This window comes from Apibacter sp. HY039, assembly GCF_004023655.1.
GTDB lineage: Bacteria > Bacteroidota > Bacteroidia > Flavobacteriales > Weeksellaceae > Apibacter > Apibacter raozihei.
On sequence record NZ_SAYM01000004.1, the window covers coordinates 1 to 115343 of the forward strand.

Genomic DNA, 115343 nt, shown 5'->3' on the forward strand with positions numbered 1-115343 from the left:
CCGACGAAGTTAAAAAAATTATCCTTATTTTCACCCTGTTTTATATCCTTATTATATATTTTATACCCTATTTTACTGCTTTTCAGGATATTTATCACTGAAAAATATTGCGTTTTTTTCTTTTACATCTCCCCTTATGATCTTTTTGATATAAAAAATAATACGGGATAAGGATTTTACCTGGATGTATCTGTTATCTCTGGATTTTTTCTCCCTTCCCCTCCCCCTACTTCAACTCTCTCTTTCTGAAATCCTTCTTCTTTTAAATTAATCCAAAAAAAAGGAATGAATTTTTACTACTTTTTTGAAAAGGCATAGCTTTTGAACAACGTAAAAAGATTACAAACTTTAATTTCACATGAAAAAAACACTTTTTTTCCCATCCATGTTACTGGCCATACTAATTATTGTCGTATCATGTACAACTAACCGTTCAGTAACTTATACCGTGGCTTCCGAAGCTATTGATTGCGTTGGAGTAGCACCTCAAAAATGTTTACTAGTAAAAAAAGGTAACACACCTAATTGGGAATATATGTATAGCTCTATTGATGGCTTCGATTATGTTCCTGGCTATGAATACGTCTTGAAGGTTAATGAAATTCCTGTAGAAAACACACCTGCCGATGCATCATCTATTAGATATGTCCTGATAAAAGAAGTTTCTAAAACACAAAAAAATTCTGAAAATTTACCTCTTTCAGTAGTTAATTCTAAAAAAGAAGCTTATCAATGGGTAGGAAGGGTTGTTGATATAGAAAATATATCTACCGGCAGAGGGGCTGCTGCAGGAAAATTCCCTGCTGTACTGGTAAAAATTATGGTAACCAGTTCTTCCTCAGTTGAGCTTAAAGAAGGTTCTATTATATACGCAGAAATATTGAAAAACCCGAAGGTATATCCGGTTATTGGAAGAGAATATGTATTTAAGGCTCAATATATACATCCTGCACATGCAAAAGGAATTTACTTACTGGAAACACAGGTTCAGGATTTGGTCCATTAGTAAATCCATAATTTACTCTATTCTTACATTCTTTTACGTATCGAGATCAATCTTTATGATAAAGCTATAAAGTCAACAGGTTATACGTTTAAAATTTTATTCCATTTTTCTTGGAATTGATAAAAGGATTTTATTACTTTGGCTTGATATGGAAAAAGTAATTCTCAGAAAAAGGATAACTTCTATAGACATGCTTAGAGGTTTGGTTATGTTGTTTATGCTGTTGGATCATGTTAGAGAAACGTTTTTTTTGCATCTACAGATGGGTGACCCTGTAGATGTTCAAACGGTAAGTTTCCCTTTGTTTTTCAATCGTATGCTTGCCCATATCTGTGCTCCTGTTTTTATATTACTTACCGGACTTTCTGCTTTTTTATACGGTCAGGCTAGGGGTGGCTCACGAAAAGAAATTTCTTTATTTCTCTTTAAAAGAGGTGTTTTTCTCATTTTATTAGAGCTTATAGTAATCAATTTTGGCTGGACCGGTGAATTTCCTCCACATAAAATATATTTACAGGTAATCTGGGCTATAGGCTTTAGTATGATTTCTTTATCCCTTTTGCTTTGGCTTCCGGAAAAGTTGTTACTTATACTGGCTTTGATTCTAATTTTTGGACATAATACCTTAGATTCGTTGCACTTTGACAAATCTTCTCCCTGGTATACACCCTGGGCCATTCTACATGATCGCAGCTGGCTAAACTGGGGATGGATTAACATACGAACTTCTTATCCTATCCTTCCGTGGATCGGGGTTATAAGTCTGGGATACTGCCTAGGCCCTTTATTTAAGAAAACGACAAAACCCGTATTCAGACAACGTTTTTTACTAATTTCAGGATTTATTTCCCTATCCTTATTTTTAATATTAAGATATATAAACGTCTACGGTGATAAGCCCTGGATGAATTTTGATTCTTCGTGGTTGACATTTATGAGCTTTTTTAATATTACCAAATATCCTCCATCTTTATTGTTTCTGTTATTTACTCTATCTATTGCTTTTTTTCTACTATTCGGATTTGAAAAACTAAGTTCTAAGCTGGAATTTAAACCTCTATTGGTTTTGGGTAGCGTTCCTATGTTTTTTTATATCGTACATCTGTATTTTCTCAAACTTTTATATCTCCTTAGTGTTGCTGTATGGGGTAAAAATAAGGGTGATTTTTTTGGTTTTACTCATGTATGGCAACTATGGACCACAACTATAGTTATTGCATTTATTTTATATCCTTTCGTTAAGTGGTTTTCCAAATACAAATCTGAACATAAAAATATTAAATGGCTAAAATATCTATAATTAAAATCTACACTTAAATAAAATCGGGAAAATCATTTTTAAGTTTTATTTCGTGTTTTCCCATAAACTGATGGGTAATTTTATACCCCATTTCAAAAATTTCTTCCACATGCTTTAAATCAAAGAGACTATATTCGGACAACACGTCAGATTCAATTAAATAATCACACATTTTCCTATCCTGCATCATATTTGCATTGGACATATAATGAAAAGACTGTTCTGCAATGTATGTTAATGAATTTTTAAATGGGTTTTTTATAAAGGGGCTCACATTTATCCCTATTATTTTATCACATTTTTCTCTGAGGACAGATACGGGAAATTTTTTTAACAAACCTCCATCTACATAATATTTGTTATTAATTTCCACCGGGGTAAATACAACAGGCACAGAACAAGAAGCAATAACCGCAGGAATGATGGGCCCGGTATTAAAAAATTCTACCCGCCCTTCTTCAATATTGGTGGCAGCTACATATATGGGAGTTTTTAATTCTTCGAAGTTATGAACCTTTAAATTGTTTTTTAAAAAGGATTGAAAGGGTGTATTTTTAAAAATCCCTCCTTTAGGCATAGAAAACTTAGCAAACTTATTAAAAGTACTTTTTTTAAAAAAAGAAATAATATCCTTAGGTTGATGACCGTCTGCATATAAGGTTCCTGCAAAAGCTCCAGCGCTGGTACCGGAAATTACATCCGGATAAAGACCTCTTTCGTTAAGTGCCTGCAAGGCTCCTAAATGAGCAAATCCTTTTGCTCCCCCACCCCCTAAACTAATTCCTAATTTATATTTATTTATTTCCATTTTTTATCTTTGATTACATTTTCTTCATATTTAGAATCAGCATCTATCAAAATTTTATTGTTGATGTAATATTTTCGAATAAAATTACACATATTATTCATTCGTTTAAAAATTTTCTTTATGTAGATTAACAAATATTCTCATTCAATCAATTTAAATTCTATTTTTACTCAAGCTTCTGAATTGTATAATAATTACCATCATATTTTAACCTTTTAATAAAAAATGATTGAAATTCTGATTACTGGCAAAAAATAAAAAATAATTAATTTCCAATTCCATAATCTACCCTATCCATTATTAAAATAAAGTATATATTTATTTTAGCATATATCCTGAAATTAACCCTCAATAAATCAGGTATTCATATAGATCAATTACAATCGTAACAAAATCTTAATTACTATTGAAATAATTATTTTTTTTGGTTTCCTTAGATTTGCCTCAGAAATTAATTACTACGTTCCTGTTAAGAAACAGGGAGTTATATGAAATGAATACTATAAAAAAATGAAAAAACTAAATTATTATTTTGCCTTTCTTTTACTTATAAAACTTTCTTTTGTTAACAGCCAGGAAGTAAAAGAAGAATCTGCTTTTAAACCTAGCGGCAATGTAATTGCGAGAGGATTTTTGGATTATAGCAATAACTTTAAAAATGAAAGCGGTTTTAATATTACTCGGGCATTTTTGGGATACAGTTATAAAATATTGCCCGGTTTGGAAGGTGTGGTCATATTAGATGGGGCTTCAGGGAAAAATTCTTCCGGGAAGCTGGAACCTTACCTTCGAAATGCTTATTTATGCTGGAAAGATAAACAGTTTAACGTGCATGCTGGTTTGACCGGATTATTACAGTTCAGCATTCAGGAAAACTACTGGACTCATCGATATGTAGCCAAATCTTTTCAGGATATGAACAGTATGGCTCCGAGTGTTGATTTAGGTTTTACAGCTGAATATGCCATAACTCCAAAGATATCAGTTGATTTTAGTTTAACTAATGGTGAGGGATACAAGAAAATAAAATCTGATAATAATGCCCGTTATGCTGCCGGAATAAGTGTAAAACCCTTGAAAAACACTTTATTCAGAGTATATGCTGATTATTATAACAAGTCTAAGGATTCTTTAAGTACTAAAGACCAGAGTAATGTTGCTTTGTTTTTAGGCTACCAAAATCCAAAATTCTCTGCCGGAGCAGAATATAACCATCAGTTTAATCGCGATTTTGTAAATGGCAAAGATTTTTACGGCTATTCTTTTTACGGCTCTTTAAAAATTGCTCCTAAATGGAGAACTTTTGCCCGGTACGACTGGGCTGATTCTTCCAATCCTTCTACAAGTAAGTCATACTGGAGTAAGCTTGACGGTCAATTACTGATGTTCGGTTTCGAATTTTGCCCTATCAAGCAAATCAAATTAGCTCCTAATTTCAGGAATTTAAATTATGCGCGAAGAGATGCCGAACAATATTTCTTTATTAATGCGGAATTTCGATTATGATTTAATTTATGATGTAAATGCTTCTTCAACTAACTGATGAATCATGGGCATATACTCTTTTATATGAATGATTGCATGAACATCTTCAATGATATTCACTTTTACCGCTTCATCAAAAATGCGTTTATAATATTTTGAATCAAGGGTTTCATCATTTTTAGAGATTATCAGACTTACATTTTTATTTACGATATTTTCGTGGGTAGCATTGAATATCTTATTTCTCATATCCGGTAGTATTCTATACTGATCTTTAATTTGCTCGGCAGAAAATACCGGATTGGTCATAACATATTTCAAATCTGGAAACTCATTAACTAAATACCAGGCTAAATTTGCTCCCATACTGTCTGCCATAAGAATATGCGGGAAAGTTTCATTTTTTAAGATGTTTACTTTTTGTGTTAAAAATTCCGGTATGTTCATATATTCATCCCACTCCCAATATATGGGTTGGAAATCTGGAAAATCTGAATAAAATTCTTTTATGCATTCGAATTTTTTTCCGGATGTCCTATAACCGTGAAGATAATATATTTTTTTCATTTTGGATTTTTAATCTGTATTGATATAAACCTAATCAAATTTATTAAATTTGTAATTAATTTTAATTGTTTTGACGAATTTTAACTTTCCATTAAAAGCAATTAGTAAAAAAAGACATACTTGTATAAAAAATTATTCAGCCAGACAATTATATATGGGTTAAGCAATGTACTTGTAAGAGTATTTCCTTTTATACTGACCCCCATGTTAGTTAAAGCTTTTGGACCCGCAAAATATTCCATTTATGCTGATTTTTATTCAGCTGCTGGAATTATTTCTGTACTGCTTACTCACGGAATGGAAACTACATTTTTTCGTTTTTTTCAAAAATTTAAAGATAATGCTTCTCGTCAGAATACAGTATACTACACTTCACTTACTTCTGTTTTTATAGTTTCGATCGCTTTTTTGTTTTTTGGAATCAGTGCCAGACAACCGTTAGCCAAAGCTTTTAAACATCCGGACGAAGTAAATTTTCTGGTTTGGTTTCTTTTTATTCTTGCTGCTGATGCAATGTCAGCCGTTCCGTTTGCTAAATTGAGAATTGAGAACAAAGCCATACATTTTGCTTCTTTAAAAATTATGAATTCGGTTGTGATGTTTTTGTTAACTGTTATTTTGATTTTCTGGATTCCGAATCAAATTAACAATAATGGATGGGGAAGTGGATTTTTTATAAAGATTTATAACTTTGAATATGGTATAGGATATGCTTTTGCAGCAAATTTGATTGCCAGTATTATTACTTTTGCAGCCTTATTGCCTACCATACTTAATGGCTCTTATAAATTTGATACTTCTTTATGGGAAAAAATGCTAACGTATGCATGGCCCATCACAATTGCCGGACTGGCCGGAATTATTAATGAAACGATGGACCGCCAGTTTATTAAGTATTTGCTTCCGGAAGGAAAGGCAGAAATAGAGATGGGTATATATAGTGCCGTTTATAAAATTGCAACTTTTATTACCTTGTTTAAAACTGCATATTTATTGGGAGTTGAACCTTTTTTCTTTTCTCATGCCGGAGAAAAAAATTCTGGAAAAACATACGCAACCCTGATGAAATATTTTTCTATTTTCAGTGCAGTTATCCTTCTTTTTTTAGTAGCTAATCTTGATTGGATAGGTAGATTATATATTCGCAACTCTGATTACTGGAGTGGATTTAAGGTAGTTCCTATTTTATTGATAGGTTCAACGTTCCTTGGTATTTATCTCAATTTATCTATCTGGTATAAACTTTCTGACAAAACACATTATGGAGCTTTAATATCTTGTATAGGTGCTTTTATAACTATTTTGTTTAATTATTTAGGATTAAAATATACTAATCTTGGTTATTGGGCTTGTGCATATGCTACGTTATTTTCATATTTCACTATGATGTTAATTTCTTATTTGTGGGGGCAAAAATATTACTCGATACCTTACAATCATCGTAAACTGATTTTTTATATAGGAGGAAGTACAATTTTAAGCTTACTCTCTTATTATTTAAGTAATTCTATAATAGTGAGAACTTTGGTAGGTAATATCTTATTTATGCTATTTATTTATGTTACTTTAAAAATAGAATATAAAGATGTTGCTATTTTTAAAGCTAAGATAAATACTATACTACAAAGCAGAAAAAAATGATTTTTGGAATTTAAAGAAATCAAAACCAGCTTTTATTTCTACTGAAAATTAAAAAAAGTATGAAATTTATTTACAGGATTGTAAAGACTTATATGATTGTAAATATCAGCAACAATATTTATCTTTTAGAGTTTTTTGTATAACCTTACTAATTGTTAATTTCATTTGAAGTTAATGTATAAATAATCCGCATATAAAAAGACCCTTAAAAAAAGGGCCAAACTACTAACTTATTAATTCGTATAATTCTTATTGATTGAAATCTTTTAACTTTAATTCAAGTTAAAATTTACTTATATACAAATTTGATACATTCTTTTTATGTTTTTGTTAATTTATTATAAAAAAAATTTATATGAATATAGATTATATTTTATATGCGTTTAAATATTTATAAATCAAATACATAATAATAAAATAATATTATCATAAATTATGTTTTATAAAAATATTTATGTTTTTATATACACTATTTGAAAGATATTTATTTATGGCACAAAATTAGAAGTAGAAGTGCAAATTATGAATTTCATTATGAATACCTTTAAAATTAGCAGTTTCACATTTTTATTATTATCAATCTTTTTATTTTCCTGTGGTGAAAAATCATCTTCAAATCCTCCGAAAGATTCTTTAAATTCATCTTTAATTGAAAATGAGAGTACAGAAGAACAGAGTTTACCCATATCTGATTTACAGTTATCTTCATCTCAAGACCAGTTAATAAAAGAAATATACCAAAAATACAGAGGTAAATTTGAAGAAGTGGGAAGAAACAGAAATATAACTGGATATGAAAAGGGAGTAAGAAAAAGAGAATTAGCTTATGAGCGTAAAGAAGAGATTTTAAAAATCTTGAACGCTGAACAACGAAAAATTGCAGAAAACTGGTCGGGAGATGTGAATGATCAAAATAATGATTATTTAGAATCCCAACTTGAGACATTAGAAAACAGTTATAAAGTAAATAAAAATAACATTGAAAATAATACAAATTTATCTAAAGAGGAAAAAAAATTAAAGAAAGAAGAATTAGAAAACCAATATAAAATTGATAGAAAAAAATTGAAATCAAGCAAAGATATTATTAAAGATTCTCACTTAACAAAATAATTTAATTTCCTTATCTAACTAATTAACACTTAGACTTTTATTTTATTTTATTTTTTTTATAATTGTATTAAATATATTTATAATATTAATGTATATTAATATTAAAATTTCCGTTAATTTGCAGCATACAATTATATCATGAAGACACTTACAAAACTTTTTAATTTTAAATTGAAAAAAGAAAACATTTTATTAACCTTCACTATTTTATTATTTATATTTTTTTTATTACACCTTAGAGGTTTATCTGATTTATCATTTTAAATTAGGCTTTCATTAAAAAATATTACGAGCTAAAATTTTATAGCTCGTAATTCTGATTTGTATTATTTTTCAACATTTTTAACCATTTCCATCATTTTATCATTATCCAAATCCTTTTTCAAGTATTCTTCAGTATTAAATAATTTTAGTGATAAATTAAACTTAGTTTCATAGGATACTTCGGCTTCTAAACAATCAAATTCGAAAACATGCCCTCCCACTTTCTTATCTTCACTTACAAAGTGTAGATGAAATCCTGCTACAGAAACATTTTCAAAAAATTCCGGGCTCCAAAAACCGATAAGTGTTCCTCTGCTATTCTCAAACGTTCTGACTAATTGATTATCCGCAAATTCACTTCCATCTTTATAATTCTCCCCTCCATCCTTAGGGGTTCTGATAACAACTTTATTAAATGTTGCAACAATTTTTACAGCTAAAAAAACATTATCCAACAACACATTTTGTGATAATTTTTCATGTAAATTAGATTTGTTTAAATGCGTTGCCTGAAAAGACTTTTCCGGATTAAAAGTCGTAATTTGGGCAAAAGGTAACAAATCTGTATTTTTTAATTCTCTTAGTTCATGATTGTCTTTACCTTCTAACATTTCGCCATCAATAATAATTTCTCCTGACATACCATCCGAGCATCCCAGCCCGAAATTACCACAAGCTAATACGTCTTTTGCTTTAAAATTGCCTTTAATTATACCACTCATTAATGCATTAATAGTTGAAAATTGATATAAAACTTGTTCTTTAGATTTAGTGTCCATTTTTTATTTATTTAATAATCTGAATGTTACAAACTTCATACCACACAGACATTAATTAATACCTATAATTTTGATAATAATAAGCTAAGGTTATTAAATAAAATATTCTTATAAAGGAAACGCTCTATATATATAAAAAGCTTATTTTCAAATAATTATACTTAATCTTATTTTAACAAACAATAATATTATATTATCATATTAAAATATATAATTAATAAATAATAATTTAAATTGAAATAAAATTTTATTATATAAAAATTAATTAATATTTTTGTATAGTAAATATAATTTTGAGAGCAATTCATGGTAATTTGGTTTGCCATGGATAAAAAATGAAAGCAACCGTACGGTTGCTTTTATTTTTTATAAAAAAGTTTTATATGTATTATTTATTAATTTCTTTATACAGATTATTTTTAAAAAAATCAGTTCCATTTCTTTTATCGAATTTATCTGCAAGGTTTACTGCAAGCTCAAAATAATATATATACAATTGTTTGAAATTATATAAATCATCTGAATTATATAAGGGAAACTTAGGGCTGAGATTCATTTTTTGAATTTTATCACTTTCAAATAATCGTAAACAATTTTTAGAAAATGTAAATCGAATTGAATCTTCGGCCTCAGGTTCCCAGCACGAATATTTTTCAAAATATTCAAGCCCTTTCTTCCTGTCATTATCGATCATGTAATTTATGAGTAACGATACGGTTGACAAAACAGAACTATCTGACTTATCTATCAATTCTAATTCCTTTACAGCCATTTCATAATAAGTATGAGCTCTCGGATCTTTTGCTTTATTCAAGTAGTAAGACAATTCGCACAAGGTAACAAAAGGCATATGAGCACAGGTAACTCTTTTATTAATTAAATCGTGAGCCTGAACAATAGCTTCATCATAATTTTCTTTTAAAAGCTCCATTACGACTTTAGTATCAAGTTCACAGGCTGGGCAATGTGACATATCATCTCTAGCTTCTGCTTCTCTCAATTCTATAAAATGTTCCGCTTGTTTACTATCTCCTAAAAATTGATTCCAAGCTATTAACACACTATAATACCCTCTAAGGCTAAAGCCGTTTCTTTGCATCCTCAGCTTTAAATCTTCCAAAATTTTCTCTACTTGCTCTCTGGATATATTTACATTTCTGTAAGATGCATTAGCCATCCATTTATATTCCCATAAAAATTCATTTTCGCTAAACAAATCCTGATTTTTCTCCCAAGTATCTAATATCCACGAAAAGGCAGAAAAACTTTCTACACAACGAGCTGTGTTTACTTCTTCAGCTATCAGATTCAAACGAAAATCAAAACCCCAGTCTAAATCATTATTTACATCAGCTATATTTATAGCTTGTTTGAGCAAAGCTATTCTATCTTCGATAATTACTACCTCTTTTAGTTTGAGTTCTATTTTCTGCAGTTCCAGATTGTAATTCATAATGCTTCAAGTTCTTATAATCTCGATAATTCTTCAAGTAATAGTTTATTATAATTTTGTGTTTTATTTCTGGCATCAAATTTATAAGCCAAATCTTCTGCTATTTTTTTATAGTAGTCAAAAAAAACATGTGTCCTGTATAGACCGTTTTCTTTATAAAAAGGAAAAGAAGGTCTCAAATTTTCCAATTCAATATCTTCATCTTTTTTAAATAGTTTAAGAAAGTTTAAAGATACTTCAAAGCTTATTTTATCTTCAGCATTTAATTGCCAATGCGCATATTTAGTGAAAAGAGATATAGCTAACTGTTTGTTATGTTCTGCACTGTAATTAATTAATTTTGATATATCGGATATGGCCGAAGTATTTTTATCTGATTTTAATTCTTCCAATGCTTTATTAAAATAAAACCGGGCTTCCGGGCGATTTCCTTTATTTAAATAATAGGCTAAATTACAATAGGTATTAAACGGAACTTCGGCACAAAATAATTTTTTCATTTGCATTTCTTTCATATCAGAAAGAGCTTCATCAAAATTCCCATTTAATAGTTTAATTTTGATTTTTGCATTCTGTTCGCAGGCTTCACAATCTGACATACCATCCCTTCCTAATCTATCACGTTCTTTAATTATATTCATTGCTCCATGTATATCTCCTATATTTTCCCTCCACATCAATTCAGGAACAAAATACCCTCCCAATCCAAAACCATTATTCTCTAATCTAGTTTTTAAATCTTGTAATATATTTTGAATTTGCTGATAGCTTATTGATGAATTATCAATTGACGATACCGCCAACCATTTATATTGCCACAGTATGTCTTCTTCATTAAACAATTCTTTATAATTATCTACTGCTTCCAACAGCCACGCCATTGCAGAAAAACTATCTGTACAATGCGAGGTATCATTTTCCTCTTCTATTAATTGTATTCTTAAGTCAAAAGCCTCTTGAATTTCGTTATGCGAGTCTGCCAACTGTATTGATTGCTTTAATAACGAAATCCTTTCATCTGCACTTTCCATTTCTTCCATTAATTGATATCGCAAATCAATTCCTTCAAATAAATCATTATTATCATCAGCTATTTCTATAGCTCTGCCCAGTAATAATTTTCTTTCTGAGGAGTTGTTTTCCTGACTTATTTTAATTAGAAGCCTCTGTATCTCCAGATTATAATTCATCTTATTTGCTTTTAGATAAATCAATATACGCACACAAATATACCTAATTTATCTTTCTATTGTGATAAAGTAAACATACTTTACTTTACTATTTTCGTAGTCTAATATTAGTATATTTGTGTGATTTATAAATGTACTTCTGTGAAATTTTTTTCAAAAAAATTGTTTCTTGAAATAGACAACTCATCCCTTATTGTCTTTCGAATATTTTTTGGTTTTTTATTAACCGCAGAAACCTGGGGTGCCATACTTACAGGGTGGGTTAAAAATAATTTTATTACCCCTAAAGTATTTTTCCCATTCATAGGTTTTGAGTGGCTGCACCCTTTACCAGGAGACGGAATGTATTATTATTTTATTGTGATGGGTATTTTAGGTCTTATGGTTATGGTTGGATATTATTATCGTATATCTTTATTTTTTTTCACCTTACTATGGACATCCCAGTACTTAATGCAAAAAACTGCTTATAATAACCATTATTATTTTTTAATACTGATTTGCTCTCTAATGTTATTTTTACCAGCAAATGCTTATTATTCCTTGGATTCAAAAAAAAATAAACGATTGCGCTCATATACTATGCCTCAGTGGTGCTCAGTTTTATTGGTATTTCAGGTAGCTATTTTGTATTTTTATGCGACTCTAGCCAAAATTTATCCAGACTGGCTGGACGGGACGTTTACCCGCCTTCTTTATTCCGATAAAACTGATTTTCCTATAATTGGTAAATATTTTACAAAAAAGTGGTTTTATCTTCCAGTAGCATATTTGGGGATACTCTTTGACGGTCTAGTAATTCCTTTATTGTTATGGAAAAAAACAAGGACATTTGCTTTACTTGCAAATTTAATATTTCATCTTTCCAATTCTTTCATTCTTCAGGTAGGTATATTTCCATATCTAGCTTTAAGTTTTGTTATTTTTGTATATCCACCGTTAACTATTAAAAAAATATTTTTCAGAAAACGGCCCTGGGTCAGTAATGAAAATTATTCCAGCTATAAACCCCGATATTTTTATTATCTTTTTGGAGTCTATTTTTTAATTCAGCTTTTTCTACCTCTTCGCCATTATTTTATTAAGGGTGATGTTTTCTGGACAGAGGAAGGACACAGACTTAGCTGGAGAATGATGCTCAGACAAAAAAGCGGAAATACTCATTATAAAGTTATTGATAAATCAACTAAAGAAACCATTCCTTTTAACCTATATGATTTACTGACTGATAAACAGGTTTATAAAGCTAACTGTTACCCGGATTATATTTGGCAAACCGCTCAATATATTAAACATGAATTTTATAAAAAGGGTATAATTGTAGATATTTATGCTGATAGCTTTATCTCTGTCAATGGCCATCCGTTTCATCGATTTATTGATCCTGATGTAAATCTAGCGGAAGCTGACTGGAACTACTTTTTTCACAATAATTGGATCTTACTTTACAACAATTACAGGGAATAATTCGTGGATATTTTTTTTAGTTCAAATAATTTTGTTAATTAAATGATTGAATACAAGCTTTGATGATTCGATAACATGAACAAACCTTGGAATAAAAAAGGATGAATCCAACGATTCACCCTTTTTTAGATAGTACTAAATGTTACTTCTAATCAGGGTTCAATAGTATGTTTCCATCCATAGTCAATATATTCCCATTTTATTTTGTTTGCAGAATCAACATCTACAGTTAAAAATCCTTCTTTTGTACCATAAAATGGCCCATACCACCAAGCTGCACTTATAGCTCCTGCAGTAATGTATTGAACATCCTGAGAATATATTTCTTCATATAAGTGTTGATGTCCCTGAAGAACAAGTTTAAGATTGTATCCTTTGAATGCTTCTAGTAATTCTTTATAATTATTTACAACGTCCAGAAATACATATCTGCCTTCAACTACAGGATAGTAAAGTGAATATATAGGTACATGAGTCACCACTATAATAGGAGTTTCTGGAGAAATAGTTTTCAAATTATCATTTAACCAGTTTATTTGTTCTTTGTTATAATAATATCCTTCTTTATCGCCTCTCTGAACACTGTTTAAAACAAAAAAGCGAACGTTTTTTTTCTCAAAAGTGTAGTATGATTGTTTGAAATGTTTATTAAAAAGCTCATCTCCTTTTGTATATCCTTTTTCCTCATCAAAAAAACGATCGTGGTTACCTATTGCAGGATAAATACTTAAAGAGGATTTATTTAATTCTGCTTTAAATGCTGTATATAAACTATCTGCTCTATTGTAATTTTTATTCAGCTTATCTACGTCTACTAAGTCTCCTCCTAAAAGGATAAATTCTACATTAGATTTTTCAACCTTTTTTAGAGCTTTCTGAAACCCTTCAAAACAATTCCCTTTATTTTTATAATTAAGGTGGATATCTGTCATAAAAGCAAATCTTAATTTCGGTTTACCAGATTGCGCTTCTGCGAAAAACACACATAAAACCAGAAGAATTGACATAATTTTTTTATTCATTTTAATATGTATTAGATAGGTTATTATAAATTTTATTGTTGAATTTTTATTTAAGTATCCACATAACTCCATTACTATCATCTCCTCCGGGATATTGGCTGGTAATCGCATTTGCAAGATTGGTATTATTGTTTGTAATTTCACTGGATGGATACATCCACCTTTGAGGAATTTTACGACCATTCAGGGCTCCGGATCCATCAGTATTGAATTTAGGAAAACCGGTTCTTCTTTGGTCATAAAATATTTGCCAGCCCGTATTAAAAAATAAAGCTATATGTTTCTGATTCATGATTTGCTCAAGTATATTTCCTGACTGTAACTTTATAACCGGTTGTTCTAAATATGTTTCTACATCAGAATTTTCTACATGATAAAAATTCATTGATGCTTTTATACCGTTTACATAACATGTATTTACATCCCTATTTATCCATCCGTAAAAGGCTGCTTCTGCAAGAATAAACTGCAATTCTGCATATCCCATTAAAATGCCCGGTTCATTTACCGGATCATCAAAATACCTGGGATGTATTCTGGATGCAAGTCCTGAAGATGCTTTTTCGGAATTTGCTCCTAAATCACCACTTCCATACAGTCCATCGTAATAACTAAACGGGTCAGAATTATCTATTCCTGCTAAATTGGTTTTCTTTTCAGCTATTTTAAAAAGTCTGGGATCTTTATATAATTTGAGTTTATCAACAAAACTCTGTTCCATATAAAAAGCTGTTTTTAATTCGTTGCTATTGAAATAGGGATAACGATTATTCGCCTGGTTATAGAAATTTAGTAAACCACTATCGCTATGGCTTTCCATGATGGGGTTTTCTGAGGGATTGTCTATGATTTCGGCAAAAGACTGTTTTACATTCAGGGTTGTATCTTCTGATCTTTTGGATAAATCCATAAGAATTCTTAGTCTGTATGAATTTATTAATTTCCTCCATTTTAAGACATCTCCACCGTAAATTATATCACCACTTATTTGATTTGTAACTGTTGATAATTCCAGATTTGCTGCTTTCAATTCTTCCAGCACATTTTTATATATACTTTTTTGTGTATCGTATTTTGGATAAGAAACCCCTTGTTTAACGGCCTCGCTATAAGGTATATCTCCAAAAGTTTCAGTTAAGGAAACAAAATAATAGGCTTTGTAAAAACGTGCCAGGGATACATAAACCTGACTTCCTGAACGACCGGCTTCTTCAACCATTTTTTCAACTTGTTTTATATTATCATATAATTGAAATGAACCTCTCTGCCAGTTATAATACTGGTGAACATTTAATCCATTTATATAAGCTAAGTGTCTGGAAGCTAAGGCTGCTCTATCATCAATATTTTTGAAAGCAGACACTTGTATTCCCGGAAGTAAAAAGTCGGGGCTAACATGTATGACACGATTAGGATCATCCTGATAATCATCTACATTATTGCACCCTGATATACTAAATGATATGGATAACAAAAAAATATATATTTTAATATTTTTCATATTTATTTACTTTATATAATTAAAATTTAACATTTACATTAATTCCTATGCTTCTGGTTGCGGGTGTCTGAAGGTTATCAACTCCGGAATCCGGATCTACATTTTTAATTTTTGAGGCCAACCATAAATTTCTCGCTATTAATGATATACTTACTGCATTTAGAGAAAGCTTTTCTAGCACAGGTTTACCCAAATTATAGGTCAATGTCACTTCTCTAAGTTTTATAAATGTTTGCTTGTAATAATGATAGTTTGCATTGAAAGCGTTGCTAGTACTTTGCATATATCCGTTATAATTGACAGCAACGTCATTTGGTGCAAACACACGGGTATCGGAAACCACATTTCCTCTTTCATCGTAATTAATTGACCCGCTAACAATTTTGACTCCCTGAGCTATGTAGGTGTTATTACCAGCATTAGCATCATCTCGATACTGATTTACAGTTCCTGGGGCAATCCCTCCCCACCACATTTTTTGATTCGTTGTTGAATACATCGTACCTCCAATTCTACCGTCAAACAGAAATGATACGGTAAAATTTTTATAACTTAAACTATTTGATATACCATATGTCCAATCTGGTTCTGAATATCCCATTGTCGAAGGGTAAGGTGCTTTGGACCTAACCGGATAACCGTTTTCTAAAACTAATTGTCCATCCGGAGAAGTTTCATAAACTACCGTTGATAGTTTATCCATTCTTTCTCCCACTCTTATGTAATTGCTGTTAATACTATATCCTCCGTAAATTTTCTTGAGGTATTTTCGATATTGACTTAAATTGATTTGTGAATTCCATTTTATTTCTGTTCGCTTTAAAATATCCGTGTTTAATGTTATTTCTACACCTCTCCTTTGATAAACATCTCCGTTAGTTAGAAAATATTTGTATCCGGAACTTTCTGATAAAGGCACATAAACTAAATTATTATAATCTTTAGTCTGAAAGTAAGCTACATCCAGGTTTATTCGGTTATTTAATACCGCCAGATTCGTTCCTATTTCCCATGAATTAACTGTCTCCGGTTTAATATTCGCATCTATTAAAATATTACCAAAATAGAATGTCGGCTGTCCATTCCAGCTTGTTTCACTTTTTTCAAAAGCAGTTATATAACCGTAATTATCATAACCTGTATTATTTTTATTTGCTATTTTCCCCGATGTTACTTTGGCAAATGATCCGCGGATTTTAGCAAAACTTATCCAGGCCGGAAGTTGTAAAATTTTGTTAACTAGTATAGAACCAGATACTGAAGGATAAAAATAAGTATTATTCCCTTTGGGTAATGTAGATACTTTATCATGTCTTGCCGTAATATTTAAAAAGAACATTTTATAAAATTCCATATCTATAAAACCATAGACACTGTTTATCCGTTCATATTCTTTTCTGTTTAAATCTGGTGGAGCAACTAATGAAGGTCCGGCATTATTTGCAAAACTATATAACCCAGGAATAATCAATCCATCGGTTTGTATTTGACTATTCTTCTTCTCACTGTAAAAACTGGATATATATCCTTCTCCATTCAATGTGAAATTTTTTGAGAAAGTATTTTGATATTTAAGACCAAATTCTGAAGTTATATCAAAATAATTAGCATTTATTTGAGTGAAATTACCTAAAGATTTTTGACCATATCCAACATAACTTTTAGGTTCTTTATACTCTCTATTTAAACTATATATATTAGTTCCTACTCGCCCCTTAGCTGACAATTTGGGAATAATCTGATATTCGAGATTTACGTTGCCCATCACATTATCTTTGTAATAAGGCCTCAAATATTCATACGCCTGAAAATATGGATTATTGTAATAGGATATATTATAATGCCTTTGCTGAAATCCTTCTTTTCCGGCTACCCAGTAGTTTCGTAAATCTCTTACATCTACATCTGCACCTGTCCATAGCACCAGATTGTAGAGGTAGTTTGTAGGCCCGTATCCTACTTCGGGAAAATTAGCAGTATATTCTTTATTATATGTTAAGTTTGTATTAATCTTTAATCCTTGAAGCGGATTAAGAGATCCGGCTAAACTTATTGATGTATTTTTCAGCTCTGTATTGGGTACAATTCCTTTTTGATAAATATTGGAAAGAGAAAGCCTGAAAGTTGCTTTTTCATTTCCCCAATCCAAGCTTATGTTATTAGACTGTATTATTCCTGTATCAAAGAAATTCTTAATATTGTTTTTACCCCTTGATATCCATGGCAATGGTATTAATTCCCCGGTGATGGGATCGACGGGACTATTGTATTGTCTAGTCTCAAAATACCCACTTAAAGTGGAAGGATCTTTTTGATCTAATTTTGGTCCCCATATCCAACCTCCTCCTTCGCTTCCGGAACCTTGTCCGTTAATGTAAGCATATTTACCATTATTTCCCGCACCATATACCGTTTGAACTTTTGGAATTCGTATGAAGGAGGTTTGAAACATTGTGCTATTATTAATTGAAATGGTAATTTTACCTTTTTTCCCTTTTTTTGTGGTAATCATTATTGCACCATCTTTACCAACAGAACCATATAACGCTGAAGCTGTAGCTCCTTTTAAAACACTGATATTATCAATATCATCTGCATTTATCTTCCATAAATCTGCTGTTCTGTCAGGAATTCCATCAATTACAATTAAAGGCTTTGCTCCTCTTAGGGTTATTCCCGGATCCTGAAACAGATCTGTACTATTCTTAATGTTCAATCCTGAAACACGTCCTGTTAGTGAGTTTACAAAATTAGGTTCTTTAACTTTTTCAAATACTTCTCCTTTTACTTCCTGAACCGAATAACCTAATGATTTTTTTTCTTTTTTAATTCCTAAAGCTGTTATTACGACTTCATCTAACTTTTTTTCGATCTCATCTTCAAGTATTACTTTAATTGTTTGATTATCGCCAATCACTAACTTCGATGGTTGATAAAAATCACGAGTAAAATTGAGTGTATCCTGCTTAAGTGCTTTTATAAAGAAAGTTCCGTCTTCTTTTGAATAAATAATTTCATTGGTTCTTGTATTTAAAATTTCAACTTCGGAGAGAGGTTCGGAACTTTTATTTTCAATGGCACCACTTATTTCCTGTGCTTCAAGTGAAGTAAAACAAATGAAAAGTGATAAAATCAGTAGTAGTTTTTTCATTTTTTGTGCAAATGTCATTTATTTCCACAAAAAGTGTATTACATTATAATTAATATATAATTAATAAAATATTACGATAAATAAAATACATTCATTAGACAAACCATACGATATAAGTCAATACATAGCTATATTATCTATTTTAAATACAACCGATTAAGTTAAAACAAATAGTAATTTCAAATTGTAATATCAAAGTATGCCAATCCAGATTACGTATAATGAAAAAATTGTTACACGAATAATTTATCCAATAGGTATCTTGTTGTATCTAAAAAAACCTCCAATTCAATTTAAGAAATGAAATTAAAGGTTTTTTATAAGATATAAAATTGAATTTTTCTTTGCTTCTTTCTGTATAAGAAGCATTTATTTTTTATAATCAATATTTTAATTCCAAAACTAATCGGATAAAATCCCTATATGAGGTATTTAAATTTTTAATTATTTAAATTAGGCATAAAATCATTCATTCCTAAAATAATAAGTTGATATAACGAAGTGTTGAAGACTTCCATTTCTTTTTTATTTATTGGATATCCTCCTAACATTAGAGACTGAACATACATAATATTGACTATGGACTCAAACATAAAGGAATCTTCTATCTGAAAAAGTTTTTGTACTATTTCATTATCTTTATTAAAACAAAGTGTTGGAATATTTTCGTCTTCTTTTTTTATAAAATTGTGCAAAGTGGATGCAAAGGGATTGGAAGATTTGGATAAGTTTTGAATGTTTTTATTATTCATAGCTTCATCATTTGCTACGTAAATTGCGGGTGTATCAACCGGACTGAATTCTTTTATCTGTGATTTACAATAAAAATCATTAAGTATTTTGTTTACTTTCTCTTCAAATTTAGCATAGGTCTGATTTTCTTCTACATTAACTTCTCCAAAATTATTTAGTATATCCTGCGGGGTTATTTTCTTGAATCTAATCTCAGGAATTACAATTCTCATTTTACTTATTAATTCGGTTTCAAAACTATAGGCCGAATTTATTACAGTTTTACCTTGTGAACCGGCAATTCTTCTGATCTGCCTGAAGTCATCTATAGAAGGTGTATAATGTATTATATCATTATAGGTTCTGAGAGATAAAAAATTCATCATTCCTTTATTGGTTTCAAAAGGAATGTAATCTATAAACATTTTTAAAAGTTCTGTGTCTTCAACTGCAAGCGCTTTTATATATAGATGATGAATTTTTATAATCTGATTTAATGTAAAGGTATCTGAAACGGTCAGATACTTAAGATAGTCTTTAAAACAATAGGTCAATTCTTTTTTCGCTTTTACCATTTGCTCATCATTCATCAATGCTTCCCTTGAGGCTGTAGGACGCAAACTTTCTGTATTAATTATGCATCGTACGAAAGTGGACCATTCCGGAAGTAATCCTTTTCCATCTTCACACAAAAACATTCTTTTTAAATATATTTTGTTTTGTTTGGTATTTCCTATAAACTGTACTTTATGGGGCATTATGTAAGCAACCCCTTTGATTTCTCCTGTTTCGGAATGCAATTTAAAGGAGTCAAGGAAATTAATATTAAATATTTTTTTTCCATATTCGAGCAACTCCTCTCTTGTGCTTTGTGTATTTAACCAAACCGGTTCTTTGTCTATTAAAACTTCAGATTTCTGATGTGTTATAAAGTTTATTTTAACCGGTAGGGCATCTCCGAAATAAAGGATGTTTTTTTTAATTTCTTCTTCCCGAAAAAGAACCTTCCATTCTTTTTTTGGTATAAGAATAACTCTTGTTCCTACTCTCGGATTATTAGGAATGGTTTCTACAGTGTATGTACCATCGGCTTTTCCTCTCCAGCATACACCTTCTTTTTTCAATAATGATTGAGTCTCAACTACAATTTCATCACTGACTACTAAACAGGAAAGCATTCCTATTCCGAATTTCCCTATGTAATCTTTTTCATCCAATTCTCCTCTTTTTGAACTCTGGCCTATTACTGACAGGAATTGGTGAACTTCTTCTTCCGAAAGTCCTATTCCATTATCTTCAAAAATAAATAACAGTTCTTCTTTATTTTTTTTTAAGTATATGTTTATTTCTCCTTCTATTTCATCAATACCTTTTCTGGCTGTAATGGCATCAATGCCATTTTGTAATAATTCTCTGATGAAAACATTGGGTGCGCTATATATATGTTCTGACAATAATTCTATCATCCCTTTCAGGTTAACCTGAAAGAGATATTTATTTTCCTGTTCCATTTCTTTTAACTCTAATTATAAATTCCTTGATCATCTTACTACTATTTATACACTTTCAAGTAAGCTTGTTGTTTTTTATTTGTTCAACAATATTACTGCACAACTTAAATTGAAGTGCTATTCCGAAAATTTCAATATCGTACGAAACATCAATTAAAATATAATTTCATACTTTTTTTACATTTAAACTTCTCCTGCATTTAATAATACGCTAAAATATATTAGAAATCTGATGACCTAAGCCCTTAATTTAATGTATAGAACCTATTATTTTACACTACTATCAAATAGTGTAACTTATTATTATTACTATCTAATATTTTATACGAATAATTTATTATAATTAATTCACAGTTTGTTTTTTAATCATTTTTTGGAAATATTATTCAATATTAGTAATATTTCATCAATTTAAAACAATTTTTTAAAAAATTCACCTTCTTCTTCTTTCTCTTTTACCTGTGATTTTAAGTGACTGTTCATGTCCGTTTTCCGCAGCTTTTTGATACCATGCCATTGCCTGGACTTCGTCTTCTTCCACTCCTTTTCCTATAAGATAACAATTACCCAGCTCGAACTGAGCTTCGATATGTCCTTTTTCCGCTATCTCCAACAAAAGAGTAATAGCTTTATTTAAATCCTGCTCTACTCCTTCCCCTTTCAGTAACATCATTGCTGCATGATATTGTGCATGAAAGTTCCCTTCTTGTGCTGCATCCTGAAACCACACGAATGATTCTGCAAGATTTTCTTCTGTTCCCATCCCATATTTATAGGCTAGTCCTAGTCTGTATTTTGAACCTATACTCCCCTTTTCTGCTGCAAATTTATACCAACGGAATGCTTCCTGACTATTTTCATCAACTCCAATTCCATATTCATAGCAAACTCCTAATCCTTCTGATACTATTCCGTTTTCTTCCGCAATGCAATAGTATTCAAATGCTTTATTATTATCCGTTTCTGCATCATATAAATAATAATCTCCTAAAAATAGAGCTGCATAAGGATATCCGCTTTGACAAGATATGCTTAACCATTCTAATGCTTTTTCTCTATTATTTTCTATAAGACCATAATAGTAATAACAACCTACTTTATATTGTGCAAAAGGATACCCCTGCTCCGCAGCTACTAGCATATAGCTCATTATTTTAGACTCATCAAAAGACAATCCTCCATATTCATCCTCATATGATAATGCTAATTCAATACAGGCTTCACCATATTTAAATTCTGCTGCTTTACGGTAATTTTCCAAGGCTAATTCCGGGTTTTCCGGAATCCCTATCGTATATTTATAAGCTCTACCTAAATTGTAATAGCCTTCAACATTTTCTCCTTCTGCTGCTTTTTGAAAATATTCAAATGCTTTTTGAGGATTTTTTTCTCCAATTAATCCGTCTTCTTCATAATACCCCAACTTATTATAAGCATATATGTAACCGTTTACAGCAGCTCTTTCGAACAAATCGTAAGCCTGCACATAATTTTTTTCAACACCAAAACCTGCTTCATAACAAAAAGCCATTTCAACTTGCGCATACTCAGAACCCATTTCTATTGCTTTGTTTAAATATTCAATTGCTTTTTCAGGATCGCTTTCTTCCTGCGATGTTATACCTACCCTGTAGTAATGCCCCATCATTTCCAAACCGTAAACATGTCCGCGTTCGGCAGCAATTTTAACCAATTCAAATGCTTTATAATAATCCGGTTCTCCAAAATATCCGGTTTCGTATAAACGGCCTAACCGGTAGGGAGCATATGAATCTCCCAATTCCATTGCATCTTCTAATAAACTTTGCACTTCTTTCGGATCTGAATTTTCATTGTTTAATAACCAATGTGCTTTTTCAGACATAGCTCTTGCATTACCTTCCTGCACAGCCCAATTCAGATATATTTTTCCTTTTTCTACGTCTTGAACTTCTTCCTCGTATAAATAAATGAGTGACAGTTCGACTAATGAGTCTTCAAAATAATATAGTTTAGCTCTTTCATGCCATTGAATAGATTTTTCTAAGGAATGATTTTCTGCCTGTATGTAATAATAGTACCTACCTAACCAGTTTGCAGCATATATTATTCCGTATTCGTATGCTTCTTCTAGCAAACAAATACCTTGTTCAACCGTATATCCCTGTAGCCTTTCATTTAATATATTAATTCCAAAAATATATTTTGAATACGGGTTATTTACTTCAATACCTTTATGTAAAACTTCAAGTGCTTGTTCAATATTCTGTTCTCTATATAAGTAGTACTCTGCTAATAAATGATAGGGCTTTTCAGATTCCTTTTCTTTGCTTTCAATTTGTTCTTTTATTTTTTCTAATACATATGTATTATCTTCTTCTGTATAAAAAACAATATTTAAAAGGCAGTTTTCCGCCTGATCGTAACCTAATTCCTTCGCCTCCTGAATAAGTTTAAGACCTTCTTCTTTGTTTTCTACCTCACCTCTTGCTCCAAAGAACAGATTATACCCATAAACAGCCCTGCAAGCTGCATCTCCTAATTCAATTCCCTTTAATAAATATTCTCTGCTTTTACTCCTGTTACGAAAAGGTCTTCGTGCATTCTCTAATATATAATCTCTTTCAACATATGCTTTATGATAATTAATATCTAAAAATCCATCATTTATTCTTTCGCATAATTTAAACCAGAACTCATAATCTTCCTGATCTAGGAAAGAGGAATAATAAAGATTCCAGTTTCGCTTGAAAAGTCTTATGTATAAAGCTTTAGTTTTATCAACAAGACTATTGTTACTTAAACCATAATCACAAAGTGCTAATCCCAGCAACCAATTTTCTTTATTTTTATAATCATCTTTATATAAAAGATGATCTAATTTTTCATTTATATCTATTGTTTCAAGCTTCTTCAGACTATCTAACAAGTTATTGTAATGTGACTTTAATTTAGTCTTTTCCATTTATAATATCTTAGGTTTAAATTCATAAAATTATAAAATTTATACTAAATAAGTTTCTTTTTTTTGACATACAAATAACACAAAATTAGCCTCTGTATACTAATAAAACGATTCACATATACTAACATAAACAAAAAAAAATATATTTATTTTATATTTTTTTGATATTTTTGATAGAAATAAAAGAATATGAACTGGAAAAAATTTTCAATCTGGGGAATAACTACTCTCCTTATATGCCTGTTCATTCAAATGGGGTTAAAGATGTGGATCAATAAGAGTCTTCCTATGTTTATAAAAGAGAAAAATGATACTCCTTATAACTTCAATTATGAACAAGTTTCTTATTCTTTATGGTCTCGACAAATAACCATTGACGGTATAGCCATTTCCCCTAAAACTAAAAAAAATGAAGCATATCATATTCAAATTAAAAAAATCCTTATTCATGGGGTACATTTTTTTACTTTTTTGAGCAGAAAAGATCTTATTGCTGATTATATTGAAATTACTAAACCTGAGATACTTTGTATCCAGCCATCTGATACTAATACCGATCTGAAAAGTTTTAAGTCCTATCGTCTTGGTAAATCTATACAAATAAATAACCTGCATATTAAAGAAGGAAAATTCAAATCGGTTACTAGCAATGATCACAATAATATTGCCTCATTTGAAAATCTGAATATACATTTAAACGGAGTGGTCTGGGATATGGTTAATAAAGAAAAAAGAATTCCTGTTACTTACAAAAATGCTCAAATAAATGCTGAAAAAATATTTTATAAAATTAACAAATCTCATATTTTATCGCTAAAAAAATTTGTTTTTGAAAATGATAATCTTTTCGCTAAAAAAATTTATGTATATTCCGACAGCACATCGCAAGGAATTGATAAAAATATAAATACAGAGAAAACATCAGTAAATATAAAAGTTCCTTCAGCTAAAATCAAAAATTTTGATTGGGGTTATAACCGTGGTGGATTATTTGTAAAAACATCAAAAATTGAAGTAGATTCAAGCCAGATTTTAATAAGCACAAAAAAGAATATTCAACGGACAAATACTAGTAACTATGAAACCGAAAGAATTTTACCTTTTAACTTAAATATTGACACTATTCTCATTACCCGATCGATTCTCAACCTGAATAATCATGTTAAAAGTAAAAATATAAACATTTTATTGAGCAATATCAACAATCGTATAAACGAAAAAATCACGATTGACCTTGTTAAATTATTTAATAATTATGTGATTATTAAAGAAAACATTAACCTTGCTTTTACAGAAAATTCCAGAGTGGGTTATTTTTTTAACGATTTACTTTTAATTAACAAATTTACCTTAGCTTCTACCAATTTTGATTATTATGATAGAAATAATCAAAATATTTTGCAGGTTAAAAACTTAAATTTGAATATTAACCAATTAAAAATAAATACTTTAATCCCTGAAAATAAAAAAATCCCTCCTTTAAGTTTTGCAAGTTACAACATTTCAGCTGATACAGTTTTTTTATCTGACTTGCAAAGTCATAGCATTAGAGCAGAACATATAGGTTTTTCTGATCATAATCTCGTTACCTCCAAAGTTGAGTTATTCCCTAAACTTTCAAACAAAAATAAGATCATTAAAAATTTATTTTATATAAAAATCAACTCTTTAAATATCAATAACATTCAATGGAGTAATAAGAAAAATCAGTATTTTATTGATGTTCCTGATATAAAAATTAATCAAATGAAGGCTGATATATATCAAAATAAAACAGCTCATAATGCAATTAATAGCATTAATCTCAATTCAAAAAAATGGCTGATTAACGTAGATAAATTGAGCGTCATAAATTCTTCAGCGGAACTTTTTGATTTTGATTCAAAAAAAAGTTTATCTTCTATTCAAGATTTTGATTTAATTATTAAGAAGATCCAATTTACCCCATCTAATCGAGAGGTTACTGATTTACCAATTGTTTTTTCAAATTTTAGTTTACGTGGCAATAATTTAATCTTTAGTTCGGGTTTTCATATTTCAAAAATCAAATATATATATTTATCCAATCACACATTTTCAATGAACAATCTTACCATCTTACCTGATCCTTCTAAAACAAATTACATGAAAAAGAATGGCATAGATGCGTATTCTTTGTTTCTTCCTGAAACGAAAATTATTAATTTATCAGCTAAAATTATAAACAATAAATTTTTTATCACAGTTCCTGAACTACCTTTAGATAAACTTTCTCTTACCATTCATCAATATGATATACCTGACAGCATATACAAAGCGGTATACAAACCTTTTTTTAGTGAAAAGCTGAGAAGATTAAGTCATAAAGTTAAAATTGATCAAATATCTCTGTTAAATTCAACTATTAATTATGAGGAAGAATCACTGAATAAAGGAACAGGTAAAATAAATTTTTCAAATATAAACGCTGTGATTCATAATTTAAATAACGGATATCCTAATACTATACCTAATGATGTTCTTGTCACTTTCAAAAGTAATTTTATGGAGCAGGCAATTTTTAATGCGGAATGGACTTTTAATATATCAGATCCGGAAAATAAATTTAGAGTAAAAGGATATATAGACGATTTGCCGGCAGAACAGGTTAACCCATTTATTAAACCTTACTTGCATGCTTCTGCCGAGGGTATTTTTAAAAAAGTTTCTTTTGATTTTTATGGAAATAATGAGATAGGTCATGGAACTTTTGGAATAAATTATAAAGATTTACATGTTACTTTATTTAATAAAAATGGTCTTAAAGAAAAAAAATTAATGTCCAGCTTAGCTAATTTATTAATTATCAACGACACTAAAGATTCTTTAAAAACGCTGGAAATCAGTGAAACTAAAAGAAGTCAGGATAAATCATTTTTTAATTTTCTTTGGAAAATGTCATTAAACGGACTTAAGCAAACTTTATTGATTTTTTAATTTGTTTTTATCAGGGTTACTTATATATTTGTCTTATGAAGTTTGGTCTTATTTTGTTGATATTACTAACATTCTTCAGACCATTAATCCCTTTGTTGGATTATGGTCTTAACTACAAGTATTTTTCTACTGTATTATGTATTAACAAAAACACACCGGAAACCCATTGTAACGGAAAATGTCAGTTAGCAAAAGAAATAGCTGACAAAGCGGCTCAGGATAGTCAAGAAAATACAACAAGCAATTCTATAAAATTTGTAGACGTTTTTATTATAATAGACAAATTGGATTTTTCTATAAATAAAATTAAATTCTCTCCTGTTACAAATTTTTATCATTATATAGATTTATATTCTATAATTTATCAAACCTCTATTTTTAAACCTCCCGTTTTATCCCGATAAACTTATCCTTTTTTTCTTCTGTTTTAATTTATTATAAACGGAAGGATAATCTTGTTTATCAATAATAACTTTTTTTAATCAGGCTAATAGCATATTAAGCCCTGGGATAATCATTTAATTTATTAGAATATGAAAAACGTATCAATTTTAAATTTTCTTAGCTTATCATTATCTATCTTTTTTTTACTCATTACTATCTCTTGTAAAAACGAGGATTCTTCTTCTGATTCAGGTAATTCCGTCCTTTCCGGATTAATTAAAATTCAGGAAGAAGCCAATGAAAATCACATCATAACTTTATATAGCAAAACCGGAAAGATAATTACGGGTTATAATGAAATTTTTCTTCGCATTCAAAACAAAACCAATGGCGAGTTTATATCCGGAGCTTCAATATCCTGGAAACCTTTGATGCGTATGACTAACAAAAGCCATTCTTGCCCATATGAAAGCATCGTACATTTAAATAACGAACCCACTTTATACAAAGGTTTCATTATATTTCAAATGGCTAATAACGATTCCGAATACTGGGAACTTGAACTTGATTATAAAATAAAAAATCAGAATTTTAACACTTCAATTAAACTCACGGTTTTAAACTCACCCAACAAGGTAATACAGAATTTTACAGGTACCGACAACAACAAATATTTATTAGCTTGGGTTTCGCCGGTATCTCCAACAATTGGTAGTAATGATTTGACTGCCTATTTATACAAAATGGAAAATATGTTCACTTTTACCCCTGTAAATAATTATAAAATAATAATTGATCCCAGAATGCCTGAAATGGGAAATCATGGTTCTCCCAATAACTCAGATTTAATTAATTCAGAACTTCCCGGTTTTTACAAGGGTAAAATTTCTTTTACAATGACCGGATACTGGAAAATCAATTTACAGGTATTAGATGCGTCAGGACAAGCTATTAAAGGTGAATCTATTACCGAAACCAACAGTTCTAGCAGCATTTTTTGGGAAACAGAATTATAAAAGATGAAAAAAATTCTAACTTTTCTATGTTTATTATATTTTCACTTTTTTTATACACAAATTGCAGATAGTTTAAAGAATATAACCATAGAAAATATAATTATTCTGGGAACTAAAAAGCCGGATATTTCATCTGAATCCAAGCCTCTTGCTACTATGGATGAATATATGGAAAATTCAGGGAAAATTGATTTAATTCGTAGAGGTAATTATGGCTGGGAACCCTCTTTAAACGGAATGACTTCTGAAAGGATTTCTCTTACGTTGGATGGAATGAAATTATTTAATGCGTGTACCGATAAAATGGACCCTGTAACTTCCTACGTAGAAATTTCCAATCTTAAAAACATACAAGTTAGCTCAGGCTTGCAGGGTGGGATACATGGAGGTAATTCGATTGGCGGCAATATTACCATGAACTTAAAAAAAACCGGATTTTTACAAAAAAAATGGAGTAAAAGCCTGTACACCGGCTATGAAACGAATGGTAATTATTTCATCAATGGAATAGACATCTCTCACTCTAACAAAAAATTCTATTTTTCTTCCGGCTTATTTCACAGAAAAAGTGAAAATTATAAATCCGGAGGTCAAAAAGAAATATACTTTTCACAATTTGAAAAAACTAACCTTTACACTCATTTAGGCTACCGCATATCCAAATCTCAGTTTCTGGAAAGTACTTTTATTTTAGATAAGGCTACCCATGTCGGCTATCCGGCACTTACCATGGATGTAAAGAAAGCAGAAGCCTGGATAGGCTCTTTGAGTTACAGAAAAGAAAATATTTCCTATCTATTAGATTCATGGGAGTCTAAAATTTATTTTAATTCTATAACTCATATTATGGATGATACTCACCGTCCCAATAATCCCGTCCACATGGATATGCCAGGGCGAAGCAATACTCTGGGGTTTTATTCAACAGTAAAAGGTAAAACTTCAAGTCATTCTTTTATTGCCCACTGGGACGGTTTCTATAATCGTTCCCAGGCGGAAATGACTATGTACCCTAAAAATTCTGATGTTTCTCCTATGTTTATGTATACATGGCCGGATATTCGCACATTTAATACATCTTTTTTTCTTGAAGATCGTTATACTTTAGATGCCTTAAATTCATTTTCAATTTCTGCAAGATGGGGGTATCAAAAAGATGGTATAAATGAAGAAATTGGTTTAAAAAGTATACAGATTTTTTTTCCTCAAACTGCTCAATTTAATCATCGAATATTTTTAAAAGCAACAGCTTTTTATGAGTATACGGCAAATGATTTTCATATTTCTTTAGGAGGCGGTTATGGTGAAAGAACGCCTTCAGTTTCCGAAGCCTATGGATTTTACCTTTTTAACAATTTTGATAATTTTGATTATATAGGAAACCCGACTTTAAAGAATGAAAAATCATGGGAAGGTAGTTTTATTATGCATGGGAAGATAAAGTCATTAAAACTGGAAACAGGATCATCCTATTTTTATTTTAATGATTATATTACAGGTAAAAAAAATGAGGAACTATCACCAATGACTCTGGGTGCCAAAGGTGTAAAAATCTATAATTCTTTAAAGTATGCATCTATCTTTACTACATATTTACAGTTAAATTATACAATATGTAATCGTTGGAAATGGAGCAGCAGATTTTCTTACCAAAAAGGCAGGGATGATAAAGGCACTTCTTTACCGCTCATTGCCCCGTTTTCTTACACATCTTCCATTCTTTTCAATAAAAATCGATTTACCGGTGAATTTTTATTTAAAGGATCGGGAAGGCAAAAGAATTATGATCCGGATTTTGGTAATCAGAAATTCTCTGATTTTATTATATATAACTTTTCAACAGGCTATTCTTTTCTCTTTGGTTCTTATAAATTAGTGAGTAAGATAGGAGTTGAAAACCTTTTGGATAAAAAATACACAACATATTCAGATTGGAATAATATTTTAAGAAAAGGACGTAATTTTTTTATTAATATATCCTTTGACTGGTAATATTTGTTTTAATACAATAATCATTTAATACTCAAACCTCTGGTAAATATTTTATAACCGGAGGTTTTTTATTTCCTCCCAACTCATTAAACAAATATTAAACATCTTAAAACGAATAGTTTAAGTACAAATAAAACATATTTGTTAGATTAATCTAATTTTTTATTACATTTGTAATAACTAAAAATAGTACAAACAAGAAAACTTAAGATAATGCATATCACAAAAATACTTCCTCCGTTACCTTATGACAGACATGCGCTAGCACCTGTAATTACAGAGGAAACCTTAGATTATCATTACGGAAAGCATCATGCAGCCTATGTAAACAATCTTATGAATATTGTTTCAGACAGTAAATTTAACAATTTATCTATTGAAGAAATGATTAAAACCGGTTTTGAAACACATAATGAAGGACTCTTTAATAATGCGGCCCAGCATTGGAATCACACATTTTTTTGGAACTGTCTTTCCCCCCATGGGGGGAAGACACCCAAAAATGAAATTGCTGCCCTAATTAACCGTGATTTCGGAAGCTTTGAAAGTTTTAAAAATAATTTCACCACCATATCAAGTAAACTTTTCGGCTGTGGATGGACCTGGCTGGCTTTAAATAATAACAAAAAATTAGAAATCCTGCCATTAAAAAATGCCGATAATCCTCTTATTTTTGGAAAAAAACCATTAATAGCTTTGGATGTATGGGAGCATGCTTACTATATAGATTATCGTAATGCAAGACCCAAATTTATTGATGGATTTTGGGAAATTGTAAACTGGGATTTTGCTAATCAAAATTTAAAATAATATGAGCGACACTTGCATGCATCACATTGAAAATCACTGGAAAAAATTAACGTTTTATTCCAACGAACTTTTTAATAACTCAAAGTTTGAACGTGCTTTGCACGGTTATGAAGAAGCTCTTTATAGATCTGAAGTTTTAAATAACCATATTGAACTGTGCAATAAACTAAAAATACCATTTGTGCAGATTTATATTATCTCCTGTAATAATCTGGCCAATACGTACAAAGAAATAAATAAAAAAGACAAGGCTGAAAAAATACTAAAGAGAGCCCTTTTTTATCTTTTACACCTTACAGGAAATAAAAGTCTAGACAAGGAAAACATAAAAATGGAAATGAGAAAAGCTATGATATCTTATACCTACTTCATCAAAGAAAATAACATTCCTATTTCTAATAAGGAGAAACTTTTTCAGACGATAAAAGAAGAAATTTTGGAAAAATCCGCATAACCATAATTTAATTTTAATACTACTCATCTCAGACATTAATTTAGAAAGTTAATTAAGCCTAAAGCGGATAAAATTTATCCGCTTTATTTATATTGTTTTTTTACCTGAAAACAAAAATATATAAAGGTAAATTAAGTTTATGCTAATTTTTATTATTTTTGCCACTTTTAATAATTACTAACTATTTTTAAAATGCCTGTAATAAACTCATTTTTAATGAATCATTTGCTTGATCTTGATTCTTTTCTCTATATAAAAACATTTTACGAGTCACAATTTAAGTTACTCCACCTTTATTTCACCCACTTTTAGAAATATAATTTATTTTATACTCAATTATATTGAGTATAAATCTTCAAATAATTAAAACAATTTATTACACATAGATATATGAAAAATACGCTTTTTGTAACTTTTTTTTTGTTAATAACTAACTTTTTTTATTCTCAACTAGTAGATTTGGCTAAAATATCATCAGGAGAATTTATTGATTATGACAGAATCTATAATAAAAATGAACTATACGGTTATATTTATTTTTTTGATCAGGGTTTAATTGATAAAGAAACACTTCAAATTGAATATATACTTTTTGATAAAAATCTCAATAAGCTGTCTACCAATACTTTTACTACCAAGAAATATTTCGAAAACATGGAGATGCTTTTCTTATGCAGTATTGGCGATACCGACAACTTAAGGGTATCTATCATTAATTCAGGCAAAGAAAAAAGTCAGTACCATTCATTTAAGACTTATTTTGAAATATCTTTATCTACTAATAAAATTAGCCCAGAATATTATTGCATAAATGATCAGTCAAGAGAAATTCCAAACAATTTTTCTAAGTACAAAAAAAGTTTCACAAAAGAGAACAAACCCTGCTACATTAGGTTTTTTCCTACATTAAATAGTTATTATGTAAAAGATGAAATATTTGAAGGCATTGGTTCTGAAACCTATCTTAAATATTTTAATCACAAAAACGAGCAACTCTGGATTTATGAATATAATACCAATGCTACCAAACAGAACTATAATAAATCTTATGTAGAATTTTCTACTGAGAATTATTTATATATGTTAGAAAAGAAATATATTAATGAAGTCCCTGAAGAACATAAAATATCAGTTTTAGATATAATGACCGGGAATAAAAAAAACGAATACGTTATTGAAAATTCTCAGAGCGAGTATAATTTTGAAAATAATTTTGATAAAATAAACAATCATATATACATAACAGGAGTATATTCAAAGTATAAAAAAAATAAGAAATTTAATTTTTTCAAATCAATAGATTTAGATAATTTAGGATATTATAAAATTGTTTTAGATTCTTTAGGTAATGAAATATCTAAAAATTACATACTATGGGAAGAATTGCAAGGATCATTGGATATTGAAAAAAACGGAATTGTAGATAAAAAATTTATTTTAAGACCAGTGACTCACTTTATTTTCAAAGATGGCTCAATTTCATTTCTAGTTCAAAAATACCGACCTTATAAAAATGGTGTTTTGATACCAATAATCGGAATTGGAGATATAATCAATGCAAGTACAGAAAAAGAAACTTTAAATTCTGACTTTGTATTAATATCCATGGATAAAGATTTTAAATTAAAGAATATTGATACAATAAAAGTAGATTTAGTAAAGGGTTTTAACTATTATAATACTTTTATATTTTCTCAATATATAAAGGATAAAACCGAGGCTTTCTTCTTCATTAAAAACTATATAAAATCAGAAAAAAAATGGTATTTAAACATTTATAAGATTTCAAATGGAGAATTGAAAGAAGAAATAATCCCTCTGCATTCTGAAAAAGATAATTATGAAATAATTCCTATGCCGGCTAAGGAAGGATATATTATGTTAAGAGAGTACAACGAGAAAGAAAAGTATAACCAAATTCGTCTGGAAAAACTTAATTAAAATTATATTAATTCTTAATGATAAAAACAATTTATTACATACACATATGAAAAACACATTTTTTGCCACTTTATTTTTATTACTGAGCAATATTTTTTATTCTCAAACACTAGATTTAGCCAATTTAGCTACTGGTAGATTGGTTTACAGTAGCATATTATACGACGCTAAGGATCAAGTTTACGGCTACATTTATTTTTACAATCAGGGAGATGTTGACAAGGAAAATATTCAACTGGAATATGTATTGCTTGATAAAAATTTAAATAAAGTAAGCAACAATATTTTTACAACTAAAAAATATCATAATAATTTCAAAAACACTGTAACTTATTGCAATTTAACCAATAGCGATGAGGTATTTATTAATTTAGAACATTATGATACAGGAAAAGTACCTTATTACCTATCTTCATTTATAACCATATCAATAACCAATAAAACGATTAGCCCCGAATATTTTTATTCAGAAGGTATAATAAAGGAAATACCTCAAAATTTATCTGAATTTAAAAAAGAATTTAAAGACAAGTCCTTTTCAGGTGTTTCTGGTCTATCTTCTAATTTTAACGGATATTATATTCTAGAATATCCAATTAACGGAAAAATAGGATCAAATAAAAATTTAAATTTTTTCAACCTCAAAAATGAATTATTATGGAGCTATGAATACAATCCTAACGGAACAAAAAAAAAATACAATAAAATTTCAATAAATCACAGCTCCAATAATACCTTATACGTACTTGAATCTTCATTTAAATCGGATATGGCCGAAGAATATAAAATTATTGCTCTAGATCCTAACAATGGACATAAAAAATATGAGTATGTCTTTGAAAATAATTCTAGTGAATTCAGTCATAACATAAGATTGAAAGAACTAAATGGAGAATTGATTATTACAGGTAACTATTCAAAGTATCAAAAAAATAAAAATTTTGATCTAAATAACAATCTGGGTTTCTATAAAATTGTTTTAAACTCTGAGGGTAAAGAAATATCTAAAAAATACACTTCTTGGGAAGAATTTAAAGAACAAATTGATATTGATGAAAAGGGAAGAGTTGAAAAAAATTTCCGTTTATTACCTACTAAATATTTCATTTTTAAAGATGGTTCAATTTGCATATTAACAGAAAAATATAAACCGGCAAAAATGGGTATTGGTAACTTTATTCCTTTGCCTATAATAAATGTTATTGCTGAAGCTGCTACTAAAAGAGAAGAACAAACAACCGATTTTGTACTTTTTTTTATGGATAAAGATTTTAATTTTAAAAAAATTAAAACTATACAAAAAGATTTAAGTAAAGTCTTTAATTATGATTATCTGTTTTCACAGTATATTAAAGATGAAACTGAAGCTGTTTTTTTCTTTAAAGATTATGTAAAATCTGAAAAAAAATGGATCCTGGGAGTTACTACGATTTCTAATGAAAATATAAAAGAGGAAAGAATCCCTATTTCTTCAGAAAAAGATAATTATGAAATAATCCCTATGCGAGCTAAGGAAGGATATATTATATTAAGAGAATACAACGAAAAAGATAAGTACAATCAAATTCGTCTTGAAAAAATAAACTAAAATTATATTAATTCTTAATGATAAAATCAATTTATTAAACAGACATGAAAAGCACATTTTTTGCTACTATATTTATATTAGTTACTCATTTTATTCAATCTCAAACTCAGGATTTATCTAAAATGGCTAACGGATACCTAGATTCAAATTTTATTATTTACGATTCTAATGAGCAAGTTTACGGTTATATCTATTTTTATAACCAAGGTTCCGTTGATAAAGATCATATTCAGTTTGAATACGTTTTATTAGATAAAAATTTAAATAAGTTATCAAATAACATTTTTACAACAAAAAAATATCTTAATAGATTTGTCAGATATATTACAAACTGTACATTAGTTAATAATGATGAGCTGCTTATCAACTTAAAACATCATGATACATTCTTTATATCTTTTGCTCTTTTTTCATTTAGAAAAATATCGATTTCTAAAAATATTGTAAGCCCAGAATATTATTATATAGATGAGCAAATAAAAGTAATACCAGATAATTTAGAAGAATATAAAAAATCTTTAACTCCTGTTTCAAAAGCAGGAGTTAGCTTAGCTAAAGCAAGTACTAACGGTTACTATATTTTGGAGCACAATTATAATAACTTTCATTTTTACAAAACTAAATTCATTAAATTTTATAATACGGATAATCAATTAGTATGGAATTATACCTACAATCCTATTGCAACTAGACAAAATTATATTACAGCTTCTATAATTCACAATACCTCTGACAACTTATATATAGTAGAGTCTAACAGTGAAGGATTAACTAAACTAGATTGTAAAATTGTTGCATTAGATCAAAAAACCGGAGATAAAAAATATGAGTATCTTCTTGAAAAGGATGTAAGGCAATTTAATCATACTAAAAATTTAAAAGAATTAAATAACCAGCTTATAATTTTTGGAAATTATTCTAACTATAAGAAAGGCACATATTTCGATTTGGAAAAAAATCTGGGATTTTATAAAATAGTATTAGATTCAACAGGAAGAGAAATATCTAAAAAATATGTTGTGTGGGAAGATTTTAATAATAAAATTAAAATAACAGCTAATGGGAGGATTAAAAAAAATCTCAGAATAAGAACCTTGAAATTTTTTGTTTTTAACGATGGTAGAATTTGCATTCTTACAGAGTTAGTTAACAAAAAGCAAAATCAAATCAGTGATTTTGTGTTATTTTTTATGGATAAAGATTTTAATCTGATAAAAACTGAAATTATACAAAAAGGAATTTCATATTATAATGATAGCGATGGTTACATGTTTTCTCAATATACCAAAAACGGAAAAGAAGCTGTGTTTTTCTATACAAGATTTTCAAGTAATGAAAGAAAATGGATACTGGGGGTTAATACCATATCTGATAATGAATTAAAAAAAGAAACTATTCCGATTTATTCAGAAGAAGATAAATATATTATATACCCGATGAAAGCCAAAGAAGGATATATTATATTAAGAGAGTACAACGAAAAAGAAAAGTACAATCAAATTCGTCTGGAAAAAATAAACTAAAATTATATTAATTCTTAATGATAAAATCAATTTATTAAACAGACATGAAAAGTACATTTTTAGCTACTATATTTTTATTAGTTACTCATTTTATTCAATCTCAAACTCAGAATTTATCTAAAATGGCTAAAGGGTATTTAGCCTCCAATTTTATTATTTACGATTCTAATGAGCAAGTTTACGGTTATATATATTTTTACAACCAAGGCTCCTTTGATCAGGACCATATTCAATTTGAATACATTTTATTAGATAAAAATCTGAACAAGGTATCAAATAATATTTTCACTACTAAAAAGTATCATAATAATTTTGTGAGATATATTACAGATTGTACATTAATAAACAATGATGAGCTACTCATCAACCTAAAACATTATGATAAAGGTGTTGTACCTTTTGTTCTTTTTTCTTTTAGAACGATATCGATTTCTAAAAATACCGTAAGTCCTGAATATTATTATATAAATGATGAAATACAAGAAATACCCGAGGATTTAAAAGAGTATAAAAAAATCTTAAACCAAAATTCAAAAATAGGATTTAATTTGGCTACTATAAATACTAATGGCTATTACATATACGAATATAATTACGATCATCAGATTCATAGTGATAATCCCATAAAAAACTACAATTCAGCTAATAGATTAGTTAACGGTTTAACATGGAATTACAATTATAATAATTTAATTTATTATAAAAATAATTCCATAAAATTTTACAATACGGATAATCAATTAGTATGGAATTATACCTACAATTCTAATGCAACTAAGAAAAACTACGTTAGAGCATCTGTAAATCATAAAACTTATAATAATTTGTATCTTATAGAATCCAAATACAATAAATTATTGCCACAGGATTATAAAATTGTTGCTTTAAATCAAAAAACCGGGGATAAAAAATATGAATATCTTCTCGAAAATAATGTAAGTGAATTTAATTATACCATAAATTTAAAAGAATTAAATAATGAACTTATAATTGTTGGAAATTATTCTAATTTCCAACAAGACACATACTTCAATTTAGAAAAAAATCTGGGATTTTATAAAATAGTACTAGATTCTACAGGAAGAGAAATATCAAAAAAATATACTGTCTGGGAAGATTTCAAAGATAAAATTAAAATAACTCCTAATGGAAGGTTCAAAAAAAACTTCAGACTAAGAACCATAAAGTTTTTTGTTTTTAGCGAAGGTAGAATTTGCATACTTACAGAGTTAGTTAACAAAAAACAAAAACTAACCAGTGATTTTGTGCTATTTTTTATGGATGAAAACTTTAATCTTGAAAAAACTGAAATTATACAAAAAGAAATTTCAAGTGAATCTTATGATTATCGGTTTTCTCAGTATACCAAAAACGGAAAAGAAGCTGTGTTTTTCTATGAAAACTTTATAAAATCTGAAAAAAAATGGATATTGGGAGTTAATACGATATCTGATAACGAATTAAAAAAAGAAGTAATTCCAACTTATTCAAAAGAAGATAAATATACAATATATCCAATGAAAGCCAAAGAGGGATATATCATATTAAGAGAATATAACGAGAACGATAAATATAATCAAATTCGTCTGGAAAAGCTTAACTAATAGCAAATGTAAAAAAAGCACCCCTACTGAGGTGCTTTTTTATTATAATAATCTGAAATATTCTTTATTTCATCCAATGATAAATTCCACATAAAATTGAGAAATTGCTGATAACTTTCAGACTGATTTTTAGGATTTATCTTTGCCAGATAACGGTTAAGTTTATAATTTTTCCTTCCTTCATAAATTTTTTCAAAACATTTTCCCAGCCATTCTGTATAATAAGTATCTTCAGGATTATTCTGAAGTTGATACAAGCATAAATATATACCTACACCGTATTGTTCAAAAAAATATAAGGACGGAACTCTTTCGTAACCCGCAATTTTCTCCAGTCCTTTAAACTCTTCGTTAGGCGTAGATTTCTTAAAATCAGAGTTAAGTTCACTAAATTCAGATTTAAGCCTGGCAATCCTGAATTCTATTTCCGGATGAGTAGAAACGGAATCCTTATTTATTTTTTCTTTATACAAAGAATAATCATATTGCGAAAAATCCTCCTTTTTTAACCATTCATCTTTAAAAGGTTGATTGGGTAAATTAAATATCTTTTTATATATTTCATCTTCTAATCCTTTAGGACGTATACTATCGTATTTTGCCATCAATTCAAGCGCTCCTAAAAAGGCACCTTCGTTATACGGAGATTTTTTCATTAACACATAGCCCAGAGAATCTGCCTGATATTCATCTTTTTTACTGGATTCCCCTGCAGCATATAATCTGTTTTTATACAAATCCAAAGCTGCTTGTGAACGATTATATTTTTGCTTTTTTATCTCCTTTATTTTCTCTTTATTCGTTGAAGATAAACGTTCCCTGACAATTCCCACCTGTTTGCGTAAAGAGTGGTTGAGCATATTATGGCTTAGTTCATGAGAAAGAACAGAAGCAATCTGATCTTCATTATCCATCCAATAAAATAATCCCATATTTAAAACAAAAGTTCCATCGGGAAGGCAGAAAGCATTTAAACTAGGATCTTTAGATATTAATAAGTTTAAGTTTTGTGGAATAGAGGAATTATTTACTCTCAATTTCTCTAGTATTTTAGCTGCATAATCCGTAAAGCGCGAATCATAACAAAAATTCCCTTCCTTAATTTCCTCTTTAAATTCTTTATTAAATTCTTCAAATTCCTTAACCAGCAACTTGAGTTCCTTTCCCGAATACTCTTTTTTTAAAGATTCAATAAACTTTTTTCCTGATTCACTAAATAAAGAGGCTGCTTCCTCTCGTTTATTTTTGTCCGCTGTATCAATAGGCATATAGTTTTGAGAAAACGCGATACCCGAACATAAAATAAATAACATTCTGATGATTTTCATTTCATTAATTTTTAGGCAAAAATACACTTTACATTATAATTTCAAAATAGATTATAAATCAAGAAGACCTTTCATTTAAATGGCTTCATACAGCAACCATATAACTCACTCATTTGTAAAGTAATTTAAAAATTAAGATAAGTAAATAAAATATTATATTTATTTAGACTAAATAAATATATTTGTATAAAATATAATATGAAACTTTATATATCTCTCGTTCTTTTTATTACATGTTGTAGTGTTGTACTATCTCAGGTTGATACTACACAAAATTCCCTGACAACTGAAAATTCGGATTCTTTAAAAACTTCGAACATTTTCAAGGAAAACCATCTTGACTCAATTATCATCAGAAACAATCAAGAAAAATATAATTCAAGAAATATATCCGGTTCTTTACGCTTAGAAGAACCCATTTTAGAAATCCCTCAGAATATACAGATTGTAAATTCAGCAATTATAAAAGATCAGCTTATAACAAGCATGAGTGACGGACTTATCAAAAATATTAGTGGGGTTACCCGCTTGGAACACTGGGGAGATACCTATGTACGAATAAATATGAGAGGTTCAAGAGCTTCTGCCTTTAGAGATGGCATGAATGTAACATCCACCTGGGGACCGTTAACAGAAGATATGAGTTTTGTAGAAAGAGTAGAAATTGTGAAAGGTCCTTCCGGATTTATGATGTCTAACGGAGAACCCAGTGGAATATATAATGTAGTAATGAAAAAGCCAGTTAAAAATAATCAAAACTCAATATCTCTTATGCTTGGCAGTTACGATTATTATAGAGGAGCATTGGATATCGGGGGTAAAATAGATCAGAAAGGCAAGCTACTGTACCGATTAAATATCTATGGGCAGAGCAACAATTCATTCAGAAAATATGAATTTAATAAAAAAGCAGGAATTGCCCCTGTATTAAGCTATCAAATAGATGACAACACCTTACTAACATTGGAATATACTTACCAAAGCGTAAACATGTCTAATATTGGATCTTACTATAGCTTTTCTCCGTCGGGTTATGCCAGCCTTCCAAGAAACTATTCTGTATTAGCTCCAGGAATGGAACCCACCAAAATAGAAGATCAATCTTTTACAGTCAATTTGCAGCATAACCTTTCCGAAAACTGGAAAATTACAGCTCAAGCAGCTTACTTCAACTATTATAAAAAAGGCAGTTCATTATGGCTTAATTATATTAACACCCATGGAGATTTAAGGAGAACAGTATCCATTGGAGATGCCATAAACGAAATGAAATTTGGACAGTTATTTGTAAACGGCTCAATAAATACCGGTAAGATAAAACATAGAATACTTGCCGGTTTGGATTTAGGCAATAAAGAATATTGGGGAGACTGGTCACAGACTTTTGCTCTGGATACAGAAGATTCTTATAACATTTACGCTCCCGGAAACGGTTCAGCTTCACTGGGTCTACCCACCTTTGACAGAAGTAAAAGTATTAAAGAAAGATCCGGTGGGTCAAAATATCTTTTAAAATATACAGGGATTTATGTACAGGATGAACTAGGAATTTTTGATGATAAATTACGAATCACCATAGCTACGAGATATACTTCAGCTGAAGATACTTCTTACGGAGTAACTGCTGAAAAAAACAGGTTTACACCCAGGCTGGGCATTAGCTATTCCCTTACCCCAAATACTTCCTTATACGCCTTATACGATCAGGCTTTTGTACCTCAGTCCGGAAATAAAAGAGACGGAGGTAAGATTGATCCTATCGTTGGGAATAATATAGAATTGGGAGCAAAAAAAATATGGTTTGACGGAAAATGGAACAGTTCTCTTTCCGTTTATCAAATTACAAAGAAAAATCAACTTTCTGCCGATCCGGATAACACTTCCTCAGAGTCCTATGTTCTTCAATTAGGAAAAACACGAACCCAAGGAGTAGAAGTTGATATACAAGGAACTTTAAGCAAAGGATTCAACATGATAGCAAATTATGCTTTTACAGAATCTAAAATAACAGAAGATACCAAACAATACAAAAAAGGAACTCTTGTTCCCGGTTATGCGAAACACGTAGCAAATATAATTTTAAGATATTCGTTTTCCGAAGGAATTTTAAAAGGCTGGGGAGTTAATACGGCATATACTCTACAGGCAGATCGTTCAACCTGGAATACTGTAGAAGGTGAAAAAGCACTTCCTGATTACAATCGATTTGATGCGGGAATTTCCTGGACTAACAACAAAATAACTATAGCTCTCAACATAAATAATCTTTTTGACCAATACTTATACAGTGGTTCTGCCGGTAACATTGGAAAAGTGATGACCTGGAGATGGCAGACAGAAGCATCCAGAAACTATCGTTTAGGCATCTCTTATACATTTTAACAGTGAAAAAGAAAAAATATAATTTAAAATTCTTATTTCATTGGCTCCATCTATGGGTAGGACTTATATGCGGAATCATAGTTTTCATAGTCGCTATTACAGGATGCTTATATTCTTTCAAAGATGAAATAACAAGCATTTTAAATTCTCACTTGATTATAAAAACTCAAAACAAACCTTTGTTGAAGCCTTTTGTATTAAAAAAAAGAGCGGAAAAATATATATTTTTAACACAGGCAGACAGTGCTAACAAAATATATGGGGTTTCATACGAAAAAAACAAAGCAGCATCAATTGCTTACAGCCATTATGAGAAAGGATATTCCGCCATGTACCTTAATCCATACACAGGTAACTACATAGACAAAAAACATATCAAAAAAGGCTTTTTTCCTTGGGTGCTTTCCGGTCACCGAAGCCTTTGGCTACCTTACAAGACAGGGCATCTAATAGTAGGCTGGGCAACCTTTCTTTTTGTTATTACAACCCTTTCAGGACTCATACTATGGTGGCCAAAAAAATGGAAAAAAAAACATCTGAATTCAGCATTTAAAGTAAAATGGAATGCCCGTTTTTTCCGGTTAAACTATGACCTGCATAATGTATTAGGCTTTTATACCTGTATATTTGCTCTTATAATTGCTGTTACAGGACTAAACTGGAGTTTTCAATGGTTTTCGCATTTGTATTATGGAATTATATCCGGAGGTCAGAAAATTATAATACATTACAAACCTCCTCCGGATGAATCCCCCCCTACCCTTCACGCAGATTCTATATTATGGGAAAAAGTATTATCAATATATCCTATAAACAAAAAAGGTATGTTCATTTTTGACTATCCTTCAGACAACGATCACAACTTTAGAATAGGCTATAACCCCGATACTAAAAATTACTATCGAAGAGAATTTAAATTTTATAATTCGTCCGAAATTCAAGAAATACAAAACATGAACAGCCTCTACTCCATCTCTTATGAAAAATCTTCTTACGCACAAAAATTATATCGTATGAATTATGATATTCATATTGGTTCTATTGCGGGCATTACGGGAAAAATTATCGTCTTTTTGATAAGCCTGATTCTGGCCAGCTTACCTGTCACAGGATGCATAATATGGTGGAAGAAAGGATTTCGCATGCCCTGAATGTATATACAAATACCCAAAACTAATTCAAAAAACCAACAAAAAAAGGTTGGACACATATTCTATTCATTTTAGGCAAAATAGATTTCATTTTAACAAACAGAAAACAACTATAATAATCATCAAAATTGTACCTTTGTAAAGTTTTACAAACCATGCAGAATACATTAAAATTATCCGGATTAGAAGTTTTCTCTGTTTTTCCTGACAGTAACTTTATCAATATAGGTGAAAGAACCAACGTGACCGGTTCCCGTAAGTTTTTAAATCTAATTAAAAATGAAAAATACGACGAAGCTCTTTCAGTAGCCAGAGATCAGGTAGAAGGAGGTGCTCAAATCATTGACATATGCATGGATGAAGGTTTGATTGACGGAGTAAAAGCCATGACTACCTTTTTACGGCTTATTGCTTCTGAACCGGATATTGCAAGGGTTCCACTTGTGGTTGATTCTTCCAACTGGGAGGTCATTGAAGCTGGACTAAAAAACCTTCAGGGAAAAGGAATCGTAAACTCCATCAGTCTTAAAGAAGGAGAAGAAGAATTTATACAAAAAGCTAAAATCATAAAAAGATACGGAGCTGCAATGATTGTAATGGCTTTTGATGAAGAAGGGCAGGCTGATAATCTTGAAAAAAGGAAAGTTATATCTAAACGCTCGTATGATATACTAGTAAATAAATTAGGAGTTAACCCTTCCGATATTATATTTGACCTTAACATTTTTCCTGTAGGTACCGGTATGCAGGAACACCGTAGAAATGCTCTTGATTTTTTCGAAGGTACCCAATGGGTTAAGGAAAATCTTCCCGGATGCTTTGTTTCAGGAGGTGTCAGTAATGTTTCATTCTCTTTCAGAGGTAACAATAAAGTTAGGGAAGCCATTAATGCTGCCTTTCTTTACCATGCTATAAAACATGGAATGGACATGGGTATCGTAAACCCAACTCAGCTGGAAATATATGAAGAAATAGAACCTGAACTGCTTAAAAAAATTGAGGATGTTCTTTTTGACCGTAGTGAAGAGGCTACTGAAAACCTAATAGAATATGCCGAAACCATTACACAGGACAAAGAAGCAAAAGAACAGAAAATAGAGGAATGGAGAACTTATCCTATAGAAAAACGACTGGAATATGCCTTAATTAAAGGAAATGCTGATCATATTGAACAAGATGTGGAAGAAGCTCGTCAATTGGCCAGTAAACCGCTGGATGTAATTGAAGGCCCTCTGATGGATGGAATGAACACCGTAGGAGAACTTTTTGGAGCAGGTAAAATGTTTTTACCTCAGGTAGTCAAAACTGCAAGGGTAATGAAAAAGGCAGTTGCATATCTACAACCGTTTATAGAAGAGGAAAAAAACGGGGAAACCCAATCGAATGGAAGAATTTTGATGGCTACAGTAAAAGGCGACGTACACGACATTGGTAAAAATATTGTGGGTGTTGTTCTTGCTTGCAATAACTACGAAATTATCGATCTCGGGGTTATGGTTCCCAAAGAAAAAATCATTGATACCGCTATTAAAGAAAATGTAGATCTGATTGGACTCAGCGGTCTTATTACTCCTTCTCTTGATGAAATGATCAGTGTAGTTGAAGAGCTTGAAAAACGGCAACTATCCTATCCGGTCATGATTGGGGGAGCTACGACTTCAAAAATTCATACAGCCTTAAAAATTGCACCTAAATACAGTCATACAACTATTCACGTTTTAGACGCTTCCAAATCAGTTACAGTAGCCTCTTCCCTTTTATCCTCCCAAAGTGAAGAATTTAAAAAGAAAATACACGAAGAATATATTCATCTAAGAGAAGGATATTTAAACCGAAGCGTTGAAAAAGAATACTTAACTCTTCAACAGGCACGAAATAATAAATTTCAATTAGACTGGTCTGAATTTTCTCCCTATACACCTAAGCAAATCGGAGTACAGGTTTTTGATTCTATACCTCTGGACGAGCTAAAAGAATATATTGACTGGCAACCTTTTTTTAGAGCTTGGGAATTAGCTGGAAAATTCCCTAACATATTGACTGACAAAATTGTGGGTGAAGAAGCCAGCAGTTTATATAAAGATGCCTTAGAAATGCTTGAAAAAGTAGTCAGTGAAAATCTCTTGCAACCTAAAGCAGTAATAGGTGTTTTTCATGCCAATTCCAATGAACAGGACGATATAGAAATTTACGATAAAAATAATCATAAGATAAACACATTCCGCACTTTACGCCAACAAAACAAAAAATCAGAAGGAATTCCTAATCTTGCGTTATCTGATTTTATACTTCCTAAAAATGGAGAAAACACTCATGATTATATAGGATGTTTTGCCGTTTCTATTTTCGGTGCAGAACAATTAGCCAAACATTATGAGGCTGATAACGACGACTATTCTGCCATTATGATAAAAGCAATTGCCGATCGTCTGGCTGAAGCTTTGGCTGAGTACATGCATGCAAAAATTCGTAGAGAAATATGGGGGTATGCTTATGACGAAACTCTGGACAATGAATCGCTCATTAAAGAAAAATATCAAGGGATTCGTCCTGCTCCAGGCTATCCTGCCTGCCCGGATCATCTTGAAAAAATTGCTATTTGGGAATTACTGGATGTGAATACAGCCATAGGTGTACAACTCACTGAAAGTCTGGCCATGTATCCAGCCTCATCAGTATCTGGTTACTACTTTGCCAATCCAAAATCCAAATATTTCGGACTGGGTAAAATTACCCTTGAACAGGTTGAAGATTATGCTAAGCGAAAAGAAATAAAATTGGAGGATGCCAAATATTGGCTACAGCCTAATTTAGCCTGATATTTATTTGAGTTTAAAAGAACATATTAAAAATCAAAATTGTACCTTTGAAATTCATGAAATTTTTTTGGCTTACTTTAGGTTCGGTTTCATTAGTTTTGGGCATTATTGGAGCATTTCTTCCGATACTTCCTACCACTCCTTTTTTACTTTTAACTACCTACTGCTATGCAAGAGGTTCTAAAAAATTTCATACATGGTTTACCTCTTCAGCTATCTACAAAAAGTATCTGGAAGATTACGTTCAGGATAAAACCATGACTTTGAAACAAAAGCTGATACTTCTCACAACTGTAACTTCTGTTTCTCTAACTTTTATTATTTTGTTTAATAATTTATTAATGAGATGCTCATTAAGCCTCGTGATACTAGGTCATATTTCATATTTCGGATTTTATGTAAAAACAAAGAAGAAATAAAAAATACTTTAATTGATTAATAATAATTTAAATACATATTTTAGTAATTGTATTTTATCTCTCTGACTAATTACAATAAATAGACCTAAAAATTAATTATGACTCATATAAATATTCCTAACAGCCCTGATCAAATGAATCAATGCTTTGCTGATGCCTATAATTCAGGAGATTTAAACCGGATAAATGCATTATTTGAAAAAGAAGCAAAAATTGTGAAATATAATGGTGACATCATTTCAGGATTTGAAAAAATGAATGAAGAACATTTAAACCTTTTAAAATTGGGAGGTAAAATGACTTCTGTTAATAAATATTGCATTGAAACAGAAGATATAGCTATGCTAAGAGCCGATTGGAAAATTGAAACGAAGAATGAAAAATCTGAAGATATAACCATTACGGGATCAAGCGTTGAATTGATAAGGAGACAGAAAGACGGAACCTGGCTGTATATCGTTGATAATCCTTTCGGCGCAAATTAAAACTTCTTACTTTGCAAATATTAAATACAAATAACTAATTCTTGAAATATTTTTTTTATTATCAAAGCCCTTCATTCTTTCTGTGCCAATAAAATTTTTAATGAGTTGTTTTTTTAATTGCTACAACTTTGAACAATTATTTGTGTACATGCTATAAATAAAACTAATAGAGTAATATTTTTGATCAACCACTCCTAAACAATCTGAAAAATATTTTTTTACTATTGGATCAAAAAACCTAAATTCAACAGCTCCTGATAAATCTTCTCTTACCATAAAATAGGTTACAAACCTTTGATCAGAAAAACTTATCCTTTCTTTACCTTCATAAAAAGCTATTTTATCATTCTTTAAATTATCATATAATTTTAATAAAAGCATTCTATTATCATCAGTACGAATATACTCATATCTCTTTTCTTCCTGCATAATATAATCAATATCTTGATAAGTAAGTTTTTCTACACTTTTAGTCTTTTTGTTAAAAACTTTATCCCCTTTTATTTTATATTCACCTTCACAGACTTCTCCATTTTTCATATGTACAGATAAATGACCTTTAAGAACATAACAAGCAGATGAAGGAGAGCAAGCAATTTTAATTTTTTGAGCTTTAAGAAAAGAAAAATTAATCAAAATAAACAATATCAAAAAGATTTTAATCTTCATTTGTAAAATTTTTTAGCGAATTTAAATAAAAAATATTATCCACTTTCTAATAATTTTCTAATAATTTTTTAAATCTTTTCTAATAAGCTCCCGGATTATTATCCCTTACTTTTGCACTACAAAAAAAGGAACATGGAAGAGTATCCCAAAAAAATTAAAGCAATTGAATTGAATAATACTTCACTCTAAGAACACAATGACCAGAATGTTCTTGAGTGAACATAAATGTACAGGTCATGAGGTTACTATTTTTATATCTTTATTATAATAAGCTGTTAAAAAACACTGTCTATAATTTTTTCTGGATTTTAAATCGGTTAAAATCCAGAAAAAACATATCCATTTTTACAATACAAAATTCATATTCACCTTTTAAAAATAATCGCTATGTTACAAATATCTGAATTTGCCATGCGTTTGGCACTGGCTTTCGTATTAGGTATGGCCATTGGAATTGAAAGGCAGTGGAAACAAAAAAGTGCAGGCCTGCGTACCAATACATTAGTTGCAGTAGGGTCTGCTGCATTTATACTCATATCCATGTCCGTAAGTGGCAGCCATGGAGATCCCAGCCGGGTAGCCGCACAAATTGTAAGCGGAATCGGCTTTTTAGGTGCGGGAGTAATTATGAAAGACGGACTGAGCGTTCGGGGATTAAACACAGCCGCCACAATTTGGTGCTCTGCTGCGGTAGGATCTTTAGCAGGTATCGGATTATATACTCAGGCATCATTAACTGCGCTCACTGTTATTATTATCCACATCTCTTTGCGTCCGTTGGGAAATAAAATGAATAAAATTTCATTCACTCCCAAAGATCATACCGCTACCACAGAATATCAAATAACCATTCATTGTAAAAATAACATTGAAAACCATATCCGCGTATTACTTATTCAACAATTAGGAAATAACGAAAAATTATTACTCCGCTCTCTCTCCAGTAAAGATGATGCAGACGGAGAAAACACACTTATTACCGCAGAAATTACAGCTAATGGCATTCAGGACTACCTGATGGAACAAATGGTAAGCCGCCTTACCATAGAACAGGAAGTGATAAAAGTAAGCTGGGAATTTATCGGTCAGCAATCTGAATTATAAAAAATCTAACCCACTATAAAATGAACCCCATGAACCATACTACTCCCAAAGGAATTTCAAACTTTGAAAAAAACTCCACCACGAAACTTCAGATGGTAGCAAAAAATGACAGCAATTTATTTTATGCTATGTTAGAAAGTAGTGAAAAGGGTTTAAGTACATCTACCGTAGAAGAAAAAATAAAAAAATTCGGATACAACGAAATAGAGCATGAAAAAGCCCCCTCCTGGTATAAACAATTTATGATGGCTTTTTTTAACCCCTTTATTGCAGTTCTGTTTGTACTGGTGATTATATCTGCAATCATGGATGTATGTATTGTTCCTCCGGACGAACGCGATTACAAAACCATTCTTGTTGTGGGCTCTATGATCATATTAAGTTCCTTATTGAGATTTTGGCAGGAATACAGCAGTAACCGTGCAGCTGAAAACCTGAAAAACATGGTAAAAACCACTGCTACCGTATTCAGGAGAAACAAAGGAAAAACAGAAGTAAACATAAGAGATATTGTTCCCGGAGATATTATTTATCTAAGTGCGGGAGATATGATTCCTGCTGATGTACGTATTATTAAATCCAAAGACCTTTTTGTTAGCCAGGCTATACTTACGGGAGAATCTCATCCTTTGGAAAAAAGAGAATATACCATACCCGACGCTGATAAAAAGTCACCTCTTGAACTTGAAAACTTATGCTTTATGGGAACCAACGTGGTTAGCGGAACAGCTACGGCTATCGTAGTCACAACCGGTAACCATACGTATTTAGGTTCAATTGGTAAGGCTATAAGCGGAAAACGGACAGAAACCAGTTTTGACAAAGGAGTGAATAAAGTAAGCTGGTTATTGATCCGGTATATGCTCGTAATGGTTCCTTTAGTTTTTCTTATTAACGGATTAACCAAAGAAAACTGGCTGGAAGCTTTGCTTTTTGCCGTTGCTATTGCTGTAGGATTAACTCCGGAAATGCTCCCGATGATTGTAACTGCCAATCTCGCCAAAGGGGCAAAAAACATGAGTAAACAAAAAGTTATCGTAAAAAAATTAAATGCCATACAAAATATTGGAGCTATGGATATCCTGTGTACAGATAAAACAGGTACACTGACAATAGATAAAATTGTTTTGGAAAGACATCTGAACGTATTAGGACACGAAGATGATGAAGTATTAAAATGGGCATATTTAAACAGTTATCACCAAACAGGATTAAAAAATCTTTTAGACATTGCTGTATTAGAACACGTGGAAATTCACGAATATCTGAAAGTGGAAGAAGATTATATAAAAATTGATGAAATTCCGTTTGATTTTCAACGAAGAAGAATGAGTGTAATTCTGGAACAAAAAAATAAAAAACATCTTCTTATTTGTAAGGGAGCCGTTGAAGAAATGCTGAATCTATGTTCCCATGCATTTTACCCGGGAGAAAACTCTAAAATTCATACAGAAACTGATTCCATCGTTCCTATAGATCCTAAAATGAGGGAAACCGTTTTGCAAACCTCTAAAAAATTGAATGAAGACGGACTAAGAGTTTTACTTGTAGCAATCAAGGAATATGAAAATCATGATACAGATTACACTGTTGAGGAAGAATCTAATCTTATTCTTACAGGATTTATCGGATTTCTGGATCCTGCAAAACCTTCTGCAAAACCTGCGCTGGAAAACCTTCAAAAACTGGGAATCAAAGTTAAAGTCTTGACAGGCGATAACGACATTGTTACCAAAAAAATATGCCGGGATGTAGGGATTCCCTTTCAGGAAATTTTATTAGGAACAGATATCGAACATTTAAGCGATTCCGAACTTTCAGATAAAATTAATGACATTAGTATTTTTGCCAAACTTAATCCCATACAAAAATCAAGAATCGTTACACTCCTTCAGAAGCAAAACCATACGGTAGGCTTTATGGGCGATGGCATAAATGATGCTCCGGCGTTACGAAATGCCGATGTAGGCATATCGGTAGATACTGCTGTGGATATTGCTAAAGAAAGTGCAGATATCATACTTCTTGAAAAAGATTTAATGGTTCTTCAAAAAGGAGTTATTTATGGACGAAGAACATTTGGGAATATTATCAAATACATTAAAATGACCACCAGCAGTAATTTTGGAAATATGTTCAGCATGATCGGAGCTAGTATTTTTCTACCCTTTTTACCTATGCGCCCTATACAGCTACTTATCCAAAACTTGCTTTATGATATATCTCAGACTTCCATTCCCTGGGATAAAATGGACAAAGAGTTTATGGAAAAACCTCAAAAATGGGATGCAAAAGGAATCAGTCGCTTTATGATGTACATTGGTCCCATTAGTTCAATCTTTGACTATATAACTTTTGCCGTAATGTATTTTGTATTCAAAGCAAATTCACTTGAACATCAAAACCTTTTTCAGACCGGCTGGTTTGTAGAAGGCCTTTTATCCCAAACCCTTATCGTACATATGATACGTACACGAAAAATACCTTTTATTCAAAGTTGGGCAACCGCACCGGTAGTTGCATTAACTTCTTTGATTATGCTTATAGGCATCGCTATTCCATTCACTCCTTTTGCCAAGGCCATATATATGGAGCCTTTACCTCTAAGTTACTTCCCGTTGTTGATAGGAATACTTACCGGTTATTGCCTGTTAACTCAGTTCGTTAAAAACCTGTTTATCAAAAAATTTAACCAATGGCTTTAAAAAACAACTCCTCTAAAAAATGGTTGATTTTGATACTGTTTTTTTCCCTTTTTGTCTTAACCGTGGATTTTTTGGTATCCAGATGTTCCAGCCATAAAATTCTCAAAAAGAAAATGTACATTTGTACCCATGAATATTCTTCTGGTTGAAGACGATTTAAGGGTTTCCGAGCTTATAAAAAGGGGTTTGGAAGAAGAAGGTTTTACTATTACGACAGCTTTTGACGGCTTATCCGGTAAAAAGCTCGTAGTAATGCATGAGTATGACTTATTAATTACAGATATCATATTACCGGAAATAAACGGGCTGGATCTTTGTAAAGAAGTGAGAATAATTAAACCGGAACTTCCTATTTTAATGCTTACCGCATTAGGAACCACTGATGATAAAATTGAAGGATTTGATGCCGGAGCTGATGATTATCTGGTTAAACCATTTGAAATGAGAGAATTGGCAGCTAGAATCAAAGTTCTGCTGAAAAGAAGTTCTAAAAACAAATCAGGATTTATTTTGAAATTTTCTGATCTGGAAATGAACTTAAAAACCAAAATTGTTAAGAGAAATAACCAGGAATTGAGCCTTACCCCCAAAGAATTCAAACTTTTGGAATTTTTACTGCAAAATCAGGGAAGAGTTATCTCAAGAACGGAAATTGCTGAAAAGGTTTGGGATACCCATTTTGATACCGGAACAAATTTTATTGATGTCTATATTAATTATCTGCGAAAAAAAGTAGACAAAGGATTTGACAATAAACTAATACATACAAAGTCAGGAATGGGTTTCATACTAAAATCGGAAGTATGAAAATACGAACCAAATTAACTCTCCTGTTTTCTCTTGTTACCGCATCCATTCTTTTGCTATTTGCATCAGTAATCTATTATTCTGCGAAACAAAACCGAAACACGGAATTTTATTCTTTATTAAAAAAAGAAGCAATTACTAAGGCTAATCTTTTTTTCGATGCCAAAGTACCCTCCCAAACGCTTCAACAAATCTATCATAACAATACCAAAACAATTAATGAAGTAGAAGTAGCAATTTACAATAGTTCTTTCCATCTTCTATATCACGATGCTGTAGATATAGATTTTGTTAAAGAGACTCCTGCCATGATTAATGATATTTACAAAAAAGGAGAAATTAAATTTTATCAGGGAGACTGGCAGGTCATTGGATTACTCTATAAATTTGAAAATAAAAACTATGTAATAACCGCTGCGGCTTATGATCAATTTGGGTATAACGAATTAAGCACTTTACTAAAAAATACCTGTATCATTTTCATTATCTCCATCATTTTTATTTTTATTGCCGGATATTACTTTTCTAAAAAAGCCTTTGAGCCGGTTAAAGAAATCACTGACAGAATGAATGAAATATCCGCAAGTCATCTGAATCTGAGACTGGAAGCCAATCCTAGCAAAGACGAACTCTCCGATTTAACGATTACCTTTAATCAAATGCTTACCCGGCTGGAAAAATCGTTTGAAGCACAAAAACATTTTGTTTCTAATATTTCCCACGAATTACGAACACCTTTAGCTGCCATGATAGCAGAGCTGGAACTTTCCGTAAATAAGAATAAAACATCTGAAGAGTATAAAATTATACTTCAAAATTCATTATCAGATGCAAAAAAAATAACCAAACTATCCAATAGCCTTCTGGATTTTGCCAAAGCAAGCTATGATCCTTCAGAAATAGCTTATAAACCGGTACGAATAGACGAAATTCTGCTGGATGCATGTCAGCAGGTACAACAGGCAAATCCCGGATATAAAACCAATCTGCTTTTTGGAAATGATTTTCTGCATGATAATCAGATTCTGGTTAACGGCAATGAATATCTGCTTAAAGTAGCTTTTGTAAATTTACTGGAAAACGGTTGTAAATTTTCTGAAGACCACCTTTGCCAGGTTTCCATTTCATTTTTCTGTAACACCATCCAAATCGAATTTGCAGATCGGGGTATTGGCATTTCTCAAGAAGACATTCCTCATATTTTCACTCCCTTTTACAGGGGAAAAAATAAAGAGTTTACCTATGGAAACGGAATAGGTCTGTCATTAACAAAAAAAATTATCCTTTTACATTCCGGTACTGTTACCATAAGCAACAATTTACACAAAGGAACTACCTTCACTTTACAGCTTCCTCATCTGTAAAAATCAATGCTCTAATAAAATTCTAATTTTTTTTTAAAAGGTTTCTAATAATCATCCACAAACAGTTCTCCTAGTTTTGTAGCCGAAAAAAGAGGTTTACTAACTAAAAAAACGGAGAAAATGAAACATACAAAAATCCGCGACCTGTCCTTACTTGTATTAGGAATATTTATCATGGGTTCATGTCATAAACAGACATCCAAAGAAGAAGAGCAAAGTTATACGATAACTGGCAATACCATTACCTTATCTGAAGATTCCAATATAAGTAAGAAATTAAAACTGGAAACAGTTAAAAGTGAATGGTTAAGCCCTGATTTGTCTACCGTAGGAGTTGTAAGAGCTATACCCACCGGTTATGCGGAAATAGCTCCTCCTTTTGCAGGTAGAATTATAAAATCATTTGTTAGACTGGGACAAAAGGTAGAAATAGGTTCTCCTCTTTTTTCCATCAGCTCCCCGGAATATTTTAATGCCCAAAAAGAATATTTTGATGCTCGGCAGGAATACTCTTTATCCAACTTAAATCTTAAAAGACAACGAGATTTATTACAGCACGGAGTAGGAATACAAAGGGAAGTAGAAGAAGCCAGAACAGATTTTGAAACTAAAAGATCTGCACTTGAAAATGCAACTGCAGCACTAAAAATATTTAACATCAACCCTAACAATCTCAGATTAGGCCAGCCCCTGGTAGTCACTTCACCCATCAAAGGGGAAATTATCACTAGCAGCATCGTAATTGGACAATATGTGAAAGAAGATGCAGAGCCTATTGCTACCATTGCTGAATTGAATAAAGTATGGATTGCCGGACAAATCAAAGAAAAAGATTTAGGCTTTATCAATAAATTAAACGAAGTTAACATCAAACTTGAAGCCTTTCCCGATAAAGTAATAACGGGGAAAATTTATCATGTCAATGAAATGGTAGATGAAGAAACCCGAAGTGTGGAAGTACTTATTGAATGTATTAATTCCGATAAAACACTAAAACCGGGCATGTACGTGAATGTTCATTTCTTAAACGAGCCGGAACAAGCAGTTACAGTTCCTACCCAAGCTATTTACCAGATGAATGACGAACAGTTTGTTTTAGTACAAGTTGATAAAAATAAGTTTGTCAGAAGAAAAGTGGAAACCAAAGATATCTCTAAAGATAAAACAGAAATAAAAAGTGGAGTAAAAGCAGGTGAAAAAATTGTGACCGAAGGAGGAATTTATTTACTGGAAGTTCAATAACACAAAAAGAAATAACATGAATAAACTTATACAAACTACCATACATAAACGTTGGGTAATAGTAACCCTGTTCATTCTGCTTGCCATTTTCGGGTATTATTCTTGGAAGCATCTTTCCATTGAAGCCTATCCGGATATTGCAGATGTAACCTCACAGGTAGTAACCCAGGTTCCGGGGCTGGCAGCTGAAGAAATAGAACAACAAATAACCATTCCTATTGAGCGTGCCTTAAACGGACTTCCCGGTATGCATGTCATGCGAAGCAAAAGCACTTTCGGACTTTCCATGATTACCATTGTTTTCGAAGACGGAATCGACGATTATTGGGCTAGGATGAGGATACAGGAACGTCTTAACGATGTGGAATTACCTTATGAAGCAACTCCAGAACTTGACCCTCTCACCTCTCCGATTGGCGAAATTTACCGATATATTATTGAAAGTAAAACACACGATTTACGTGAGCTTACCGATTTACAAAATTTCGTCATTATCCCCCGGATAAAACAAGTGGCCGGAGTAGCTGATGTTACCAACTTCGGAGGAATTACCACCCAGTTTCAAATTGAACTGGAACCTAAAAAACTGGATCAATACCAGCTTTCTTTGGGAGAAGTTATTGAAACCATTGAAAATAATAATGTAAATGCCGGAGGAAGTGTTTTACCACGTGGTGATTTAGGCTATGTAATACGAGGTATCGGGCTGGTTAAGGACCTTGAAGATTTAGGTAAAATTGTAGTAAAAACAGAAAAAGGAGTTCCCATATTGTTGAATGATATAGGTAAACTTAAATATGGAAATATTGAACGAAAAGGAGTTTTAGGATATACAGACAAAAAACGAAATCATTCTGAAAGTATTGAAGGAATTGTACTTCTATTGAAAGGACAAAACCCTTCCGTAGTACTGGAAGGAATACACGAAGCGGTTGATGATCTAAATACACAAATTCTACCGGAAGGAGTAAAAATACACACATTTTTAGACAGAACAGAATTAGTAAATACCACTTTAAATACCGTATCGCATACCTTATTAGAAGGTATGTCACTTGTAGTTGTAGTTTTAATTGTTTTCCTAGGCAGCTGGAGGGGGGCTTTACTCGTTGCAATCACTATCCCCCTTTCCCTGCTTATTGCCTTTATTCTTATGCATTTTACTAATATTCCAGCCAATTTACTTTCACTGGGAGCTATTGACTTTGGAATTATTGTAGACGGCGCCATTGTAATGATGGAAACCATATTAAGGAAAAGAGAAGAAGAACCAGACAGGGAACTCAAAGAGAAAACGGTTGCGCAGAGAGCTACAGAAGTAGCAAAACCTATATTATTCTCAACTATAATTATCATAACTGCATACCTTCCGTTATTTGCTTTTGAAAGAGTTGAAAAAAAACTGTTTACTCCCATGGCATTCACCGTTGGATATGCACTTTTCGGAGCGCTCATGGTCGCTTTATTATTAATACCCGGACTAGCTTATTTCATATATAAAAAACCCCAGAAGCTTTACCACAACAAATGGTTGGAAAAACTGACGGATAAATATTACAGAAGCATAAAAAATATTATGCGGTCTCCTAAAAAAATATTTCTTCCTTTAGGAGTTATTCTCGGGTTTACTTTCGTACTGACTTTTTATGTAGGAAAAGATTTTCTTCCTCCGCTAGATGAAGGCTCCATATGGCTTCAAGTTCAATTACCTCCGGGAATATCAGTTGAAAAATCTAAAGAACTCAGTGATACCTTGCGTGCGAGAACCATGAAATATGATGAAATTACTTATGTTATGGTACAGGCCGGAAGAAATGATGACGGAACCGATCCGTGGACGGCCTCACACTTTGAAGTATCCGTAGGATTAAAACCTTATAAAGAGTGGAAACGGGGAAAAACCAAATACGACCTGATTGCTGAATTGGAAAAAGAATACGAAAGCTTACCCGGATTTAACGTTGGTTTTTCACAACCTATGATTGATGGTGTTATGGATAAAATATCCGGAGCACACAGCGAACTGGTGGTGAAAATTTACGGTGATGACTTTAACGAAACCCGAAGAATTGCTGATGACGTATTGAAAACGCTGAAAACGGTAAAAGGAGCTGTGGATTTAGCCATAGATCAGGAACCTCCTCTGCCTCAGCTTCAAATTCATGCAAACCGGGACAAAATTGCTCAATACGGACTCAACGTAGCAGATGTGGCAGAACTTATTGAGGTAGCAATTGGAGGAAAAGCTATTTCACAGATTTTTATCGGAAATAAAGTATATGATATTATATGTCGTTACGATGAAAATAGCAGAAATACTCCGGATAAAATATCTAACCTTATGCTTACCTCCGAAACCGGTGCTAAAATACCGCTATCGCAAGTATGTGATATTAAGCTAAGTACCGGAGAAAGCACTATTACCAGAGAGATGAACAAAAGACATTTAACAGTTAAACTTAACTTGAGAGATAGGGATTTAGGACAATTTTTAGTAGATGCACAGAATAAAATAGAGAAAGATGTAAAATACAATCACGAAAAATACCACATCAAATGGGGAGGGCAATTTGAAAATCAAAATAGAGCTTATGCTCGCCTGGCGGTCATCATACCTTTAGCCCTTGCTATTATGTTTATTATTCTTTATACAGCGTTTGGCAAGTTCAGACAAGCCGGATTATTGATGAGTATTGTACCCTTAGCTTTATTTGGAGGAATGCTGGCGTTAAACGTGAGGGATATGACCTTGAATGTTTCCTCTGCTGTAGGCTTTATAGCTTTATCCGGAGTTGCCATCCAAAACGGAGTCATTATGATTTCTCATATTAATTTTTTAAGAAAACAGGGCTATTCTCTCCTGGATGCCGTTATCATTGGGGCCAGAGATCGTTTCCGGCCGGTATTAATGACTGCTACAGTAGCAATTTTAGGATTGCTTCCAGCCTCCCTAGCCACCGGCATAGGCTCGGATGTACAAAGACCTTTAGCCACTGTAATAGTTTACGGATTATTATTCTCAACGATTATAACATTGTTTGCTTTACCTGCTCTGTATTATATGATTGAATCAAGATGGGGAGAAAAAGATAAACCAGCAGACAGTTAAAAATTGAAATTTATGAAATTAGTAAAACATATATTTAAAATAGTTCTATGGCTGTTGATCACTACGCCATCAATGAAAGCCCAGGTAGATACGACCTTCTTCAAGCAACCGATTAATTATATAAATTTTATTGAACGGGTTAAAGAAAATAATCTGGAATATGCCGCTGAAAAGTATAATATTAATCTGGCTGAAGCTGAAATAGAAAATGCTAAAATTATTCCTGATGTTGAATGGAGTGTGGAAGGTACAAGCAACAGAAAGCAAATGGGTAATGGTCTGGAAACCGGTCTGGGATGGACCTTGGAACTGGGAGGAAAACGCAAAGCCCGGATTGATTTAGCTAAAAGTGAAGTGGAGTTGACTCGATATCTGCTTCAGGATTTTCTTCGAAATTTACATGCTGAGGCAACCTTACAATTTCTTGAAAGTATTCAGAATAAAAATCTTTTGGATGTACAGCTAAATTCGTACAAAACCTTACAGACCTTATCTTCTTCCGACAGTATTCGTTATAAACTGGGAGATATTGCTCTTATAGATTTTAAACAAAGTAAACTGGAAGCACAGGCTATGCTTAATGAGGTCTACCAGGCAGAGTCCGATTGGAAAAATTCTTTGGTTGCTCTTAATTTGCTGATGGGAATGCAACATACAGATACGCTGTTTTCTGCCTATAGTAATTTTTCAGATTTTAATCGTGATTTTATTTTGTCTGACTTAATTATCACAGCACAAAATAACCGAGCTGATTTACGGGCCGCTCTACAAGGTAAAAATGTATCCCAAAAAATGTTAAAATTAGCAAAAGCAAACCGAATGATGGATCTGGGAATTAGTGCAGGCATGCAGTTCAATGGAAAAGCAACCAACGAAGAAGCTCCTTCTCCTTATCACACCGGGTTTTCTGCTGGGTTAACCATTCCTCTACGCTTTTTAAATAATAGAAAAGGCGAAGTTCAGGTAGCTCAATACACAATTAAAAAAGCTGAGACAGAATACAAACAAATAGAATTACTCATTCAGACCGAAGTCACTCAGGCCTATTATAATTTTGTAAATACAAAAAAACAAATGCAACAGTTTTCTAATGGATTATTATCTGAATCAAAAGCAATTTTAGAGGGAAAAATATATTCCTATCAGAGAGGGAATACCTCTTTGCTTGAGGTATTGGATGCACAAAGAACTTATAATGATGTACAGCAAAACTATTATCAGACTTTATTTAATTATAGCTCTGCTTTAGTTGAGCTGGAAAGAACCGTAGGAATATGGGATATTAATTTTTAATTGTAAACTAACTACATCTCAATCATGAAAACTTTTTTTCATGAATATAAAAACCGGATATACTCCGGTTTTCTTATTTCTTTATCTTAAAAAAATTATCAAAAATTTTTAGATATATTTTACTAAATTACTAATCTTAAAAGTTATAATTATGTTATACCAGGCTAAACGATGGGTAAGACCGGAAGATTTAAATCCACATAACACTTTATTTGCCGGAAGATTATTGGAGTGGGTTAATGAACAAATTGGAATAGCAACTGTTGTGCATCTAAAAAATAATAAGTTTGCAGCAAGAAACATCTCTAATATTAATTTCCTTAGTCCTGCACGCTCTGGTGAGGTAATTGAAATTGGTGTTGAAATGATTAATATGGGAAAATCTTCAATTACATTTAAAGCTGAAGTATTTAATTATTCCACTCAGAAAAAAATGCTCACAATTGACAAAATTATCATGGTTTGTTTAGATGATGGAGGAAATCCAATTCCTCATGGACTGATATTTTAATTATAATATTACTTCATTTTAGTTAATGAAAATACGAAGGAATAATTTTCTTTGAGAAAATATTTATTATCCAAATATAAGTAAATCCGGATAATGTAATTTATCCGGATTTTACTGATTTAATTATACTAAGAATTTTTGGTAAAAATCAGTAAATTTATCTACAGCTTTATCTACATATTCACATTTATCATACAAATCAATATGGGAGGCTTCTTCCATGACAATTAACTCTTTTTCTGCGGATGCGGCTTTTTGATAAAGTTCGTGTCCATCTTTATTGGCCCCAAAAGCTCCTTTTGTACTACAAGTAATAATTAGTAGTGGTTGAGTTAAAAGTATATCGGCAAGATGAAAAGCATCAAATGCTATAACTGAGCTTAAGCTTGTAAAATATAGTTTATTTGGAGAATTTGAATGCTGCCCTCTTGATGTACGATAGTAATCATAACCTTCTCTCAAATCTATATTCTGAGAATCTTTATAGTTTTCGGGTAACCACGAAACTATCATGGGTTCTTCCCCTCTGGCTTCTGCGGTGCGCTGCTTGCTAACTGTTTCCAACGTAGAAAGTATCGACTGTTGACCTTCGTCCCTCTGCAATCTACCAATATTGACAGCAACTACTGTTCCTACCGCTTTAATACGTCGCTCGGTCATTGCCGCATTTGCAGCATAGCCTCCTCCGGCACAAAACCCTAATACACCAATTCTATTTTCATCAACATAAGGTAATGTTACCAGATAATCTACAGCACAACGAATATCTTCAACTCGTATTGAAGGCTCTTCTATAAAACGAGGCTCTCCCCCACTAGCCCCTTGGTAACTTGCATCTATAGCTAAAGTCACAAACCCTTTTTTCGATAACTTTTCCGCATAAACACCTGCTGTTTGCTCTTTGCAACCACTAGCAGGATGACAGGTTATAATAACTGCGTATTTTCTGTTCTCATTAAAATTTTCGGGAAGATAAAGATCAGCAGCAATTGGGATGTTACGATTAAAAAAATTAACACTTTTTTTCATTTTTATTAAATTTAGATTCTATGTATATATATTTTTATATCAACAAATATATATGCTTAAAGCCTGAATGTATTTTTCTTATTAGTCCAAAAAAGCTTTTCTTAAAAGTTTATTTAGATTATTCAGACATTTTACTGATAGAATCTGGTGTACATCCGAATTGTTTTTTGAATGCTGTGGTAAAATGAGATCTATTTTTAAACCCTACCCTGAAGCAGACATCTCCAATTTTTTCTCCATTTAATTTTATTTTTTCATAGGCTAAATCCAATCTTTTTTTAATGATCCATTTTTGAGGAGATAGATTACTAATTTTTGCAAAATCTCTTTTAAACGAGGAAAGACTTCTTCCTGTATACAATGCTATTTCCTCCACCGTTAAATCATACATAAAATTCTCAGAAAGAAAATCCAAAATATCAATTTTCCATGGTTCAGTAAAATCAAATACTGTTGAGTAGAATCTTTTATCAATATGTAAAAGAGAAATTAATCCCTGGTACAATTTAAGCTCCATTAAGTCTTCTTTTGGTTTCTTTTTAGTATTGAAATAGGGAATTATGGAATAAAAAATGCTGTCTATATCTTCACATGTACATATTTTAACAATAGAATCTGTAAACGGAACTGAGATTTCTGTACTGCAATTTAATTTCTTAAAACATTCTCGTAATAAATTTCGTGAAAATTTCATTGTTATACCCTGATAATTTTCACCATTATCCGACCCCTTGGTTATTACCACCCGATGATCTCGTTTTATAAATATACATTCGCCCGAAGTAATCTTAGTACTATCTCCGTTATCATTGATTACCATTTTTCCTGAATAAACATACACTAACATATGTGAATCAGCTCGATGAGTACAAACTGATTCATTATCAATGATAAAACTAAAAATAATATCATTATAGTTAAATATGGTTGTTGCTTGTGATATATCCATTCTATACCTGATTTATAAAACAAAAATAAATAATAAATATTATTTTATTTTTGCTGAAAAGCCCAGATATTATTTTCTAAAAAGTTTACCCATTAAATTTGAATGTTAATTCATCCTATTTATTAGCTAAATAATTATTTGAAAAAGACTTTAAATTTTATCCTATTAAATTATTACGTTAAGTTTGAAACAACTATTTTTCTAGCTTATAATTTGAGAAGTTAATAAAAACCCCAAGCATTTACTAATAAAATGCTTGGGGTTTTTATTATAATTTATTGAATTACAAATCAGTATCACATGTATCTGCTGATGTTCGTGCAGTACAACCTCCATTATAATCTAATGGGCTAAAATAAATTTGTTTTTTCAGTCTCCAATCACCATTATTACAACGATAAGTATATCTTGTAAATAATTTACCTTTGCTATCGTATGTACAAATTCTATATCCATTACAATTTGCCGAAGATGGCAACCTTATCCATATCGAGCTACTACTTGAACCACTCATTTTACAAGGAAGATTAGTATAAGTTCTTTCATGGGTTTGTATACCTTTCGAATCATACACCTTAACTACTACTTTAGCGTATTGGATAGTAGGAGAAGTAGCAGGATAATTGTCAAATACAACTGTATTTGTAGTTGTTTCCTTATACAATGTATTATTTTCATCGATTGTTGCTCCTCCATCTGGAGTAAGATACATAGTCCATTCAAACCTTGAACCTGTAGCTCCTTTCAACCAAAGAGTTTCATAACTATTATCACCCTCTTCTGTCATGTTTATAAAAGTACCATCTTTTGTATTAATTGCAGTTACATTATATACTTCTTCTTTACTGATGGTTATTTCATCACACCCTCCAGCTTTTACCTGTACTGTAATGGAAGTGATTCCTGATGGTATAGTGTACGTAATTGAACTACCCGTTTTAGATTGTGAAGTACCATTATTGTCTGTTATAGTCCATTGATAATCACCAATCTTATTTTGAACATTTTTTTCAACTACAGTAAATGTAACTAAATCTCCAACTTTGAAACTTCCGGAATATGCCGGATTAGTACTAATTGACAGATCTCCACTAACGGATTTACAATCAGGCACAACCGTATAATTGGCCTTTAATGTATCAGTACCACATCCTTTAGCTATAACTTTTACAGCTAAAGAAGTAATATTAGCCGGGATAGAATATGTAGTAGTTGTATCGGGTGGAAATGTTATAACTGTTGGAGTAGTAGTTGTATTATTAAAATACCAATCGTAACTAGTTGCACCGGTTACTCCGCTAACAGTAAACTTTTGATTTGTCCCTGCTTTTAATTCTGTTCCGTCTGCCGGAGATATTGATAATTTCCCAATCATTGGAGTACAACAAATTTGCAACCATTTCGTTGATTGACTTATATTTACACAATTTGTATCTAAGTTATATAGCATCAAACCTACAGGAAAAGGAGATGTTGTAAATAATTTATTTCTTTCATCTGTTGTTAGTTGAGGTAAACGTAATCCTCTACTATCTGAAAAAATTTCTAATGCAGAAAAATCAGAAGGAGTTATTGTACCTATACCAACACTTCCATTTTTTGTAACAATAAAGTCATTCTTGATTTCATCATCTGTAGGAGTAGTATTATCTCCTCCTCCATCTACATGAAATGATTGACGAGGGTTAGGAGTATTCATTCCTACCTGTGAAAAAAAAGATGCAGGAAATATAAGTATCAAAATAAAAAACAGTATATTTTTTCTTTTCATAATTTTAAATTTATAGTGGAAGCGCAATCCATTCTTGACCATTAAAAAATTCAACAGAATTATTTTCAGTATTGAATATTAGTAATCCTTTCGCTTTTTCAATATTTGCAGCCGTACTGTTTATAAGAGTCGTTAGTGTTGACTTAGCAGCGCTATTCAACTGAGGTATTCTTAATCCTTTTGAAATTGCAATATCCATTGAGGTTGATGTAGTAGGTTTGATAATGCCTATACCTACCTGTCCTTGAGCATTAACTATAAAATCATTTAATTCCTCACTCGATCCAATACTAGTAGCAGGACTGTCCTTTGGATTATCAGAGGCTCCGTCTACATGAAATACCGCTTTGGGAAAAGGCGTTAAAACACCAACCTGAGCCCAATTAATTTTGGCTGTTATAATTAAAATAAATAAAATTAGCTTTTTCATAATTGATTATTTTAGTATATACTTTTTAGACACAATAGACATAAGAACCAATTTTTCATATCTATTGATTCAAAATATTTTATGTATTTAAAATTTAGTTTTTGACCAAATCGTTACAGATTTCTGTCCATATGGATTTGATCCAATAACTGAAACAATTAGTGGTCGAATTATATATAAGTAACCCATTTTTCATAGGAGCAGATCCCGACAAACTATCACGTTGAATTGTCGTCAATCTTGGTAAACGAAGTGGTTTTTTAACAGCTATTTCTAATGAAGATAAAGCAGAAGGATTTATAGTACCAATACCCACCTGCCCTTCTTTATTTATTATAAAATCATCTAACTGCTCATCTGAAGAAGGATTTGAACCATCTTCCGGGTTATTACCAAGACCATCAATATGAAATGCAGACTTAGGAAATTTTGTATTTATTCCTATTTGAGCATTAACACTGTTCAAAGTAATTAATAAAGAACACAAAAATATTTTTTTCATATTTGATATATAATTTTCAACTTCAAAAATAATATATTTTTTCACGAATTGAAATTTTTTTTTAATTACATTTTTCAATTATTTTTTTAAAAGGCTATTAATATAACAAATCAATATATAAAAAAGGTTATATATCATAAATGATTATACAAAATATTTAATTTAAATTAATCAATAACGTCAGTTTAATTGTCCTATTATCAAAAAACATACAAGCAATTTAAATTTTAGAATTTATATTTGTAGAAAATTTTTGATTTTTGATTAAAATAGGAAATATAGAACTATCAGAGTTCCCTTTTTTACTAGCTCCTATGGAAGATGTAAGCGATCCACCTTTCCGGCGATTATGTAAAATGCACGGGGCTGATCTTATGTATTCTGAATTTATATCTTCAGAAGGCCTCATAAGAGATGCAATGAAAAGCAAAAAAAAATTGGATATCTTTGACTATGAACGCCCGATAGGGATACAAATTTTTGGCGGCGATGAGGAAGCCATGTCACTTTCAGCTAAAATAGTAGAAACCGTTCAACCTGATTTAGTCGATATAAATTTTGGATGTCCTGTAAAAAAAGTTGCGTGTAAAGGAGCCGGTGCTGGTGTTCTAAAAGATGTCAATTTGATGGTAAGGTTAACGCAGGCAGTGGTAAAAAGCACTCATCTTCCGGTTACCGTTAAAACCCGTTTAGGGTGGGACGACTCCTCAATCAATATAGATGAAGTAGCAGAACGACTACAAGATGTGGGAATACAAGCTTTAACTATTCATGCGCGAACTCGTTCCCAAATGTATAAAGGACATTCTGATTGGTCTCATATTGCCCGAATTAAAAACAATCCTCGAATTAAAATACCTGTTTTCGGCAATGGTGATATTAACTCTCCGGAAAAAGCCAAAGAATATAAAGAAACTTATGGAGTTGATGGTATTATGATCGGAAGAGCAGCTATAGGAAACCCCTGGATTTTCAACCAAATCAAACATTATTTAAAAACAGGTGAATTGCTTCCCCTCCCTACACTTAATCAACGCATAGAAGCAGTAAAAAATCACGTAACCTGGTCTATAGAATGGAAAGGAGAACGTACCGGATTATTAGAAATGAGACAACACTACTCTAATTATTTTCGCGGAATTGATAATTTTAAATCCTATAAAACTCAAATTTTATCTGCTTTAACATGGAATGAATTAGAAAGAATTTTCACTAACATACTTGACAAAAATTCAATTTAATAAATTCTTACATAATTTAATTATTTATTGTTTTATCATAAAAAAACACAGATATTAGTTCATTAATTTTAACATTCTATTCATTTTACTTTAAAAATATTTTTAATCCTATAAAGAAAGTACTAACTTTATAGAATTAAATTAAAAAAAATGAAAAATGAAATTTCACCAGAAACAAAATCTGAATTTTTAAAAGGAAATGATATTGGTATTCTCATCATACATGGCTTTACAGGCTCAACACAAAGTATGAGAGAAGTAGCTTATCAATTGAACAGGTTAGGATATACTATACAAATGCCCAGGCTAAAAGGCCACGGAACTACACCAGAAGATATGGAAACTACCAGTTATAAAGACTGGATTGAATCTGTAGAAAACGCTTACAGTGAGCTAAAAACTAAAGTTAAAAACTTATTTGTTTTAGGCCTTTCTATGGGAGGTACTTTAACTTTATATTGTTCTATACATCATAAAATTGATGGAGCCATTACCATTAATGCTGCTATTAATTTACCGGAATTCAAAGTATTGTATGACGATTCTCAATCACCTAGATTTATTCCGGGAATAGGTTCTGATATAAAAAAAGAAGGCATTAAAGAATGGGCGTATGATAGAACTCCTAAAAAATGTATTCAGGATATATTAACATTAAGTAATCAGGTAAGAGAAAAATTATCTTATATTAAATGTCCTTTATTAATTTTCAAGTCTAAAGAAGACCACATAGTTCCTCCTGATAATCAAGATTATATATTTTCTCACACGGGAAGTGAAAATAAAGAACTCATAGAGCTGGAAAACAGTTATCATGTAGCTACTTTAGATAACGATCAGGAATTAATTATTCAAAAAACACATCATTTTATCCAATCTATATTAAAATAAATACTTCTATTATGAAAAATTATATTTTACACGTTCTTTGCATATCTTTCGTCTCTTTTTTTTTATCATCATGTAATGAAGATGATTATCAACCTCAATACGCCTATGAAGCCAGACCAGAATTTCTTGCAGGAAACAAGATAGGAATCATTGTTGTCCACGGTTTTACCGGAAGTCCACAAAGTATGAGACCAGTAGCTCATAAATTAAATGACTTAGGTTATACAATAATGCTACCTTTACTTGAAGGGCACGGCAGTACTCCTGAAATAATGGAAAAAACTACTTATAAAGACTGGGCAAATACAGTACATCAAGCATATACTTTGCTAAAGCCAAAAGTCGATAAAATATTTGTTTTGGGATTATCTATGGGGGGAACACAAAGTCTGCATCTAGCTGCGAATTATCCTGTTGATGGAGCCATTGTTATTAATGCATCTGTATCCACCTCCCCTTACGAACCTCTTCCCGAATATGATGGATACCCAAGATTTCTAGACGGTATCGGATCTGATATAAAAAAACCGGGAGTAACTGAATGGGCTTATAAAAAAGTACCTTTACTTTGCAGAGAATCAATGGATCAGTTTAAAGAAATTACCAGCAAAGAATTAAATAAAATAACCTGCCCTGTTCTAATTTTCAGATCCATTGAAGATCATGTGGTTAATCCTGAAACTTCAATATATCTTTATAACAATTTATTTAACATTGAAAGAGCTCTTATAAATCTTGAAAATAGTTATCACGTAGCGACTCTTGATTACGACCAAGATTTAATTGTTGAAAAATCTCATGAATTTATTCAATCTGTAATAAATAAATAATTTTTACAATAAAAATTGTTTGAACAAATATTACAAATTAATTAACAGTATAAAAAAACGATACTATAATTTAAAAAATTCATTAATAAATTAAAATACTTGATTAATTGGTCAGGTAAATTCACAATAATTAAATATATTTGAATAAATAATTCCTATTATGTCATTGTTCATTAAATTCTTTCGCTCTTACAAAACAATAATTTTAGCAATTATTTTTTCTACTACATCCTTTACTTGTTACTCTCAAACAAATAATCATCCTTGTTTAGCTGAAAGATTATGTGAAACTAAAAGTTTAAATAATTCTTACCCCGGTCTAAGCAATAGTTTTAACATTACAACCATTTGTAGTTATACTTACTTTTCTAGAACTATTTTTTATAAATTGATTATTAAAAGTGGAAATAAATTTACGTTTAAAATTAAACCTGAAAAAGCAGCAGATTATGATTGGGCAGTTTGGAAAAATATTGATAATTGTGAAAATATTTCTGAAAATTTACCTGATCGTTTTTCAGCTAATGATGGAATAAATTCTTATCCCACATATACATCAAACTGGGATACCGGCTTAGATATCTCAAAACCTGAGTCATTAAAATGTCAATCAAATGGATCATTTAATGACGGTTTAGTAGCTGCCTTGGATGTAAATATAGGTGATGAAATACTCTTAGCAATAAATTTAGCACAAAGTCATAATGGAATTTCTGATTATTTACTATCTTTCGGAGGAGATTCTGGAGGAGGTGGAAATGCTGAGTTCTTATGTATTGAAGAATTTACTCCATTTTATATTTGTGATATAAATAACGATAATATTGAGAATAATTTCGATCTTAATCAAATAAAAGAGTCAATAATTAACGATTATCTGAATGGAAATAGTAATTACTCTATTAAATTTTATCTAAATGAAAAAGATTTGGTTAAAAACACAAATTCTATAAATTTTCTTGATGTCACTAACAAAGGAACACAAATTTTCTGTAATATCATTAAGCCTAATAATGATATATACTCAAGTCTCTCCATCAATTTAAATTTAACCAAATATCCTGTAGGAAATGATATTGAAGACACAGTTTGTTTAAATCAAATAGATTTACATAATTATGATGATTTATTAAGTGCCACTCCAGATAAAACCGTTTTGTATTATGATGATTTATCTCAGGCAGAAAAAGAGGCAGCGTCCTTAATTATGCCGATTAATATAAATAAGAAAACTATCTTTTACGCTTTAATAAAAAGCAACAAAGGTAAATGCTCAATTATTCAAAAATTAACTTTACAACCGCAATCTACTCCTCAATCGGATCCTATTGTTATTTGCAGTGGAAAAAATGCAGTGCTTTCAGTAAAAAATTCACGACTAACTACTCATTGGTATAATGTTCCTAGTGGAGGTAAGCCCATATTTACAGGATCTGTTTTTTCATTAGGAATTCAAATAAATAATGGTAATACTCCATTGGTGAAGACCTATTATGTGGAACAAAAAGATGGCGGTTGTATAAGTACTAGAATCCCTGTAACTATTACCGTAAATCCTCCTCCTATAGTGAACTTAGGAGCCGAACGAAGCATTTGTCAGGGAAGCTCAACTACTCTGGATGCCGGAAATGCTGGCAGCTCTTACCTATGGAGTACGGGTGCCACCACCCAAAGCATAGAAATAACCCGGGCAGGAAACTATAGCGTGGTAGTTACCAATGCCAACGGCTGTCAGGGAAAAGATTCTGTAAAAGTAACGGTTAATGCGTTACCGGTAGTGAACTTAGGAGCCGACCGAAGTATCTGCCAGGGAAGCTCTACCTCTCTGGATGCTGGAAATTTAGGAAGCACCTACCTGTGGAGTACCGGAGCCACCACTCAAACGATAGAAGTCTCACGAGCAGGAACCTATAGCGTGATAGTTACCGATGCCAACGGCTGTCAGGGAAAAGGTGAAATCAAGATAAGTATAAATCCACAGCTCAGTATAGATTTAGGAGCCGACCGAAGCATCTGTCAGGGAAGTTCTACCACTCTGGATGCCGGAAATGCAGGAAGTACCTACCTGTGGAGTACTGGTTCTACTACCCAAAGCATAGAAGTCATCCAGGCAGGAACCTACAGCGTGGTAGTTACCGATGCCAACGGTTGCCAGAGAAGCGGTGAAATTAAGATAAGTATAAATCCACTTCCGGTAGTCAACTTAGGAGTTGACCGAAGCATTTGCCAGGGAAGCTCTACCACTTTGGATGCCGGCAATGCAGGCAGCACCTATCTTTGGAGCACCGGAGCCACCACCCAAAGCATAGAAGTCACCCAAGCAGGAATCTATAAGGTTACCGTTACTAATAAAAACGGTTGCTCTTCCTCCTCCTCAATTAGGATCAACTATGAAACTACACAAATCAAAGAAATTAAGATTAATAGAAATGATGTAGAAGTATATGCCATAGGAAAAGCCCCATTGGAATATAGTCTGGATTCAATTAATTGGCAAAATTCTCCGTTTTTTACAGGCTTACCGCCTAAAACATACCAGGTATACGTAAGAAATGCTTTGGGTTGTATAAATGGTCCTTTGTTTTTCAGTATACTGGATATGCCCAATGTCATTACGCCTAATGGAGATGGAATTAATGATGTCTGGCATATTAAAGGGCTAGAAATATATTCAGGTAGCAGTATCACTATTTTTGACAGATACGGAAAACTTCTGCTAAAACAGAAAATTGATAAAGAATTTATCTGGGATGGCAAATATTTAGGCAGGAACCTTCCGAGTTCCAGTTACTGGTATATTTTAGATCTTACCGATGGAAGAAGACTGACCGGGTGGATTGCTATTAGAAACCATGATTCGATTAGATAATTATAGTATGCTTTAAAAACAATAACCAATATTTACACCCTGATATGTTATATCAGGGTGTTTTTATATAATTTGGTATATATATAAAGAGTATTAAAAAAATGCGACGAGAATAATAGAGTAAGATTTGGCAGTATATATAATGTATATAATAATAAAAAAGTTTTTAAAATGCCATATAATAGTTATCTTTATCCTGACTATTAAAAAAATTACGGCCTATGGATCAAGATATTCTTTACCTTAGCGCACTAAAACATTGTCCTCATATAGGAGAATCAATTATAAAAAAAATTATTTCAAAATTTGGTTCTGCAAAAAAAGCGTGGTTTGCTTCTTCTGAAGAATTACTTACCATATACCAGATAGGAAAAAAAACAATTCAATATATAGGTGATAAATCCACATTAAATCAAGCCTATTCAGACATTGAGTATTGTATAAAAAATAATATACAAATAGTACATTTATGGGAAGCCAAATATCCTAAAATGCTCAAAGAATGTACAGATGCCCCTGTCCTTTTGTACCACAAAGGAAATATAAACTGGGACTTACCCGCTCTAAGCATTGTTGGAACCAGAAAGATTACTTCTTATGGAAAAGATTTTACGGAAAAACTAGTAGAATGTTTTCAGAATAAAAAAATTAACATTATAAGTGGTTTAGCCTTAGGTATTGATGGATGTGCTCATAAAAAAGCTTATGAGCTTAAAATCCCTACTTTAGGAGTATTGGCTCACGGACTAAAAAACCTCTATCCTACACAACATAAACTATTAGCTGAAAAAATAGCTGAAAATGGAGGTATAATTACTGAATTCCCTCCCAATATTAATCCGGAAAGAGCAAATTTTATTCAAAGAAACCGTATAATTGCCGGTCTATCATTAGCAACTATAATTGTAGAATCTGCTTATGGAGGAGGAGCTATTTCAACAGTAAAATTTGCGAATTCCTATAATCGAGAAGTATTTGCTTTACCCGGGAAAATAACGGATCATAGCAGCCAGGGATGTAATCAGTTAATCCGGAATCTGGAAGCTCAAATTATAACTCGTCCTGAAGATATTATTTCGCTTTACCATGAAAATACGCAAAAACAGTTTCAAACCCGGCTATTTACAGATTTGTCCGCTACCGAATCTATCATAATTGATTATCTCAGAGAAAAAGGAAAAACTCAGATTGACATTTTATCGGATGAGCTTAAAATTCCCACACACCAGCTTATGCATGAACTACTGAATCTGGAACTCAAAAATTTAATTGATACATTCCCTGGAAAATATTACAATCTAACATAAATTATACTATAAATTCTTTAACTTCTTAACAAACATGTATAACCACGCAATTTTATAAATACATATTTTATCTATGCTGTAATACACTTGAAAACGCTTGATTTTTCTGTATTGCGTCATTATTTTTCCTTATTACGTCATAACATTGATCGTATCACTATATAACTTTGAATAAGTTGAAAATTTTGTTAAAAACCAGAACATATATTTTCTATAGTATCCGATAAATTTTATAACACCGATAAAAGAGAAATATGAAAATTCGATTTATTACTGCATTAATAGTCAGCCTCATCTTCCCCCATACCATAGCTACTTCTCAGGAGATAACAGATGAGTCCGTACAACAAAAACCAATAAGTTTAGAAGAAGTCATTATTACCGCAGAAAAAAAGGAAACGAAACTTCAAAAAACACCTATAGCCGTTTCAGCCATATCGTCTAAAGAAATTGAACAACGCAAAATAACAGAAATGACCGACATGGTTATGACAGTTCCTAATCTAGTATCAATGACCGGAGGTTCTCCTACTTTAAACTTTATGTCTATCAGGGGTATATTAACCTTTTCTACAGATCCTGCCATTGGTATATATATAGACGGTGTCCCAATGTTTGACGGTTATGCTTCTTCCATTCAATTACAAGATATTCAACGAGTAGAAATTTTAAGAGGTCCACAAAGTACTTTATATGGAAGAAATGCTTTAGGAGGAGTTATTAATATACTTACTAAACAACCGGGTAATATTTTTAAGAGTTTTATTGAAATGGGTGTGAGCAATTACAATACTCATGAGATTAGAGGAGGAATTTCAGGGCCTATCATAAAAAACAAATTATTTACCTCATTGAATGCATTTTATACTGACAGAAAAGGTTTATTTACTAATGAATACGATAACCGTCATTTTGATAATTATAAAAATTTTGGTGGCAATTTTTTTCTAAAATATCTTGTTAATGATCAGCTAACTGTTATTTTGAATTCAAAACTGGAAAATAATGATCTTACCGGAACCTTCCCTTATGCGCCAAACGTAGGAGTTGCTTTATCTAAACCTTTTAAAATCAATCAAAACGGAAAAAATATAGAGAATCGTATACTGTCAACTACTTCATTGCAACTAAAATACCAAATTCGTCAATGGGATATCAGTTCATTGACCGGATATACCTATTTAAGTGATACATACAAAGATTATGACCAGGATTATTCCCCCTATGATATTATGAGCTGGTATGCGCCTAAACGTCCTCAGAATACATGGACACAGGAAATCAGAGCCGTATCTAAAAATTTAGGAAAATGGGAAGTAATAGGAGGTATTTTCGGCTTTATAGATAATCATCAATCCAATACTGAAACGGTCTATGGTAAAGATGCAGTTTCTATGGATCCAAACGCTCCCTATATTTATTATTCATTTTCCAAACAAAAGGGAAAAGGATTTGCTACTTATGCAAACGTAAGTTATTCATTGACTCCTAAATTAAAAATTACAGCCGGATTACGATATGACTACGATGAAAAAGAATTAACGGCTCATAATGAATATAAAAAAGAACCATTCCCTGTATTAACCTACCCTACTAAGTCGGTCAATACGTCAGACAATGCGTGGTCTCCTAAAGTTAACCTTTCTTATCTTTTAAAAGAGGATATTACCCTTTATGTTAACTATGCCAGGGGCTTTCGTCCGGGAGGAGTTAACCAGTATACTAATGAAGGAAGTCCTAATTTAACGTATGAGCCGGAATACACAGATAATTATGAAGCAGGAGTAAAAACGGAATGGTTCGAACGAAGGCTAAGAGCTAATCTGGCTTTATTTTACACTTATTGGAAAGACCAGCAGCAAACACTTATGACGCCGGAAAACAGAATTGCCAATATTGGTAAAATGTATAGCCGCGGAGTAGAGTTGGAACTGGCTGCATTACCAATGAAAAATCTGGAAATAAATTACAATTTCGGAATTATAAACACAAAATATGATCAGCTTATACTCCTTGACGAGGCAGGAACTGCCAATAAAGATTACAAAGGAAATAAACAGATATTTACTCCCGATGTATCCTTTGGTTTATCGGTGACGTATTCAGGTAAATTGTCAGAAAATATCGGATTTTTCATAGTTCCGGAATGGAAGTATCTGGGAAAACAATATATGACTTATTATAATGATCTTACGCAAAAACCCTTTCATTTACTCAACCTGAATGCCGGTATAAAGTATAAAAAATATGAATTGAAATTCTGGGCAAAAAATATAACAGACAGTCGTTATATTTCTTTTGTTTATGCTAATTACAGAGGTCATAACTCTCCTGTATCCTTAGGACTTCCGGCAACTTACGGAACCAGCATAAAAGTAAATTTTTAACTATTAAACCTTGTTATAGCATGACTCTTGAAATTACAAACCTATCCAAAACTTACAATAAAGAAAAAAAGGCATTATCCGACATTACTTTAACTATCCGTCAGGGAATGTTTGGACTATTGGGACAAAACGGTGCCGGTAAATCTTCATTAATGCGTACCATAGCTACTTTACAGGATCCTGATTCCGGAACTATTACACTGGGGGCTATCGATGTTTTAAAACAACCTGAAGAAATGAGAAAAATTCTCGGATATCTTCCTCAGGACTTTGGAGTATATTCAAACGTTTCTTCTTGCGAGATGTTACATCATATTGCAAAAATGAAAGGAATTTCCAATTCAGCAGAACGAAAAGAAACGGTTAATGAATTATTGGTTAGAGTTAATTTATTTGACGTTAAAGACCGTAAATTATCACAATATTCCGGAGGAATGCGTCAAAGATTCGGTATTGCTCAGGCATTACTGGGAAACCCTCAGATTATCATTGTTGATGAACCTACAGCCGGTTTAGATCCTATGGAGAGAAACCGCTTTTATAATCTTCTGAGTGACATAGGGGAAAATACTATTGTTATTCTTTCCACTCATATTGTGGAAGATGTTTCTACTTTATGTAATGATATGGCAATAATTGGTGACGGAAAAGTGATTAAAACCGGAAAACCTAATGAAATAGAAAATGAACTGGCTGGTAAATTATGGATTAAAACACTGGAGAAGGATGCTCTGAAGCAAGCATACGAAGAATATCCTGTAATATCAACTTATTATGAAGCAGGAAAACCTGTAATAACTATTTTATCGGACTTGCAACCCAATGATTCTTTTACTCTTAAAAAGCCTACGCTGGAAGATGTCTATTTTAACCTTATGTTTCAACAAAATATCAAATAAGATATGTTTACATCCATATACCTTTTTGAGATCAGACAACAGCTCAAACGACCTTTTATCTGGATTGTATGCTTATTAATGTACCTTCAGGGGATATATTATATGCATCACAGCGGAGAATTTTATGCTAATGATGAAACCTATGCCAATGCGCCGGCCATTTTTTTCACTGTCTTTGCAGGTATTGGGTATGTTGGCTTTATAGTTACGGCTATTATTGCCGGTACGGTTATTACTAAAGATTTACAATCTCGTTTTTCATCCATACTCTTTACCACATCCGTTTCCGAAAGCGGTTATTTCTGGGGTAGATACTGGGCAGGTTTTACCTTATTACTTATTTTGAATTTCTTTTATCTTCTCGGTGCATTTTCTTATTCGTTCTTACCCGTCAAAAACATAGGCCCGGTTGATTATTATTCTTTATTAATGGCTGTAGTATATATTTTACTTCCTAATACCTTTATACTTTTCACCTCTTGTTTTTGTGCTGCTTCTCTAAGCAGAGATGTAAAAAGTTCGTATTTGATGAGCATGTTCATAATGCTCATTATGATTTTCTCCGTTTCCATGCATGAGTTTGACCGCTCGGTAGCCTTTTACGATCCTACTTCTTTCGGAGTTTTAATAGATGATTTAGAACATATGTCTCCGGCAGAAAAAAACGCTTACCTTCCTTCTGCTACCGGAAATTTATTATGGAATAGATTAGGATGGATTCTACTTTGTCTCGTTCTTCTTATTTACAGCAGAATACGGTTTAGTTTTAAAAATTTCAGCAAAGGAACTTCCGGTAAAAAAGAGAAAAAGAAAGATGCTACTATTGCTAACCTGTCATTAAAAATTTCAAACAAAAATCAACTTGAACCGGTAAACAAAAAATTTTCACTTTCCAGTTATTGGAAAAATGTTTTTTCTTTATCATTAACCGAATGTAAAAGTGTAATTGCCCCTACAGGTTTTAAAATTTTTCTGGGGATATTATTAGTTATGTATGTTTGCTATATAGCCGTCTGGCAACAGCAATATTATTCGGAAGCACCTACCTTACCTGTAACTGTTGAAGTGACTAATATAACCATTGCCTTATCCTTTTACTTTCAGTTATTTATTATAATAAATACCGTAGAATTGCTGTTTAGAAATCAAACCAGTGGTTTTTGGAAGATCGCAGATGCCTTACCGATTCCTTCCTGGGTTACTACGGTTTCTAAAATTAATGCTATGATTATGGTTAGCTTGCTGCTTTCCATCTGTCTTATCGTTTTTGGTATAGGAGTACAAATATTTAAAGGATATTATCATTTTGAGCTGGATGTATATTTTAAAGAAATTATTTTACGGTGGCTTCCTAAATACATAGAATATATTTTATTATGCGTAGCTGTAGCCGGAATTACAGGAAATAAATATGCTACCCACGGCCTGAGTATATTAGTGCTGGTAGTTACTATTATACTTCATGAAATCGGAGTACTGGAACAGCATAGGTTTGCTTTTAGTTTTTCTCCGGGAGCGTTGAAATATACCGATATGAATGGCAGTAGTTTTTACGCCTTTGCCAATCTCATTTACAGTCTTTACTGGATATCTTTTACACTTATACTTACTTTTACAGGCTTATGGGTATGGCCCCGAGGATTGGTATCTCCTTTAGCGAAAAGATTAAATTTCAGGGGAAACCTCTCCAAACTATTTCTTTTCTTACTTGTTATATCCGCCGGAATTTTTATGTATTCCTCTTATTATATTTATGAAACTGTAAATGTCGAAAACAAATTTTCAAGCAGAGAACAGGAAAGAAATGAAGATGCGGAATATGAAAAGAAATACAAAAAATACCAGAAAACACCTCAGCCTCAAATTAAACATATAGATATCAGTCTCAATCTATTTCCTGAAAATAGAAAAATAAATTATCAGGCAACAATTGAACTTCTCAACCCTCATTCTGTTGCTGTTGATACGTTACACGTAGATTGGGACGATTTTCTGGTTATTCGAAAAATTAACTTACCTGATAATGAACTCACTCTCATCTCTCAAGATGAAGAAAACAGACATTCGGTTTATAAAATTAAATATCCGATTCAGCCGCAACGTTTACAAAAGATACAAATTGAGGCTCAAAAGATATATTCAGGATTTACTAATGATGATCCTCAAAAAGACCTCACATTTAACGGCTCTTTTATCTCTGAAAATATGCTCCCGTTTTTTGGGTATGATGACAGACGGGAACTGGCAGAAAATAAATATAGAGAAGACCTAGGGCTAGAAAAGATGAAGTCTTCATTGCCGGAAGTAAATAATTCATACGGTAATTCATTGCTTTTTGCTTCTACACAGGCACAACAGTTCACCTATAATTGTACAATAAGCACTTCTGAAAATCAAAATATTGTTATGCCCGGAATTTTATTAAAAAAGTGGTCGAAAAATCAGCGGACTTATTATAATTATACAACAGAAATACCTGTCACCTTACCTCTTAATATTTTATCTGCACATTATGCTTTCAAAAGGGCTGATGTAAATATTAACGGTAAAACGATTCGTATTGAAGTTGCTTATCACCCCTACCATTCCTATGCTATAGATAGTTGGATACAATCTGCAAAAGAAGCCTTAACTTTTCTCTCCAAAAATCTGGGTGAATATCCTTACAGTAATCTGGTCATTGCTGAAAGACCAAGATATGATGAAGATTTAGCTACCTCTGGAAATCTTATAATTCTTCCGGAAAATCATGGCTGGATTGCTGATATTAAAAGAAATGAAGATCTTGATTATTTACGGTATATAACTACCCGATTAATTGCTGAACAATATTTAAAAAGGGGAAATTTTTCCCGTGTACAAGGATATCCATTTCTCACCCAATCTATACCCGGTTATCTGGCTCTTGTACAGCTTGAATCTTACTACGGTAAAAATTCTACAGAAAAGTTTCTTAAAAAAAATCATGATAAATATTCTCAAGGGAGAGCAGTTGCAGGAATTCCTGAACTTCCTGTTTTATTTTGTGATGAAAATCAAGAGTATTTATTCAACCACAAAGGAATAGAAACTCTCTATTCAACAGGAGCCAAAATTGGTACTCAGAATGTTCTTAATCAAATTCATTCGTTTTATAAACAATCTTTAATATCTAAGAAGAAACTTACTGCTATTGATTGGTATAACGGGTTAGTGTCTCAGGAAAAATCTACTCATAATGATTATTTAAAAAATTTATACTTTTCATTAAATTAAAATACCGGAGTATGAATCTCTGGATTCGTACTCCGGTATTTTTTTTAAATATTTTTATTTATGATAAAATTAAAACTAAGCTTACTTAGCTCAACTGTCTTATTCCCTTAGGAGTAATTCCAAAATTCTTTTTAAATGCAGCAGAAAAATGAGTGTGGTTTTTATATCCCAATTTTTCGCCAATGGTTGAAATGTTATGTTCTGTGTTTCGCAATAAGCTATAAGCCTTATCCATTTTAGATTTTTTTACAAATTCAAAAACAGGGATACCAAAAACTTCTTTAAAGCCCTTTTTCAGTGAACATTCATTGGTTCCTGTTTTACAAGCCAATTCAGAAATGGTATACCATTGATTGAGATTATCTGTTATTATCTTCCTCACTTCATGCATTCTTTTATATTCAACTTTTTTCAATGAACAAAAAACCTTGCAATCGTGATTTTCAATTTGTTCAAAATGCAGCATTACCAGTTTAAGCATGAGAGATTCCAGATGAAGTTTTAGCAGGAAACCTTCCCTGCCCGAATGAAACATTTCTTCAATACAATTGCGCATAGAGAATGTTATCGGCAATAAATGGGCATGAAAGGGAAGTCTTCCCTCCTTTTCAAAATGAGAAGCCCATGAATTTTCCATATTGGTGAAATAACTCATCGTATTTTCATTCGTAGTTATAAGTAAACAACACTCAGAATCAGCATCCAAAGCAAATGAAATATTTTTATTTTCTGAAAAATAAATGTTTTGTTCGTCAGATTTTAAAAGTAATTTTCCGAAATAACCGCTAACTTCAACTTTGCCAGAAAATTGATAATGGAAAATAATTGTGTCTTTTGTTTGAGGAATAGTAAATTTATAATCTATTGGCGATCGGTTTTGCAAATGCAAAATTTGTAAATCTTCGAATACCCGTTCACTTTTAATTATCTCGTTATTCACTTTTTCTCTGTAAACCTCTGAATACGCTAATGAAAACAGATTATGTACATTTATCCTTTCAATTCCTGAGATCTGATTTTGTATATTCAATGTACCTTCCATCCATGTGATTTTTGTTGAATTTCCCATAACCGTGCATAGGTTCCATTTTGAGTTAACAACTGCTGATGAGTTCCTCTTTCTTCTATCTTTCCTTCTTTCAAAACCAGTATTTGTTGTGCTTTCTGAATGGTAGAAAGCTTATGAGCAATTACAACAACGGTTTTTGATTTTACCAGTTCCTGTATGGCTTGTTGTATATATATTTCATTTTCGGGATCCAGGCTTGCAGTTGCTTCATCCAGCAAAACGATAGGTGCGTTTTTAAGCAAAGCCCTTGCTATACTTATGCGCTGCTTCTGACCTCCGGAAAGTTTTCCACCCCCTTCTCCTACCCGGGTATCCATACCTTCCGGAAACTCCTCTACAAAACTTAATACCTGTGCCTTACGTGCAGCTTCCCATATTTCTTCTTTTGCAGCCTCCGGATTTCCAATTTTTATATTATTGTAAATCGAATCATCAAAAAGGTACACTTCCTGAAATACTTCTGCTATCATTTTATAAAAATCTTCCTGATTTATGGAACGAATATCGATCCCCCCTATTTCAATACTACCCTGAGTAACATCCCAAAAACGAGCTATTAAAGAAGCTATGGTGGTTTTTCCGGATCCGGAATGCCCTACAAGTGCCAGCATTGATTTTTCAGGAATCGAAAAGTTTAAATTATGAACGGTTAATTTTTCCTGATATCCAAAACTTACTCCTTTAAATTCGATATTAAATTTTTCAGGAATTAAATTTTCCTGCGTTTCCATTGTAGGTTCTTTTAAAACGCTTATTACTCTTTTTAGACTTTCGTTCATATAGCGAATTGTCAGATAATCAACCATTAAGACTTTTAAAGGATTATACAGGTTATAGCCCATTATTAAAAAGGTGATGAGCACAGGAATTGTTATAGAGCCTGCGAAAAGATAATATAATCCTAAAGCAATCATAGAAAGAAAACCGATTTCAAAGACAATACTTGCCGTTACAAGAAAAGGTCCGGGTAAAGCTTCCATACGTATGCTTCTTTTACGCAAATCATCAAAAGCGTTTTCTAATGTTTTATGCCTTTCTCCGGTAAGTCCGTAAGATTTTAAATGACGAATGCCCTGAACATATTCCAGAAATTTAGCTCCCACCTGATTTCTTGCAGCTATCTGTTTTTTTCCCAAACGACCCAGCAAGTAATTTGCAAATCCTAAGAAAGGAAGAATTAATGGAATAGCAGCCAGCAGACATAATGCCAAACGCCAGTCGTAGATGAAAAGAAACAGGGAAAGAACAAAGGTTCCAAATCCGGCTGATGCAATATTACCGATACTATGTCCGAAAATACCTTCAAAATTAGCTACATCCTGTAATATTACGGAAGCTATTTCTCCGGGGTCCCGTTGTTTAAAAAAACCCAGGGAAAATTTCTGAATACGATTTCCCAGATTGATTCGTAAGCGATGAGATAATCCATACACCCAAATATTGGAGGTGACCATTGCTTTAGATGCCACTACAAACTGTATAAGAAGCATCAGAAACATGATTCCTACCACCGTCCATATTCTTAAAATATTTGGATGACTTGAAAATAACTCCCATACAATCACCAACAAAATTCCTGAAGGAGTAGCTACGAAAATACTATGAATTATTTCCAACAGCATAACTATTCGTGTATCCTTTTTATTATAGGAGGTTACGTACTTTAAATTTTTGATCATACTCATTTTATTTACGCTTACTAGTTCATTATTCCTTCCTGGCTAACAATTTATTTCTGAATAGAACCAATAGTAAAAGGAAAAACACTAAATAAGAAATATTAAATCCGGCGGCATTTACCCAGCTTTTTAATTCCGATGATGGCATAAGTAATTTTATAGGCTGTTGGTATAATGTAAGGAATACCGGACTTATAAAACCTGCCCACCGAGGTAATACGGTTTTTTTCATAAAAACCAATAGAGAATATAATAACCAGCCGATAAATAAAATAATAATTGCCGGAGCCCAGGTGATATAAAACACCTTCATAAATCCTGCGGCTGTTTCCAATAAGTACGGATGTGCACTTGCATCGGTATGGTAAATTGCTTTATAAATTTCTCCGGTAAAGAAAAATACTGCATGTCCTAAGGGCATCAGCATAACACTTAAGATTAGAATAAAGTAGGTTATATAGGCATACCATTTGGTTTTATCTTTAACAAACTGAAAAGCCAACCATATCCCGGGCAAAAACAAAGAGGCTGTCATAGCTGCAATTAAGGCTCCTGCCATGAGCCGCTCTGTTGAACCCTGTAGCATTAGCATAGCAATACCGGGATCCACTTTATCTGCATAAACTTCTGAAAACAACGGATAATCTTTAGGATTTACATTAAATCCCGCAATAAGAATATCTCCTGTAACCCAGCATAGGGAAGCTATAATTGCTGATAGAAAAGATAAGTTAATTTTAGTCGGATAGTTCATATCTTCATAATTATACGTTTAGAACTCTTTTTTTTCATTTTGACGATCTACTACAGACCTGTCTTCGGATATTCCTGCTTTCCAATAAGAATAAGCGTACAATTCTTCCTGTTTCCATTCTTTTTCTTTTCGTAAATAGTGACGAATTTCCTTTACTGAGGAAAATTCAGCAGCTACATACCCCGATCGGGAGACCTCGGGCAATGGTTGCTGTTTTACGATTTCGGCAAGCCTGCTACCTTCTTTAGGGTGTTCATTATGTAACCAAATAAATTTAATGTCTGCCTGAGTCTGTAAATCCTGTTCATCCTCTTTTCCATAAACTTCCAAAATACAGATACCTTTTGCCGTTCCAGGCAAATCTTCCAGTATAGATGCAATCACCGGAATTCCGGTTGAGTCGGCAACCAGAAAATAGTTTTCCGCTTTAGTATACAGCTCGGCTTTGCCCTCTTTCATCAATACACCCAGTATATCTCCCTGTTGAGCTTTAATAGCCCAGGCAGATGCCGGTCCTTCATCACCATGAGCTACAAAATCTATCCATATTTCATTTTTATCTACATCTATTCCACGATGTGTATACGTACGAACCACGGGACGAATATGATCAGGCTGGGGAGTCCACTGCATTTTTTCGTAATCAAATTCCGGAAAATGGATTTTATTACATCCTGGAGGGGGAATTAGTATTTTATTGTTCACTCCGACTGTAGTATTCATAATTTTATTTACCTGATCTCCCGTTAGGTAAATCCTTATATAATGAGGTGTTATATATTCTTTTCTGGTAACTGTGAGTTCAAGCTGAATAGGTATAAACTTTTTCATATCATGGATCTTTATTTTTGCATAGTTGATATTATATATGGACGAAGCAATTTTTGACCATCTTTACTTACAGCATTATCGCTATAAAACTGATATTCAAAATTTTTAAATCCTGCTTTTTTACCATACATTTCAATTTCCTCTTTTTCATAAAAAGTAAAACCCTTTTGTGTGAAAGGTAATTTTACACCCAAACTTTTTTCAATAAATGCTAATGAGAAAAGGCCATTCGGTTTTAAAACACGATATATTTCTTTAAAGAAAACTTCGGGATTATCTATAAAATAAATAGTATTCACAGTAAAGCAAACATTAAAATAACTATCTTGAAAATCATATTTATTTTGTCCATCAGCAGCGAAAAATGAAGCCTTATGAAGAGAATGTCTCACCGCATTATTTTTAAGAGCCTCAGTAACCATAGCTTGTGATATATCAACTCCGTAATACAATATATCAGATTCCCTATCAAACAAATAGTCTAAGTGCTTCCCGTTTCCGAAACCTATTTCCAATACCCGCCATCCCGGTTGAAGCGTAAAAGTATCAATGGTTTTATAAATCATCAAGCTATTGCTCTTAAACATATTTTCTGCTGTTTCAATTGCCTTTTCACCGTTCGGACATCGAAGCTGATCCGCTAATTCTTCATAATTTTTTTCCTTCTTCATTATACAAATGATTTATATTACAAATTCCTGAGCTCTGATGTGTGCATTCCACATTCTTTGATATAGCTGGCTGCTAAGCAACAAATCCGCATGTTTACCTTTATCTGTAATTCTGCCTTTGTCAAAAACCAGTATCTGATCAGCATCTACAATGGTACTCAGCCGGTGTGCAATAATCAAAACCGTTTTATTTTTAATTAATTCACTGAATGCCTGCTGTATTTTGTATTCGTTTTCAGAGTCAGCAAAGGCCGTCGCTTCATCCAGAATAAGGATGGGAGCCTCTTTTAGTATAGCTCTTGCAAGTTGAATTCTTTGCTGCTCCCCTCCGCTAAGGTGTACCCCCGATTGTCCGAATAAGGTGTTATACCCTTGCGGAAGACTCATAATAAGATCATGTATCTGGGCAGCTTTGGCCGCCTGTTCAACTTCTTGTAAGGTTTTATTCATACCCATACGAATATTTTCTAACAAGCTGTCCTGAAACATGAAACTGTCCTGAAATACAAACGATACTAATTTCATCAGTTGTTCTGTCGGATACTCTTTTATATTAATTCCTCCAATTTGTACAGAGCCTTCATTCACATCCCAAAACCTGGATAAAAGCTGTCCTACAGTACTTTTTCCTGCTCCTGAGGGGCCTACCAATGCTGTAATACTTTTTTCTCTGACCTGAAAACTGACATCTGTTAAAACATTTTGATTTTCTTTATAGCTGAAAGTAACATTTACAAACTCAACATGATTGGCTTCTGAATTTTGTAAAGTTGTATTTTCAGGTAATACTTCCTGGTAAACCAATTGATCAATTTGTTCTACTCCTCTGTTAATAATGGAAAGTTGCATTCCCATATTACTCAGCACAAAAAGAGGTTTTATATATCCGGTCCCTAGTATCAGGAATAATAACAGCACAGGTAAAGTAACTCCGTTCTTAAAATATAAATACAGCCCCAGTGCTAAAACAGGAAGCATAGCATTGCTTATAAAACTCATAAATACAGCAAATGCAGGCGTACTACTCCGTATCCACTCATTTACAAAGTGATTGTAATTTTTTACTGTATTTCCATATTTATTGAAAGTTTCTGCCGACTGCCCGAAAATCTTCATTACGGGCATTGCTCTTACGTACTCTACAATACCGGCATTCATATCTTCCAGAGATTGATGATATTGCTTGATTAAAGCTTTATTCCTACCTCCGTACAAAACAGGAATCCAGACAGCCAGTATGGATAAGGGTAAAAAACTGATAAGCGCCAGCCTCCATTCCTGACTAAACAGATAACCAATGGTTATAATCGGCAAAGCAATCCCTTTAATAAAATCGGGTATTTGATGAGCTATAAAATTTTCAATCCTTTCCACATCATCTGAAAGTATTTTTTTAAGTGATCCGGAATTGTTGTTATTGAGAAATCCCATAGGAAGCCTCCCCACTTTTTCTGTAATATGCTTGCGAAGTTCAAACAAAATATTAAATGCAGCAATATGAGATAATATAACTGAACCATAGAATACGCACATACTTATAATTGCTGCTATTACAGCATAGACTATATACTCCTTAATTATTTCAAAATTAATTGATTCCTGAGCTAATTCTTTTATGATGTAGAATACAAGTATATAAGGTATCATACTCAGCAAAGCATGAACAATTGCTAAAAAACCTGAAATAAAAAGAAGACCTTTTCTTCTTCCAGCAATTTCAAGCAATCGTAAAATCCCGTTTTTCCTGTTTTTATCTTTATCCATATTCAAAAGATCTTTAATTATCAAGAATGATTCTAAATAATTTATCTATTTTTGCAAATATATCAGATTGAAGGATTCATTGAGGGACGCTAAACGGAGTAATAGTTCCGCGATAAGGATAATTAGAATATCTGGCAGATAAAAAATGAAACTATATGGCTCTACGATTGTATAATAAAGACGGAACCAAACTTTTTATGGAAAGCGAATTCCCTTGTATATCTCATACCTCAGATGGGGTTATCTGTGAAAATATTATTAGTATTGAACCTCCTTTTGGAAGAGGATATTATAAGGAAATTTATTTTGAAGGGATACATATCGGTTTTGGTGCTGCTTCTCTAAGTGAAAATACTGTCTTTTACTTTGAAAGTGATGATGAAACTGTAGAAATGCATTTTTCGTTGAAGGGTAAAAATACGGCTTTTTCTGATAAGTTTTCTTCTAGTATAGGGTTTGAGGCAAATCAGCATAATCTAATTTATGCCAATCAGATCAATGGAAAAATGCAATGGGAAAGCACAGAATTTCATCTGTGTGAAATTAATTTTAATCCAAATGTTTTCAAGCGTTTTTTACCTGATGAAAAACTTTTCAACGATTTTAAAAATTCTATGGAAAATGGAAAATCAGGTTCTTTTAGTCCAAACAATTTCTGTATGAAGCCTCAAATGTATCAAATAATAAAGGAAATTATAGGATGTGAGAGAAAAGGGATCTATAAAAAAATGTTTCTCGAATCTAAAATTATTGAGTTATTATTAGTACAGCTGGAACAAATCACCACTCAGGAAAACCAAATCCATTCCCTTAAGAAAAAGGATATAGACAAGATCTATGCTGTTAGAGAAATAATTATCAACAACCTTAATAAAAACATATCTCTCATTGAATTAGCACATCGGGTAGGCACGAATGAATTTATGCTAAAAAAAGGTTTTAAAGAACTATTCGGAACTACTGTTTTTAATTTTTGGAATGACACAAAAATGGAACAGGCAAAATCTATGATTATCCATCAGGATGTAAATATCAAAGAAATATCAGATTTGATCGGTTATAAAAATCAAAGACATTTTACCACTGCATTTAAACGCAAATTCGGAATACCTCCTAGCCAGCTGAAGAATAAATTTTAAAAAAATTTATCTATAAAACCTTATTTTTTATCCGCCAATTATCTTATTTAACCAAATTCGATACTCCTGAAATTTCAGTATTTTTTAACCTCTCTATTACAATTTTCCCGTTTTCTTATCCTAGATCAAGAATTTGTACTACTAACCGGTATTACCTTTGTTTCAATAAAAAAATAAAAAACATGAAAAATTTATTATTGACTCTGACATTAGCATTTGCTACATTATTTGTAAACGGACAAAAACTAACTATGGATCCTTATCATGCTAAGCTACAATTTGCTGTAACTCACATGACCATATCTTCAGTTGATGGGGAATTTAAAAAGTTTAATGTTAAGCTTGATCATACGAAATCTGATTTTTCTGATGCCAAATTTACTGTTACTGCTGAAACTAATTCTATTGATACAGGAATTGAGGCCAGAGATAATCATTTAAAAAGTGCTGATTTTTTTGATGTTGAAAAATATCCATCTCTTACATTTGTTACTACTTCTACAACTAAAGGAAAAAGCAACAATTATATATTGAAAGGAAATCTTACAATACATGGCATAACCAAACCTGTTACTCTAAACTTAAAATATAACGGAACTACTGTTAACCCAATGTCTAAGAAACAAACCTATGGATTTACCGTTACCGGAACTTTCAAAAGATCAGATTTTAGTGTAGGTACTAATTTCCCGGAAGCCGTAGTAAGTGATCAGGTAAATCTTCTATCTAATTTGGAATTTGTAGCTGAGTAAAATCATATTGCATAAATAACGCTAATTCTTATATTTAAGCATTACATTCTTTCAAATCATAAATACCTGAATATAATGAAAATAGCTATAATCGGAACCTCTGGTTTTGTAGGTTCCGCACTTTTAAATGAGGCATTACTTAGAAATTTGGATGTTTTATCAATTACCCGAAATAAAGATAAGATTTCAAATAAAAATTTACCTTCAGTCTCATCTTTATCAATAGATATATACAATGTAGAAGCTTTAACCAAAGCGTTAAGCGGTGTAAATATCGTAATCAGTGCTTTTAATGCAGGATGGAGAAACCCTAATTTATATAATGATAATATGCAGGGATTTCAGGATATTGAAAATGCATCTAAACTAGCTGATGTGGAGAGGCTTATCATGATTGGCGGAGCCGGAACTTTAAAAGTAGACGGTAAACAGCTGGTTGACAATTCTGACTTTCCTTCGTCCATAGTATCAGGTGCAAGATCTTGCAGAGATTATTTTAATGTCCTGAAAAATGACATTTATCTTAATTGGACTTATTTTGCTCCAGCTCCTGAGATGAATCCAAATGTAAATACAGGAAGGACGGGTAACTATCGACTGGGTTCTGATAGTCCTGTAACGGACGAAAACGGAATAAGCCGAATTTCGGTAGAAGATACGGCAGTAGCGGTTTTAGATGAAGTTAATAATAAACAATTTATAAAAAAACTATTTACTGCTGCTTATTAAAATAGTATATCATGAGTCTGAATTCATTAAACATATTAAATCAACCATTTAAAAACTCCCACAAAATGCCTGCATTATTTTTAGGGCATGGCAGCCCTTTAAATGCAATTGAAGATAACGAATTTACTCAGGGATGGAAAAAAATCAAAGAAAAAATCCCTCAAAAACCGCGGGCAATTTTATGCATTTCTGCTCATTGGGAAACAAACGGAACCTGGGTTACTTCAATGAAAACTCCACGGACTTTACATGATTTTTATGGATTTCCGAAAGATTTGTATGAATTCAGTTATCCTGCTCATGGAGATCCGGAATTAGCTTTAAATATACAGCAAAAGTTTACCTCGGCTTCTATTGGGCTAAATGAAAACTGGGGATTAGATCATGGATGCTGGAGTGTTATTAAACATCTATATCCTGAAGCAGATGTGCCTATCTTACAAATGAGTCTGGATTATTCTAAAAATAGTAAAGAACATTTCTTTATAGCTAAAGAGCTATCATTTTTAAGAGAAAAAGGCATATTGATTATCGGAAGTGGAAATATAGTTCATAATTTACAAAAACTAAAATGGAATTCACCTACAGAAGGTTATGATTGGGCATATGAAGCAAATAACACATTAAAAGAGCTGATAGTAAATGAAAATTATTCTTCTTTAATCGAATACCAAAAATTGGGTAAAGAAATTTTGTATTCTATTCCAACTCCGGAACACTATTTGCCACTTCTTTATATAATGGCAGTAAAAAATAAACAGGAGAAATTAGAATTTTTTAATGATAAGATTGTTTTGGGGTCTTTATCCATGACTTCATTCATTATTCTATAAATAAACACACTATAATGAAATTTATTTTTGTCTGCCCTTTTTGAAGAAGATGAAAATTAAACCTTTTAAAAACTTTAAACATATGACAACAAAATGGTCAATAGACAAATCACATTCAGAAGTATTCTTCAAAGTTAAACACATGGTAATTTCAACTGTTACCGGAGAATTCACTGAATTTGACGGCTCAGTAGAATCAGACTCTGATGATTTTTCAAATGCAGAATTTCAATTTTCAGTAGAAATTGAATCCATAAATACTAAAATGAAAGATAGGGATAACCATTTAAAATCTGCTGACTTTTTTGATTCGGCTCAATATCCAAAATTATCATTTAAAAGTACTTCTGGTTTGCAAAATGGAAAAATATCGGGCAATCTAACCATTAGAGACGTTACAAAAGAAATAATTTTAGATGCAGACTTTGGTGGTATTATTAAAGATCCATGGGGTAATAGAAGAGCCGGTTTTGAACTATCTGGCAAAATAAACCGTAAAGACTTTGGTCTTAACTGGAGTCAGTTAACTGAAGCAGGTGGGATGGTTGTAGCTAATGATGTTAAACTTTTAGTAAATCTTGAATTTGTTGCTCAGTAATTAAGATATATTTACTATAGTTAATAATAAAAGTGAGATTATATCTCACTTTTATTGTTGTTACAGTGAATATTCATTAATGATATTTTTATACCTTAAGCCTGAAAATTATTTTGAACTTGTCAACGATTTTTATTGAGCTTTACAGAAATAAAACAAATAAAAAATTCTCTTAATTTTGTTAAAAAAAATGAATACATCAGAAACATTGAATTATTCAGGTGTCTTCTTATCCTGCTTTTACGATAATGACACCAGTTGTGTTCATGCAACCAAAGACCATACACTGGTTTACCTGTATTCGGGAAAACTTATAATCGAAGAATACAATAAAGAAACTATTGTTGGTGCTGGAGAATGCGTATTTATTAGACGTAATCACAGAGTTAAAATGAGAAAAGTTTTTTCAGGAAAAGATCAGTATAAAGGGATCTCTATGACTTTTAAACGAAACTTTCTGCTAAATTTTTTTAAAAAAATTGATAAAAAATATATTCCTGAAGATATTAAAGCTCCTGAAAAAAATATATTCAGAATACCTACCCGACCAGATGTTACAAGTCTTTTCCAGTCTTTGACTCCTTACTTTAACTCTTCGGTTTCGCCCTCTACTGAAATTATAAATTTAAAAGAGCAGGAAGGTCTTCATTGCCTATTAAGAACCGATGCTGTTTTCTTCCCTATACTATTTGATTTTTCAAATCCCTGGAAAATTGATATTTTGGATTTTCTTAATGAAAATTATACGGATGATCTTACCATGAGTGAAATTGCCGCTTATACAGGAAGAAGCCTGGCAACTTTTAAAAGGGATTTTGCTAAAATCAGTAAGGTTCCGCCTCAGAAATGGATTATCAATAAAAGATTAGAAACCGCTTATGAAAAATTACAGGATAAAAACAAAAAGGTAAGTGAAATTTATTCTGAAGTCGGATTTAAAAATTTATCTCATTTTTATTCGGCTTTTAAAAAGCAATATGGATATTCTCCAAAGAGATGATTTTTTAGAAATATCTTACAGTGATTTACTCCCACTCGAAAATTATGAGCTTTTAAACAAAAAACATTGAGCTTATAAACAAAGGCTTGTAGCATTATCTCCATTAATTTTGTGATAAATTAATTTATTAATAATACAAAAATTAATATGGACATATTTGAAAGAATGCGAAAAGGAGAACTTATACTTGACAGTGATCCTGAATATCCAGAATTGTATAAAGCATTGATTCGCGGCATGCGAATTACCGGAGAACTTAATTCCTCATATCATACCAAAGAAGAAACACGGGTTATTATAGAAAAGCTTACAAAACAAAAAATAGATAAGTCAACATGGATAGTCCCTCCTTTCTACAGTGATTTCGGACAATTCATACGCTTAGGTAAAAAAGTTTTTATTAACAGTGGATGCATTTTTATGGATCGGGGAGGAATAACTTTAGAAGACGGAGTTTTTGTCGGTCCTAATGTAAATATTATTACTGAAAATCATTCGGAAATTCCTGAATTAAGATCAAACGTTTATGCCAAACCTATTCTCGTGAAATCCAATGCATGGATCGGTGCAGCTGCCATACTATTACCCGGTGTAACCATAGGGGAAAATTCCATAGTTGCCGCAGGTTCTGTAGTCACAAAGGATGTACCCGATTCTACTATTGTAGCAGGAAATCCTGCAAAAATAATTCGAAAAATTAAATCTGAATAACGTGGTTAAACCATTTATCTGCTTAATTACATCATTGTTTTTATATTCATGTGCTGACTTAAAAAAAAGGAACAGGGAAAATTTTACTTCATTTACTTCAACTTCAAAAGACCATCAAAAAATGTTTTTTACTATTACCATTAATGATCATATTTTACAGGCTACATTATCAAATACTGAAGCTGCTAAAGAACTTATAAAGCTATTACCTTTAACTATCAAAATGAATGATTTGAATGATAATGAAAAATATGGAAATCTTCCTCTTGAAATTCCTACCTCAGATTATTATCCCAATATTATAAGCGAAGGAGATATCATGCTTTATGGTACAAAAACTTTAGTTATTTTTTATAAAACTTTTCCAACAACCTATCAGTATACTTTACTAGGAAAAATTAATAAACCTTCTCAACTTAAAAAAATTATGGGTTCCGGTCCTGTTACTATTAAACTATCCCGTCCAATGTCCGAAAAATAGTTTTGTATTCCTATGAGTTTGCTTAAATATGCTCTATTCATTTATCCGGCTATAGAGCTATCAATAGAGTATATGATACATATAAATTTTGCATCTGCAGATTATGTATATTTGTATAATTGATGTTATAGCAAATGAAAATTGAAGATCTGATTAAAGATAAGATACTTATTTTGGATGGTGCCATGGGAACCATGATCCAACAGCATAAACTGAAAGAAGAAGATTACAGAGGTAAAGAATTTAAAAACTGGCATAAAGATATTAAAGGTAACAATGACTTATTATCTATTACCCAGCCTGAAATAATTAAAGATATTCATTTGGAATATTTTGAAGCTGGAGCTGATATTGTTGAAACCAATACTTTCAATGCTAACAGGATTTCAATGGCTGATTATGATATGCAGGATTGGGTGAATGAACTCAATATATCTTCTGTTAAAGCAGCAAAGGAAGCAAGAGATGAATATTACGATAAACATACTTTTCGCCCTTTGTATATTGCCGGCTCTATAGGACCTACTTCTAAAACTACTTCTATTTCCCCGGATGTGAATGATCCGGCATACAGAGAAGTCGATTTTGATTTTCTTGCCCAAATATATAAGGAACAAGCTATAGCATTAATTGATGCGGGCTCGGATCTTCTTCTAGTTGAAACAATATTTGACACTTTAAATGCTAAGGCTGCATTTTTCGGTATTGAAGAAGCTTTTGACTCAACAGGCAAATCACTTCCATTAATGGCTTCAGGCACTATAACAGATGCTGCCGGAAGAACCTTATCCGGACAGACAACAGAAGCATTTTTAGTATCATTATCTCATTTACCTTTGCTATCGATAGGTTTGAATTGTGCTTTAGGAGCAGACCAATTATATCAATATCTGGAAATCTTAGCTAAATATTCACCTTTTTATGTTAGTGCCTATCCAAATGCAGGATTACCAAATCCATTGGGTGGATATGACGAAACCCCTGAAATGATGGCGGAAAAGGTAAAATTATATCTGGATAGCGAATTAGTAAATATTTTAGGTGGTTGCTGTGGCACCACACCATCTCATATTAAATTATTTGCAGAAATGGCTTCAAATTATACCCCGCGAGCAATAAAGGTAAGTTAATCGTTTTGTGTTCTCTTACATAAAGAATATGAAAAAACAAATTAACTGTCCGATATTAACTATTTTAAAAAGAAATATTAAAATAAAGTATTCTGCAGAAAATAAATCCAATTAATTAAACCCAATAAATAATAAGTTAACATGAAAATTAAAACCATTTTTCTGACGACACTACTACTATTTGCATTAAAAATTTCTGCCCAATTCAGTCTTCCAAAATTAGATTATTCCTATGATGCTTTACAGCCTCATATTGATTCTACTACCATGCGTATACATTATACTAAGCACCATGCTGCTTATGTAAATAACCTGAATGCAGCAATTCAGAAATATCCGCAGTACTCTAAAAAAACGGTTGAAGAACTGATTATGAACTTGAACAATTTACCCGATGATATTCGTACGGCGGTAAGAAATAATGGAGGAGGCCACTATAATCACTCTTTATTCTGGACCGTTTTAACACCTGAGAACAATTCTAAGCCTGAAGGAGAAGTTGTTAAAGCAATTGAAAAAAAATTCGGCTCATTAGATACTTTTAAAGCAGAATTTGACAAAGCTGCTGCTAGCCGTTTCGGTTCTGGATGGGCATGGCTGATTGTGGATAAAGACGGGAAATTAAAAGTAACATCTACAGCTAATCAGGATAATCCATTAATGGATATTGCTGATCTCAAAGGTGTACCTGTTCTTGGGCTTGATGTTTGGGAACATGCCTATTATTTAAGTTATCAGAATAGAAGAGCTGATTATATTAAATCCTACTGGAGTATTGTAAACTGGAAAGAAGTCAATAAAAGATATTTAGCTGCTTTAAAGAAGAAATAAAAATTATAAATTTTGCTAAAAAAAGGCCGGAAAATATAAATTACCGGCCTTTATACTTGTTATCCTTAACTCAAATTATCTTCTCAATATTTGTCATATTGATTCTACTATTTTACTTCAATTTGTTTAGGAGCCATTTCGGTGTGTTCTTTTTTAGGTAAAATAAGTTTTAACACTCCATCTTTATAAGAGGCATCAACTTTAGTTTCATCAATATTATTTTCATCTAAAGTAAAGCTACGTTTAAAACTTGTATGATAATATTCTACTCTATGAGCCTTTTTCTCGCTGGTTTCAGACTTTTTATCGTAGCTGATAGTCAAAAGTCCTTTTTCAAGACTCACTTTAAAATCATTTTTATCCAGACCGGGAGCAAATAAATCTACAAGATAACTATCTTTATCTTCAGATATGTTTACGGGTGGAAATTTCACTTCAGTTCTGTTCCATGCAGGAGCATTTGAAAAAATTTCATCCAATAAATTCCCAAAACTCTTGTTGTTTGTTTTAACTATATCAGTCATAATTTTTTTATTTTTTAAGATTTACAAAACAAAATATTCAAAACTCAGACCAAATAAGACAAATAATATTATAATTAATTGATTATCAATAAATTAAAATATTAATAAAAAACCCAACAAGACATATTGTCTTATTGGATTACGTAAATATCTAAAAAAAAGGAATTTTTGTCATGAAAATATTACATATTCATCAAGTTTCATTTACTTGTACTCAATGATTTTATTATCTTTGCTGATAATACGAAAGTTCATTTTTATAATTTTAATATTATAAACACGCCTTATTACTAATTTAAATTCAATTAATCTGAATATTCATGGAACATTTATACTCTTTACTAGATTTCATTCTTCACATCAACAAGCATCTTGACAACTTAATGCTAATGTACGGAGTATGGGTCTATGCTATATTATTTTTAATTATTTTCTGCGAAACCGGACTGGTAGTTACTCCTTTTCTTCCAGGTGATTCTTTGCTTTTCGCAGCAGGAGCTCTTGCAGCATCCAGTAACGAACTCAATGTTTATTTTTTAGCTTTGTTATTAATTTTAGCAGCTATACTTGGAGACTCGGTAAATTTTGAAATAGGTAAATATTTCGGTCATAAACTTTTCAGTAACCCGAATTCAAAGATATTTAAACAAAGTTATCTTCAAAAAACTCATGATTTTTATGAAAAACACGGTGGTAAAACCATTATACTCGCACGTTTTGTTCCTATAGTAAGAACTTTCGCTCCCTTTGTGGCCGGAATGGGACGCATGAGTTATAAATACTTTTTTTCCTATAACATCATTGGAGCAATTATCTGGGTTGTCCTATTCCTATTTTTAGGATATTTTGTAGGAAATATACCTTGGGTTCAAAATAATTTACCTTTGGTTATGGTTATCATAATCATCGCTTCTGTTGTTCCCGGTATTTTTGAAATAGTCCGGAATAAATTAAAAAAAAGCAACTAACATAGTGTATTACAAAACTTTGTAATCACCTCAAAACACTATAGTTATATTTATCAAATATTTGATATATTTGCTACTGCCACTTTTGGCTATACACACAAAACCACGCCTTTGACAGGCATTCAAACTAATAAACCATTAAATTATTAAGTAATTAATATGAAAAAATCTCACTTATTTACCTTATTCCCTTTAATTTTATTTACTATAACAGCCTTAGTTTATGCTTTTGACTATCTATTTGGAGGCATTTCTGATTTGGCATTATTTATATTCCGCTGGATTGGTCTTACCGGACTTTTTATTTACGGAATAGGTAAAAAAAATCTTACTGTATGGATTTTTATAGCCTTAGCTGTTGGAGCATTTATTGGCTACGATTTTCCTACAGTAGGTGAAAATATGAAAGTTTTAAGTAAAATTTTCTTAAAGCTTATTAAAACAATTATAGCTCCTTTAATATTCGCCACATTAGTACACGGTATTGCCGGTCATTCCGATTTAAAACAAGTGGGAAGGATGGGATGGAAATCAATTGTTTATTTTGAAATAATTACCACTGTGGCTTTGTTTTTAGGTTTGGTAGCTATTAATCTTACTAAAGCCGGAGAAGGAGTTAAATATGTAAAAGTAAATGATGTAATTGAAAAAAAAACCGCACAAACATGGGAAGATCATATTTTAGATATATTTCCAGAAAATATTGCTAAATCAGTGGCTGAAGCACAGGTACTACAGATAGTCATTTTTAGTTTTATTTTTGGTATAGCTCTCATCATGATAAGCGAAAAAAAACGTACTTTACTAGTGGATTTTACAGATAGTCTGGCAGATACCATGTTTAAATTCACCAATATTGTCATGTATGTTGCTCCATTTGGTGTACTGGGAGCTATGGCGGATACTGTCTCAGGAATGGGACTTGATGTTTTAATCCCATTATTGAAACTTTTACTAACATTATATGCTGCATTAATTGTATTTATCTTAATTGTATTTATTCCTATTGCATTTTTTATAGGAATGCCTATGAAACGCTTTTTCTATGAATTAAAAGATGTTGCTTATCTGTCATTTTCTACTGCAAGTTCTGAAGCAGCTTTACCTAAAGCCATGACTGCTATGGAAAGATTAGGAGTTCCCAGAAAAATCGTTTCTTTTGTTCTACCTACAGGATATACATTTAACTTAGACGGAACTACTTTATATTTATCTCTTGCAAGTGTTTTTGTTGCTCAGGCAGCAGGTATACATCTGTCTCTTTACCAACAGTTGATTATGGTTTTAGTACTGATTGTAACCAGCAAGGGGGTTGCCGGGGTTCCTCGTGCATCATTGGTAATCTTATCTGGAACAGCAGCCTCTTTCGGACTTCCTGAATGGCCTATTTTAATGATTCTGGGAATTGATCAACTTATGGACATGGCAAGAACTACTGTCAATGTACTGGGTAATTGTTTAGCATCTGCTGTAATAGCTAAGTGGGAAGGAGAATTTGATCCTAAAGGAGCTTTAGAAAATTACACTAAAGGTGAAAACCTTGAATAAATGCATTTTTTACTAATTTTATAAGACTATTTTTATATAAAATATATGCGACAAATAAGCAATAAAAGATTCTGTCTGGTAGTTTTTGCTATGCTTTTAACCTTTTCTGCTGAACTTCATGCCTGGGGACTAACCGGACATAGGGTTGTGGCTGAAATAGCCGAAAGAAATTTAAATCGTAAGGCAAAAAAAGAAATAAAAAAACTGTTGGAAGGATCTTCTATGGCTTATTGGGCAAACTGGCCCGATGAAATAAGATCTGACTCTACCCATAGCTGGCAACATACTTTTAACTGGCATTACGTAAACTTTCAATCAGGACTTACCTTCGAGCAACTTTCTGTCAATCTTGAAAACTACCCGGTAGAAAATATATATTCCGCCATCAATCTAAATACAACAAAATTAAAAAATAAATCACTTTCTTTAAGCGAAAGAAGGGTTTCCCTTTATTTCTTGATTCATTTAATAGGAGATCTGGAACAACCTCTTCACATAGGTCGCGAGGAAGATTTAGGGGGCAACAAGATTGAAGTAAACTGGTTTTCATCAAAAACTAATTTACATTCTGTATGGGATTCCAAATTAATTGATTATTATAAATATAGCTATACTGAATATTCCTCCTTACTTGATATTCATTCAAAAAAAGTAAATAAAAATTTAGCTAGTGGTGATTTAAAATACTGGATATATGATTCGTATTTGTTGGCCGATAAAGTGTATGATGAAATAAAAACCTACGAAAAACTGGATTATCAATATGCATATTATCATAAGGAAATACTGGATCTCCAACTTCTAAAAGGCGGCCTTCGCCTGGCAAAGGTACTGAATGAAATATTTTCAAGTTATTAACCTTAAAATTCAGTAAACTTAAAAATCTTTTTTAATACTTTATATGTACAACAAATAATTAAGTGATGATAAATTAAATATGAATCATAGTTATTAATTGCTTTTATTTTATTGTTTTATCCATTTAATTCCATACAATCAAGTCAGACGGGACATAGGCCTTTGGGAATCCGGAACATCAACTCCCATGGCCATCCATACCAATACTCCATATGCTAAGGAGGTAAATAAAACATCATTTCGCCAGACAAAATGAAGATTCATTTCAGGCGAAGAAAACATACTGAGAATAATACCTGCCATTGCAAAACCTACCGCTAACCATTGATAAACAGACAAATGTGAATACGAAGGTGTTTGAGGCTCTCCGCGGAAAGCTTCTTCAAAAAAACGAAAACAGGCACTAAAAAACAGATACAACCCAATGATCAGGGAAGCAGGTAAACCATGAAATGCTAAAGTCCATAACAAAATTATAAGGAATGAATTACCTATAATGGAATATAACTGAGTAGGATAAACCGGTCGATTGTACAGTCCGGCAATACGCACCACCCGGTTCAGCGGTTTCCGGTAATGTACTCCGTGTTTTTCATTACATACCCTGCCATGGCAACACCCTTGCACAAAACAGCGCAAACGTCCTACTGCCTGAACCCAAGGAGCTACACAGGCAAAAGCCGCACTTAACTGCCAGAAATCCTGAAATCCTACCAAAATCATCGCAACGGAACCTCCGATTACTCCTCCATAGTAACCGAAAGGACGCATCAATTGACTGGATGCTTCCAGCCATTGCCCCCAGATTCCGGCTCCTACCAATCCTGCCAGACTGACTACTGCAAGTTTCCAGAAAGGAATCTGAGGTAAGAAAAGGCCCATCAGCAACAATCCAAAACCAGAAGCCAAACCTACATACACTCCGTGATTTATAATCCGAACCTTACCTACTTTCCATTCCTGCCAGCTATTTGCCAGTTTTTCACAATAAAGCAATATCATTTTGTAAATCTGTGAATATTGAAGAGATACAAGCATCAGTATAAATCCGGAAACTACGTCCAATACTGAATGAACTCCGGTAAGGATACAACTTATACTTATAAGCATTGCTATTCCCCAAGATATCCATTTTGATATAATTTCCTTCCATACAATCACAGACAGACAAGCCCAGAATACATGAAGGGAAGGAAATGCACAGGCCGATGTATCCATCTCCCGTTGTATTTGCAGCCATTCTCCCCAAACATCCCGTACAATGAACGGACGCGGGGTTGCTCCTAATGGAAAAAGTACAAAACAGGAAAATCCGATCATGCTACCTAAAATTCCGGCAAACATAAACCTTCGTAATGACTTTTGGCTTTTAGCTACTAACGGGACTATGGCTACCCAAAGATAGGTTACTAAATATGGAATTACGGCCCAAGTTTGTACTTTCCAGGTATATTCTACAGAAAAATACGTATCATGTAAATTTTCAACTGGAAGCAGTTCTGACAAATACAGATAAATTAACAGCCAGGGAATCAATATAAAAAAATAGGCTGCCAGACGATTTCCTGCTGTTGGTTTTTTGTTACTGAAAGCTGGAAAAACCGTTTCGGCTTCTTTATATTCTTTGCCGAATCTTCTCTGCAAATCAGGAATTTCATATCCAAATAATAAAACAAAAATTCCCACGATAAAACAAGGTATTATGATCCATACTCCGGAAGCTAATCCAAATAAAAAAAAGATTCCGGCTAAAGTAAGTACACTTCCCAAATAAATTGGATGGGAAATCCAGCGGTAAACTCCTTTTCGCACAAATTCGGAAGGGGGAAATGCATTCATAGGCAATCCTTTTCCATCTTTCCACAAATGCCACATTCCTTTAATCATAAACCAAATTCCAGACACAATAAAAAGAACCGGAAGATAAATCCCTGTTTTAACTTTGGGTAATCCGGGAATCAAAATATCCAGTCGATAAGCCCAAAACCCTAAAATAACCGGAAGCACAAAACAAAATATTGCTCCATAAACTATTTTACCTATTGTACTGTCTTTAGAAAATAACTGTTTCATCTATAATCCATCCTTTATGTATATTCCCAGATTCTGTTTTTAATTCCCCTGGTGCCAAACGTTTGTATTCATTTATATTTAAAACACTTTCAGGAAAGAGCATTTTTAACATGGGTGTCCGTTTAAATGCAGTATCCTTTAACAATCCGTTTCGTATTGTATGTCCCTGCTGAATTTCCAGTCTTCCTGCTTTGTATTCAATAAATGAATCCTTTATTTTTATATTTTGTTGCAAATTTCCATCTAAAAATAACCATTGTTTTTCACCGCTATCTTTTAACTTCCAGTGAATCCAGACCAAAGCTATCTGTTCCGAAACAAATCGTCCCCAACGCAGAATTTTTATTGGAAGTTTCCAAGGAGGTAAATCCATACTCATACATTCCACATATCCTAACCCTGTATAATTTTGTTCTGAAATTTTTGCCTGTGCTTGTGCTCTTGGAAGAATGTTATTCCAGATTACTTCTCCTTCTCCGGATTTCCAAAGGCTAACAGGAGTAGTTCTACTCTCTCCGGATTTCCATATAATTTTACTATTAAATTCGTCTGAATTCCAAAAATACTCAGCCTGATTTTCTTCAGGAAATTCATATTTGAGACTGTATTTTTCTGTAAATGATTCTTTCGGACTTCCTTTTAAAAATGCAGAGTAACCCAGAGGAATCCCCATTAATTTTAATTTTGCAGCATATGCTATACATGTCATTCCTTTATCATCGATAAAATCCATGTACCACTTTACAAGTTTCATAATAATATAAATAGTTTTATATATTAACCTTTGTTACTTTTGTTTATTGTTTATTTTTTTTAATATAAACAATAAATTAAATTCTTTTAATTAAAAAAACTATTTAAATATGTAAATTTATTCAAAAACTGTTTATTGAATTCAAATAATGGGATAATAAATAATTTGTCCAGTTATTAAAGGTTAAAAAATATGAAATTAGAGTTTATCCCTGTAAAATACTTAAAACAAAATTTGTAAGATAATTTTTTATCTTAATTTTAATCACAAACAAAAGTACTTATTTTATTAATTACATATAAGGCATAAAAGCTTTAATTACATCCGGCGGAATATCCAGAATTTTATAATCTTTAGGAGAAACAAATATTAATTGTTGTTTGCCCTTTCCTAATAAATTTCCAGCAGAGTCAAAAACCTGATGTTCTAAAGTTGCAAACTTTCGGTTGTACTCTGATGCACGTATTTTAACACTGATTTTTTCAAATTCCCTGGTTTCATTAATATATTTGTGCTCGAATGAACGGGTAAGAATTAAAAAAGTAGTATCCTTTAAATTAAAATCTGGCAATACGTAATTAAAAAACAATTCCCTTGTTTTTCCTACCCATAATGCATATACTCCGAAATAAACATTCCCTACAGAGTTAGTATCTGCATAAGTCGCCATAAAAGAGTGTACAAACCATTTTCCTTCAAAATGACTGCCTGTGCTTACTTCTTCAGTTTTACCATTTATAACCGTTTGTGTAGCTTTTGAAAGAGTCCTTAACACTGGTATCTCTGATGCTGCATCCATAACTTCTTCTACTTTTTCCTTAACAACTCTAAGTAAATCTGTATTAAGAACCAGCCAGATAACGTAAAATATAGGTAAAATAGACCCCATAATCATTACCCACGCTACCTGCATAAAATATCCACTGGCAAAAACCACTAAAGAAAACGCTCCTATTGAAAAAAGTTTAACCTGAGGAAGTGAATGCTGTGAATTAGGCACAAAACACCGTGCAATTCCCAAGGCAGCATAAGCAACAAAAAACGTTGCATAAAACACCATAAAATATTCAATTTCACAGTCGGTAAGAACCCCGAAAACAGCTATAAGTGCCGCGGTAAGATATGTAACTATTGGTGAGTCTATAATATTAGATGGAATCATAGAAAGCACCGGGTTATTACTGGTTTTGGAATTTTCTTTAAGAAACCATTTAGTAGCAACATAGCCACTATCAAGGGTAGTCAAAACGGCAAGTGCTATAAAACAATAATAACCTGCAGGAACCCACCAGGGCATTACAGAATGAAAATACACCATATAGTTTACAATCATTTCGTGACCATAGGTAAGTCCTCCTAAGCCAACGGATGCCATATCCTGGGTGAACCAGTCACTATTGAATACGTAACTGGCTAATACTCCATGAAAAATGAGAAATAAAAAAAACAATAAAGCTCCAAAAAAATATCCGGAGGCTATATTTGTATTCTCTTTTCGCATTTGTATAGCTCTCTGCCACTGCTGTAAATCGAGCCAGGGACCTACAAAAAAACCTATGAGAATAGGTATCATATATCCCCAAAATATAGGTTTACTGTTATTTTCAGTTATCCATGCTACAGGGTCATTAAGCACCTGCGGTTGTAAATATAAAAGTAAAGCACTAGCTATAACGGCTATAAGAATTCCTACTAATAAATGCCAGTATTTAATAGATTTTATGGTAAACTCTTCCCCCACCAGACATGCTGCGGATAATACCAGAGCAACAACTAAAAGCAAAGTAAATAATTGAAGTATGCTTCCCTGTTCATCCCATCCTGGCCAATAGGATATGAGTAACGGACGAAGTAAATAATTTACAATGGCAAATATAGTAAGTGCTACAGCTAAAAGCTGATATAGATATAAACTTAAACGAAAAGGTTTGGACCATCTTTTAAAAAATCTTTCCAGAGATTCTTGCCCCTTATCTCTCTGTGCTATCTTTTGTGTTCCGTATCCAAACATAAATAATCCGAGTGCATTTAAAAATGCAAAACTAAACAGACCTGTCAGACCAAATAAAAAGGTCATTTGCACTGAAAAAAATAATCCTAATCCCCACAACCAGGATAAAGCTACTGAATTACCCCAAAAAAAGGAGTTAACTAATTTGTATTTCATTTAAATATAATTTGGATGCTCTATTTTTATTTATTTTGTACTTTTCTAGCTCTTTAAACTAAAGTTTAGTTTATAAATTTCCAGATTTTAAATCATAGGTACAAAAATAAAACCAATTTTATTTAAATTTTAATTAGTTTTTTTATAGCTTACAATAGCACCAAGATTAAGAAATATAGCAAACCCCACAATTACTGAAAGTTGTGGAAATATATCCCTGAGTGTACTACCTTTCATGTATACCAATCTCATTACATCGATAAAATAACGAACAGGATTTAGTAAGGTTACTTTCTGTGCCCAGGAAGGCATACTGCTGATGGGAGTATATAAACCGCTTAAAAGAAAAAATATTATCATGGCAAAAAATACCACAAACATAGCTTGCTGCTGCGTAGAAGAATAATTAGAAATGATAAGACCAAAACCCGTAAAGGCTAGTAAATAAAAAAAGGCAAATAAATAAATTACTAATAGATTACCTGCCGGAAACAAACCATAAATCAGCCAGGCTAAGCATATTCCGGCCGTAAGTATAAACATACCGATAACCCAGAAAGGTATGACTTTAGCAATTATAAAGATATATTCCGGAACCGGAGAAACATTGATTTGTTCTATAGTACCGTCTTCCTTTTCTTTAACTATATTTAATGCTGACATAGCTCCTCCTATTATACTTAGCAGCATGACCAATATACCCGGCACCATGAAATTACGGTAATTCATTTCTTTGTTGTATTTATAATACGATTGAATAGTTATAGGAGAATTTGTAATTACCTGTCCTTTCATTTCTTGATTGTATGAAGCCAGAATCTGTGCCATATATGAAGCACCCAGCCCTGCCTTTTGTCCATTAACAGCATTAACTGAAAGCATAACTTCAGCTTTTTGATCGCGGATAAAATCAGATTCAAAATTACGGGGAATCTCAAGAATTAAATCAGCCTGATTTTTTTCAATTGACTTAATTGCCTGATTATAAGAGGATGAATAGTCTGCCAATTTAAAATAGCCGGAAGCTATTACTTTTTCAACGAGTTTTTCCGATACGGGACTATGATCGTTATCGATGACACTTAAAAGTATATTTTTCTGTTCAAAAGTTGCCGCCCAGGGTAAAAGCATTAATTGTAAAACAGGCATCATAAATATCATTCGTAACATGGTCTTATTCCTGAAAACCTGAATGAATTCCTTTTGTAATAAAAATTTAAGTATTTTCATAATCTGTTTTTAAACATTCGTACGCTCACCAATAATAGAAATGCTGTCATTCCAATAAGAATAAGACATTCTTTAAGTATAGAATATAATCCCAATCCTTTGATCATAACGTCCTTTACAGCAGTTATAAACCAGGTAACCGGTAACAAATTAGAGACAATTCTCAAAGGTAATGGCATATTCTCTACTGGAAAAATAAGTCCCGAAAGTAATAAAGTGGGTAACATTAATCCCATACCTGAAATCATCATGGCGGTTTGCTGGGTTTTAGTTACAGATGATATTAATAACCCCAGTGAAAGCGTTGACAAAGTAAATATTGTACATAAAAAAAGAAGTAAAACTAAGTTTCCTGCAATAGGCACATCCAACACATAGACAGACAATACTAAAATGGAAATTATATCAATAATAGAAATAAGCAAATAAGGTACAGCCTTTGCAAGAACAATACTGATAGGTTTTAGTGGAGAAACTAAAAGTATTTCCATAGTACCCTGTTCTTTTTCTCTTACTATTGAAATTGAAGTCATCATAGCACATATAAGCATTAAGACCAAGCCCATAATCCCTGGTACAAAATTATAGGCACTTTTAAGCTGAGGATTGTATAACATTTTCACCTGACCTTCTAATGTGTAAGGTACCCGGTCAACATTGGCTATTTGCTGTTGCTGATATTGAAAGATTATTTGTTGAGCATAGTTGGTTACGGTTGAAGCCTCATTAGGGTTAGATGCATCAGCTATAAGCTGTATATCTGTATTTCCTGAATGATACAAATCATCTGCAAATCCAGCGGGAATTACAATTGCCAGCTTTGCTTCTCCTCTTCGAAAACTATTTTCAATATCAGAGACTTCACTAAAGTATCTCTTCAAATTAAAATATTTACTCCCGTTGAATCGTTCAATCAATTGTTGAGATTGAATAGTTTGAGATTTATCCAAAACAACAAAGGGGATATTATTTATTTCCGTTGTGATTGCAAAACCAAAAATCATAAGCTGGGCTACGGGCATAAGCAGCAGCATACACATTGTTCGTACATCCCGTGTAATATGATAAAGTTCTTTTTTTATAAAGCTTAAAAATTGTTTCATCTGTCCATTAGCTATTTAAGGTGATTTTTTTTATAAATGAAATTATTCATCTCTTTCTGCTTTTCTTGCAAGTAGCTGAAAAACTTCATCCATAGTATTTGCCTGATATTTTTCCCGCAGATGAGCAGGTGTATCTAAGGCTTCTATTTTTCCATCAACCATGATAGAAACACGATGACAATATTCTGCTTCATCCATATAATGGGTAGTTACAAAAATGGTCATTCCTTGCTCCGATGCTTTATAAATCATTTCCCAAAAGGTTCTTCGAGCTATGGGATCTACTCCGCCGGTAGGTTCATCAAGAAATACAATTTTTGGAGAATGAAAGGTTGAAACTGCAAAAGATACCTTCTGTTTAATACCCAAAGGTAGAGAACTTATCAATGTGTTTTTGTCTGAAAACAACCCCAGTTCAGCCAAAGCATGTTCTGTCTTGTTTTTAATATCTTTAGTTTCCATTCCATAAATCCCACCGAAAAGCCTCATATTTTCACGTATTGTCAAATCTTCATAAAGTGAAAATTTCTGACTCATATACCCGATATTTTGCTTAATCTTATTGGCTTCCTTATAAATATCAAAACCAGCTACTTTACCTTCTCCCGATGTTGGATACAAAAGTCCGCAGAGCATTCTCATGGCTGTAGTTTTTCCTGCTCCGTTAGCTCCAAGGAACCCAAAGATTTCACCTTTGGAAACTTCAAAAGTAATACGGTCTACAGCAATAAAATCTCCGAATTTTTTAGTTAATTGACTGGCTGTTATGGCTTTCATCTTTCTTCATTAAATAAATAAAACAATCTTCAATACCTGGCTGTATTTCTTTTACTTCTGCTCCAGGTATTTCTACTTTATCATTTTTAAAGGTTATGTGCAGATATTCTCCGAAAATATAACAGGAAGAAATTTCTTCCTGTTTACGAAGCTTCTGCAGCATCTGATAGTTATTTTTGGACTTTAAAGAATACAGATGATAGGGATATTCCTTCACAATTTGTTGAGGGGTGTCAACCGAAAGTATTTTTCCCGATTGTATTAAAGCAATCCTATCACACAAACCGGCTTCGTCCATATACGGAGTGGATACCATAATTGTAATACCCTGTTTTTTCAATCTTTCTAACATTTCCCAGAATTCTTTTCTGGAAACCGGGTCTACGCCGGTCGTAGGTTCATCTAAGAATAAAACTGTCGGCTTATGTATTAATGCACAACATAAAGCTAGCTTCTGCTTCATACCTCCTGATAATTTGCCTGCTCTTCTTTTTTTGAATGGTTCTATTTGTACATAAATGTCTTTTATTAAATTATAATTTTCTTCTACTGAAGTATTAAATACATGAGCAAAAAAATTAAGATTTTCTTCTATCGTTAAATCCTGATATAAGGAAAATTTTCCTGGCATATATCCTACTTTATCTCTTATTTCCCTGAATTTATCTACCGTATCATAACCTTCTACACTTGCCTTTCCTTCCTCAGGAACCAGCAGAGTGGTCAGAATACGGAAAAGAGATGTTTTTCCTGCACCATCGGGGCCTATAAGTCCGAATAACTCTCCTTTTTTAATTTCCAGATTTACGCAATCCAAGGCTTTTACGGGTGGCTTACCCGGATAAATTTTAGTTATATTTTGAATTGATATAGCACTACTCATAAATTTATTTTAAGAAATAAAAGTTAATCTTATTAAAAATTTACATCTCCGTACATTCCGATTTTAATAAGTCCATCCGTATTTTTTACTGCAATTTTTACAGCATATACCAGATTCTGTCTTTCATCTTGTGTTTGGATTGTTTTTGGTGTAAATTCAGCTTTATCTGATATCCAGCTGATAGTACCGGGATAACTTTTCTGCTTATTTTCGGAAAGAGTTATATAAACGGTAACTTTTTGTCCTATTTTTACTTTTTCCAGCTGTCCGGCAACTATATATGCCCTTAAAAAAAGATTTTTGGTATCAGCTATTTTGTATAAGGGCTTACCCTGAGTTACAATTTCTTTTTCTTCAATATATTTATTTAAAACCGTACCTTCAATAGGATTGATAATCTTACTTTTTTGCAGCTGATCTTCAATTTGAGAAATTTGTACTTTGTTCGTGTTGGTTTCTTCATCGAGCCCTTTAACAGAGGTTGATAAAGTATTCACCTGAGCATCTATTGATTTTTTAAGCACGGCTATCTGTGAATTGGCATCATCCAGCTGCTTTTGAGTAGCTGCATTATCTGCCAGTAGCTTAAGTATTCTCTTTTTTTCAAATTCTGCTTTAGATAGCTGCTCCTGTAACGAGGATACTTGTACGGGTATATCCGGTCGCTTAACCTGAATTGCTTTATTTGCAGCCATTAACTGCATTTTTTTAAGAAAGAGCTGTGTACTATCTACATAACCCACATATTGATTTTTTTTCAATACATCTCCTTCTACTAGTTGTAAAGACTCCAGTTTTCCGCTAGCTTCAGATGAAACTATTATTTCCGTTGCTTCAAAAGTCCCAGAAGCATCATGTTCAAAAGTATTACGGTTACAGGATATGATCGTTGAAAATAATCCTGCGAGTAAGATGCTGTTTTTCATTTTAATTACCCTGTACATATTTATAATTGTATATTGTTTGTAAGTATTGCATTTTATGTAATGCCTGAGTGATTCTGGCTCGGTTTTCCGCATTTATGTCTCCTATCCAGTCATTCATCTGATATATTCCATTTTTATATTTACTTTCTCCTGCTAATTTTACCCGGTTTCTTAATTGGATAATTTCATTATCTTTTTCCAATAATTTCTGATATTTTCCAATTTCATTTTTTATCTGTGTCAATTGTACCTGAGTATTAAAAAGAAAAACTTCTTCCTGAACATCGACTTGTTGTCGGTTGTTTTCTATTAGTTTTCTTTCATTTTTTCTTGTATAAAGATTTCCGAAGTTCCAGTTTAATCTCAAACCTCCTATAGCAAATGTTTTAAAATCAGGTTCCAGCATATTAAGTCCTGGTTTTCCGTATCCTCCTTGTGCAAATAGAGAAAATTTTGGAGAATTTTTAGCCTTTACAGAGGATTCCTGTGCTTTATACAAACCTCTTTGACTTTCGTAAAAAGAGAGCTCCGGACGACGAATCACATGATCCCAGTCTAAAATATCTCCAGGTTGTTCCAGTTTTGTGGAAGGATCTAAGCTTTCATGAACAAATAAGGACAGCATTTTCAGATAAGCTTCACGCATGGTTTGCATCTCAATTTTATTTTGTTCAGCATTTAAAAGCTCCACTTTTACCAAATCTAAATCTGAAACCATTGCCACACCATTTTTAAGCATAGCTGCCACCCAATTATAATTCGTTTGTAAATCCGAAGTCAAAACATCCAATTGCTTTAATTGTTCATCGAGAGTCAATATTCCAAAATATAATTGGTTAACCTTATCCTGCACGGCATATAGCGAAACATCTGTTTTTGATTTTTCAAGAGCGGCATTGGCTTTGGTTATGACTGACTGAGAACGTATGGTCCCCCCATCCCAAAGAACCTGTGAAACATCCAGAGTTATTTTATATTGATCTTTATCCATGGTGGGAACATTCATTCCGGGTATTTTTATAGGCATTTTGGTCACATCCGACTGATAAGATGCCTGCCCGTTTAAAGATATTTGCGGATAAAAATTTTTAACCAGATTCTCAAGATTATATTTTTCAGTTAAAGAAACTAAATCATATTGACGAATCAGTGGATAATTTTCCTTTGTTTTTTTTTGGCATTCTTCCAATGTAATTAGCATATTCTGCGCCATGCCCCCTAATGAAAAGGATAACATGCCTAAAAATAAATAAACTTTCTTTTTCATTAAATTACGTGTTTTCAAGTTGCAACATAGCTTTTAACCATATAGGAATCATTATTTTACGCTCTTCTATAAATTGAAGGTATTCGCTTTCTTCCATCTTATGTATGTTGGATAGTAATGGCTTTGACATAATAGGAAATATAGATAATGATACAAGATTAACAAAAAGATGAAGCGGCGTAAGATCCAGATTTTTTTTGTCTATTTGATCCTGCAACTGACTATACATGGAACTATGAGCTATTAATTGATCAGGAATTCCTAATTTATCAAGTAACTTAACCGGATTAGCCTGTAATTCACTAAAAACAAATACCGGTAAATGCGGATTTTCCATTAAACCATCAATATATCTAGCTACGCCAGCATCAATTTTTTCCGACAAGGAAGTATTCTCATCATTTATAATTGTACTTATATAAGAAAGCATCTCTCTCATACTATCCTGCATAACAATCTCAAATAATTTTTCTTTACTACGATAATAATAATTCAGTAAAGCTAGATTAATATCCGCCTCTTCTGCAATATCTCTTGTACGGGTTAAACCAAAACCTTTTTTCTGAAAAACTTTTTTAGCTGCTTTTTTTATTTTTTCTTCAGTCGAAATATCTTTATCCATAACTGTTTCTGTAATCATATGTATGTTGAATATTTAACTCGATATAATTTCAATCTTTAAACAAATGAATAGCAAATGTAACTATTTTTTTGTTTTAAACAAATGATTAAATTTTTTTTTTAAAACTAAATTTTAATTTTTTATTGCTGTTTTGTATCTTTGATAAATGCTAAATTATTTTCAGAGCCTAAATCTTTTAACATCTGAAGAATTACTCTATCTTGAAGAGAAATCGTATACCAGACAATTAAATAAAGGAGATTATTTTATCCGAGAGGGAGAAATTAACCACGAAATTGCATGGATTAAAAAAGGAATAATCCGCTCATTTTATACTACTGAAAAAGGAGATGAATTTACTTATTGTATTTTGTTTGAAAACACCCTGATTACTGCTTTATCTTCATACATCTCAGGAAAACCTACAACTGAAAATATGCAGGCTGTTTGCAATACTCAACTGGAGGTCATAAAGAAAGAAGACATTGTATCATTTATGAAAAGCAACATAAATTTTATGAAAGTTGAGAAAATGCTTATAGAAAAAGAATACATTGAACTGGAAAAAAGAATGTTTTCGTTTCAAAAAGAAAATGCTGCAGAAAGATATAATGAACTTTTAAAAAATCAACCCGAGTATATTAAACAGATCCCATTGCAACATTTAGCCTCTTACCTTGGAATATCTTTACGACATCTGAGCCGGATTAGAAAATCTGTTTTATAGACATTTGTCCTATATATTTTTTTTAATTGACGTATACTTTTGTATGAAAAAAGTATATGTCCAAAAGAATTTTACTTGTAGGTGGTTCGGGGTTTATTGGAAAAAAAATTGAAAAAATTCTGAAGCAAAGAAATCCTGATTTCCATGTGTATATTGGCAGCAGAAAACCCGAAAAAAGCAATCATATATTAATTGATTTAGATACGCCGGAAACTTTAACTCAAATAATTAAAAATTCTATAGAATTGGTTGTTTTATGCACAACAGACAAAAAAAACGTCCTATTAGAGTACTGCATAAATTATCAAATTAGTTATATAGATATTACTCATCCTTCAGAACAACTAAAACTTTCTTATGAACTTGCAAAAAATAAAAATATTAATAGCCGTATTATTTTTAGCTCAGGATGGATGTCTGGAATTATTGGAGGTTTAATAAATCAGAACAGCATTAATAAAATAAAAAAAATTAATATATACATCTATTACTCTTCAAAAGATGATTCTGGTAAAAGCTCTTCTCATTTTATTGCAGAAAATATAACCAAAAAATACCCCGTTTACCTTGATAATACAAAGAAACAAATTAAAAATTTCCAATATCCTGAAAATTATGAGTTTATAATTCTCAAAAAAAAATTTAAAACCTATTCTTTTGAAATACCGGATTTATATATCCTTAATCATATAGATCAAATACCTACAGTAACTTCTAAAATCACTTTTGAATCAAACATGACTACACTAGGAGTTGCTTTATTACAAAAATTACATGTATTCAGGTTACTTCCGCTTAATTTAAGAAAAAAAATTTTCTTATCCGATAAGAAAGGAGATCAAACTTCATTCGATATAGTTGTTACAAAACAAAACGATAATATTGAAACCATTTCTGTTCAATCAGCAAATGGACAGGGCGATTTAACAGCATTTTCAACGGTTTTACATATCGAAAAATTATTTTCATTTCCCTCCGGAACTTATTTTAGTCATCAGCTATATGATAATTTTGAATTAGCAAAATCTTTACAACAAAACACATCAATAAAAATTAAAATAAATTAAATGAAAAAAATACTTATAATTAATGGTCACCCTTCTCTAAACAGCTTAAATAGCGCATTGGCAGAATCTTATTTTAAGGGAGCAAAAGAATCTGGAGCTGATGTAGAATTAATTAATATCGGAGAATTAAATTTTAATCCAAATCTTCAAAATGGATATCAGAAACGAATGGATTGGGAACCGGATTTACAACATGCCTGGGAAAGTATAGAAAAAGCGGAGCACCTTGTCTGGGTGCACCCGGTATGGTGGGGTGGATTTCCGGCTATAATGAAAGGATTTATTGATCGTGTTTTTCTTCCTGGGGTAGCCTTTCAGTATAGAAAAAATTCTGTCTGGTGGGATAAATATCTGAAAGGGAAAACTGCACGGATTATCACAACTCTCGACCAGCCTCAATGGTATTACAGACTATTTTATGGAAATCCAAGCATCAATCAATTAAAAAAATCAATTCTGGCATTCTGTGGAATAAAGAGGGTAAAAACAACCTTTATTGAATTTGTGAAAAAATCCGATTTAAATCAAAGGAAAAAATGGATTCAAAAAATATATACTCTTGGAATAAAACAAAAGTAAAGTTTGGTACTATATGTCTGCATGCTTAAATACACACATAGACTTTTTGACTTTAACATACTACTAAGTCGTACAACTTATCTCATCTAACTTAATATTATAGTATCAAAATGTAAAAAGATTTAACAATCTTTTTGATAAGATAACAACTTATTTTAGCATACTCATATAAATTACAATTACCCAAACGCTGTACAGGTAATTGTAATTTATAGTTTATCTTTTATTATATAATTGTTTTAACATAACTAACAATTAAAATCTAACGTTAAAAAATATTTCTTATAACATTGCATTTATTCTTACGAACCTATTAAATTTTTATGAAAATTATCAATTTCAAAATCTACTACCTCCCTGAGCAAATACCTCTTAAATATTCAATATAAATACGCCAACGTAATTATTTAAACTTATAATTCTAAATTTTGTTATTTAAACGGATTTAATGTAAATTTGCCTCACAAATAGAAAAGGATGAAAGAATTTAGCAAAGAAGTGTATCTCAACTGGTTTGAAGAGATGACTAAATGGAGACGGTTTGAAGAAAAAGCCCGTTCTCTCTATTTAAAAGACAAAATTAGAGGTTTTTTACATCTTTATAACGGACAGGAAGCTATTGCAGCAGGGTTTACCCATGCTATGGATATCAAAAAAGATAAAATTATAACATCGTACCGATGCCACGTTCATGCCTTGGCCATGGGAGTAACTCCAGAAGTTGCCATGTCTGAACTTTGCGGAAAAGCTACAGGTTCTTCAAAAGGTCTGGGTGGTTCTATGCACTTATTCAGCAAAGAACATAACGTATACGGTGGACATGGTATTGTAGGTGGACATATTCCTTTAGGTGCAGGTATTGCATTTGCTGACAAATACTTTGAAAGAGATGCTGTAACAATTTGCTATATGGGTGACGGAGCTGTACGACAAGGTACATTACATGAAACCTTTAATATGGCAATGAACTGGAAATTGCCTGTGGTATTTGTTTGTGAAAATAATCAATATGCAATGGGTACTTCCGTAGAAAGAACTACGAATAACCTGGATATTTATCAATTGGGATTAGGATATGAAATGCCTTGTGCTCCTGTAGATGCTATGAATCCGGAAACTGTTGCTGAAGCTGCATTTGAAGCTATTGAAAGAGCACGAAGAGGTGATGGGCCAACTTTTCTGGAGGCAAGAACCTACCGCTATAGAGGACACTCAATGTCCGATGCTGAACCTTACCGTACTAAACAAGAAGTAGAAGAACACAAAAAAGAAGATCCTATTCTTTTTGTAAAACATAAAATACTTTCTAATGGCTGGTCCACAGAAGAAGAGTTGGAAGCTATGGATAAAAAAATTAAAGAGTACATGAATGAGGTTGGAAATTTTGCAGAAAATGCTCCTTTCCCTGAACCGAATGTTATGTATGACTACATTTATTCAGAGCCTAATTATCCTTTTTTAGACAAATTTGAAAATCAATAAAAAATAAAAGAATCATAACCGAATTATGGCTGAAAAAATAACAATGCCCCGTCTGAGTGATACGATGACTGACGGAAAAGTTTCCAAATGGAATGTGAATGTTGGTGATCCTGTAAAAGAAGGGGATGTCTTAGCTGAAATAGAAACCGATAAAGCGGTTCAGGATTTTGAATATGACGGTGAAGATGCTATTCTCTTATATCAGGGAGTAAAAGAAGGGGAATCTGCCCCTGTAGACTCTCTTTTAGCTATTGTTGGACAAGAAGGAGAAGACATAAGCGCCCTATTAGGTGGTAGTGCAACAGCAACAGCTGCCACTCCTGCTCCTGCAGCAGAAACGCCTGTGGCTACTCAGAGTACTGCTCCTGTAGCTGTACCTGAAGGAGTAGAAATCATAACTATACCAAGACTTAGCGATACCATGACTGACGGTAAAGTTTCCAAATGGAACGTAGCTGTCGGTGATGCTGTAAGCGAAGGAGATATACTAGCAGAAATAGAAACCGATAAAGCGGTTCAGGATTTTGAATACGACGGAAACGGAGGAGTCTTATTATATCAAGGAGTTCAAGAGGGAGAATCAGCTCCTATTGATTCACTTCTTGCAATTATCGGACCTGCAGGAACAGATGTAAGTGCTATTGTAGCCAATGGAGGCAACGTATCTTCAGCTCCGGCAGCAAGTACTTCTTCTGAGACCAAGAGTACACCAGCACCTGTTCAGTCTGAGCAACATGTAACTACCCCCAGTAATGGAAGAGTCTTTGCTTCTCCTCTTGCTAAGAAAATTGCAAAAGATAAAGGCATTGATCTTTCCCAAGTAAAAGGATCAGGAGATCAGGGGCGTATTATCCGCAAGGATGTGGAAGGCTTTACTCCTTCAGCATCAACTACTACTACAGCGGCAAGCTCTAAACCACAGTCGTCAGCTGCACCGGTAGCATTGCAAATAACTCCTGGGGTTGATTCAGAAACTCCTAATTCTTCAATGAGAAACGCAATTGCCAGAAGTTTAAGTCACAGTTTATTTACTGCGCCTCACTACAATCTGGTATTTGAAATAAATATGGATAATGCCATTCAGGCAAGAAAAGGTATAAACAGTTTACCTGACACCAAAGTATCTTTTAATGATATTGTGATTAAAGCAGTTGCTGTGGCCTTAAGAAAACATCCGCAAATTAACAGTTCATGGACGGATACTAAAATCGTTCATCACGGTAACATTAATATAGGTGTTGCTGTAGCTGTTGAAGACGGACTGGTAGTTCCTGTAATTAAAAATACTGATTACCTTTCTCTTACGCAGATTTCAGGACAGGTTAAAGACCTGGCCGGACGTGCAAGAGATAAAAAATTAAAAGCAAATGAAATGGATGGTTCAACCTTCACTATTTCCAATCTGGGTATGTTCGGAGTAGAAACATTCAATTCAATTATTAACCAGCCGAATTCTTGTATTCTATCTGTAGGAGCTATTAATCAGAAACCTGTAGTTAAAGACGGACAGGTAGTTCCCGGGAATGTAATGCAAATTTCACTGGCCTGTGATCACAGAGTTGTTGATGGTGCTACTGGTGCTCAATTTTTACAAACTCTTAAATTGTATCTTGAAAATCCGATTTCATTATTGGCCTAATAATTATATAGATACAATACAAAATAATAAAAAACACTCAATTCTTAACTGAATTGAGTGTTTTTTATTATATTTAATCCTCAATCAACTTTAATCAAAGAAAATGTCAGATATTACACTTACTATGATAAAACCCGATGCTGTATCAAAAGGATTAATAGGTACTATCCTGAAAGATATAAGCGATGCCGGTTTTGAGATAACAGCTTTAAAGTTAACTCAGCTCACCAGAACAGATGCAGAAAAATTTTATTCGGTTCATCATGGAAAACCTTTTTTTGAAGATTTAGTTAGTTTTATGATTTCAGGACCTATAGTAGCCGCCGTTTTAAAAAAAGAAAATGCTGTAGAACATTTCCGTAAATTAATAGGTGCTACGAATCCTGATAATGCAGAAGCAGGCACACTTCGAAAAAAATATGCTGAAAGTATGCAGAGAAATGCTGTTCATGGCTCTGACAGTAATGAAAATGCTTATATAGAAGCACATTTTCATTTTGCAGATAAAGAAATTTTCACTTTAAAGTAACGTACAATGTATATTATTCTTACCGTATAGGATTAAGTTCTTTATTTTAACAAATTTTATATAAATTTCCGGTTTATTATAAAAGCTATTACGCATTTAATTAGTAATTTAGAACCCCTTCAAAAAAATATATGGTAAAGACATTACAAATAGGATATGAGGAATATTCTACATGGGAAGAACTAGATAAGGAAGATTTTCAGTTGATACAGGAAGCGAAACTTATACGAGAAACTGCATATGCTAAATATTCAGATTTTCGGGTAGGTGCTGCTTTACTATTGGACAATGGTAAAATTATTGTAGGAAACAATCAGGAAAACGCAGCTTACCCCAGCGGCCTTTGCGCTGAACGTACAGCTATTTTTTACGCTATAGCTAATTATCCTGATGCGCAAATAGTAAAAATGGCTGTAGTGGCCGGAAAAGATGAAAATACGGATAATCCTGTTGCTCCATGTGGAGCCTGTAGACAAGTTTTATTAGAATATGAAACACGACAGAAAAAACCTTTTGAATTTTTATTTACCGGGATGAAAGGCCGGGTAATCAAATTTCATCAGACAGCACAGCTTTTGCCTTTTTGTTTTGACGGAAGCCAGCTATAGTTGTTTCTAAATTTATCACCATTAATATATTTCAAAATATTTAACGATATTTGCCTGAATTTTGCGCAGCCGGTTGCGCGTTAATAATACA

At 32.1% G+C, this 115343-nt stretch carries 91 protein-coding genes; 57 read left to right on the forward strand and 34 right to left on the reverse strand.

Annotated features, from left to right (window positions below; translation table 11 throughout):
* The first annotated feature begins 358 nt into the window (after positions 1-358).
* Positions 359-1006 (forward strand): DUF4377 domain-containing protein, encoded by a 648-nt coding sequence (locus EQ921_RS09380; protein ID WP_128331456.1) that lies wholly within the window; start codon positions 359-361, stop codon positions 1004-1006.
* 148 nt (positions 1007-1154) lie between these two features.
* Entirely contained in the window at positions 1155-2306 is a 1152-nt protein-coding gene (locus tag EQ921_RS09385) for a DUF1624 domain-containing protein (RefSeq protein WP_128331457.1), read from the forward strand.
* A gap of 13 nt (positions 2307-2319) precedes the next feature.
* Here the strand turns inward: EQ921_RS09385 and EQ921_RS09390 are convergent, their stop codons facing one another.
* Complete coding sequence (locus EQ921_RS09390) at positions 2320-3114, reverse strand: patatin-like phospholipase family protein (protein WP_128331458.1); 795 nt, start codon at positions 3112-3114, stop codon at positions 2320-2322.
* A 510-nt stretch (positions 3115-3624) separates the two neighbouring features.
* Here EQ921_RS09390 and EQ921_RS09395 point away from each other — a divergent pair.
* Entirely contained in the window at positions 3625-4620 is a 996-nt protein-coding gene (locus EQ921_RS09395) for an outer membrane beta-barrel protein (protein ID WP_128149116.1), read from the forward strand.
* Between the two features lie 6 nt (positions 4621-4626).
* Here EQ921_RS09395 and EQ921_RS09400 read toward each other — a convergent pair whose 3' ends face one another.
* Positions 4627-5166: a hypothetical protein gene (locus EQ921_RS09400; protein ID WP_128331459.1), complete on the reverse strand. Its 540-nt coding sequence runs from the start codon at positions 5164-5166 to the stop codon at positions 4627-4629.
* Between the two features lie 120 nt (positions 5167-5286).
* On the opposite strand from EQ921_RS09400, the gene EQ921_RS09405 reads away from it, so the two are divergent.
* Together EQ921_RS09405 and EQ921_RS09410 are read left to right on the forward strand one after the other, a co-directional pair.
* Positions 5287-6807 carry a lipopolysaccharide biosynthesis protein gene (locus tag EQ921_RS09405; protein ID WP_128331460.1) on the forward strand — a complete coding sequence of 507 codons (1521 nt, stop codon included), beginning with the start codon at positions 5287-5289 and terminating at the stop codon, positions 6805-6807.
* A gap of 534 nt (positions 6808-7341) precedes the next feature.
* Positions 7342-7920 (forward strand): hypothetical protein, encoded by a 579-nt coding sequence (locus EQ921_RS09410; RefSeq protein ID WP_128331461.1) that lies wholly within the window; start codon positions 7342-7344, stop codon positions 7918-7920.
* A 326-nt stretch (positions 7921-8246) separates the two neighbouring features.
* Here the strand turns inward: EQ921_RS09410 and budA are convergent, their stop codons facing one another.
* The 3 genes from budA to EQ921_RS09425 all read right to left on the reverse strand — a co-directional run bounded on the left by budA (position 8247) and on the right by EQ921_RS09425 (position 11606).
* The gene (budA, locus tag EQ921_RS09415; RefSeq protein WP_128331462.1) at positions 8247-8963 is read right to left on the reverse strand and encodes an acetolactate decarboxylase; all 717 of its coding nucleotides are present in this window, start codon (positions 8961-8963) and stop codon (positions 8247-8249) included.
* A 388-nt stretch (positions 8964-9351) separates the two neighbouring features.
* A complete protein-coding gene (locus EQ921_RS09420) occupies positions 9352-10416 on the reverse strand; it encodes a hypothetical protein (RefSeq protein WP_128331463.1) in 1065 nt (354 codons plus the stop codon).
* Between the two features lie 14 nt (positions 10417-10430).
* Positions 10431-11606 carry a hypothetical protein gene (locus tag EQ921_RS09425; protein WP_128331464.1) on the reverse strand — a complete coding sequence of 392 codons (1176 nt, stop codon included), beginning with the start codon at positions 11604-11606 and terminating at the stop codon, positions 10431-10433.
* Positions 11607-11747: 141 nt separating this feature from the next.
* Here EQ921_RS09425 and EQ921_RS09430 point away from each other — a divergent pair, with 141 nt between their 5' ends.
* Entirely contained in the window at positions 11748-13073 is a 1326-nt protein-coding gene (locus EQ921_RS09430) for an HTTM domain-containing protein (protein ID WP_128331465.1), read from the forward strand.
* Between the two features lie 152 nt (positions 13074-13225).
* Here the strand turns inward: EQ921_RS09430 and EQ921_RS09435 are convergent, their stop codons facing one another.
* The 5 genes from EQ921_RS09435 to EQ921_RS09455 form a co-directional block, all read right to left on the reverse strand.
* Entirely contained in the window at positions 13226-14095 is an 870-nt protein-coding gene (locus tag EQ921_RS09435; RefSeq protein ID WP_164875618.1) for a metallophosphoesterase, read from the reverse strand.
* A 46-nt stretch (positions 14096-14141) separates the two neighbouring features.
* Entirely contained in the window at positions 14142-15596 is a 1455-nt protein-coding gene (locus EQ921_RS09440; RefSeq protein WP_128331467.1) for a SusD/RagB family nutrient-binding outer membrane lipoprotein, read from the reverse strand.
* Between the two features lie 19 nt (positions 15597-15615).
* A complete protein-coding gene (locus EQ921_RS09445) occupies positions 15616-18747 on the reverse strand; it encodes a SusC/RagA family TonB-linked outer membrane protein (RefSeq protein ID WP_128331468.1) in 3132 nt (1043 codons plus the stop codon).
* Between the two features lie 440 nt (positions 18748-19187).
* Positions 19188-20990, reverse strand: coding sequence for an HSP90 family protein (locus EQ921_RS09450; protein WP_128331469.1), 1803 nt, complete (start codon positions 20988-20990; stop codon positions 19188-19190).
* A 433-nt stretch (positions 20991-21423) separates the two neighbouring features.
* Entirely contained in the window at positions 21424-23934 is a 2511-nt protein-coding gene (locus EQ921_RS09455) for a tetratricopeptide repeat protein (RefSeq protein ID WP_128331470.1), read from the reverse strand.
* 189 nt (positions 23935-24123) lie between these two features.
* Between EQ921_RS09455 and EQ921_RS09460 the strand changes: the two genes are divergently transcribed.
* From EQ921_RS09460 to EQ921_RS09505, 10 genes are all read left to right on the forward strand, one after another.
* On the forward strand, positions 24124-26889 hold the full coding sequence (locus tag EQ921_RS09460) for a hypothetical protein (protein WP_128331471.1): 2766 nt from the start codon (positions 24124-24126) through the stop codon (positions 26887-26889).
* Between the two features lie 35 nt (positions 26890-26924).
* Positions 26925-27293 carry a hypothetical protein gene (locus EQ921_RS09465; protein WP_128331472.1) on the forward strand — a complete coding sequence of 123 codons (369 nt, stop codon included), beginning with the start codon at positions 26925-26927 and terminating at the stop codon, positions 27291-27293.
* Positions 27294-27422: 129 nt separating this feature from the next.
* The gene (locus EQ921_RS09470; RefSeq protein WP_128331473.1) at positions 27423-28289 is read left to right on the forward strand and encodes a FixH family protein; all 867 of its coding nucleotides are present in this window, start codon (positions 27423-27425) and stop codon (positions 28287-28289) included.
* A gap of 3 nt (positions 28290-28292) precedes the next feature.
* On the forward strand, positions 28293-30281 hold the full coding sequence (locus EQ921_RS09475) for a TonB-dependent siderophore receptor (protein WP_128331474.1): 1989 nt from the start codon (positions 28293-28295) through the stop codon (positions 30279-30281).
* A 213-nt stretch (positions 30282-30494) separates the two neighbouring features.
* Entirely contained in the window at positions 30495-31091 is a 597-nt protein-coding gene (locus tag EQ921_RS09480; protein ID WP_128149152.1) for a superoxide dismutase, read from the forward strand.
* Between the two features lies 1 nt (position 31092).
* Positions 31093-31545, forward strand: a complete 453-nt coding sequence (locus EQ921_RS09485) for a tetratricopeptide repeat protein (protein ID WP_128149154.1) — start codon at positions 31093-31095, stop codon at positions 31543-31545.
* A gap of 390 nt (positions 31546-31935) precedes the next feature.
* A complete protein-coding gene (locus EQ921_RS09490; protein ID WP_164875619.1) occupies positions 31936-33486 on the forward strand; it encodes a DUF6770 family protein in 1551 nt (516 codons plus the stop codon).
* Positions 33487-33532: 46 nt separating this feature from the next.
* Entirely contained in the window at positions 33533-35074 is a 1542-nt protein-coding gene (locus EQ921_RS09495) for a DUF6770 family protein (protein ID WP_128331476.1), read from the forward strand.
* A 44-nt stretch (positions 35075-35118) separates the two neighbouring features.
* The gene (locus tag EQ921_RS09500; protein ID WP_128331477.1) at positions 35119-36597 is read left to right on the forward strand and encodes a DUF6770 family protein; all 1479 of its coding nucleotides are present in this window, start codon (positions 35119-35121) and stop codon (positions 36595-36597) included.
* 44 nt (positions 36598-36641) lie between these two features.
* Positions 36642-38201: a hypothetical protein gene (locus EQ921_RS09505; protein WP_128331478.1), complete on the forward strand. Its 1560-nt coding sequence runs from the start codon at positions 36642-36644 to the stop codon at positions 38199-38201.
* Positions 38202-38224: 23 nt separating this feature from the next.
* On the opposite strand, the gene EQ921_RS09510 is transcribed toward EQ921_RS09505, so the two are convergent.
* Positions 38225-39529: a M48 family metallopeptidase gene (locus tag EQ921_RS09510; RefSeq protein WP_255424469.1), complete on the reverse strand. Its 1305-nt coding sequence runs from the start codon at positions 39527-39529 to the stop codon at positions 38225-38227.
* Between the two features lie 198 nt (positions 39530-39727).
* On the opposite strand from EQ921_RS09510, the gene EQ921_RS09515 reads away from it, so the two are divergent.
* The 5 genes from EQ921_RS09515 (at position 39728) to EQ921_RS09535 (ending at position 46785) form a co-directional block, all read left to right on the forward strand.
* The gene (locus EQ921_RS09515) at positions 39728-41911 is read left to right on the forward strand and encodes a TonB-dependent siderophore receptor (protein WP_128331479.1); all 2184 of its coding nucleotides are present in this window, start codon (positions 39728-39730) and stop codon (positions 41909-41911) included.
* Between the two features lie 2 nt (positions 41912-41913).
* Complete coding sequence (locus EQ921_RS09520) at positions 41914-43062, forward strand: PepSY domain-containing protein (protein ID WP_164875620.1); 1149 nt, start codon at positions 41914-41916, stop codon at positions 43060-43062.
* A 155-nt stretch (positions 43063-43217) separates the two neighbouring features.
* Positions 43218-45881, forward strand: a complete 2664-nt coding sequence (gene metH / locus EQ921_RS09525; protein WP_128331481.1) for a methionine synthase — start codon at positions 43218-43220, stop codon at positions 45879-45881.
* Between the two features lie 56 nt (positions 45882-45937).
* Positions 45938-46300 (forward strand): YbaN family protein, encoded by a 363-nt coding sequence (locus tag EQ921_RS09530; protein ID WP_128331482.1) that lies wholly within the window; start codon positions 45938-45940, stop codon positions 46298-46300.
* Between the two features lie 98 nt (positions 46301-46398).
* Complete coding sequence (locus EQ921_RS09535) at positions 46399-46785, forward strand: DUF4440 domain-containing protein (protein WP_128331483.1); 387 nt, start codon at positions 46399-46401, stop codon at positions 46783-46785.
* A gap of 120 nt (positions 46786-46905) precedes the next feature.
* Here EQ921_RS09535 and EQ921_RS09540 read toward each other — a convergent pair whose 3' ends face one another.
* Positions 46906-47454 carry a hypothetical protein gene (locus tag EQ921_RS09540; protein WP_128331484.1) on the reverse strand — a complete coding sequence of 183 codons (549 nt, stop codon included), beginning with the start codon at positions 47452-47454 and terminating at the stop codon, positions 46906-46908.
* A gap of 387 nt (positions 47455-47841) precedes the next feature.
* Between EQ921_RS09540 and EQ921_RS09545 the strand changes: the two genes are divergently transcribed.
* The 8 genes from EQ921_RS09545 to EQ921_RS09580 all read left to right on the forward strand — a co-directional run bounded on the left by EQ921_RS09545 (position 47842) and on the right by EQ921_RS09580 (position 59589).
* A complete protein-coding gene (locus EQ921_RS09545; protein ID WP_128331485.1) occupies positions 47842-48558 on the forward strand; it encodes an MgtC/SapB family protein in 717 nt (238 codons plus the stop codon).
* 20 nt (positions 48559-48578) lie between these two features.
* Positions 48579-51263 carry a magnesium-translocating P-type ATPase gene (gene mgtA / locus EQ921_RS09550; protein ID WP_255424470.1) on the forward strand — a complete coding sequence of 895 codons (2685 nt, stop codon included), beginning with the start codon at positions 48579-48581 and terminating at the stop codon, positions 51261-51263.
* A 129-nt stretch (positions 51264-51392) separates the two neighbouring features.
* Complete coding sequence (locus EQ921_RS09555) at positions 51393-52070, forward strand: response regulator transcription factor (protein WP_128331486.1); 678 nt, start codon at positions 51393-51395, stop codon at positions 52068-52070.
* Complete coding sequence (locus tag EQ921_RS09560; RefSeq protein WP_128331487.1) at positions 52067-53434, forward strand: HAMP domain-containing sensor histidine kinase; 1368 nt, start codon at positions 52067-52069, stop codon at positions 53432-53434. Before EQ921_RS09555 ends, EQ921_RS09560 begins: the two co-directional genes overlap by 4 nt.
* Positions 53435-53554: 120 nt before the next feature.
* Positions 53555-54676 carry an efflux RND transporter periplasmic adaptor subunit gene (locus EQ921_RS09565; RefSeq protein ID WP_221410485.1) on the forward strand — a complete coding sequence of 374 codons (1122 nt, stop codon included), beginning with the start codon at positions 53555-53557 and terminating at the stop codon, positions 54674-54676.
* 16 nt (positions 54677-54692) lie between these two features.
* The gene (locus EQ921_RS09570) at positions 54693-57785 is read left to right on the forward strand and encodes an efflux RND transporter permease subunit (RefSeq protein ID WP_128331488.1); all 3093 of its coding nucleotides are present in this window, start codon (positions 54693-54695) and stop codon (positions 57783-57785) included.
* 12 nt (positions 57786-57797) lie between these two features.
* Positions 57798-59078, forward strand: coding sequence for a TolC family protein (locus EQ921_RS09575; RefSeq protein WP_128331489.1), 1281 nt, complete (start codon positions 57798-57800; stop codon positions 59076-59078).
* 151 nt (positions 59079-59229) lie between these two features.
* Positions 59230-59589, forward strand: coding sequence for an acyl-CoA thioesterase (locus tag EQ921_RS09580; protein WP_128331490.1), 360 nt, complete (start codon positions 59230-59232; stop codon positions 59587-59589).
* Positions 59590-59712: 123 nt separating this feature from the next.
* Here EQ921_RS09580 and EQ921_RS09585 read toward each other — a convergent pair whose 3' ends face one another.
* The 5 genes from EQ921_RS09585 to EQ921_RS09605 all read right to left on the reverse strand — a co-directional run bounded on the left by EQ921_RS09585 (position 59713) and on the right by EQ921_RS09605 (position 64270).
* The gene (locus tag EQ921_RS09585) at positions 59713-60618 is read right to left on the reverse strand and encodes an alpha/beta hydrolase (protein WP_128331491.1); all 906 of its coding nucleotides are present in this window, start codon (positions 60616-60618) and stop codon (positions 59713-59715) included.
* 118 nt (positions 60619-60736) lie between these two features.
* A complete protein-coding gene (locus tag EQ921_RS09590) occupies positions 60737-61567 on the reverse strand; it encodes a helix-turn-helix domain-containing protein (RefSeq protein ID WP_128331492.1) in 831 nt (276 codons plus the stop codon).
* Between the two features lie 283 nt (positions 61568-61850).
* Entirely contained in the window at positions 61851-63338 is a 1488-nt protein-coding gene (locus EQ921_RS09595; RefSeq protein WP_128331493.1) for a hypothetical protein, read from the reverse strand.
* 10 nt (positions 63339-63348) lie between these two features.
* Positions 63349-63768 carry a hypothetical protein gene (locus EQ921_RS09600; RefSeq protein WP_128331494.1) on the reverse strand — a complete coding sequence of 140 codons (420 nt, stop codon included), beginning with the start codon at positions 63766-63768 and terminating at the stop codon, positions 63349-63351.
* A gap of 94 nt (positions 63769-63862) precedes the next feature.
* A complete protein-coding gene (locus tag EQ921_RS09605) occupies positions 63863-64270 on the reverse strand; it encodes a hypothetical protein (RefSeq protein ID WP_128331495.1) in 408 nt (135 codons plus the stop codon).
* Between the two features lie 260 nt (positions 64271-64530).
* Here EQ921_RS09605 and dusB point away from each other — a divergent pair, with 260 nt between their 5' ends.
* From dusB to EQ921_RS09645, 8 genes are all read left to right on the forward strand, one after another.
* Entirely contained in the window at positions 64531-65511 is a 981-nt protein-coding gene (gene dusB / locus EQ921_RS09610) for a tRNA dihydrouridine synthase DusB (RefSeq protein ID WP_128331496.1), read from the forward strand.
* 150 nt (positions 65512-65661) lie between these two features.
* Complete coding sequence (locus EQ921_RS09615; protein ID WP_128331497.1) at positions 65662-66402, forward strand: carboxylesterase; 741 nt, start codon at positions 65662-65664, stop codon at positions 66400-66402.
* Positions 66403-66413: 11 nt separating this feature from the next.
* The gene (locus tag EQ921_RS09620; protein ID WP_128331498.1) at positions 66414-67232 is read left to right on the forward strand and encodes a carboxylesterase; all 819 of its coding nucleotides are present in this window, start codon (positions 66414-66416) and stop codon (positions 67230-67232) included.
* 388 nt (positions 67233-67620) lie between these two features.
* A complete protein-coding gene (locus EQ921_RS09625) occupies positions 67621-70101 on the forward strand; it encodes a T9SS type B sorting domain-containing protein (RefSeq protein WP_164875621.1) in 2481 nt (826 codons plus the stop codon).
* Positions 70102-70322: 221 nt separating this feature from the next.
* The gene (dprA, locus tag EQ921_RS09630; RefSeq protein ID WP_128331500.1) at positions 70323-71408 is read left to right on the forward strand and encodes a DNA-processing protein DprA; all 1086 of its coding nucleotides are present in this window, start codon (positions 70323-70325) and stop codon (positions 71406-71408) included.
* A gap of 254 nt (positions 71409-71662) precedes the next feature.
* Positions 71663-73795, forward strand: a complete 2133-nt coding sequence (locus tag EQ921_RS09635) for a TonB-dependent receptor (RefSeq protein ID WP_128331501.1) — start codon at positions 71663-71665, stop codon at positions 73793-73795.
* A gap of 20 nt (positions 73796-73815) precedes the next feature.
* On the forward strand, positions 73816-74694 hold the full coding sequence (locus tag EQ921_RS09640; protein WP_128331502.1) for an ABC transporter ATP-binding protein: 879 nt from the start codon (positions 73816-73818) through the stop codon (positions 74692-74694).
* Between the two features lie 3 nt (positions 74695-74697).
* Complete coding sequence (locus EQ921_RS09645) at positions 74698-77949, forward strand: ABC transporter permease (RefSeq protein WP_128331503.1); 3252 nt, start codon at positions 74698-74700, stop codon at positions 77947-77949.
* 85 nt (positions 77950-78034) lie between these two features.
* Here the strand turns inward: EQ921_RS09645 and EQ921_RS09650 are convergent, their stop codons facing one another.
* The 6 genes from EQ921_RS09650 to EQ921_RS09675 are packed head-to-tail and all read right to left on the reverse strand — an operon-like array spanning position 78035 to position 84717.
* A complete protein-coding gene (locus EQ921_RS09650) occupies positions 78035-79018 on the reverse strand; it encodes an AraC family transcriptional regulator (RefSeq protein WP_128149212.1) in 984 nt (327 codons plus the stop codon).
* A complete protein-coding gene (locus EQ921_RS09655) occupies positions 78976-80697 on the reverse strand; it encodes an ABC transporter ATP-binding protein (RefSeq protein WP_128331504.1) in 1722 nt (573 codons plus the stop codon). Before EQ921_RS09655 ends, EQ921_RS09650 begins: the two co-directional genes overlap by 43 nt.
* Before the next feature lie 28 nt (positions 80698-80725).
* Positions 80726-81451, reverse strand: a complete 726-nt coding sequence (locus tag EQ921_RS09660) for a DUF6796 family protein (protein WP_128331505.1) — start codon at positions 81449-81451, stop codon at positions 80726-80728.
* Between the two features lie 18 nt (positions 81452-81469).
* Positions 81470-82282 (reverse strand): siderophore-interacting protein, encoded by an 813-nt coding sequence (locus EQ921_RS09665; RefSeq protein ID WP_128331506.1) that lies wholly within the window; start codon positions 82280-82282, stop codon positions 81470-81472.
* Positions 82283-82293: 11 nt separating this feature from the next.
* Positions 82294-82953 (reverse strand): class I SAM-dependent methyltransferase, encoded by a 660-nt coding sequence (locus tag EQ921_RS09670; protein WP_128331507.1) that lies wholly within the window; start codon positions 82951-82953, stop codon positions 82294-82296.
* A 12-nt stretch (positions 82954-82965) separates the two neighbouring features.
* The gene (locus EQ921_RS09675) at positions 82966-84717 is read right to left on the reverse strand and encodes an ABC transporter ATP-binding protein (RefSeq protein ID WP_255424471.1); all 1752 of its coding nucleotides are present in this window, start codon (positions 84715-84717) and stop codon (positions 82966-82968) included.
* 155 nt (positions 84718-84872) lie between these two features.
* Here EQ921_RS09675 and EQ921_RS09680 point away from each other — a divergent pair, with 155 nt between their 5' ends.
* From EQ921_RS09680 to EQ921_RS09725, 10 genes are all read left to right on the forward strand, one after another.
* Entirely contained in the window at positions 84873-85856 is a 984-nt protein-coding gene (locus EQ921_RS09680) for an AraC family transcriptional regulator (protein WP_128331508.1), read from the forward strand.
* Positions 85857-86038: 182 nt separating this feature from the next.
* The gene (locus EQ921_RS09685) at positions 86039-86608 is read left to right on the forward strand and encodes a YceI family protein (protein ID WP_128149224.1); all 570 of its coding nucleotides are present in this window, start codon (positions 86039-86041) and stop codon (positions 86606-86608) included.
* A gap of 75 nt (positions 86609-86683) precedes the next feature.
* Entirely contained in the window at positions 86684-87337 is a 654-nt protein-coding gene (locus EQ921_RS09690; RefSeq protein ID WP_181951004.1) for an NAD(P)-dependent oxidoreductase, read from the forward strand.
* An 11-nt stretch (positions 87338-87348) separates the two neighbouring features.
* Positions 87349-88170 carry a 4,5-DOPA dioxygenase extradiol gene (ygiD, locus tag EQ921_RS09695; protein ID WP_128331509.1) on the forward strand — a complete coding sequence of 274 codons (822 nt, stop codon included), beginning with the start codon at positions 87349-87351 and terminating at the stop codon, positions 88168-88170.
* Between the two features lie 82 nt (positions 88171-88252).
* The gene (locus EQ921_RS09700; protein ID WP_128149230.1) at positions 88253-88768 is read left to right on the forward strand and encodes a YceI family protein; all 516 of its coding nucleotides are present in this window, start codon (positions 88253-88255) and stop codon (positions 88766-88768) included.
* 190 nt (positions 88769-88958) lie between these two features.
* Complete coding sequence (locus EQ921_RS09705; protein WP_128331510.1) at positions 88959-89768, forward strand: AraC family transcriptional regulator; 810 nt, start codon at positions 88959-88961, stop codon at positions 89766-89768.
* 147 nt (positions 89769-89915) lie between these two features.
* Positions 89916-90479, forward strand: a complete 564-nt coding sequence (locus EQ921_RS09710; protein ID WP_128331511.1) for a sugar O-acetyltransferase — start codon at positions 89916-89918, stop codon at positions 90477-90479.
* A gap of 121 nt (positions 90480-90600) precedes the next feature.
* Positions 90601-90960, forward strand: coding sequence for a cyclophilin-like fold protein (locus tag EQ921_RS09715; protein ID WP_128331627.1), 360 nt, complete (start codon positions 90601-90603; stop codon positions 90958-90960).
* 134 nt (positions 90961-91094) lie between these two features.
* The gene (locus EQ921_RS09720) at positions 91095-92090 is read left to right on the forward strand and encodes a homocysteine S-methyltransferase family protein (RefSeq protein WP_128331512.1); all 996 of its coding nucleotides are present in this window, start codon (positions 91095-91097) and stop codon (positions 92088-92090) included.
* A gap of 141 nt (positions 92091-92231) precedes the next feature.
* Positions 92232-92921, forward strand: a complete 690-nt coding sequence (locus EQ921_RS09725; protein ID WP_128331513.1) for a superoxide dismutase — start codon at positions 92232-92234, stop codon at positions 92919-92921.
* A gap of 107 nt (positions 92922-93028) precedes the next feature.
* Here the strand turns inward: EQ921_RS09725 and EQ921_RS09730 are convergent, their stop codons facing one another.
* Complete coding sequence (locus tag EQ921_RS09730; protein WP_128149240.1) at positions 93029-93445, reverse strand: Hsp20/alpha crystallin family protein; 417 nt, start codon at positions 93443-93445, stop codon at positions 93029-93031.
* A 320-nt stretch (positions 93446-93765) separates the two neighbouring features.
* On the opposite strand from EQ921_RS09730, the gene EQ921_RS09735 reads away from it, so the two are divergent.
* The 3 genes from EQ921_RS09735 to EQ921_RS09745 all read left to right on the forward strand — a co-directional run bounded on the left by EQ921_RS09735 (position 93766) and on the right by EQ921_RS09745 (position 96819).
* Positions 93766-94413: a DedA family protein gene (locus EQ921_RS09735; RefSeq protein ID WP_128149242.1), complete on the forward strand. Its 648-nt coding sequence runs from the start codon at positions 93766-93768 to the stop codon at positions 94411-94413.
* Between the two features lie 159 nt (positions 94414-94572).
* Positions 94573-95961, forward strand: coding sequence for a dicarboxylate/amino acid:cation symporter (locus tag EQ921_RS09740; protein ID WP_128331514.1), 1389 nt, complete (start codon positions 94573-94575; stop codon positions 95959-95961).
* Between the two features lie 45 nt (positions 95962-96006).
* Complete coding sequence (locus tag EQ921_RS09745) at positions 96007-96819, forward strand: S1/P1 nuclease (protein ID WP_255424472.1); 813 nt, start codon at positions 96007-96009, stop codon at positions 96817-96819.
* A 138-nt stretch (positions 96820-96957) separates the two neighbouring features.
* Here the strand turns inward: EQ921_RS09745 and EQ921_RS09750 are convergent, their stop codons facing one another.
* The 10 genes from EQ921_RS09750 to EQ921_RS09795 all read right to left on the reverse strand — a co-directional run bounded on the left by EQ921_RS09750 (position 96958) and on the right by EQ921_RS09795 (position 108639).
* Positions 96958-98892 carry a prolipoprotein diacylglyceryl transferase family protein gene (locus EQ921_RS09750; protein ID WP_128331515.1) on the reverse strand — a complete coding sequence of 645 codons (1935 nt, stop codon included), beginning with the start codon at positions 98890-98892 and terminating at the stop codon, positions 96958-96960.
* Positions 98873-99646 (reverse strand): hypothetical protein, encoded by a 774-nt coding sequence (locus EQ921_RS09755; protein ID WP_128331516.1) that lies wholly within the window; start codon positions 99644-99646, stop codon positions 98873-98875. The genes EQ921_RS09750 and EQ921_RS09755 overlap by 20 nt, the downstream gene beginning before the upstream one ends.
* Positions 99647-99938: 292 nt before the next feature.
* On the reverse strand, positions 99939-101813 hold the full coding sequence (locus EQ921_RS09760; RefSeq protein ID WP_128331517.1) for a thioesterase family protein: 1875 nt from the start codon (positions 101811-101813) through the stop codon (positions 99939-99941).
* Positions 101814-101942: 129 nt separating this feature from the next.
* On the reverse strand, positions 101943-103043 hold the full coding sequence (locus EQ921_RS09765; protein WP_221410486.1) for an ABC transporter permease: 1101 nt from the start codon (positions 103041-103043) through the stop codon (positions 101943-101945).
* Positions 103040-104146, reverse strand: a complete 1107-nt coding sequence (locus tag EQ921_RS09770; protein ID WP_128331518.1) for an ABC transporter permease — start codon at positions 104144-104146, stop codon at positions 103040-103042. Before EQ921_RS09770 ends, EQ921_RS09765 begins: the two co-directional genes overlap by 4 nt.
* Before the next feature lie 42 nt (positions 104147-104188).
* Positions 104189-104923 carry an ABC transporter ATP-binding protein gene (locus EQ921_RS09775; RefSeq protein WP_128149255.1) on the reverse strand — a complete coding sequence of 245 codons (735 nt, stop codon included), beginning with the start codon at positions 104921-104923 and terminating at the stop codon, positions 104189-104191.
* Positions 104892-105806, reverse strand: a complete 915-nt coding sequence (locus EQ921_RS09780; RefSeq protein WP_128149257.1) for an ABC transporter ATP-binding protein — start codon at positions 105804-105806, stop codon at positions 104892-104894. The genes EQ921_RS09775 and EQ921_RS09780 overlap by 32 nt, the downstream gene beginning before the upstream one ends.
* Positions 105807-105838: 32 nt before the next feature.
* Positions 105839-106732, reverse strand: a complete 894-nt coding sequence (locus tag EQ921_RS09785; RefSeq protein ID WP_221410487.1) for an HlyD family secretion protein — start codon at positions 106730-106732, stop codon at positions 105839-105841.
* A 1-nt stretch (position 106733) separates the two neighbouring features.
* The gene (locus EQ921_RS09790; protein ID WP_128331520.1) at positions 106734-107999 is read right to left on the reverse strand and encodes a TolC family protein; all 1266 of its coding nucleotides are present in this window, start codon (positions 107997-107999) and stop codon (positions 106734-106736) included.
* A 4-nt stretch (positions 108000-108003) separates the two neighbouring features.
* Positions 108004-108639: a TetR/AcrR family transcriptional regulator gene (locus EQ921_RS09795; protein WP_221410488.1), complete on the reverse strand. Its 636-nt coding sequence runs from the start codon at positions 108637-108639 to the stop codon at positions 108004-108006.
* A gap of 148 nt (positions 108640-108787) precedes the next feature.
* Here EQ921_RS09795 and EQ921_RS09800 point away from each other — a divergent pair, with 148 nt between their 5' ends.
* From EQ921_RS09800 to cdd, 7 genes are all read left to right on the forward strand, one after another.
* Entirely contained in the window at positions 108788-109348 is a 561-nt protein-coding gene (locus EQ921_RS09800; RefSeq protein WP_128331521.1) for a Crp/Fnr family transcriptional regulator, read from the forward strand.
* A gap of 56 nt (positions 109349-109404) precedes the next feature.
* A complete protein-coding gene (locus tag EQ921_RS09805; RefSeq protein WP_128331522.1) occupies positions 109405-110415 on the forward strand; it encodes a saccharopine dehydrogenase in 1011 nt (336 codons plus the stop codon).
* Positions 110416-110994: an NAD(P)H-dependent oxidoreductase gene (locus EQ921_RS09810; protein ID WP_128331523.1), complete on the forward strand. Its 579-nt coding sequence runs from the start codon at positions 110416-110418 to the stop codon at positions 110992-110994.
* A gap of 477 nt (positions 110995-111471) precedes the next feature.
* Complete coding sequence (pdhA, locus tag EQ921_RS09815; RefSeq protein WP_128331524.1) at positions 111472-112476, forward strand: pyruvate dehydrogenase (acetyl-transferring) E1 component subunit alpha; 1005 nt, start codon at positions 111472-111474, stop codon at positions 112474-112476.
* 25 nt (positions 112477-112501) lie between these two features.
* Positions 112502-114115 carry a 2-oxo acid dehydrogenase subunit E2 gene (locus EQ921_RS09820; RefSeq protein ID WP_128331525.1) on the forward strand — a complete coding sequence of 538 codons (1614 nt, stop codon included), beginning with the start codon at positions 112502-112504 and terminating at the stop codon, positions 114113-114115.
* 103 nt (positions 114116-114218) lie between these two features.
* The gene (locus EQ921_RS09825) at positions 114219-114644 is read left to right on the forward strand and encodes a nucleoside-diphosphate kinase (protein ID WP_128149273.1); all 426 of its coding nucleotides are present in this window, start codon (positions 114219-114221) and stop codon (positions 114642-114644) included.
* A 131-nt stretch (positions 114645-114775) separates the two neighbouring features.
* Positions 114776-115252: a cytidine deaminase gene (cdd, locus tag EQ921_RS09830; protein ID WP_128331526.1), complete on the forward strand. Its 477-nt coding sequence runs from the start codon at positions 114776-114778 to the stop codon at positions 115250-115252.
* Positions 115253-115343 lie beyond the last annotated feature (91 nt).

What these genes read in the sequence shown, in the direction of transcription:
- EQ921_RS09380 (WP_128331456.1), top strand. Translation starts at nt 359, where the DNA reads ATGAAAAAAACACTTTTTTTCCCATCCATGTTACTGGCCATACTAATT.
- EQ921_RS09385 (WP_128331457.1), top strand. Translation starts at nt 1,155, where the DNA reads ATGGAAAAAGTAATTCTCAGAAAAAGGATAACTTCTATAGACATGCTT.
- EQ921_RS09390 (WP_128331458.1), bottom strand. Translation starts at nt 3,114, where the DNA reads ATGGAAATAAATAAATATAAATTAGGAATTAGTTTAGGGGGTGGGGGA.
- EQ921_RS09395 (WP_128149116.1), top strand. Translation starts at nt 3,625, where the DNA reads ATGAAAAAACTAAATTATTATTTTGCCTTTCTTTTACTTATAAAACTT.
- EQ921_RS09400 (WP_128331459.1), bottom strand. Translation starts at nt 5,166, where the DNA reads ATGAAAAAAATATATTATCTTCACGGTTATAGGACATCCGGAAAAAAA.
- EQ921_RS09410 (WP_128331461.1), top strand. Translation starts at nt 7,342, where the DNA reads ATGAATACCTTTAAAATTAGCAGTTTCACATTTTTATTATTATCAATC.
- budA (WP_128331462.1), bottom strand. Translation starts at nt 8,963, where the DNA reads ATGGACACTAAATCTAAAGAACAAGTTTTATATCAATTTTCAACTATT.
- EQ921_RS09420 (WP_128331463.1), bottom strand. Translation starts at nt 10,416, where the DNA reads ATGAATTACAATCTGGAACTGCAGAAAATAGAACTCAAACTAAAAGAG.
- EQ921_RS09425 (WP_128331464.1), bottom strand. Translation starts at nt 11,606, where the DNA reads ATGAATTATAATCTGGAGATACAGAGGCTTCTAATTAAAATAAGTCAG.
- EQ921_RS09435 (WP_164875618.1), bottom strand. Translation starts at nt 14,095, where the DNA reads ATGAATAAAAAAATTATGTCAATTCTTCTGGTTTTATGTGTGTTTTTC.
- EQ921_RS09440 (WP_128331467.1), bottom strand. Translation starts at nt 15,596, where the DNA reads ATGAAAAATATTAAAATATATATTTTTTTGTTATCCATATCATTTAGT.
- EQ921_RS09445 (WP_128331468.1), bottom strand. Translation starts at nt 18,747, where the DNA reads ATGAAAAAACTACTACTGATTTTATCACTTTTCATTTGTTTTACTTCA.
- EQ921_RS09450 (WP_128331469.1), bottom strand. Translation starts at nt 20,990, where the DNA reads ATGGAACAGGAAAATAAATATCTCTTTCAGGTTAACCTGAAAGGGATG.
- EQ921_RS09455 (WP_128331470.1), bottom strand. Translation starts at nt 23,934, where the DNA reads ATGGAAAAGACTAAATTAAAGTCACATTACAATAACTTGTTAGATAGT.
- EQ921_RS09460 (WP_128331471.1), top strand. Translation starts at nt 24,124, where the DNA reads ATGAACTGGAAAAAATTTTCAATCTGGGGAATAACTACTCTCCTTATA.
- EQ921_RS09465 (WP_128331472.1), top strand. Translation starts at nt 26,925, where the DNA reads ATGAAGTTTGGTCTTATTTTGTTGATATTACTAACATTCTTCAGACCA.
- EQ921_RS09470 (WP_128331473.1), top strand. Translation starts at nt 27,423, where the DNA reads ATGAAAAACGTATCAATTTTAAATTTTCTTAGCTTATCATTATCTATC.
- EQ921_RS09475 (WP_128331474.1), top strand. Translation starts at nt 28,293, where the DNA reads ATGAAAAAAATTCTAACTTTTCTATGTTTATTATATTTTCACTTTTTT.
- EQ921_RS09480 (WP_128149152.1), top strand. Translation starts at nt 30,495, where the DNA reads ATGCATATCACAAAAATACTTCCTCCGTTACCTTATGACAGACATGCG.
- EQ921_RS09485 (WP_128149154.1), top strand. Translation starts at nt 31,093, where the DNA reads ATGAGCGACACTTGCATGCATCACATTGAAAATCACTGGAAAAAATTA.
- EQ921_RS09490 (WP_164875619.1), top strand. Translation starts at nt 31,936, where the DNA reads ATGAAAAATACGCTTTTTGTAACTTTTTTTTTGTTAATAACTAACTTT.
- EQ921_RS09495 (WP_128331476.1), top strand. Translation starts at nt 33,533, where the DNA reads ATGAAAAACACATTTTTTGCCACTTTATTTTTATTACTGAGCAATATT.
- EQ921_RS09500 (WP_128331477.1), top strand. Translation starts at nt 35,119, where the DNA reads ATGAAAAGCACATTTTTTGCTACTATATTTATATTAGTTACTCATTTT.
- EQ921_RS09505 (WP_128331478.1), top strand. Translation starts at nt 36,642, where the DNA reads ATGAAAAGTACATTTTTAGCTACTATATTTTTATTAGTTACTCATTTT.
- EQ921_RS09510 (WP_255424469.1), bottom strand. Translation starts at nt 39,529, where the DNA reads ATGAAAATCATCAGAATGTTATTTATTTTATGTTCGGGTATCGCGTTT.
- EQ921_RS09515 (WP_128331479.1), top strand. Translation starts at nt 39,728, where the DNA reads ATGAAACTTTATATATCTCTCGTTCTTTTTATTACATGTTGTAGTGTT.
- metH (WP_128331481.1), top strand. Translation starts at nt 43,218, where the DNA reads ATGCAGAATACATTAAAATTATCCGGATTAGAAGTTTTCTCTGTTTTT.
- EQ921_RS09530 (WP_128331482.1), top strand. Translation starts at nt 45,938, where the DNA reads ATGAAATTTTTTTGGCTTACTTTAGGTTCGGTTTCATTAGTTTTGGGC.
- EQ921_RS09535 (WP_128331483.1), top strand. Translation starts at nt 46,399, where the DNA reads ATGACTCATATAAATATTCCTAACAGCCCTGATCAAATGAATCAATGC.
- EQ921_RS09540 (WP_128331484.1), bottom strand. Translation starts at nt 47,454, where the DNA reads ATGAAGATTAAAATCTTTTTGATATTGTTTATTTTGATTAATTTTTCT.
- EQ921_RS09545 (WP_128331485.1), top strand. Translation starts at nt 47,842, where the DNA reads ATGTTACAAATATCTGAATTTGCCATGCGTTTGGCACTGGCTTTCGTA.
- mgtA (WP_255424470.1), top strand. Translation starts at nt 48,579, where the DNA reads ATGAACCCCATGAACCATACTACTCCCAAAGGAATTTCAAACTTTGAA.
- EQ921_RS09555 (WP_128331486.1), top strand. Translation starts at nt 51,393, where the DNA reads ATGAATATTCTTCTGGTTGAAGACGATTTAAGGGTTTCCGAGCTTATA.
- EQ921_RS09560 (WP_128331487.1), top strand. Translation starts at nt 52,067, where the DNA reads ATGAAAATACGAACCAAATTAACTCTCCTGTTTTCTCTTGTTACCGCA.
- EQ921_RS09565 (WP_221410485.1), top strand. Translation starts at nt 53,555, where the DNA reads ATGAAACATACAAAAATCCGCGACCTGTCCTTACTTGTATTAGGAATA.
- EQ921_RS09570 (WP_128331488.1), top strand. Translation starts at nt 54,693, where the DNA reads ATGAATAAACTTATACAAACTACCATACATAAACGTTGGGTAATAGTA.
- EQ921_RS09575 (WP_128331489.1), top strand. Translation starts at nt 57,798, where the DNA reads ATGAAATTAGTAAAACATATATTTAAAATAGTTCTATGGCTGTTGATC.
- EQ921_RS09580 (WP_128331490.1), top strand. Translation starts at nt 59,230, where the DNA reads ATGTTATACCAGGCTAAACGATGGGTAAGACCGGAAGATTTAAATCCA.
- EQ921_RS09585 (WP_128331491.1), bottom strand. Translation starts at nt 60,618, where the DNA reads ATGAAAAAAAGTGTTAATTTTTTTAATCGTAACATCCCAATTGCTGCT.
- EQ921_RS09590 (WP_128331492.1), bottom strand. Translation starts at nt 61,567, where the DNA reads ATGGATATATCACAAGCAACAACCATATTTAACTATAATGATATTATT.
- EQ921_RS09595 (WP_128331493.1), bottom strand. Translation starts at nt 63,338, where the DNA reads ATGAAAAGAAAAAATATACTGTTTTTTATTTTGATACTTATATTTCCT.
- EQ921_RS09600 (WP_128331494.1), bottom strand. Translation starts at nt 63,768, where the DNA reads ATGAAAAAGCTAATTTTATTTATTTTAATTATAACAGCCAAAATTAAT.
- EQ921_RS09605 (WP_128331495.1), bottom strand. Translation starts at nt 64,270, where the DNA reads ATGAAAAAAATATTTTTGTGTTCTTTATTAATTACTTTGAACAGTGTT.
- EQ921_RS09615 (WP_128331497.1), top strand. Translation starts at nt 65,662, where the DNA reads ATGAAAAATGAAATTTCACCAGAAACAAAATCTGAATTTTTAAAAGGA.
- EQ921_RS09620 (WP_128331498.1), top strand. Translation starts at nt 66,414, where the DNA reads ATGAAAAATTATATTTTACACGTTCTTTGCATATCTTTCGTCTCTTTT.
- dprA (WP_128331500.1), top strand. Translation starts at nt 70,323, where the DNA reads ATGGATCAAGATATTCTTTACCTTAGCGCACTAAAACATTGTCCTCAT.
- EQ921_RS09635 (WP_128331501.1), top strand. Translation starts at nt 71,663, where the DNA reads ATGAAAATTCGATTTATTACTGCATTAATAGTCAGCCTCATCTTCCCC.
- EQ921_RS09640 (WP_128331502.1), top strand. Translation starts at nt 73,816, where the DNA reads ATGACTCTTGAAATTACAAACCTATCCAAAACTTACAATAAAGAAAAA.
- EQ921_RS09645 (WP_128331503.1), top strand. Translation starts at nt 74,698, where the DNA reads ATGTTTACATCCATATACCTTTTTGAGATCAGACAACAGCTCAAACGA.
- EQ921_RS09650 (WP_128149212.1), bottom strand. Translation starts at nt 79,018, where the DNA reads ATGGGAAATTCAACAAAAATCACATGGATGGAAGGTACATTGAATATA.
- EQ921_RS09655 (WP_128331504.1), bottom strand. Translation starts at nt 80,697, where the DNA reads ATGATCAAAAATTTAAAGTACGTAACCTCCTATAATAAAAAGGATACA.
- EQ921_RS09660 (WP_128331505.1), bottom strand. Translation starts at nt 81,451, where the DNA reads ATGAACTATCCGACTAAAATTAACTTATCTTTTCTATCAGCAATTATA.
- EQ921_RS09665 (WP_128331506.1), bottom strand. Translation starts at nt 82,282, where the DNA reads ATGAAAAAGTTTATACCTATTCAGCTTGAACTCACAGTTACCAGAAAA.
- EQ921_RS09670 (WP_128331507.1), bottom strand. Translation starts at nt 82,953, where the DNA reads ATGAAGAAGGAAAAAAATTATGAAGAATTAGCGGATCAGCTTCGATGT.
- EQ921_RS09675 (WP_255424471.1), bottom strand. Translation starts at nt 84,717, where the DNA reads ATGGATAAAGATAAAAACAGGAAAAACGGGATTTTACGATTGCTTGAA.
- EQ921_RS09680 (WP_128331508.1), top strand. Translation starts at nt 84,873, where the DNA reads ATGGCTCTACGATTGTATAATAAAGACGGAACCAAACTTTTTATGGAA.
- EQ921_RS09685 (WP_128149224.1), top strand. Translation starts at nt 86,039, where the DNA reads ATGAAAAATTTATTATTGACTCTGACATTAGCATTTGCTACATTATTT.
- EQ921_RS09690 (WP_181951004.1), top strand. Translation starts at nt 86,684, where the DNA reads ATGAAAATAGCTATAATCGGAACCTCTGGTTTTGTAGGTTCCGCACTT.
- ygiD (WP_128331509.1), top strand. Translation starts at nt 87,349, where the DNA reads ATGAGTCTGAATTCATTAAACATATTAAATCAACCATTTAAAAACTCC.
- EQ921_RS09700 (WP_128149230.1), top strand. Translation starts at nt 88,253, where the DNA reads ATGACAACAAAATGGTCAATAGACAAATCACATTCAGAAGTATTCTTC.
- EQ921_RS09705 (WP_128331510.1), top strand. Translation starts at nt 88,959, where the DNA reads ATGAATACATCAGAAACATTGAATTATTCAGGTGTCTTCTTATCCTGC.
- EQ921_RS09710 (WP_128331511.1), top strand. Translation starts at nt 89,916, where the DNA reads ATGGACATATTTGAAAGAATGCGAAAAGGAGAACTTATACTTGACAGT.
- EQ921_RS09715 (WP_128331627.1), top strand. Translation starts at nt 90,601, where the DNA reads ATGTTTTTTACTATTACCATTAATGATCATATTTTACAGGCTACATTA.
- EQ921_RS09720 (WP_128331512.1), top strand. Translation starts at nt 91,095, where the DNA reads ATGAAAATTGAAGATCTGATTAAAGATAAGATACTTATTTTGGATGGT.
- EQ921_RS09725 (WP_128331513.1), top strand. Translation starts at nt 92,232, where the DNA reads ATGAAAATTAAAACCATTTTTCTGACGACACTACTACTATTTGCATTA.
- EQ921_RS09730 (WP_128149240.1), bottom strand. Translation starts at nt 93,445, where the DNA reads ATGACTGATATAGTTAAAACAAACAACAAGAGTTTTGGGAATTTATTG.
- EQ921_RS09735 (WP_128149242.1), top strand. Translation starts at nt 93,766, where the DNA reads ATGGAACATTTATACTCTTTACTAGATTTCATTCTTCACATCAACAAG.
- EQ921_RS09740 (WP_128331514.1), top strand. Translation starts at nt 94,573, where the DNA reads ATGAAAAAATCTCACTTATTTACCTTATTCCCTTTAATTTTATTTACT.
- EQ921_RS09745 (WP_255424472.1), top strand. Translation starts at nt 96,007, where the DNA reads ATGCGACAAATAAGCAATAAAAGATTCTGTCTGGTAGTTTTTGCTATG.
- EQ921_RS09750 (WP_128331515.1), bottom strand. Translation starts at nt 98,892, where the DNA reads ATGAAACAGTTATTTTCTAAAGACAGTACAATAGGTAAAATAGTTTAT.
- EQ921_RS09755 (WP_128331516.1), bottom strand. Translation starts at nt 99,646, where the DNA reads ATGAAACTTGTAAAGTGGTACATGGATTTTATCGATGATAAAGGAATG.
- EQ921_RS09760 (WP_128331517.1), bottom strand. Translation starts at nt 101,813, where the DNA reads ATGAAATACAAATTAGTTAACTCCTTTTTTTGGGGTAATTCAGTAGCT.
- EQ921_RS09765 (WP_221410486.1), bottom strand. Translation starts at nt 103,043, where the DNA reads ATGAAAATACTTAAATTTTTATTACAAAAGGAATTCATTCAGGTTTTC.
- EQ921_RS09770 (WP_128331518.1), bottom strand. Translation starts at nt 104,146, where the DNA reads ATGAAACAATTTTTAAGCTTTATAAAAAAAGAACTTTATCATATTACA.
- EQ921_RS09775 (WP_128149255.1), bottom strand. Translation starts at nt 104,923, where the DNA reads ATGAAAGCCATAACAGCCAGTCAATTAACTAAAAAATTCGGAGATTTT.
- EQ921_RS09780 (WP_128149257.1), bottom strand. Translation starts at nt 105,806, where the DNA reads ATGAGTAGTGCTATATCAATTCAAAATATAACTAAAATTTATCCGGGT.
- EQ921_RS09785 (WP_221410487.1), bottom strand. Translation starts at nt 106,732, where the DNA reads ATGAAAAACAGCATCTTACTCGCAGGATTATTTTCAACGATCATATCC.
- EQ921_RS09790 (WP_128331520.1), bottom strand. Translation starts at nt 107,999, where the DNA reads ATGAAAAAGAAAGTTTATTTATTTTTAGGCATGTTATCCTTTTCATTA.
- EQ921_RS09795 (WP_221410488.1), bottom strand. Translation starts at nt 108,639, where the DNA reads ATGATTACAGAAACAGTTATGGATAAAGATATTTCGACTGAAGAAAAA.
- EQ921_RS09800 (WP_128331521.1), top strand. Translation starts at nt 108,788, where the DNA reads ATGCTAAATTATTTTCAGAGCCTAAATCTTTTAACATCTGAAGAATTA.
- EQ921_RS09805 (WP_128331522.1), top strand. Translation starts at nt 109,405, where the DNA reads ATGTCCAAAAGAATTTTACTTGTAGGTGGTTCGGGGTTTATTGGAAAA.
- EQ921_RS09810 (WP_128331523.1), top strand. Translation starts at nt 110,416, where the DNA reads ATGAAAAAAATACTTATAATTAATGGTCACCCTTCTCTAAACAGCTTA.
- pdhA (WP_128331524.1), top strand. Translation starts at nt 111,472, where the DNA reads ATGAAAGAATTTAGCAAAGAAGTGTATCTCAACTGGTTTGAAGAGATG.
- EQ921_RS09820 (WP_128331525.1), top strand. Translation starts at nt 112,502, where the DNA reads ATGGCTGAAAAAATAACAATGCCCCGTCTGAGTGATACGATGACTGAC.
- EQ921_RS09825 (WP_128149273.1), top strand. Translation starts at nt 114,219, where the DNA reads ATGTCAGATATTACACTTACTATGATAAAACCCGATGCTGTATCAAAA.
- cdd (WP_128331526.1), top strand. Translation starts at nt 114,776, where the DNA reads ATGGTAAAGACATTACAAATAGGATATGAGGAATATTCTACATGGGAA.